Origin of the sequence: Variovorax paradoxus, from assembly GCF_030815855.1 — a bacterium.
Lineage (GTDB): Bacteria > Pseudomonadota > Gammaproteobacteria > Burkholderiales > Burkholderiaceae_C > Variovorax > Variovorax paradoxus_M.
Genome location: NZ_JAUSXG010000001.1, coordinates 4596961 through 4712303, shown reverse-complemented (window position 1 = coordinate 4712303; position 115343 = coordinate 4596961). Strand labels below are relative to the sequence as shown.

At 61.7% G+C, this 115343-nt stretch carries 93 protein-coding genes, 1 tRNA gene and 7 pseudogenes (2 of these 101 only partly in view); 56 read left to right on the top strand and 45 right to left on the bottom strand.

Features of this window, described 5'->3' with window-relative positions; all coding sequences use genetic code 11:
• The 10 genes and pseudogenes from rpoB to QFZ42_RS22450 form a co-directional block, all read left to right on the top strand.
• Positions 1-848: the 3' end of a DNA-directed RNA polymerase subunit beta gene (rpoB, locus tag QFZ42_RS22495; RefSeq protein WP_307703092.1), read on the top strand. The gene continues 3277 nt to the left of window position 1, outside the view; only the last 848 of its 4125 coding nucleotides appear in the window; its start codon lies beyond the left edge, outside the window; it ends in the stop codon at positions 846-848.
• Between the two features lie 21 nt (positions 849-869).
• Positions 870-5099: a DNA-directed RNA polymerase subunit beta' gene (gene rpoC, locus QFZ42_RS22490; protein WP_307703091.1), complete on the top strand. Its 4230-nt coding sequence runs from the start codon at positions 870-872 to the stop codon at positions 5097-5099.
• Positions 5100-5198: 99 nt separating this feature from the next.
• Positions 5199-5822 (top strand): lema family protein, encoded by a 624-nt coding sequence (locus QFZ42_RS22485; RefSeq protein ID WP_307703090.1) that lies wholly within the window; start codon positions 5199-5201, stop codon positions 5820-5822.
• Between the two features lie 127 nt (positions 5823-5949).
• Positions 5950-7278: a 16S rRNA (cytosine(967)-C(5))-methyltransferase RsmB gene (gene rsmB / locus QFZ42_RS22480; RefSeq protein WP_307704290.1), complete on the top strand. Its 1329-nt coding sequence runs from the start codon at positions 5950-5952 to the stop codon at positions 7276-7278.
• A gap of 121 nt (positions 7279-7399) precedes the next feature.
• Complete coding sequence (locus tag QFZ42_RS22475; protein ID WP_373423405.1) at positions 7400-7906, top strand: DUF4390 domain-containing protein; 507 nt, start codon at positions 7400-7402, stop codon at positions 7904-7906.
• A complete protein-coding gene (locus tag QFZ42_RS22470; protein ID WP_307703088.1) occupies positions 7903-10233 on the top strand; it encodes a sensor histidine kinase in 2331 nt (776 codons plus the stop codon). The genes QFZ42_RS22475 and QFZ42_RS22470 overlap by 4 nt, the downstream gene beginning before the upstream one ends.
• Positions 10234-10327: 94 nt before the next feature.
• Positions 10328-11029, top strand: a complete 702-nt coding sequence (locus QFZ42_RS22465; RefSeq protein ID WP_157611832.1) for a response regulator — start codon at positions 10328-10330, stop codon at positions 11027-11029.
• An 18-nt stretch (positions 11030-11047) separates the two neighbouring features.
• Positions 11048-11123: transfer RNA gene (locus tag QFZ42_RS22460), tRNA-Phe, on the top strand.
• A gap of 172 nt (positions 11124-11295) precedes the next feature.
• Complete coding sequence (locus tag QFZ42_RS22455; RefSeq protein WP_307703087.1) at positions 11296-12711, top strand: tyrosine-type recombinase/integrase; 1416 nt, start codon at positions 11296-11298, stop codon at positions 12709-12711.
• A pseudogene (locus QFZ42_RS22450) lies at positions 12666-12974 on the top strand (hypothetical protein); the annotation flags it as partial. The gene QFZ42_RS22455 and the pseudogene QFZ42_RS22450, both read left to right, overlap by 46 nt.
• Here the strand turns inward: QFZ42_RS22450 and tnpB are convergent.
• From tnpB to QFZ42_RS22415, 7 genes are all read right to left on the bottom strand, one after another.
• Complete coding sequence (gene tnpB / locus QFZ42_RS22445; RefSeq protein ID WP_444875729.1) at positions 12970-13485, bottom strand: IS66 family insertion sequence element accessory protein TnpB; 516 nt, start codon at positions 13483-13485, stop codon at positions 12970-12972. The pseudogene QFZ42_RS22450 and the gene tnpB overlap by 5 nt on opposite strands.
• Positions 13486-14033: 548 nt before the next feature.
• Entirely contained in the window at positions 14034-14780 is a 747-nt protein-coding gene (locus QFZ42_RS22440; RefSeq protein WP_307703086.1) for a hypothetical protein, read from the bottom strand.
• Between the two features lies 1 nt (position 14781).
• Positions 14782-15864 carry a hypothetical protein gene (locus tag QFZ42_RS22435; RefSeq protein ID WP_307703085.1) on the bottom strand — a complete coding sequence of 361 codons (1083 nt, stop codon included), beginning with the start codon at positions 15862-15864 and terminating at the stop codon, positions 14782-14784.
• A 20-nt stretch (positions 15865-15884) separates the two neighbouring features.
• Entirely contained in the window at positions 15885-18086 is a 2202-nt protein-coding gene (locus QFZ42_RS22430) for a sensor histidine kinase (RefSeq protein ID WP_307703084.1), read from the bottom strand.
• Positions 18087-18104: 18 nt separating this feature from the next.
• Positions 18105-18842 (bottom strand): hypothetical protein, encoded by a 738-nt coding sequence (locus QFZ42_RS22425; protein WP_307703083.1) that lies wholly within the window; start codon positions 18840-18842, stop codon positions 18105-18107.
• Positions 18842-20494, bottom strand: a complete 1653-nt coding sequence (locus QFZ42_RS22420; RefSeq protein WP_307703082.1) for an HsdM family class I SAM-dependent methyltransferase — start codon at positions 20492-20494, stop codon at positions 18842-18844. Before QFZ42_RS22420 ends, QFZ42_RS22425 begins: the two co-directional genes overlap by 1 nt.
• 28 nt (positions 20495-20522) lie before the next feature.
• The gene (locus QFZ42_RS22415) at positions 20523-21044 is read right to left on the bottom strand and encodes a hypothetical protein (RefSeq protein WP_307703081.1); all 522 of its coding nucleotides are present in this window, start codon (positions 21042-21044) and stop codon (positions 20523-20525) included.
• Positions 21045-21165: 121 nt separating this feature from the next.
• On the opposite strand from QFZ42_RS22415, the gene QFZ42_RS22410 reads away from it, so the two are divergent.
• Positions 21166-21435, top strand: a complete 270-nt coding sequence (locus QFZ42_RS22410) for a hypothetical protein (protein WP_307703080.1) — start codon at positions 21166-21168, stop codon at positions 21433-21435.
• A 446-nt stretch (positions 21436-21881) separates the two neighbouring features.
• Entirely contained in the window at positions 21882-22454 is a 573-nt protein-coding gene (locus QFZ42_RS22405; protein ID WP_307703079.1) for a helix-turn-helix domain-containing protein, read from the top strand.
• A 252-nt stretch (positions 22455-22706) separates the two neighbouring features.
• On the opposite strand, the gene QFZ42_RS22400 is transcribed toward QFZ42_RS22405, so the two are convergent.
• Positions 22707-22955, bottom strand: a complete 249-nt coding sequence (locus tag QFZ42_RS22400; protein ID WP_307703078.1) for a hypothetical protein — start codon at positions 22953-22955, stop codon at positions 22707-22709.
• A gap of 81 nt (positions 22956-23036) precedes the next feature.
• On the opposite strand from QFZ42_RS22400, the gene QFZ42_RS22395 reads away from it, so the two are divergent.
• The 6 genes from QFZ42_RS22395 (at position 23037) to QFZ42_RS22370 (ending at position 30410) form a co-directional block, all read left to right on the top strand.
• Positions 23037-24524, top strand: coding sequence for a hypothetical protein (locus QFZ42_RS22395; protein WP_307703077.1), 1488 nt, complete (start codon positions 23037-23039; stop codon positions 24522-24524).
• Positions 24525-24813: 289 nt separating this feature from the next.
• Complete coding sequence (locus QFZ42_RS22390; RefSeq protein WP_307703076.1) at positions 24814-26112, top strand: SAVED domain-containing protein; 1299 nt, start codon at positions 24814-24816, stop codon at positions 26110-26112.
• Positions 26105-27463, top strand: a complete 1359-nt coding sequence (locus QFZ42_RS22385; RefSeq protein WP_307703075.1) for a nucleotide-binding domain-containing protein — start codon at positions 26105-26107, stop codon at positions 27461-27463. The genes QFZ42_RS22390 and QFZ42_RS22385 overlap by 8 nt, the downstream gene beginning before the upstream one ends.
• Before the next feature lie 664 nt (positions 27464-28127).
• The gene (locus QFZ42_RS22380) at positions 28128-28709 is read left to right on the top strand and encodes a hypothetical protein (protein ID WP_307703074.1); all 582 of its coding nucleotides are present in this window, start codon (positions 28128-28130) and stop codon (positions 28707-28709) included.
• Positions 28702-29808, top strand: coding sequence for a relaxase/mobilization nuclease domain-containing protein (locus QFZ42_RS22375; RefSeq protein ID WP_307703073.1), 1107 nt, complete (start codon positions 28702-28704; stop codon positions 29806-29808). The genes QFZ42_RS22380 and QFZ42_RS22375 overlap by 8 nt, the downstream gene beginning before the upstream one ends.
• Positions 29809-30158: 350 nt before the next feature.
• Complete coding sequence (locus QFZ42_RS22370) at positions 30159-30410, top strand: helix-turn-helix transcriptional regulator (RefSeq protein ID WP_307703072.1); 252 nt, start codon at positions 30159-30161, stop codon at positions 30408-30410.
• Positions 30411-30815: 405 nt separating this feature from the next.
• Here the strand turns inward: QFZ42_RS22370 and QFZ42_RS22365 are convergent, their stop codons facing one another.
• A complete protein-coding gene (locus tag QFZ42_RS22365; protein ID WP_307703071.1) occupies positions 30816-30983 on the bottom strand; it encodes a hypothetical protein in 168 nt (55 codons plus the stop codon).
• 12 nt (positions 30984-30995) lie between these two features.
• Positions 30996-31931, bottom strand: a complete 936-nt coding sequence (locus QFZ42_RS22360; RefSeq protein ID WP_307703070.1) for an AraC family transcriptional regulator — start codon at positions 31929-31931, stop codon at positions 30996-30998.
• A 97-nt stretch (positions 31932-32028) separates the two neighbouring features.
• Here QFZ42_RS22360 and QFZ42_RS22355 point away from each other — a divergent pair, with 97 nt between their 5' ends.
• From QFZ42_RS22355 to metG, 3 genes are all read left to right on the top strand, one after another.
• Positions 32029-32778 (top strand): SDR family oxidoreductase, encoded by a 750-nt coding sequence (locus QFZ42_RS22355; RefSeq protein WP_307703069.1) that lies wholly within the window; start codon positions 32029-32031, stop codon positions 32776-32778.
• Positions 32779-33040: 262 nt separating this feature from the next.
• Positions 33041-33613 carry a cupin domain-containing protein gene (locus tag QFZ42_RS22350; protein WP_307703068.1) on the top strand — a complete coding sequence of 191 codons (573 nt, stop codon included), beginning with the start codon at positions 33041-33043 and terminating at the stop codon, positions 33611-33613.
• Between the two features lie 327 nt (positions 33614-33940).
• A complete protein-coding gene (gene metG, locus QFZ42_RS22345; protein ID WP_307703067.1) occupies positions 33941-35512 on the top strand; it encodes a methionine--tRNA ligase in 1572 nt (523 codons plus the stop codon).
• A gap of 811 nt (positions 35513-36323) precedes the next feature.
• On the opposite strand, the gene QFZ42_RS22340 is transcribed toward metG, so the two are convergent.
• The 4 genes from QFZ42_RS22340 to QFZ42_RS22325 all read right to left on the bottom strand — a co-directional run bounded on the left by QFZ42_RS22340 (position 36324) and on the right by QFZ42_RS22325 (position 42285).
• Positions 36324-36890, bottom strand: a complete 567-nt coding sequence (locus tag QFZ42_RS22340) for a nuclear transport factor 2 family protein (protein ID WP_307703066.1) — start codon at positions 36888-36890, stop codon at positions 36324-36326.
• Between the two features lie 184 nt (positions 36891-37074).
• On the bottom strand, positions 37075-37863 hold the full coding sequence (locus QFZ42_RS22335; RefSeq protein ID WP_307703065.1) for a response regulator transcription factor: 789 nt from the start codon (positions 37861-37863) through the stop codon (positions 37075-37077).
• A 411-nt stretch (positions 37864-38274) separates the two neighbouring features.
• Complete coding sequence (locus QFZ42_RS22330; protein ID WP_307703064.1) at positions 38275-39930, bottom strand: sigma-54-dependent Fis family transcriptional regulator; 1656 nt, start codon at positions 39928-39930, stop codon at positions 38275-38277.
• 1614 nt (positions 39931-41544) lie between these two features.
• Positions 41545-42285, bottom strand: a complete 741-nt coding sequence (locus tag QFZ42_RS22325) for an SDR family NAD(P)-dependent oxidoreductase (RefSeq protein WP_307703063.1) — start codon at positions 42283-42285, stop codon at positions 41545-41547.
• 608 nt (positions 42286-42893) lie between these two features.
• On the opposite strand from QFZ42_RS22325, the gene QFZ42_RS22320 reads away from it, so the two are divergent.
• Complete coding sequence (locus tag QFZ42_RS22320; protein ID WP_307703062.1) at positions 42894-43550, top strand: hydrolase; 657 nt, start codon at positions 42894-42896, stop codon at positions 43548-43550.
• A 499-nt stretch (positions 43551-44049) separates the two neighbouring features.
• On the opposite strand, the gene QFZ42_RS22315 is transcribed toward QFZ42_RS22320, so the two are convergent.
• Positions 44050-44988: an alpha/beta fold hydrolase gene (locus tag QFZ42_RS22315; protein ID WP_307703061.1), complete on the bottom strand. Its 939-nt coding sequence runs from the start codon at positions 44986-44988 to the stop codon at positions 44050-44052.
• A gap of 92 nt (positions 44989-45080) precedes the next feature.
• Between QFZ42_RS22315 and QFZ42_RS22310 the strand changes: the two genes are divergently transcribed.
• The 11 genes and pseudogenes from QFZ42_RS22310 to QFZ42_RS22260 all read left to right on the top strand — a co-directional run bounded on the left by QFZ42_RS22310 (position 45081) and on the right by QFZ42_RS22260 (position 55644).
• The gene (locus tag QFZ42_RS22310; RefSeq protein ID WP_307703060.1) at positions 45081-45665 is read left to right on the top strand and encodes a CGNR zinc finger domain-containing protein; all 585 of its coding nucleotides are present in this window, start codon (positions 45081-45083) and stop codon (positions 45663-45665) included.
• Between the two features lie 54 nt (positions 45666-45719).
• Positions 45720-46139 carry a RidA family protein gene (locus tag QFZ42_RS22305; protein WP_307703059.1) on the top strand — a complete coding sequence of 140 codons (420 nt, stop codon included), beginning with the start codon at positions 45720-45722 and terminating at the stop codon, positions 46137-46139.
• A gap of 185 nt (positions 46140-46324) precedes the next feature.
• On the top strand, positions 46325-47197 hold the full coding sequence (locus QFZ42_RS22300; protein WP_307703058.1) for a helix-turn-helix domain-containing protein: 873 nt from the start codon (positions 46325-46327) through the stop codon (positions 47195-47197).
• Between the two features lie 79 nt (positions 47198-47276).
• Positions 47277-48251: an IS5 family transposase gene (locus QFZ42_RS22295; protein ID WP_307703057.1), complete on the top strand. Its 975-nt coding sequence runs from the start codon at positions 47277-47279 to the stop codon at positions 48249-48251.
• An 829-nt stretch (positions 48252-49080) separates the two neighbouring features.
• A complete protein-coding gene (locus QFZ42_RS22290; RefSeq protein WP_307703056.1) occupies positions 49081-49296 on the top strand; it encodes a hypothetical protein in 216 nt (71 codons plus the stop codon).
• 586 nt (positions 49297-49882) lie between these two features.
• Positions 49883-50359 carry a (2Fe-2S)-binding protein gene (locus tag QFZ42_RS22285; protein ID WP_307703055.1) on the top strand — a complete coding sequence of 159 codons (477 nt, stop codon included), beginning with the start codon at positions 49883-49885 and terminating at the stop codon, positions 50357-50359.
• Positions 50356-52617, top strand: coding sequence for a xanthine dehydrogenase family protein molybdopterin-binding subunit (locus QFZ42_RS22280; RefSeq protein ID WP_307703054.1), 2262 nt, complete (start codon positions 50356-50358; stop codon positions 52615-52617). The genes QFZ42_RS22285 and QFZ42_RS22280 overlap by 4 nt, the downstream gene beginning before the upstream one ends.
• Before the next feature lie 2 nt (positions 52618-52619).
• Positions 52620-53285: an Isoquinoline 1-oxidoreductase subunit gene (locus QFZ42_RS22275; RefSeq protein ID WP_307703053.1), complete on the top strand. Its 666-nt coding sequence runs from the start codon at positions 52620-52622 to the stop codon at positions 53283-53285.
• Positions 53286-53950: 665 nt separating this feature from the next.
• Positions 53951-54132, top strand: a pseudogene (locus QFZ42_RS22270) (quinone oxidoreductase); the annotation flags it as partial.
• Between the two features lie 231 nt (positions 54133-54363).
• The gene (locus QFZ42_RS22265) at positions 54364-54780 is read left to right on the top strand and encodes a hypothetical protein (RefSeq protein ID WP_307703052.1); all 417 of its coding nucleotides are present in this window, start codon (positions 54364-54366) and stop codon (positions 54778-54780) included.
• 87 nt (positions 54781-54867) lie between these two features.
• Positions 54868-55644 (top strand): alpha/beta fold hydrolase, encoded by a 777-nt coding sequence (locus tag QFZ42_RS22260; protein WP_307703046.1) that lies wholly within the window; start codon positions 54868-54870, stop codon positions 55642-55644.
• Positions 55645-56215: 571 nt separating this feature from the next.
• Here QFZ42_RS22260 and QFZ42_RS22255 read toward each other — a convergent pair.
• Genes QFZ42_RS22255 through QFZ42_RS22245 form a run of 3 tightly spaced genes read right to left on the bottom strand, consistent with a single transcriptional unit; the run spans position 56216 to position 57750 of the window.
• Positions 56216-56644 (bottom strand): RidA family protein, encoded by a 429-nt coding sequence (locus QFZ42_RS22255; RefSeq protein ID WP_307703051.1) that lies wholly within the window; start codon positions 56642-56644, stop codon positions 56216-56218.
• The gene (locus QFZ42_RS22250; protein ID WP_307703050.1) at positions 56641-56952 is read right to left on the bottom strand and encodes a hypothetical protein; all 312 of its coding nucleotides are present in this window, start codon (positions 56950-56952) and stop codon (positions 56641-56643) included. Before QFZ42_RS22250 ends, QFZ42_RS22255 begins: the two co-directional genes overlap by 4 nt.
• A gap of 18 nt (positions 56953-56970) precedes the next feature.
• A complete protein-coding gene (locus QFZ42_RS22245; protein WP_307703049.1) occupies positions 56971-57750 on the bottom strand; it encodes an NAD(P)H-dependent oxidoreductase in 780 nt (259 codons plus the stop codon).
• 97 nt (positions 57751-57847) lie between these two features.
• Between QFZ42_RS22245 and QFZ42_RS22240 the strand changes: the two genes are divergently transcribed.
• The 5 genes and pseudogenes from QFZ42_RS22240 (at position 57848) to QFZ42_RS22220 (ending at position 62780) form a co-directional block, all read left to right on the top strand.
• The gene (locus QFZ42_RS22240; protein ID WP_307703048.1) at positions 57848-58786 is read left to right on the top strand and encodes a LysR family transcriptional regulator; all 939 of its coding nucleotides are present in this window, start codon (positions 57848-57850) and stop codon (positions 58784-58786) included.
• A gap of 240 nt (positions 58787-59026) precedes the next feature.
• Positions 59027-59182: pseudogene (locus tag QFZ42_RS22235) on the top strand (transposase); the annotation flags it as partial.
• Positions 59183-60078: 896 nt separating this feature from the next.
• Positions 60079-60231, top strand: a pseudogene (locus QFZ42_RS22230) (SDR family NAD(P)-dependent oxidoreductase); the annotation flags it as partial.
• A 371-nt stretch (positions 60232-60602) separates the two neighbouring features.
• Complete coding sequence (locus QFZ42_RS22225; RefSeq protein WP_307703047.1) at positions 60603-61961, top strand: phospholipase D-like domain-containing protein; 1359 nt, start codon at positions 60603-60605, stop codon at positions 61959-61961.
• A gap of 354 nt (positions 61962-62315) precedes the next feature.
• A complete protein-coding gene (locus QFZ42_RS22220) occupies positions 62316-62780 on the top strand; it encodes a nuclear transport factor 2 family protein (RefSeq protein ID WP_307704289.1) in 465 nt (154 codons plus the stop codon).
• A gap of 191 nt (positions 62781-62971) precedes the next feature.
• Here QFZ42_RS22220 and QFZ42_RS22215 read toward each other — a convergent pair whose 3' ends face one another.
• The 3 genes from QFZ42_RS22215 to QFZ42_RS22205 form a co-directional block, all read right to left on the bottom strand.
• Positions 62972-63748 carry an alpha/beta fold hydrolase gene (locus QFZ42_RS22215; protein WP_307703046.1) on the bottom strand — a complete coding sequence of 259 codons (777 nt, stop codon included), beginning with the start codon at positions 63746-63748 and terminating at the stop codon, positions 62972-62974.
• 102 nt (positions 63749-63850) lie between these two features.
• Positions 63851-64753, bottom strand: coding sequence for a pirin family protein (locus tag QFZ42_RS22210; protein WP_307703045.1), 903 nt, complete (start codon positions 64751-64753; stop codon positions 63851-63853).
• Between the two features lie 114 nt (positions 64754-64867).
• Positions 64868-65524, bottom strand: coding sequence for a hydrolase (locus QFZ42_RS22205; RefSeq protein ID WP_307703044.1), 657 nt, complete (start codon positions 65522-65524; stop codon positions 64868-64870).
• Positions 65525-65953: 429 nt separating this feature from the next.
• Here QFZ42_RS22205 and QFZ42_RS22200 point away from each other — a divergent pair, with 429 nt between their 5' ends.
• The 3 genes from QFZ42_RS22200 (at position 65954) to QFZ42_RS22190 (ending at position 69297) form a co-directional block, all read left to right on the top strand.
• On the top strand, positions 65954-67762 hold the full coding sequence (locus QFZ42_RS22200) for an amidohydrolase (RefSeq protein WP_307703043.1): 1809 nt from the start codon (positions 65954-65956) through the stop codon (positions 67760-67762).
• A 146-nt stretch (positions 67763-67908) separates the two neighbouring features.
• Positions 67909-68880, top strand: coding sequence for a zinc-dependent alcohol dehydrogenase family protein (locus QFZ42_RS22195; protein ID WP_307703042.1), 972 nt, complete (start codon positions 67909-67911; stop codon positions 68878-68880).
• Between the two features lie 63 nt (positions 68881-68943).
• Positions 68944-69297 carry a nuclear transport factor 2 family protein gene (locus QFZ42_RS22190; RefSeq protein WP_307703041.1) on the top strand — a complete coding sequence of 118 codons (354 nt, stop codon included), beginning with the start codon at positions 68944-68946 and terminating at the stop codon, positions 69295-69297.
• A gap of 207 nt (positions 69298-69504) precedes the next feature.
• On the opposite strand, the gene QFZ42_RS22185 is transcribed toward QFZ42_RS22190, so the two are convergent.
• Positions 69505-70404, bottom strand: coding sequence for a LysR family transcriptional regulator (locus QFZ42_RS22185; protein WP_307703040.1), 900 nt, complete (start codon positions 70402-70404; stop codon positions 69505-69507).
• 278 nt (positions 70405-70682) lie between these two features.
• Between QFZ42_RS22185 and QFZ42_RS22180 the strand changes: the two genes are divergently transcribed.
• Both QFZ42_RS22180 and QFZ42_RS22175 read left to right on the top strand, forming a co-directional pair.
• Entirely contained in the window at positions 70683-71558 is an 876-nt protein-coding gene (locus tag QFZ42_RS22180; RefSeq protein ID WP_307703039.1) for an AraC family transcriptional regulator, read from the top strand.
• A 303-nt stretch (positions 71559-71861) separates the two neighbouring features.
• Positions 71862-72716: a plasmid partitioning protein RepB C-terminal domain-containing protein gene (locus QFZ42_RS22175; protein WP_307703038.1), complete on the top strand. Its 855-nt coding sequence runs from the start codon at positions 71862-71864 to the stop codon at positions 72714-72716.
• Positions 72717-72909: 193 nt separating this feature from the next.
• Here the strand turns inward: QFZ42_RS22175 and QFZ42_RS22170 are convergent, their stop codons facing one another.
• Positions 72910-73557 carry a hypothetical protein gene (locus QFZ42_RS22170; RefSeq protein WP_307703037.1) on the bottom strand — a complete coding sequence of 216 codons (648 nt, stop codon included), beginning with the start codon at positions 73555-73557 and terminating at the stop codon, positions 72910-72912.
• A 127-nt stretch (positions 73558-73684) separates the two neighbouring features.
• Here QFZ42_RS22170 and QFZ42_RS22165 point away from each other — a divergent pair, with 127 nt between their 5' ends.
• On the top strand, positions 73685-74212 hold the full coding sequence (locus QFZ42_RS22165; protein WP_307703036.1) for a DUF4019 domain-containing protein: 528 nt from the start codon (positions 73685-73687) through the stop codon (positions 74210-74212).
• Between the two features lie 182 nt (positions 74213-74394).
• Here the strand turns inward: QFZ42_RS22165 and QFZ42_RS22160 are convergent, their stop codons facing one another.
• From QFZ42_RS22160 to QFZ42_RS22105, 12 genes and pseudogenes are all read right to left on the bottom strand, one after another.
• Positions 74395-74820, bottom strand: a complete 426-nt coding sequence (locus tag QFZ42_RS22160; protein ID WP_307703035.1) for an NIF family HAD-type phosphatase — start codon at positions 74818-74820, stop codon at positions 74395-74397.
• 88 nt (positions 74821-74908) lie between these two features.
• A pseudogene (locus QFZ42_RS22155) lies at positions 74909-75113 on the bottom strand (integrase); the annotation flags it as partial.
• Positions 75114-75155: 42 nt separating this feature from the next.
• Positions 75156-76277, bottom strand: a complete 1122-nt coding sequence (locus QFZ42_RS22150) for an MFS transporter (protein ID WP_307703034.1) — start codon at positions 76275-76277, stop codon at positions 75156-75158.
• A gap of 14 nt (positions 76278-76291) precedes the next feature.
• Positions 76292-78232, bottom strand: a complete 1941-nt coding sequence (locus tag QFZ42_RS22145; RefSeq protein ID WP_307703033.1) for a T6SS effector BTH_I2691 family protein — start codon at positions 78230-78232, stop codon at positions 76292-76294.
• Between the two features lie 175 nt (positions 78233-78407).
• Positions 78408-79175: pseudogene (locus tag QFZ42_RS22140) on the bottom strand (T6SS effector BTH_I2691 family protein); the annotation flags it as partial.
• Between the two features lie 4 nt (positions 79176-79179).
• Positions 79180-80346 carry a DUF4123 domain-containing protein gene (locus QFZ42_RS22135; RefSeq protein ID WP_307703032.1) on the bottom strand — a complete coding sequence of 389 codons (1167 nt, stop codon included), beginning with the start codon at positions 80344-80346 and terminating at the stop codon, positions 79180-79182.
• Positions 80346-82718 carry a type VI secretion system Vgr family protein gene (locus tag QFZ42_RS22130; protein WP_307703031.1) on the bottom strand — a complete coding sequence of 791 codons (2373 nt, stop codon included), beginning with the start codon at positions 82716-82718 and terminating at the stop codon, positions 80346-80348. Before QFZ42_RS22130 ends, QFZ42_RS22135 begins: the two co-directional genes overlap by 1 nt.
• A 263-nt stretch (positions 82719-82981) precedes the next feature.
• The gene (locus QFZ42_RS22125; protein WP_307703030.1) at positions 82982-83332 is read right to left on the bottom strand and encodes a KTSC domain-containing protein; all 351 of its coding nucleotides are present in this window, start codon (positions 83330-83332) and stop codon (positions 82982-82984) included.
• A 44-nt stretch (positions 83333-83376) separates the two neighbouring features.
• The gene (locus QFZ42_RS22120; RefSeq protein ID WP_307703029.1) at positions 83377-83763 is read right to left on the bottom strand and encodes a hypothetical protein; all 387 of its coding nucleotides are present in this window, start codon (positions 83761-83763) and stop codon (positions 83377-83379) included.
• Between the two features lie 233 nt (positions 83764-83996).
• The gene (locus QFZ42_RS22115; RefSeq protein ID WP_307703028.1) at positions 83997-84293 is read right to left on the bottom strand and encodes a hypothetical protein; all 297 of its coding nucleotides are present in this window, start codon (positions 84291-84293) and stop codon (positions 83997-83999) included.
• Positions 84294-84387: 94 nt separating this feature from the next.
• On the bottom strand, positions 84388-85857 hold the full coding sequence (locus tag QFZ42_RS22110) for a lactonase family protein (RefSeq protein ID WP_307703027.1): 1470 nt from the start codon (positions 85855-85857) through the stop codon (positions 84388-84390).
• Positions 85858-86179: 322 nt separating this feature from the next.
• Positions 86180-86572, bottom strand: coding sequence for a hypothetical protein (locus QFZ42_RS22105; RefSeq protein ID WP_307703026.1), 393 nt, complete (start codon positions 86570-86572; stop codon positions 86180-86182).
• A gap of 266 nt (positions 86573-86838) precedes the next feature.
• On the opposite strand from QFZ42_RS22105, the gene QFZ42_RS22100 reads away from it, so the two are divergent.
• From QFZ42_RS22100 to QFZ42_RS22055, 10 genes are all read left to right on the top strand, one after another.
• A complete protein-coding gene (locus tag QFZ42_RS22100) occupies positions 86839-87966 on the top strand; it encodes a VWA domain-containing protein (RefSeq protein ID WP_307703025.1) in 1128 nt (375 codons plus the stop codon).
• Positions 87966-90035: an SWIM zinc finger family protein gene (locus tag QFZ42_RS22095; RefSeq protein WP_307703024.1), complete on the top strand. Its 2070-nt coding sequence runs from the start codon at positions 87966-87968 to the stop codon at positions 90033-90035. Before QFZ42_RS22100 ends, QFZ42_RS22095 begins: the two co-directional genes overlap by 1 nt.
• A 93-nt stretch (positions 90036-90128) precedes the next feature.
• Positions 90129-93956 (top strand): DUF4132 domain-containing protein, encoded by a 3828-nt coding sequence (locus QFZ42_RS22090; protein ID WP_307703023.1) that lies wholly within the window; start codon positions 90129-90131, stop codon positions 93954-93956.
• Between the two features lie 43 nt (positions 93957-93999).
• Positions 94000-95121, top strand: coding sequence for an ATP-binding protein (locus tag QFZ42_RS22085; protein WP_307703022.1), 1122 nt, complete (start codon positions 94000-94002; stop codon positions 95119-95121).
• Complete coding sequence (locus tag QFZ42_RS22080; protein ID WP_307703021.1) at positions 95112-97697, top strand: DUF5682 family protein; 2586 nt, start codon at positions 95112-95114, stop codon at positions 97695-97697. The genes QFZ42_RS22085 and QFZ42_RS22080 overlap by 10 nt, the downstream gene beginning before the upstream one ends.
• 366 nt (positions 97698-98063) lie before the next feature.
• Entirely contained in the window at positions 98064-98528 is a 465-nt protein-coding gene (locus QFZ42_RS22075; protein ID WP_307703020.1) for a helix-turn-helix domain-containing protein, read from the top strand.
• A gap of 27 nt (positions 98529-98555) precedes the next feature.
• Positions 98556-98720 carry a hypothetical protein gene (locus QFZ42_RS22070; protein WP_307703019.1) on the top strand — a complete coding sequence of 55 codons (165 nt, stop codon included), beginning with the start codon at positions 98556-98558 and terminating at the stop codon, positions 98718-98720.
• 69 nt (positions 98721-98789) lie between these two features.
• Positions 98790-100283: a Fic family protein gene (locus QFZ42_RS22065; protein WP_307703018.1), complete on the top strand. Its 1494-nt coding sequence runs from the start codon at positions 98790-98792 to the stop codon at positions 100281-100283.
• Positions 100284-100780: 497 nt separating this feature from the next.
• Positions 100781-101689 (top strand): LysR family transcriptional regulator, encoded by a 909-nt coding sequence (locus tag QFZ42_RS22060; RefSeq protein WP_307703017.1) that lies wholly within the window; start codon positions 100781-100783, stop codon positions 101687-101689.
• A gap of 125 nt (positions 101690-101814) precedes the next feature.
• On the top strand, positions 101815-102678 hold the full coding sequence (locus QFZ42_RS22055; protein WP_307703016.1) for an NmrA family NAD(P)-binding protein: 864 nt from the start codon (positions 101815-101817) through the stop codon (positions 102676-102678).
• Positions 102679-103520: 842 nt separating this feature from the next.
• Here QFZ42_RS22055 and QFZ42_RS22050 read toward each other — a convergent pair.
• The 4 genes from QFZ42_RS22050 to QFZ42_RS22035 form a co-directional block, all read right to left on the bottom strand.
• The gene (locus QFZ42_RS22050) at positions 103521-103856 is read right to left on the bottom strand and encodes a hypothetical protein (protein ID WP_307703015.1); all 336 of its coding nucleotides are present in this window, start codon (positions 103854-103856) and stop codon (positions 103521-103523) included.
• 120 nt (positions 103857-103976) lie between these two features.
• Entirely contained in the window at positions 103977-104579 is a 603-nt protein-coding gene (locus QFZ42_RS22045; protein ID WP_307703014.1) for a hypothetical protein, read from the bottom strand.
• A gap of 50 nt (positions 104580-104629) precedes the next feature.
• Positions 104630-104938, bottom strand: a complete 309-nt coding sequence (locus tag QFZ42_RS22040; protein WP_307703013.1) for a hypothetical protein — start codon at positions 104936-104938, stop codon at positions 104630-104632.
• Between the two features lie 86 nt (positions 104939-105024).
• Complete coding sequence (locus QFZ42_RS22035; protein WP_307703012.1) at positions 105025-105456, bottom strand: hypothetical protein; 432 nt, start codon at positions 105454-105456, stop codon at positions 105025-105027.
• 357 nt (positions 105457-105813) lie between these two features.
• On the opposite strand from QFZ42_RS22035, the gene QFZ42_RS22030 reads away from it, so the two are divergent.
• Both QFZ42_RS22030 and QFZ42_RS22025 read left to right on the top strand, forming a co-directional pair.
• Positions 105814-110130, top strand: coding sequence for an RHS repeat-associated core domain-containing protein (locus QFZ42_RS22030; RefSeq protein WP_307703011.1), 4317 nt, complete (start codon positions 105814-105816; stop codon positions 110128-110130).
• The gene (locus tag QFZ42_RS22025; RefSeq protein ID WP_307703010.1) at positions 110127-110705 is read left to right on the top strand and encodes a hypothetical protein; all 579 of its coding nucleotides are present in this window, start codon (positions 110127-110129) and stop codon (positions 110703-110705) included. The genes QFZ42_RS22030 and QFZ42_RS22025 overlap by 4 nt, the downstream gene beginning before the upstream one ends.
• Before the next feature lie 330 nt (positions 110706-111035).
• On the opposite strand, the gene QFZ42_RS22020 is transcribed toward QFZ42_RS22025, so the two are convergent.
• The 6 genes and pseudogenes from QFZ42_RS22020 to QFZ42_RS21995 form a co-directional block, all read right to left on the bottom strand.
• Positions 111036-111338, bottom strand: a complete 303-nt coding sequence (locus QFZ42_RS22020) for a hypothetical protein (protein ID WP_307703009.1) — start codon at positions 111336-111338, stop codon at positions 111036-111038.
• 169 nt (positions 111339-111507) lie between these two features.
• Positions 111508-111774: a helix-turn-helix transcriptional regulator gene (locus QFZ42_RS22015; RefSeq protein WP_307703008.1), complete on the bottom strand. Its 267-nt coding sequence runs from the start codon at positions 111772-111774 to the stop codon at positions 111508-111510.
• A 71-nt stretch (positions 111775-111845) separates the two neighbouring features.
• Positions 111846-112817: a hypothetical protein gene (locus QFZ42_RS22010; RefSeq protein ID WP_307703007.1), complete on the bottom strand. Its 972-nt coding sequence runs from the start codon at positions 112815-112817 to the stop codon at positions 111846-111848.
• Between the two features lie 5 nt (positions 112818-112822).
• Positions 112823-113212, bottom strand: coding sequence for a hypothetical protein (locus QFZ42_RS22005; RefSeq protein WP_307703006.1), 390 nt, complete (start codon positions 113210-113212; stop codon positions 112823-112825).
• A 270-nt stretch (positions 113213-113482) separates the two neighbouring features.
• Positions 113483-114768: pseudogene (locus QFZ42_RS22000) on the bottom strand (tyrosine-type recombinase/integrase).
• Between the two features lie 266 nt (positions 114769-115034).
• A protein-coding gene (locus QFZ42_RS21995; protein WP_373423361.1) for an NAD(P)-dependent oxidoreductase crosses the window boundary here: on the bottom strand, positions 115035-115343 show its final stretch. The gene runs 633 nt beyond the window's last position; the window shows 309 of its 942 coding nt (coding positions 634-942); the start codon falls outside the window, past its right edge; it ends in the stop codon at positions 115035-115037.

Genomic DNA, 115343 nt, shown 5'->3' with positions numbered 1-115343 from the left:
GCCGCCACGGCAACAAGGGTGTGGTGTCGAAGATCGTTCCGGTCGAAGACATGCCCCACATGGCTGACGGCACGCCGTGCGACATCTGCCTGAACCCGCTGGGCGTGCCTTCGCGGATGAACGTGGGCCAGGTGCTCGAAGTGCACCTGGGCTGGGCCGGCAAGGGCATCGGCCAGCGCATCGGCGACCTGCTGCAGCAAGAGGCCAAGGTGGCCGAGCTGCGCAAGTTCATGGAGCAGCTGTACAACGGCTCGGGCCGCAAGGAAGACCTCAGCAAGCTGAGCGACACCGACGTGCTCGAGATGGCCGCCAACCTGCAGACCGGCGCAACCTTTGCGACCCCGGTGTTCGACGGCGCCTCGGAAGAAGAAATCCGCGGCATGCTGAAGCTCGCCTATCCGGACGACATCGCCAAGCTCAAGGGCCTGACCGATACGCGCACGCAGGCGTACCTGTACGACGGCCGCACCGGCGACCAGTTCGAGCGTCCGGTCACCGTGGGCTACATGCACTTCTTGAAGCTGCACCACTTGGTGGACGACAAGATGCATGCCCGTTCGACCGGCCCGTACTCGCTCGTCACGCAGCAACCGCTGGGCGGCAAGGCGCAATTCGGCGGCCAGCGTTTCGGTGAAATGGAAGTGTGGGCGCTGGAAGCTTATGGCGCCGCCTACGTCCTGCAGGAAATGCTGACCGTGAAGTCCGACGACGTGCAAGGCCGTACCAAGGTGTACGAAAGCATCGTCAAGGGCGAGCACACGATCGAAGCCGGCATGCCGGAATCGTTCAACGTGCTGGTCAAGGAAATTCGTTCGCTGGGGCTCGACATCGAGCTCGAGCGTTCTTAATTTGAAAAGGGAAAGAGTCTTATGAAATCGCTACTCGACCTGTTCAAGCAATTCACGCCCGATGAGCATTTCGATGCCATCAAGATCGGCATGGCTTCGCCCGAGAAGATCCGTTCGTGGTCTTTCGGCGAGGTGAAGAAGCCAGAGACGATCAACTACCGCACGTTCAAGCCCGAGCGCGACGGTCTCTTCTGCGCCAAGATCTTCGGCCCCATCAAGGACTACGAGTGCCTGTGCGGCAAGTACAAGCGCCTGAAGCACCGCGGCGTGATCTGCGAGAAGTGCGGCGTTGAAGTCACGCAGACCAAGGTGCGCCGCGAGCGCATGGGCCACATCGACCTGGCCGCGCCCTGCGCGCACATCTGGTTCCTGAAGTCGCTGCCGTCGCGCCTGGGCCTCGTGCTCGACATGACGCTGCGCGACATCGAACGCGTGCTGTACTTCGAAGCCTACGTGATCACCGATCCCGGCATGACCCCGCTGAAGAAGTTCGGCATCATGTCCGAGGACGACTATGACGCGAAGCGCAAGGAATTCGGCGACGAGTTCGTCGCCAAGATGGGCGCCGAAGGCATCAAGGACCTGCTCGAAGGCATCGAACTCGACAGCGAGATCGAACGCCTGCGCGGCGACCTGACCGGCTCCGAAGTCAAGGTCAAGAAGAACTCCAAGCGCCTCAAGGTGCTGGAAGCCTTCCGCAAGTCGGGCATCAAGCCCCAGTGGATGGTGCTCGAAGTGCTGCCCGTGCTGCCGCCGGACCTGCGTCCGCTGGTGCCGCTGGACGGCGGCCGCTTTGCGACCTCCGACCTGAACGACCTGTACCGCCGCGTCATCAACCGCAACTCGCGCCTGCGCCGCCTGCTGGAGCTGAAGGCTCCGGAAATCATCGCGCGCAACGAGAAGCGGATGCTGCAGGAAGCTGTCGACTCGCTGCTGGACAACGGCCGCCGCGGCAAGGCCATGACGGGCGCCAACAAGCGCGCGCTCAAGTCGCTGGCCGACATGATCAAGGGCAAGAGCGGCCGCTTCCGCCAGAATCTGCTGGGCAAGCGCGTCGACTACTCGGGCCGTTCGGTCATCGTGGTGGGCCCGACGCTCAAGCTGCACCAGTGCGGTCTGCCGAAGCTGATGGCGCTCGAGCTGTTCAAGCCCTTTATCTTCTCGCGCCTCGAAGCCATGGGCATCGCGACCACGATCAAGGCTGCCAAGAAGGAAGTCGAATCCGGCACGCCGGTGGTCTGGGACATCCTGGAAGAAGTGATCAAGGAACACCCGGTCATGCTGAACCGTGCGCCTACGCTGCACCGTTTGGGCATCCAGGCGTTCGAGCCGATCCTGATCGAAGGCAAGGCGATCCAGCTGCACCCGCTGGTTTGCGCGGCCTTCAACGCCGACTTCGACGGCGACCAGATGGCCGTTCACGTGCCGCTGTCGGTGGAAGCGCAGATGGAAGCCCGCACGCTGATGCTGGCCTCCAACAACGTGCTGTTCCCGGCGTCGGGCGAACCGTCGATCGTTCCTTCACAGGACGTGGTGCTGGGTCTGTACTACACGACCCGCGACCGCATCAACGGCAAGGGCGAGGGCCTGATCTTCTCCGACATCGGTGAAGTGCAGCGCGCGCTCGACGCCAACGAAGTCGAGCTGACCGCCAAGGTCGCCGTGCGCATCACGGAGTACACCAAGGACAAGGAAACGGGTGAGTTCACGCCGTCCACGTCGCTGGTGGACACCACCGTGGGCCGTGCACTGCTGTCCGAGATCCTGCCGAAGGGCCTGCCGTTCTCGAACATCAACAAGGCGCTGAAGAAGAAGGAAATTTCCAAGCTCATCAACGTCTCGTTCCGCAAGTGCGGCCTGAAAGAGACCGTCGTGTTCGCCGACAAGCTGCTGCAAAACGGCTTCCGCCTGGCGACCAAGGCCGGTATCTCGATCGCGATCGACGACATGCTGGTGCCCGCCGAGAAGCACGGCATCATCGAGCGTTCGGCCAAGGAAGTGAAGGAGATCGAACAGCAGTACGTCTCCGGTCTCGTGACCTCCGGTGAGCGCTACAACAAGGTGGTGGACATCTGGGGCAAGGCCGGCGACGAAGTGTCGAAGGTCATGATGGCCAAGCTGTCCAAGCAGAAGGTCATCGACCGCCACGGCAAGGAAGTCGAGCAGGAGTCGTTCAACTCCATCTACATGATGGCCGACTCCGGCGCCCGCGGTTCCGCAGCGCAGATTCGCCAGGTGGCCGGTATGCGGGGCCTGATGGCCAAGCCGGACGGCTCGATCATCGAGACGCCCATCACCGCGAACTTCCGCGAAGGCCTGAACGTGCTGGAGTACTTCATCTCCACCCACGGCGCCCGTAAGGGTCTGGCCGACACGGCGCTGAAGACCGCGAACTCGGGTTACCTGACCCGTCGTCTGGTCGACGTGACGCAAGACCTGGTCGTGACCGAGCAGGACTGCGGTACGCACGGCGGCTACCTGATGCGCGCCATCGTCGAAGGCGGTGAAGTGATCGAATCGCTGCGCGACCGTATCCTCGGCCGCTCGGCTGCGGACGACGTGCTGCACCCCGAGAACCGTTCGGTGCTGCTCAAGGCCGGCGAGATGTTCGACGAAGACAACATCGAACAGCTCGAAGCCGAGGGCGTCGACGAAGTCAAGGTCCGCACCGCGCTGACCTGCGAAACCCGCTTCGGCATCTGCGCCACCTGCTACGGCCGCGACCTGGGCCGTGGCGGCCTGATCAACATCGGCGAAGCGGTCGGCGTGATCGCAGCGCAGTCGATCGGCGAACCGGGCACGCAGCTCACGATGCGTACGTTCCACATCGGTGGCGCGGCATCGCGTGCGGCAGTGGCCTCGAGCGTCGAAGCCAAGTCCAACGGAACGATCGGCTTCAACGCCACGATGCGCTACGTGACCAACAGCAAGAACGAACTGGTGGTGATTGCACGTTCGGGCGAGATCGTCATTCATGACGAACACGGCCGCGAGCGCGAGCGCCACAAGGTGCCGTACGGTGCGATCCTGGCGGTCAAGGCCGACCAGCAGATCAAGGCCGGCCACGTGCTTGCCAACTGGGATCCGCTGACGCGCCCCATCATCACCGAGTTCGCCGGCAAGACGCAGTTCGAAAACGTCGAGGAAGGCCTCACGGTTGCGAAGCAGGTGGACGAAGTGACCGGTCTGTCGACCCTGGTCGTGATCGACCCGAAGCGCCGCGGCGCCGCCAAGGTCGTGCGTCCGCAGGTGAAGCTCATCGACGCCTCCGGCGCCGAAGTGAAGATCCCGGGCACCGACCACTCGGTGACGATCGGTTTCCCGATCGGCTCGCTGGTGCAGATCCGCGACGGCCAGGACGTGGGCCCCGGCGAAGTGCTGGCGCGTATTCCGGTCGAAGGCCAGAAGACCCGCGACATCACCGGCGGTCTGCCGCGCGTGGCCGAGCTGTTCGAAGCCCGTTCGCCGAAGGACAAGGGCATGCTGGCCGAAATGACCGGTACCGTGTCGTTCGGTAAAGAGACGAAGGGCAAGATTCGCCTGCAGATCACCGATCCGGAAGGCGGCGTCTACGAAGACCTCGTGCCGAAGGAAAAGAACATCCTGGTGCACGAAGGCCAGGTGGTGAACAAGGGCGAAAGCGTGGTCGACGGTCCGGCGGACCCGCAGGACATCCTGCGCCTGCTCGGTTCGGAAGAACTCGCGCGCTACATCGTGGACGAAGTGCAGGACGTGTACCGCTTGCAAGGTGTGAAGATCAACGACAAGCACATCGAGGTGATCGTTCGCCAGATGCTGCGCCGCGTCGTGGTCGACAACATCGGCGAGACGAACTACATCTCCGGTGAACAGGTCGAACGCAGCGAAATGCTCAACACCAACGACGCCCTGCGCGCCGAAGGCAAGATCCCCGCGACGTTCACCAACCTGCTGCTGGGTATCACGAAGGCATCGCTCTCGACCGACTCGTTCATCTCGGCGGCTTCGTTCCAGGAAACGACGCGCGTGCTGACCGAAGCCGCGATCATGGGCAAGCGCGACGAGCTGCGCGGCCTGAAGGAAAACGTCATCGTCGGCCGCCTGATTCCCGCGGGCACCGGCATGGCGTACCACCAGGCGCGCAAGGTCAAGGACCAGATGGACGAGGCCGAGCGCCGCGCCATCGCCGAATCGGAAGCTGCAGAGCTGGCCGGTTCGACCAGCGATGTCGACAGCACGGCCGACGCCAGCGAAGGCGCCGCGTCCGAATAACTGGTTAGCATCACCGGTCATGACCGGTATCCAGACGCCCCCCGACCGCCCCCGGTTGGGGGGCGTTTTTCTTTGTGTTTTTACGAGGCCTTTTCGTCGATGAGCGTATTGCCCGATTCGCTGGCCGGCTGGATCGTCGTCGCGGTGCTGTTGTTCTGGTTCGTGGGGGCCTACAACAGGCTCGTGCGCTCGCGCGCGGCCGTGCTCCAGGCTTACGCCACGCTCGATGCGGCGCTGCGCAAGCAACTCGACTTCGTTCAGGCCAGCATCACCGCCGCGCCGCCGCAGAAGGATGCACCGTCACCCAGCCTGTCTTCGTCCGTGGCGCCGCTGCAGGCTGCCACCACCCAGCTCGCCACCGTGCTCGGCGCGACGCGGCTGCATCCGCTCGATCCGGGCGCCATGGCGGCGCTGGCCACCGCGCTGCAGGTGCTGGTCAACGCGTGGCAGCGGCAGCATCCGGATGCGGTCACGGTCTTCGATGCGGACGGTACGCTCTCGCGGCCCGTGCCGCTTCAGTCGACCGGGTCCGGCTCCGGTGCCGATGCGGCATTGCCCGGCGCGTTCGAACCCATGGCGTGGCCCGAACCTTCGGCCTCGGCGGAAATTGCGCGCAGCCAGTTCAATGCGGCGGTAGGGCAGTACAACGCCGCGATCGTCCAGTTCCCGGCGCTGCTGGTGGCATGGTTGGTGCGTTTGCGTCCCGCCGCGCCCCTGCTCTGAGTGCTTGGCGTCCAAAGTCGCATCTTTTTCTTCATCTTGTGCGGCGCTGCGCGTCATGCCGGCCCATTACCATCGTCTCAACTTGCCAGAACTAACTTCCGATCCCGCAGGCGGCACCGCTCCGCATCTGCAACCCCCTCTGTGGCGCCAACTGCAACTGACTGCGGCGGCGCTCGCGTCCATTCGCGCCGGCAGCTCGGGCACCGTCGCGTTCGAATCCGTGGAGCCCGCCATGCGCCCCGGCGTGCAGGCGCTCGGCTTTCAGGTGCTGCGCTGGCTCGGCCGGGCAGAGGCGCTGCGCCGCCACCTGGCCAAGCGCACGCCGCCGCCGCTGCCCGATGCCTTGCTGTGCACCGCGCTCGCGCTGGCCTGGGATGCGGAGCACGCGCCCTACGAGCCCTTCACGCTGGTCGACCAGACCGTCGAGGCTGCGAAGCGCAATCCGGCCACGCGCGCGCAGGCCAGCTTCATCAACGCCTGCCTGCGGCGATTTCTGCGCGAGCGCGACGAGCTCGTGGCCGCGACCGACCATGAGCCGGTGGCGCAGTGGAATCATCCGCGGTGGTGGATCGAGCGTCTCAAGCGCGATCATCCACGCGATTGGCAGCGCGTGCTCGCCGCGGACAACGCACAGCCGCCGATGACGCTGCGCGTCAATCTTCAAAAGACCACCGTGCCTTCTTACCAGCTGGCGCTCGAGGCCGCAGGCCTGGAGGCGGTTCGCGTGGGGGCTTCCGGGTTGCAGCTGACGCGCGCGCGTCCGGTGCAGCAGCTGCCCGGCTTTGCCGACGGCGAGTGCTCGGTGCAGGATGCCGCCGCGCAGCTGGCGGCGCCGCTGCTGCTCGACGGCCTGCTCCCCACGGACGGCGCCGCGCCGCTGCGCGTGCTCGATGCCTGCGCAGCCCCCGGCGGCAAGACCGCCCACCTGTTGGAAATGGCCAAGCCCGGAGCCATCGATGTGACGGCCCTGGAAGTCGACGCCGTTCGCAGCCGCCGCATCGATGAGACCCTGGCCCGGCTCGGGCTGACCGCTAAAGTAGTAGTGGCCGATGCCGCGCGCCCCTCCGCGTGGTGGGACGGCACGCCCTTCGATGCCATCCTGCTCGATGCGCCCTGCACGGCCTCGGGCATTGTCCGGCGCCACCCCGACGTACGCTGGCTGCGGCGCGAGAGCGACACGGCCCAGCTCGCAGTGCAACAGGCGGCGCTGCTGGCGGCGCTCTGGCCGCTGGTCCGGCCCGGTGGCCGCATGCTCTATTGCACCTGTTCGGTGTTCCGCGAAGAGGGCGCGCAACAAATCGATGCGTTTCTTGCGCACAACACCAACGCCCGATTGAAGGCGTCGCCAGGCCATTTGCTTCCCCAAAGCGGGGCGAATGCCCGCGCCGTCCCGGACAATCCCTCAGGTGATCACGACGGCTTCTTCTACGCGCTGCTTGAAAAACGTCCCCGCTAGATCTTCGGGATGGCGCGGCTTGGCGCCCTTGGCCGCACTGCTGCTCGCCTGCGTGCTGTTGCTGAGCTGGCTGCCCCTCGGCGCGGCAGCGCAAGGGCGTACCGGCCCCTCGGTCACCCAGATGCGCCTGGAGCAGGGCGACGACGGCGTCTATCTCACTGCGGCCGTGCAGTTCGAACTGCCGTCGCTGGTCGAGGAGGTGCTCGACAAGGGCATTGCCATCTACTTCGTGGCCGAGGCCGAGGTGTTTCAGGAGCGCTGGTACTGGACCGATCGCAAGGTGGCGCAGGTCACGCGCCACATGCGGCTTGCCTACCAGCCCCTGACGCGGCGGTGGCGGCTCAACGTTTCCCCCGTGCCGATCACCGGCGCCGCCGGCTTTGGCGTTTCGCTGAATCAGAACTTCGACAGCCTGTCTGACGCGATGGAGGCCGTCAAGCGCATCGGCCGGCTGCGGCTGGGCGACGCGGCCGACATCGGCGACGAGTCGCAGCACCAAGTCATCTTCCGCTTCCGGCTCGACACCTCGCAACTGCCGCGCCCGTTCCAGATCGGCGTGGTCGGGCAGGCCGACTGGAACATCGTCGCCGAGCGCAGCGCCAAGCTGCCGCTGGAGAAACAGCGGTGAGCAACAAACCGCGCAGCGGCGCAGCGGCCACACCCGCCGCTCGCCGCTCGCGCGCGGTCCGCTGGGCCGTGAGCGTCGGCGCCGCGCTGGTCACCGCCATCGGCCTGGTGCTGATGTTCCTGCTGGCCCAAGCCACCAACAACCGCGCGCTGTACGAACGCTACTACGTGCGGCTTTTCGGCATCAACGTGGTCGTGGCGGTGCTGCTGGTGCTGGTCATCGGCTGGGTCGCCTTCCGCCTGCTGCGGCGGCTGCGCCAGGGCAAGTTCGGCAGCCGCCTGCTCATCAAGCTGGCCGCCATCTTCGCGCTCGTGGGCGTGGTGCCGGGCGCGCTCGTCTACGTGGTGTCCTACCAGTTCGTCGCGCGTTCGATCGAGAGCTGGTTCGACGTCAAGGTCGAGGGCGCGCTCGATGCCGGCCTGAACCTGGGCCGCGCCACGCTCGACTCGCTGTCGGACGACCTCGCCGCCAAGACGCGCGCGGCCAGCGCCCAGCTGGCCCAGGTGCCCGATGCGAGCGCGGGCCTTGCCCTCGAGCGCATTCGCGAGCAGCTCCAGGCCAGCGACGTGGTGCTTTGGACCGGTACCGGCCAGCTCATCGCAGGCGCGGGCGCCTCGCGCTTTCAGCTCAACCCCGAGCGGCCGACGATCCAGCAGCTGCGGCAGGTGCGCGCCGACCGCGCCATCGCCCACATCGAAGGCCTCGACGAAACAGCGGCGCCGGGTGCCAGCCTGCCGCCCGCCACGGTGCGCGCCATCGCCATGGTGCAGCGCCCGGGCTTCGACTTCGACACCGCGCCGCGGTTTCTCCAGGTCACGCAGCCGCTGCCGCCCGCCGTGGTTGCCAATGCGCTCGCCGTGCAAGAAGCCAACCGCGAGTACCAGGAGCGCGCCTTGGCCCGCGAGGGCTTGCGGCGGATGTACATCGGCACCCTGACGCTGAGCCTCTTCCTTGCCGTGTTCGGCGCCGTGCTGCTGGCGGTGCTGTTCGGCAACCAGCTGGCGCGGCCGCTGCTCGTGCTGGCGGAGGGCGTGCGCCAGGTGGCCGCAGGCGACCTGCGGCCGACTGCCGTGCTGCAAGGCAAGGACGAGCTCGGCGGCCTGACCCGCTCCTTTGCCGTCATGACCCAGCAGTTGGCAGATGCCCGCGGCGCGGTCGAAAAAACCATGGGCCAGCTCGATGCCGCCCGTGCCAATCTGCAGACCATTCTGGACAACCTGACCTCGGGCGTGATCGTGCTCGACGCCAAGGGCACCATTCTTTCCACCAACCCCGGCGCCACGCGTGTGCTGCGTGCGCCCCTGGCCGCCTACGAGGGGCAGCCGCTCGCACTGGTGCCCGGCCTGGCCGACTTCGGCAATAACGTGCAGCAGCAGTTCGACGAGTTCCAGGTCGAGCGCGTGCAGCATGGCCTCGACCACTGGCAGCATGCCTTCGAACTGCACGCCACCGGCAACGACCTGCCGCACCAGGGCAGTGCCATCAACATCGTCGCGCGCGGCGCGGAGCTGCCGGGCGCCGCGCGGCTGCTGGTGTTCGACGACATCTCCGAAATCGTGTCGGCCCAGCGAGCACAGGCCTGGGGCGAGGTCGCGCGCCGCCTGGCCCACGAAATCAAGAATCCGCTGACCCCGATCCAGCTCTCGGCCGAGCGGCTCGAGATGAAACTCTCCGGCAAGGTCGCGCCGCCAGAGCAGGCCGTGCTCGTCAAGTCGGTCAAGACCATCGTCGACCAGGTCGATGCGATGAAGCGGCTGGTCAATGAATTCCGCGACTACGCCCGCCTGCCCGCGGCCGACCTCAAGCCCGTCGACCTCAATGCGCTGCTGACCGACGTGCTCCAGCTCTACAGCGCCGAGAGCGCGCCCATCGCGCTGCGCTCGGAACTGGACGAGCGCTGCCCGCCGATTCGCGGCGATGCGCAGCAGATCCGGCAGGTCATCCACAACCTGCTGCAGAACGCCCAGGATGCCGCCGAGGCCGCCGCCACCAGCACCGGCCGCGCCGGCGAGGTGGTCATCCGCACCCGCCTCGGCGATTCGGGCCAGCGCGTGCGCCTGACCGTGCAGGACAGTGGCCCGGGCTTTGCCGAGAACATCCTCAAGCGAGCCTTCGAGCCCTACGTCACCACGAAAACAAAAGGTACCGGTTTGGGGCTCGCCGTCGTCAAGAAGATCGCCGACGAACACGGCGCGCGCATCGAGCTTTCCAACCGCGTTGTCGATGGGGCTGTAGCCGGCGCGCAAGTCTCGCTATCATTCGCGCTGGCAGGCGAATCGCAAACAGCGGTCGCTCACACCGAAGATCCGAAGTCTTCCGCCGCCTGAGCGCGAAAGAAACCCATCGCGTGCAGACGATGGGGCGGCTGGCGGACCCCCTACACACCATTGCAGATACCGGCGCATACAACAAGCAGCACTCATGGCAAACATTCTCGTGGTCGATGACGAGCTGGGCATTAGGGACCTGCTCTTCGAAATTCTCAATGACGAAGGCCACAACGTGGAGCTCGCGGAAAACGCCGCCGAAGCACGCGCAGCCCGGCAACGCGCACGTCCCGACCTCGTGCTGCTCGACATCTGGATGCCCGACACCGATGGCGTCACGCTGCTCAAGGAATGGTCCACCGCCGGCCTGCTCAGCATGCCCGTCATCATGATGAGCGGCCACGCCACCATCGACACCGCCGTCGACGCCACCCGCATCGGCGCCTTTGCGTTCCTCGAAAAGCCCATCACGCTGCAGAAGCTGCTCAAGGCCGTGGAGCAGGGCCTCGCCCGCGAAAGCGCCAGGCGGGCGGCCGCGGGCGTCGTGCCTCCGGCCACGGGCGTCAACCCGGCGGCCGCCATCACCACCACCGGCGACAGCCTGCTGCTGGCCTCGCTGGCTTCCGTGCCGGTGCCCGATGCCGGCCCGCAATCGACCCAGAGCTTCGACCTGGACCGCCCACTGCGCGACGCGCGCGACGGCTTCGAGAAGGCCTACTTCGAGTTCCATCTCGCCATGGAAAACGGTTCGATGACCCGTGTGGCCGAGAAAACCGGGCTGGAGCGGACCCATCTTTATCGCAAGCTCAAACAACTTGGCGTCGACCTTTCGAGAGGCCGCAGAAGCGCTGTATAATTTGAGGCTGCACACCAAGGCCCGGTAGCTCAGTTGGTAGAGCAGCGGATTGAAAATCCGCGTGTCGGTGGTTCGATTCCGCCCCAGGCCACCATTTTTCTTTCTCGGTAGATCCCAAGACAGCTCAAAAGCCCTTGTACATCAAGGACTTAGCCTCAAAAAGGCGGCTCAGGCGGCATCACCGAATCCCACAAAGTCCCGTTCTTGCGCGTACCCCACGGTGTACCCCAGACTGCTTTTCAATCGCAGTCGATTTTGGGTACACCATGGGGCAACTCAACGAGCTTCAGATCAAGGCGGCAGTGCCGCGGGACAAGGAATATTTGCTGGCGGACGGTGACGGTCTGTACCTTCGCGTGCGCCCGACCGGCAAGGCGTGGGTTTATCGCTACAAGCGGCATGGCAAGGAGGCCAAGCTCAGCATCGGGCACTACCCGGTCGTGACGCTTGCCGCCGCGCGCAGGAAGGCGCGCGCCGAAGCCGAGAAGCGCGCCGAGGGCGTCGATCCACGGGAGGCGCGGCGGGTGGAGGAAGAACGCGATCGCGTTGCGCGCCTCAATACCTTTGAACGGACCGCCCGCGCATGGCATGCGCAGGCGCGGAAGGATCGCGAATGGTCCGCCGGCTATGCCGAGAAGGTGATGCGTCACCTGGAGCTGCACATCTTCCCGTGGATCGGTGCGCTGGCCATGGAGGCCATCTTGCCGACCGAGGTGGTCCGATGCCTTCACCGCATCAAGGAGCGCGGCAACCTGGAGACGGCGCAGCGCGTGCGTGAGGCGGTGCAGCACGTGTTCCAGTACGCCGTCGATGTGGGCGCGCTGGAGCCGGCCAGGAACTTCGTGAACAGCCGCACGGCCGGTCTGCCGCCACCTCGCACGCGCCACTATGCAGCCATCACGGACCCGCAGAAGCTCGGCCAGTTGCTTCGAGACATGCGTGCCTACAACGGCAACGTGATCACACGGGCGGCCTTGCAGCTCTCGCCCTTGCTGTTCCAGCGGCCAGGTCAGTTGCGGTTGGCGCACTGGGAAGATGTGGATCTCGATCAGGCGCTGTGGCGTTGCCCACCCGAGAAGATGAAGCTGCGGGAGTGGAAGAAGCGCGACGTACGCACGCCGGCTCACCTCGTGCCGCTGCCGAAGCAGGCGGTTGAGATCCTGCGTGACATCCTTCCGTTGACCGGTCCCAGTGGGCCGATCTTCCGCAGCATGTCGAAGCGTTCCGAGAAGACGCGCTACATGAGCGACAACACCATCAACAGTGCGTTGCGCACGCTGGGCTATGACACGAAGGAACAGATCACAGGCCACGGGTTCCGCGCCACCGCCCGGACCCTGATTCGCGAGCTGCTGGGGGCGGATCGTGAGGTGATCGAGCGGCATCTGGCACATGGCTCCGATGAGGAACTGGGTAGCGCCTATGACCGCGCCACTTTCCTACATCAGCGGCGCAAGATGATCCAGTTGTGGGCGGATCTGCTGGATGACCTGGCCGCGAACAAGGCGTTGGCGATGCCTTCTTGCACGGGGTTCGCGACAGCAACGAGGAGCGGGATGAGCGTGGAGGCTGGCCCTCTTGCCGGCGCGTTGCCCATCTTGATGTCCGATTCTGAGAGCAGTGTTGACGCCTTGCAATGGCACAACCTCGCCGAATCTCGATCGGAGGGCATCAAGTCATGAGGGGAGCGGCTCCTTCTTCCAAGGCAAGCGCTGCGACCTTGCCGAGCGGGTATGCCGATGTCCATGGGGCATCGTCGAGTTGCTCGATGCTGCAAGGCACGCAGCTGCTCGGAGCGTCAATTCTTTGTGGCGGCAAGCTACAGGGAGGTCGGTCGTCGCATCGTCGAGTCCGAGTAGAAAGGCAGGCGGCGAGGGGCTATGGCGAGCAACTCATCGTTCGGCTTTCATTGGACCTGACGGGACAATTTGGTCGAGGGTTCAGCCGTCAGAACTTGCAGCAGATGCGCTCGTTCTTCCTTGCTTGGCCGATTCGCCAGACAGCGTCTGGCGAATCGAAGTTTCGTGCCCGAGCGGGATCGAACCCACACCGGCATACGCCAGTCGATGCCTTCCAACAGCAATCGAGAGTTGGGCCCGCGTGAGCGAGACGCTGCCGGACCTGGCCTGCGGCCAGACGAAGCGGCTGTGCTCGAGGCGCTTGGCCAGCGGCATCAGTCGCTGGCCGTCGAACCACAGCACCCTTAGGATGTCGCCGCGCTTGCCGCGGAAGACATGGCCGCAGAACGGATTGGCCGCGAGCGTCGTCTGGGCCATGGCAGCCAAACCGCCGAAGCCCTTCCTCATGTCGGTGTGGCCGGCCACGATCCACACACGCGCGTTCGACAGGAATCGCGGGCATGTCAAAAATCCGCATGGATATTGGATTCTTTGGGCTGGAAGAAAAAAGATACCGCCATAAGTACCGATAAATTTCAATGCACGGCTTGGATCCATCGTGCCCCAGCCGCGATCCCTCCGCATAGAGCGGCCATAGCAAAGAGTTCTGCGACGAACTCCGCCCGAGCCTGCTCCGACTGCTCCAGTTGTTTTGGGTTTTCTTAAGCCCATGTGCTGTAGCTGGCGCTGGATGCGGCGGAGTCGCTCCTTCGCTGACAAACACGGCGCCTTTGACGCCCTTCCTCAGAGGGTCCAAGTAGGACTCGACACCTTCAAAGAGTTTTCGTGTTGCGGCTGAAGTGCGGGTCAGATAGTCAATACCGGAGTTCATGACGGGCGTTCGCCGAAAATAGCTAAATCAATACTGAGCGAAGGCGGGCGCTATCTCATGAGTCATCCCGGCGATTCAATGCCGTCGAGACGCGGGCGTTAGCCCATAGAACCTTACGGACCGCCGTGGTTACGGATTGCCAGTCGATGTACAGGCCTGTCTGATCAGATAGCGCCGATGCGCCCATCGAGTAACGCCCGTCACCGCTAGGGGCGCTTCTGATACGCGAGAGCATCAAAATTTTTTTCAATACCGATCCCTTGGTAGAAAAAGCTCAGACTCCGTCTAAGAGCATCTCACCTAACCAGCGCTTGCGATTTGCTTGTTGAGCAAGCCCATTGAAAAAAGGAAGCCATAGCCGGGTCTGAGCCATATGAATGATTTGTTGATACTCAGGTTCGCTACGAAGCTTGTTCAAAAGCAAACCATCGTGTTGCCCGATCGTGAAGTCTAGCGCTAATATTGGACAGAACGGAGGAAAAGGAACTCGAGGCCCGGGTGATTGAAATAAAGATGCCCAAATTCCGTCTTTGAGCGCCGGCAAGTTGATACCGGGCAAAAAGTTAGGTCCGCTTGCAAATGAGTCCTGCGCATGACCACCTCTTTGAAAATGAACAAGTGCATGAGGTTCGTTGGGAGGCGGACCGCCCGTATGGATATGCGTGTCTACCCGCCAATGATCTTCGAGTTCAACGAGGGCGGCATCATACTCTGCGTGGCCAATTACTTTAACCTGAAAATCGGATTGCTCTGGGATGAGCACATTCTCAATGTTATTTCCTAGCACAAAGATAAATTTCAGTTCTGCATCCGTAACCGTGCAGCCATGTGGATGCAGTGCCTTGTTTCTCGGCGGCGGTATTGGGAAGGAAATGTTACTTGTGAGCAGTCGCTGATTCATCCAATCAAAAGAGAAGGCCTGCTCCATCCCGAGCAAAGCAATACCAGTCCGCTCTGTTTCTGCATGCCGGAGAAGCACTCGAGCAAGGTCACAGAGCTCCTTCGGAAATGCGTCCCACATTTTATTTATGCTTGCGTGACAGCCGGGTCAAGTCGGTCTGGTTCAGACGAAAATCCTTCCCTTGCTGCAATGCAGGACCTAACGCAGCATAGAGTGGATCCACCCACGGAGGGAGGTCCGTCCGCGGCATCAAGCGTACGCTCTCCAAAGGATCGATCGCCATCGTTTCTTTTGGCTCCCGCTCGCCCATCAACGAGCAAAGCCGCCATGGCCGAGATCCGGCGCTGCCGATTGGCATTTGTAACGGGACGAGGCCCTTCACGGCACATATTTGATTTAAGCGCTCCACTCTTTCGGGTGGAGTGAGGTTGCTCAGCGGCCTTGATTCACGAGTTGCCTCGAGCCACCACGCTTCTAGGCCTCGGGCCCACCATCTAACAAACCTCTTTCCGCCAATGCCTGAGTAAAAAAACGGGAGCTTTGCTTTGACCTCATCCCAAGACGTCCCCGAGGCCGAAACATCCACACCAAGGCGGACAGCGAGAAGATCTTCAGTGATCAAAAGCCCAGCTGGCAGCAGGAAGTCGCGCATTAATGTGCCAGCGGCCACGTGAGGAGCGGACTGAATAGCCGATAGGAGTCTTGATTCAAAACCGAGATGACCAAGTAGCTCCCAGTCTTCAAGACTCAGCCCGACGAGCATCGGAAGTGTTTGAACATCTTCCGTTTTTGCTTCTTTTAGTCCACGGTAAATTTCGAGAAGTCCGTGTAGCTGGGCCACGACTTCTTCTGTATCTTTTAGTAGTGATTCTTTTTGGATTTTTAAATCAAAAAGATCATCGCTTGCCGGATCACCTTTGATATTTCTTTCCACCGGCCCGATCGCTGCAAAGCGAATAACTGGGAACTCTTGAATATCTCTGGATTTTTGCTTAATTCGAATATCTTGAGCAATCCCAGGACCGGTCCCTGTTTCCCCGACAGCTGCAGAGAGGTCTACGTCCATTAGGACACCATCCGGTGCATCTTGTCCTGTTAGTATTTTCGCCTTGGCTTCTGCGGGGGCGAAAACAACAACATCTAATCCGGTTTCATTCGACAATCTACTTGCAAAGGCGTTTGCGGCATCGGCTTGATCGTCCACGAAGATCCAGCGGGGTATAGTCATAAATCCGGTTCAGAGGGAAATCTCAGATCGAAACAGGTGGAAAAATTATCTGCTGGGCTTGATGCAAAAATCCGACCCGAGGAGTTTTCGACAATTTGATGAACAATCCACAGGCCTAGCCCAGTGCCCTTTGCGTGCTCGACGTCTGAGCTACCCGCCGGTGCTGATGTTCGAGTGGTGAAAAATGCATCAAAGACACGGTCCAAATTCGAGTCCAGGATCCCATCGCCGGAATCAAAAAACTGGATTCGGACTGCTGTCTCGTCGGAAATTCGGTCTGCTTTAACTAGAATTTTTCTCTCACCGTTTGCGCGTTTTATCGCCTTAACCGCGTTGGTGTATAAATTTAGAAGGATCGAAGCTATTTCCGCCTCGTGCATAGGAGTCGTGAACAAGGGATCGTAGGGCGGTATTTCAACAATCAGCTCGACTCCCTGGGCGCGTGCTTGCGATACCACGCCAAGATGAAACTCATGTAATGCTCGAGCCAGACTAATCGGACGCATGCCGCGCGCCGTTCGAGCTGCGGCAAGCGTATTCAGATAAGACGTCAGCGTATCTAGCCTTGCAAGCATGCTACTTGCTCGCTCCGACTGCGCCAGCAATTGAGCGTCACCATGGGACGCTAGCTTGGCCATCTCGAAGACGGCCTGAAAATCCAGACGAAAGGCGTCAAACGTCATCCCGGTTTCATGACTGAACTCCGCGGTGGTCATGCCAAGGGTCGCCAAGAATCGCAACATGGCTGCCTCGTCAGCGAGCCGAGCCTCTGCTGTAGCGATTTCTTCCTTTTTTTCCTCGAGAATCCGGGTGGCTTCGCGGACTTGAGCGACTACGGCCTCAGCTGCGTCATGGCCGGCCCCATTTGCGGCGGCTTTGATCGCCGCGTCTTGTGTCGCTTTTAAGGCGGCATCGAGATCGTGAAGAGCGTCGGCACTGGGCGCTCGTTCGAGGCGTGGTCGACTGGCGCCAGCACGAGTTTTACGACCTCGATCCTCAGCAATCCTGGTAGCTGCTGAGACCAAGACGGCCGATGCAAGGCTTCGAAGCTCGATGAACGCGGGCGTCTCGATGAGTCCTTCGCGCGAGGTGTGTTCTTCAAACAGCCTACCCTCGACATCAGTCACCTCTATTACGCCGAAAAAGTTACGATTCGCGATTGGCGCCAATATCGCACGCTTTGAATAGATCTCATCAAGCCGCAACCAATCATTGCCAGCATCACCGTACGGCACTACTCTAAATCCATTTCGATAGAGACGAACGCCGCCTTGATCTGCTAGAACATCTCTCACCCTCGCATAGACAAGACTGGGTAACAGATCCGGCGACAAGATCACATAATGTGTCTTCATCGCCGCGCTTTTTAGATGCTTATACGGAGGCGGGGTAGAAGAGTCCAAGTGATCGTGATGCACTTTCATCCACGGCCGCGACTCCCCAAATCTGTTTGCCGAAATTCTCCATTTAGCAAAGCCGTCGTCGGAAACGCTTAGCTCGATGACCGCGTGCAGGTGGTCTAGAATCTCTGTTTTAAAGTCGGCGACTGTGTTTTCATCACCGAAGAATTCATCTGCCCGTCTAAATTCGACAGAAAATCCGGGGTCAACCGCCGGGTTGGATTCTATTTTTGCAACGGGGAATGGTTGTTGGAGCGCCAACACGCCTCGCCAGCATCGACGTATCTGTGCATCTGTCCATTCGTCGCTCAGTTCTTCGATGCGTAACGTGGTTCCTTGAGTCTCGCTATCAATGGGTGACAGCGTAACATCGACGCTGCCTAGGTCTCGACCTGAAGTAAACTTTGTCCAGTCAACGGTGAGCATCAGTCCAGCCGAACTGCCCTCTGGCGTCGTACGCAGCACGAGCACATCGCCGAGGCGTTGAGTGGCAAACCGTCCAATGCCCTTTCGTCCGGCTCTGCGGCGTTTGAAGTGTGGAGAGAAAGGCGATTGAACTTTAAAATCGCTTGCAAGCCTCAAGAAACTGTCGATCAAAACTGCGCGCGACATTCCAACGCCGTTGTCTTCAATTTCCAGAGCTCCATCCTCCGTAAATCGAACAGTCACATGAGTTGCGTCTGCATCGAATGAGTTTTTGACCAACTCTATCAAGGCTGTCTCCTGCCTTGCTACCAGCTCTCGCCCGAGCCTGCTGATTATTGCGGCATCTGTGGCGAAATAAAGAGTCTCATTCATGAAGGAAAAATAAAGCTGCTATGAAGCTTTTGTTAGCGAGCCACCGGGCCTGAGTTCATAGAAGTCGGGGTTTCTTTGAGCAACTAGTGCGAGCAAGTCGTTCAGAATATCGTCCAGCGCAACGATCACATCTGGTTTGCCGACCGCGTATGCGGTAATCGACACCTCGGACGGATCAGCTCCGAGTAACAACAAATAAAACCGTTCAAATTGCTCCTCTCGCCCGGCCGGGTCATTTCGACCTGTGAATAATTGGAGCCGCGAATGGGCATTCTCAAGCGTCGAACGTCGACGGTCCGTTCCGTCTTCAGCGGCACCTTTGTCCAGAAAAAACAGTCCGGCCAAGACGGAGTAAGGAAATCTCCGGTGCAAGGTCACGGCTTCCATTAACATGTCGCCGCGACGATTGATCAGGTTCTTCTGATAATTTCCTGTTCTGGTATCTTTGAAGTTTATTGTTTTTACCGAAATCGCGAGAAGAAGGCCAGACTCCTCAGTGGCCCAAGTGACATCAACTTTTTTCGCTCCAAGGCCGCCTGCCATCCGTCGTTCGGCACCCGAATCACCTAGCTCGCCCATGCCTGCAGGACGTGCCTCCCGAAGTCCTCGAAGCCTCAGTTCTTCAGCTAGTGACAGCGCGATGCACTGAGAGATCTGTTCGCTGTAGCGTTTCTTTTCAGCTTGACTGGCGGTTGGTAACGGTTTAACTGGAAGCAATCGAAGTGCTTCTCTGAGAAGATCGTCAATTCTCGCCACTATGCTTTTCGCCTCGTCATTCTTCTATCTAAAAGGACTTGTCTCGCTTTCCGCAACGATTTAATCTTCTGGTCGCTGAATTTCAGATGATCTTTCAAGATCACACGGTCCACGATCTCTACTGCTGGTGTGATGTCATTGGATCTAAGAAGGGCAGAAATTTGCGGCGAAAGCAACTTGAGCCGAGCGGAGACGCTGCTGAGCACTTCGAACGATGGAATTGGCAAGGCACCTACCTCCGTGGGCTCGTGCTTTAGCATGCCGCCACCGTAGGCACGTCCAACAACTTCTGCGCCAAGGAGCGTCATGCTATTGAGCGAGGCGACAGCGAGTGTTTCATTTCCGACGTCTCGTCGTTTAGCATGCAATCTAATGCCATATAGACTATTGAGCAGCTGAACTCCTGCGCCGTTGCGAACCAGCCGGGGCCGGTCGTGGCTCATATAAGCAAACAGGAAGTCCGGACGCGGCGTCACAGGAACCCGCCACCATGGCTCTCGGACTTTGCACTTGTACGCATCCTGCACTCCTAGGCGCTGTCCATGCGCTATGTATTTTCGAGCTTCCTCCGAAGGCTCGGCTTCCGGTGCAAATAGATAGCAACGTCCACCTTCGTCTGCCAATTTTGTCCAAGCGTGTTCGGAGAAGGTGAGTCCTCGAAGATGTCTAGATCCGGGAGGCGATATGCGCATGAGTTCTGGCGCGCGAAGCTTTCGCTCGGCCACATCAGCCTTCGTCAGCGTGAAGAACTCATTATTCCCCGTCACGGCGCCAAGGTAAGTCTCGCCCCAGTCTGCCATCACTTCGTAGCCGTGGCTCTCAAACACCTCATCGTAGAGCGAAACAGCCTCAGCAGGGAGTAGTGCGTTGGTCCACTTCTCCGAGCCCTTAGGGGTGAACCCCACCCAATTTGCCGGAGCAAGTGACTTTAGGTCCTTTGCGTCTTTCGCTTGGTAGACCTCAAAATGTGAAGCTGAGCCTTGTCCCTCCGCAAGCAAGAGGATCACGTCTTCTTGCACGCCAGGAAAAACAAGATGATCGAAGAGCACCAAACGGACCTTGGCAAACCTGCGCAGCAGAAACTCTCTGATCTGAGCCGCGTACTTTACTGATAGCAACTCCGCAGGAAGCACAAGTCCCAGCCGGCCTCCTGGCTTCAAGAAGGCAGTTGCGTGCACCGTGAAAGCAGCCCAAGAGCTTGCGAGTTGGGTTAAGCGAACGCCCTGTCGCAGAGCCGCCTCGAGAGCTGCTGTCCTGGATGCACCTGCGAAGTTTTGGTATCGCACGTACGGAGGGTTGCCAATCACCACATCAAACAATGAATCTTGCTTGGGTAGTGTTTCGAAAAAGTCACCCACGCCAATCGTTGCGCCTATGCCGTTTTCGGCCAGAATCGCTTTTGCCGTGGTCGCCGATGCAGCATGAATTTCGTATCCATGTAGCTGTCTCGCCAAATCGTCGGTTTGTCCTGCGCGGAGTAGGGTGGACCCCGCCGCGCTGAGAAACGCCGCTTCTCCACACGAAGGCTCCAGCACGCGGTCGCCAACCCCTCGGATACCCCATTCGGCGATGAACTCGGTTATCTCGGAGGGAGTGAAGAAGGCGCCGCGAGCCTTTCGGAGTAATGCGGTGTCTTGAAGAACTACTTGCACTAGGGGGTCTCGGGGGAGATTTTGAAGCCTAGAACTGTACACCCGCACAGTAGTTCTGCGGCAGCGAACTTTTGCATATTCCGGTGCGCCAAAGCGCCGACGCCCAGCATCGCGTTGATGAAACCGCTGACGATCGATCCTCGCCGAGCCGTGGTAACGCCCGAAGCAGGGCTCCCCTCAGCCGTAGTAGTCCGCTCGAGGCCGTTGTTGACGGCTGGACCGTCTCGGGCGTGAGGTCTGTGACGTGTTGAAGCAGAGCGAACGCCACGCGCCATGCGCGGCCGTCGCAGTGGACGGTGGCCGTGCGCTGGTTGATCCGAACGATTTCTCCGACGTGACGCTTGAGGCTTTGGTCGGAGAAGCTCACTCGTTGGCCGACGCGGAAGTCCTGCCGGCGATGGATCTCCGGCGGCGGCTTCAGCGGCGCTGCGGGCGCCGGTGACGATGACGTGGCTGCATGCTGCTCATCGGCAGGCACAACGGCCGCATACAGCACGCTGAAGCGCTGTTTGCTTTGCTCATCGAGCAGCGTGACCTGTCGGTCTTTCATCGCCGCTTTGCGAGCCTCGCGCAGCTTGCCGGTCCCCCAGTCCCAGTACTTTCACCGTTGGCCCATGTGCAGCTCCGAGCGCGCCTGCACGATGCGCCTGGGGGCGGCCATGTGTTGCTCGATGACCCAGCTGATGCCCGGCGTCAACTACTTTGAGCGACTCAAGATAATTGTCGTCCGCCAAGCTGAACTGGTACAGCTCAGCGCTTGTGGCCATGCGGAGATCTTCGATCTGTTTGACGCGCATGCCCAAATTTCTTATTTGGTGCTGCGAGTCTTGCCTCTTGGCAGTGAGTTCGGCGAGAACGCCGTCAACCCAAGGCTCGCGATTTCTCCTGCCACCAGTTCTTGGAGTTTGCCGATTTCTTCGGGCGAAGGCGAACTTGCGTAGGCGAGCGTGAGCACAGTCAACGGGTGCAGGCCCAGAACCCGAACCAGAGCATCGATCTTCGTGAGCGTAGGGACGTTCACGCCTCTTTCGAGAATGCTGACATAAGTCCGAGATGAGACTGTGTCGAAGGCCTCCTGCGGGATGCCTACCGCCACCCGCACAGTCCGAAAGGCACGCGGAAAGTTGGGTAGCGGAATAGGAGGAGCACGGCGGCTTGGCACCGCTCAATTGCCCCATATAGAATGGCATAGAGCTACAAAGTATATGACGAGTTATTGTGCGTCGCACTCGTTCTCGGATGCTTTGCACAAGGTGCTAACTGACCATTCTCATGTGCGAGATTCAAGATGGCCGATAGAGAGCTTGCTTCGCCTCTGCCAACGGCTCGCCCGTTGCGCCTGCCAGCGTCGGTGACGCGTGTCCGGCCGCGGCAGCCGGCACCTGTCGTGCGCAGTTTGTCCGCGGCTCGCATTGGTGCGCAGGTGAGGGCGCTGCGCATGGCGGCCGAGGTGTCTGGCGGCGAACTGGCCAAGACCTCGGGGATTTCTGCCTCGATGCTTTCTCGCATCGAGCACGGTCTGGTGTCGCCATCGGTCGAGACCTTGGAGCGCCTCGCGCAGGGCCTGCATGTGCCGACCTCGCGCTTCTTCAGTGATCAGGCGCGGCGCACTGACTTTTGCCATGTGCGTGCAGGACATGGTGTCTTGGTCGATCGGATCGGCGCGGTGGCGGACTACCGCTACGAGCTGCTGGGCCACCTGCTGTCGGGCAACCTGTTCGTCGAGCCCTATCTGGTCACGCTGCTGCCCGGTGCAGATCCCTACGTGACCTTCCAGCACCCGGGCCTCAAGTTCCTGTACTTCCTGTCCGGGGCGGTCAGCTACCGTTATGGCGGCAGGACTGCGGAGGTGAGGGCAGGGGACTCGCTGCTGTTCGATGCGACCGCACTCCATGGGATCGAGGCCATTCAGACCCAGCCGGTCTCTTACCTGTCAGTGGTGTTCACGCTGCGAGAGTAGGCTGTTCTTGGCGGCACTGCCGCGCGGCGGGGCGACGCGGATGCCTATTCGATGGTTCCCCTGCGAGTTCGCTAGCCGATTCCACTCCCATCCGAACACCGCTGCCGTTTGCTTGGCAAGACGCGCCGACCTCGGCCGTGTAGCACCCTTCTGAGAGGAGTCACTACCGCGGCCTCTTGTCCGGCGCCTTCCTCCTGGCTGCCTTGCTGCTGCAGCGGCTCAGCGAAGCCTTGAGCATCTCGGTCAGCTCGATCACCTCCCCGCCGGTCGGTCCCGTGGGTGATCGACAGCCACAATCTCACGGCTTTCAATCTTGGCGTCGATGGCGGCGAGGATTCGCTGCTTCGCCTCGTCCTCGAACAGATCAGGCTGGTAGTGGTCCTCGGAGATCTGCTCGATCAGCTGCAGCGCCAACTTGAGCTCCGCGGCGCTGGTTGTCGTGTGCTCGATGTCCAATTCGGCCATCGAGCGAACCTCATCGGCATAGAGCAGCTGCTGCAACACCAGGCCTTCATCGCGAGCGCGTAGACTGCTGCGTTCAGCAAAATGTGGCTGCTGCCACACCAGGATGAAGTTTCCGCCATGAGCGAACGCATCGAGAAAAGTCCGCACGAGTTTTGGAAGAGGACGTGCGGCATCAATACCTATGCACACGGCAAAGAGCTAGCGCGCAAATACACGCCTTGGAACGGCTTCACCGCAGACGATACGACGCTGGTGAGCACGCTGTGGGAGGACCAGATTGTGAGCGTGTTCGACCCTGTAGCGGGGAAGGAAAGAAGGTTCATCCGCCTGGGTGGCACGCGGACCTCTTGGAAGAGTCTGGGGAAGTACCACGGTAAGGAGGCCCAGGCGAACTACGCCAGGGCCTTCGAACTCAAGCGTTCATATCTGGGGTACGAGGCGGAAGTCGATGAAGCAAGCTTTGCCAAGGGCCAGCGTGCGGTGAAGCACTTCTATCTCGATAGGGCTTGGAAGCTCGAGCGTCATGGTGGAGGAAGAGACCTCGACCTGATACAGCGACTGAACCTCGACGCGGAGTTCAGGAAGACTCCAAAAGGTGATGTCAACGACTATCAGCAGCCCTATATGTTGTTTGAGCTGTTGGAACGAGTTGAGAAAGCCCCGTACGACGATTTAGGCGAGGGCACTCTTGAGGCTGAAGGAGAAGTTCCAAGCATCACCGAGCAGCACGCGGGCTTGGCACTGCCCGTCCTCGTCGAGCATGTGCTGAAGCAACGAGACGGTGTCATGAACAGGCTCACGTATGAGGAAGTGGCCGCGAGGATTGGACGGCTCAACAAGCATGGCAAGCCGGCGGCTTTGGGAATGGGGGGCGTACTCGGGAAAGTGACGGAGCGTCTTGACCGACTTAAAAATCCTTGGCCTGAGGCTATTCCCTATCTCACCACTGTCGTGGTTGACGGCACCGGACCAAACAAGGGTTTGCCAGGTGTTGGAATAGCCGGAAAGTGGAAAGGCTACGACTCGCTCACGAGAAGCGAGAAGGAGTCCATGGTCATGGGTGAGTACGACCGAATTTTGGATTTCGGCAGTCGGTGGCTCGACGTTCTTGCGCTGCTGGGCGTAGAAGACCCAGTGGGCCCTGAGCTTCCGCCGGTGGGCGGCAGGGGTGGTCGATATGGAGGTGGCGAGTCTCCGCAGCACAAGGCCTTGAAGCTCTATGTTCTGGCGAATCCCCACCTCGTGGGCGCCAGCGCAGACTCGGTTGGTCAGGACGAGGCGGATTTGCTCTCTGGTGACGTCATCGATGTCCTCTTCAAGTCTGAGACCCAATGGGTGGGCGTCGAAGTGAAGTCCCGCATCTCAGACAAGAACGAATTGGACTACCGCCGCGGCATCTTCCAGGTCGTCAAGTACCAGGCTGTCCTGGAAGCTCAGGCGAAGTATGAGCGGCCGAATGATGACGTCGACGTAAAGGTCTACCTCGTACTAGAGACTGACATGCCAAGGGTATTCTTGGAACTGGTCGCAGAGCACGGGGTGAACTTGAAGTCTCGAGTTGTGCCTCCAGAAGTCACCATCGGTGCTGTGGTGGTCACCGCTTAGCCCGCGCGGCGCTCCTGGTATCGGCGCAGTTCGCCGAAGGTCGTCGACCGACCTCCGGCGAACTGCCTTATCCGTAGAAGCTCCGCCCCCAATCCCTGGGGTCTGCCGAACTGAGTGCGCTATTCCCCTTGCCTTCCTAAAGGCATCCAAGCCTCTGGTGGCTTCCAGTACAACTTGGAAAGTTTGTGCCCGCAACTCTACCTATAGTGGTTGCGCTAGCTATAGTGCGGCATCGATGGCGCTGGCCGCACATCAAATCCATCTTGAGCGCCGTAAGGAATAGCCGCACGTGTCCCTCTCTGCGTACCATCTCCCTGCGCCGGCCGATTGGCAGGCTTTTGAGCGGTTTACTCGAGACCTGTTCAGCGCGGTCTGGGACGACTCCCGTGCGCAGATGAATGGGCGCACAGGCCAGGCCCAAGCCGGGGTAGATGTATTCGGCACGAATGCACGTACAGGGTTGCTGGAGGGCGTGCAATGCAAAGGGAAAGACGCCCGCTACGGCCACAGCGTGACAGTAGATGAACTGCAAGACGAGGTGAAGAAGGCCCTCACGTTCACCCCCTCGCTGTCACACTACTACCTGGTCACGAGCGGCGTCGCCGACGTGAAGGTCCAGGAAGAGGCACGACGCATAAGCGAGTCGAACAAGAATTCTGGGCTTTTCGGCGTCGACGTCTACAGCTGGGACCAGCTGTTAGCGCTTCTGCAGGAGCACCGGAAGGTGGCGCGCAAGCACTTCAGGGCGCTGCAAGTCGCATTGACCGAGATTGACGCGCCAGCGGAGCTGATTGCCATCTGCCATCAGTCCTTTCAGAACGCAAACGCACAATTTCATACGGTGGACGCGGTAGCCGCGGCCGAAGGCTTCTATCCGGTGCAGATGGACGCTTCGATGCACTACGACGCGGGCGTGCTGGACGCCCGGGCGGCCCTTGCTGGCCAGCGCAACCTGTTTCGCGACATCTCCGGTCAGCTGAGGGCGCACCAGAATGCAATCGTCGCTTACTTTGGCATTGCGCACATCCCTCTGGTCATGCACGCAGGCACTGCGGCTTCGACCAAGCAAGCTATTCAGCTCTACGAGCTCGACGCCGCTTCGGGGGAGTGGGAGCCGCTCCAAGACGGCCTCGGGCCGGACTTGGGGGTCGAACTCGTGGACATGGGTGGCCCCGTCGGTGGCGGCGATGCGGTCATCCAGGTAGAAGTCAGCGCACGGGTCGCAAAGGCCGACATTGACCAAACCATCACGCAGCCTTATCGGCACTTCGTCGTGCGAGTTGCGGAGCCCAAGCGCGGCGTCATAACCCATCATGAGCAGGCACGAGCTATAGCCAACGCGTTCCGCGAGGCGCTTGACCGCGTCCACAACGAGAACCCGGCGACTACGCAGCACGTATTCGCAGCGTCGCCGGTCTCGGTCTCGTTCCGCCTGGGACAAATGGTCAGCCAAACCATACACCGCTCGGTGCTGGCCTATAACTATTCACAACGGAGCAATCCACCCTACCACTGGGCGGTAGATTTGCTTGCTGCTGACGGTGCTCCCAGTCAGCTTTGGATTTCGGAGGGAAAGCCTCGTGTTTGACGCATCGAAAGAATTGAACGCCTTCTACGAGGGCCATGTCCGCCTCGGTACGACGTTGCGAAACGACCTCGCTGGCTACCGTGACCTGAATCTGGGACGCATCACCGACGGGCTGAAGCTTCTCGGGGAAAAGCACAACACGACCTACCGGACATGGGTCGATTACAAGAACCAAGGCAGCTATGCGATGCACACACTGAATCAGTGTGAGCATATCGACTACGACATCGACGTAGCGGTCATCTTCGAGAAGGACGACTTGCCGGCAAATGCGGCTAGCGCTCGCATGCATATCCGCGATGCCCTTCAGGAGAAGATGAACGGCACGAACTTCAGCAAGGACCCCGACGCTCGAAAGAACGCTGTCACCGTCTGGTACTCGGACGGATACCACATTGACTTCGCGGTCTACCGGCGTCGCACAAATTTTTCGGGCAATACGGTCATCGAACACGCTGGCGGAGATGAATGGACGGAGCGTGACCCGATGGCTTACACCAACTGGTTCACGGGCCAGGTCGACTCAAAGAGCCCGCCCACCGCACTGCAGTCAGCGCTCGGATTGAAGGTCTCGGTACCGAAGGGGCAGTTGCGACGCGTCGTGCGCTTCGTGAAAGCCTTCGCCCGTTCTCGTTCTGCTTGGGCGCTTCCGGGCGGCATCATCATCACCAGCCTGATTTGCGAGGTGTACAAGCCGAACACGGACAGAGATGACATTGCTCTGGCAGACACCCTCAAGGCCCTACTGGTTCGATTGAAAGGGTCGGTGCACGTCGAGAACCCTGTACAGCCCGGCCTCTACTTCACTTCTTCGGACCGTCGGCGCCGCGAGGTAGAGCGCCTTCGTGACGAACTGGATGCGAAGCTGCCGAGCTTGGACGTTCTGTATCGAGCGGATTGCACCTTCAAGCAGGCCATGGGAGCCTGGGACGCAATCTTCTGGCATAACTTCTGGTCTGATGCAAAGAAGGATACGACCCGGTCCGCAGTGGTCACGTCTGGGCTCGCCATTGAATGCTGGCTTGCGAAGAAGAAAGAGGGCCCTGTGTACAAGCAGCACAAGAGCGACTCGGCCGCGCTTCCAAAAGGAGTCCACCTGCGCTTCAAGGCGGTGCCTCAGAACGTCATGCCGCCCTATAGCGTACGTTGGGCGGTCCGCAATGAAGGGCACGAAGCAAAAGAAGATGGGTCGCTCGAACATGACACCATCAAGGATGCCGACCAGCCCTACTGGACATCTACCGCCTACAAAGGTCGGCACACGATGATTTGCGAAATCATCAAGAACGGCACGACCGTCCAGCGTGGTGAGCACTTGGTGCGAATCGGCCCAGGTCGCCGACTTTTTTGATGCCCGATAGTTCGCCGCCAGCTGTGGCGCCCGTCCGGCTGGACGATGTAGCAGCGCTACCCGCGGCTATCGCCTTTCGCTTGAAGGCGGTCGACTCCGCATTCCTGGAGCACGATTTCATCGAGTTGGTGGCAGACGACCCAAGGGTTCGACCCCTGGCAGATGAGCTTGAAGTACACCTGCGCCAGTCACCGGTGCTGGGCTTGCTTCGCGAGCGGAATGAAGATTCGGTTTCGGCAGCCTGGACCCAGCGGTCGCAGGACGACGTCGAAACTTCGGGGGCAAAGTCTTTGTGCGGCTACGAGGGCGGAAACGTTCCGTCCCCCTCCGCAATGTTCGGCATGCCGAACACGATCGTGGTCTTCGAACGGTTGATCCACGGCAACGCTCCGGAGCCGCGAAACTGCGAGGTGAGCTCGACACTGGAATTCCGAGGACCACAGTCCTTGTGCGGCTACGAGCGTGGGATCGTCCCGTCCACCTCCGCAATGTTCGGCATGCCGAACATCGATGGAGGGCTCCGAACTGCCGATCGACCGCAACGCTCCGGAGCCGCGAAACGGCGAGGGGAGCTCTACGCTGGAATTCCGAGGGCGAAGTCCTTGTGCGGCCATGAGGGCAGGATAGACTGACGTCAGACATTGTTTGCTGCAACGGCGTTGCAATGACCAAGACCTTTCGATCGAGCCGCGTGATAGCTACTCGGGTGCCGTCCGATACGAAGGCGCACTTCGCCGCGCTGGCGGCGCGGCATCATCTCAATGCGTCGACTCTGCTTGCGAAGATGGTCGACGAGGTCCTCAGGACCAACGGTGAGATCTCGCTGGGCTCGGATGGACGGCGCTCCCTGCGCGAAACGGAAAGCGGCATTCGCGAGGCGGATCGGATCACGCTGCGGCTTCGCAAGGGCGATCGAGCGCTGGCGACCGGACGAGCCCGTGCCCGTGGAATGAAGACAGGCAGCTACCTGGCCCTGCTGATCCACAACCATGTGCGTGAAGAGGCCGTGCTGCCGCCGAACGAACTGGACCAGATCAAAGCGACCGGAGCTCGATTGGCCGCGCTGGGACGGCAGCTTCGAATGTTCGGCATGCCGAACACTCTGCCGGAGCCGGTGGCACCGGACCTCGGCGAAGCGATCGCGCTGGTCCGGCGTGAAGTCGAGGAGGCACGCGAAGTCACGGCCGCCATCGTGCGCCGCAACCTCATCAGTTGGGAGACCGGCGAAGGGAGCCGCCATGCCTGAACAGACGGTGCGCTTGGGCCGAAGCCGCCGCGGCTTTACCGATGCGCCGCGCGACGTCACGCTGGACATCGTGAGCTACGGTCGGCGAGGGCCAGGTGGCACGCTGCGCTTCGGCGCCGACCAGATCGCGCAAATCCAGCGCACGGTGGGCCGCACGCCCGAGGTGATGGTGAAGGTCTCCGGCGGCGGACGGGACATCGGTGGCGTCGAAGCCCATCTGCGCTACATCGGCCGGCATGGCAAGCTGGAGTTGGAAACCGACGAGGGGCTGGCGCAGCAGGGCCGGGGTGCAGCCAAGGAGATCACGGCCGACTGGCAGCTTGAGCTTTGTAGAAGCCAGTACAAGCCGAGACCCGCTCAGGGGCAGAAAGACATGCGTGCGAAGTTGGTCCACAACATCGTCTTGTCCATGCCCGCAGGCACGCCGCCGGAAAAGGTACTGGCGGCCGCCCGCGTCTTCGCACGCGAGAACTTCGCGCTGCAATATCGCTACGCCATGGTGCTGCACACAGACCAGCCGCACCCGCATGTGCACCTGGTGGTCAAGTGCGAACACGAGTTCGAACCGGGCAAGCGCCTCTACATCCGCAAGGAAACACTGCGCCAATGGCGCGAGCAGTTTGCCGCGCTGATGCGTGAGCAGGGCGTGGCGGCCAATGCCACACCGCGCCAAGTGCGAGGGCAGATGCGCAAGCCCTACAGGGATGCGATCCATCATCGGCTGCGCGCGCTTCGGGCATTCGACCAGCTGCCCCTGAGCGACCGGACCGGGCATCGGCCGCCGAAGACCTCGACCTTCATGCGCGCCAAGCTGGAGAGCGTGCTCCAGGCCTTACAGACAAAGCGAGGCACCCTGGATGCCGGCAAAGAGACCATGCAGCGCACGCGGCAGGAGGTGGTAGCGGGCTGGCACGCAATTGCGGATGCGCTTCGAAGTCAGGGCCAGGCCGAGTTGGCCGACCGGGTGGAGCGCTTCGTCGCGCGCATGCCGGCTGTGCAGACAGATGCGCAGCGAATGGCGGATCGGTGGAAGGACACAGAGAGAAGTCGGGCGCCGGAGCGCGCCCATGCCAACTCGTCTGGGCCACGTGTCCGATGATGGTGGAATCGTCCTCGTTTCAGTGACCTTCTGCAGGGTTGCCCGCATTGATACCGTGATGGTGTGGTCGTCTGAGCCTGGTAGTGAATGTGCCCGGGCCAGGGCGTTGCCTCCTGTCAAAACTGCCAGTTGTCAGAAGCTGTGAGTCGTCGCACGCTCGGCGCAGGTCCATGCGGAAGACGAGTCTATGGGGCGCTGGGCTAGGCTGCAATTACCGGGGCGATTCCGGATGGCAACGCTGCTCTGGTTCCGGTGCCGGTTCTGCTTTTGCCGGGGGTCTTCAAGTTAGAAATTCACCGTCGGTACGCAAGCCGCTACTTGAAGGCTCGACCCAACTTCAAGGAGTTGTCATGCAATTCGAACCCCATTTCAATCACCGCCATGTTGATCTGTTGACCGCGACAGGCCCCGCGTTTTTTCGCATGGCCGACGTGATACGCATCACCGCACTGAGCCGCGCCACCTTGTATCGCAGGATTGCTGGAGGCAAGTTTCCTCCTCCTGTGCATTTGGGCGGACGCGCCTGTGGATGGCCGCGTGGGGCTCTTCAGCGCTGGATCGATGATCCGGAGGGGTACTCGGACGATTCCCGAATCAGCTGATTTCAATATTGGAACCTGGCCGCGTCTTGGCTGGTTGACTTTTACCGGGCGATCGGAGATCCAGTGGCTACGACCGGACTAGACTGTTTGTAGTCAGTCGGCGCCGCCCGCTGAATGACTGCAGTGCGCCGCGATCGAGCCATCAGGCAGTGGATCGATCCGCCTCACTGCCGTAGCAAGGCGGACGGATCCGCGCCGCTCAATCCAGCAGTTCTTGCGCCGACGGCGGCGTCATCGCGGGCCGATCCGACCCGAGACCCGACGGCGCGAAGAGTACGGCGTTCGGCATGTGTGGGCTTCCTGCGATCTCGTGGCGTGTGCGCGCAAGCCATCGCAAGTTCAACCCCGATCGAAGATCTCGCGGCCGCTTTCGCCCGTCACTTGCGCGAGCAGCAAGGCCTGGCATCACCGACGATCGAGCGCTACACGATCGTGGCGCGGCAGTTCCTTGAGAACCACTTCAGCGCGGGCGAGATCGACATGCGTGCTGTCGTCGCCATCGACAGTCGGCAAAAAGCGGAAGTTCAGAAGGGCATTAGAAAGGGCCAGAGCGATGGTGAGCAGCAGGTCCATCTTTTGGTTTTCTCAGCTCGACAGGTGATCGGCGGTTAGAGCGTCTTTCTCGATAGCCTGCTCACGTGCATATTGCGTCGGCGTGCGGCCAACATGCCGCGCGAACGCCACGCTGAACGTGCTCGCTGAGCTGTAGCCAACACGCTCGGCGACGTGGGCGATGCCCATGTCGCCGCTACGCAGCAGGTCTTTGGCCAATGCCATGCGCCAGGCGAGCAGGTATTCCATCGGCGGTACGCCCACAGTACGGCCAAAACGCTCGAAGAACGCCGAGCGCGACAGCGCGGCCTGCTTCGCCAATGCCAGGACCGTCCACGGGCGCGCGGGGTACTCGTGCATGGCACGGATGGCGGCTGAGATGCGCGCGTCGGCCAACCCGCGCGCAAGGCCCGGCGACGCTGTCGTGCTGGCTGTGGCCCGCAGCGCTTCGATCAGCAGCACCTCCAACAGTCGCGCGAGCACGACCTCACGCGCCGGCCGTTTTTCGCGCGACTCTTCGCTCACCAGCGCCACGAGCGTCGCGAGCCGTTGCTCGCCGCGCACGTGAACGTACTGCGGCAGCAGCGAGACCAGCAGCGTCTTGTCCGGTGAGCCGAAACTGCAATGCCCGGCCTGAATACGCAGGTCAATCGGGCCCTCTGCGGTGCCGATCCTGAACAGCCCCGGGCCCAGCGAGGCCGGCACGGTGTCGGCCGCCTCGTTCAGCGGCTCGAGGCTGGACATGGCGACGCCGAAGGCCGCAGGCACAAGGATGAAATCGCCCGCCTGCAGCACGATCGGCTCGCACCCGTCGAGCGCCAGACGGCAGCTGCCCTCAAGAACAGCGCAATAGAAGGGTTGCCCGGCGTCCGAGCGCCGGATGCGCCACCGACCTGCACCGACGACCTGCTTGGAGAACCGCGCGGCCGGCTGCAGCAGCATGACCACCTCCGCCAAGGGATCCACCATGACTGGACTCTCTCCAATGAACAAAGGACTCCGAATGGTAGCGAGTACGGCTGCGGCCATCTATCGTCCAGCATCCTTCACTTTCGAAAGAGCCTCCTTGAAAACCATCATGATCACCGGTTGCTCCTCCGGCTTCGGCCTGGAAACCGCACGCTACTTTCTCGAACGCGACTGGCGGGTGCTTGCCACGATGCGCATGCCGCGCGAGGACTTGTTCCCGCGTTCCGAGCGTCTGCGCGTGCTGCAGCTGGACGTCACGGACGCGCAGAGCATCCGTAACGCCATCGAAGCGGCAGGCCCGATCGATGTCCTCGTCAACAACGCCGGCTTCGGGGCGCCGGCGCCATTCGAGCTGATGGACATGGAGACCGTGCGCGCGCTGTTCGACACGAATACCTTCGGGACGATGGCGCTCACACAGGCGGTCTTGCCGCAGATGCGTGCACGCCGGTCCGGCGTCGTGGTGAACATCACGTCCAGCGTCACGTACAAGCCACTGCCACTGGTTGGCGTCTACCGTGCGGCCAAGGCCGCCGTCAACGCCTTCAGCGAGTCACTCGCAAGCGAGGTCCAGCAGTTCGGCGTTCGTATTCATGTCGTGCTGCCCGGATCATCTGGTGAAACACGCTTTCGGGACACTGCTCGTGCCCACCTTCGCGGGATGGAAGACGAGGTGTACGCAGACTTCATGCGGAAGACCATTGCTCGCATGAGCGAGTCCACCGGTGCGGGGACTCGAATGCAGGATGTGGCCGAAGCGGTGTGGCGAGTTGCTGCGGACGCGTCATCGCCGCTGCACATCCCTGCCGGCGCGGATGCTGTGCAATGGGCGGCGCAAGCGGGTTGAAGCGGCGTGCGGACGCTGTGGCTCGTCAAGCGCAGCGAAACTCCGGGAAACCGGTGGCAGCGAAGTCCGTCTTCGACTTAGCAAAAAGGTGACCGCCTTGCAGACGTCCAGCGACGTTTGCCAGCACCTTACCAGCCGACCACACCGAGGTAGGTGAGGTTTTCGGACGGTCTGCAGCATGTTCAGTCAGTGCATCCCTAGGGCCGTCGGAGGAAAATTTTGCCGTTGAAGATTACATCGCAGACATACGTCTAGCCGGACAATGGGAACTTTCATACACGACCCTGGCGATAGACAGCCCCCTCTTGCTTCCCTCGATGGCAAGTCGAAGACTTCGCGTGTACAGCAACTTGTTTCAATCCTTGGTTTACAACCCCATCCGGAAGGTGGCTGGTACCGTGAAGTCTTTCGCTCTCCCGCGACCGTGTCACCTCGCGACGGCCGAACCTCTAGGTCCGCACTGACGAGCATCTATTTCTTGCTTGACGCCGGTTCTAGGTCGCGGTGGCATAAGGTGAGCTCCGACGAGGTATGGGTACACCTGGAGGGAGCGCCGCTTCTGCTCTGGACGTCATCCATGACGCTGCGCGAAGCCCCCGCGTGCACGCGACTTGGACCGGTCGATTCTGAAGAGACGCGGCCGCAGCACACCGTACCTGGCGGGACGTGGCAGGCTGCACAGCCAATGGTTGTGCATGCCGGTCCCGAGCACGTGCTGACGGCATGCATGGTTGGGCCGGGATTTGATTTCTCAGACTTTTGTCTCATGACGGAGGATGGCAACGAAGCAGGCCTAGTGCGGCAACACTGGCCCGACCTCAGCCGCTTTATCTGAGCGGAACAGCAAATGCTGGGCCGACACACAAGTCTGCGACTGGGTAGTCGGCCTTGCTCGCAGAAGCTTTTGCCCGCCAGCTCGTCCCTCCCCAAGAGGATCCACGCTCACTTTTCCATCTACATTGCGATCAATCAACGCATCGGCTAGCATCTCATCATGGTCAACAAAGCGTCAGCAACCTCTGTGTCGATGAAGATGTCGCGCTCCCCACCGGAAGCGGACATTTGCAGCGCGTGACCTGATCACTACCAACGCCAAAGCCGCTTCCACCTGGGGCGGCTTTTCTCATTGGGAAACCGCCTCACCACCTTTGAGGAGTTTCGCATGCCCACTGAGAGTGTTGCCCCCGGCGCGGGCGCCTGCCGCTACATCACCACCGCGATTCCATATGTCAACGGTGCCCCACACATCGGGTTCGCGCTCGAAGCTGTGCAGGCAGACGCGCTTGCACGCCTGTATCGTCAGCAAGGATTTCAGGTCCGACTTCAAGCCGGCACCGATGAAAATAGCATCAAGAATGTTCGTGCGGCGGATGCCGCCGGCATCCACGTCACGGAGCTGGTGGCTCAGAACGCAGGCCGTTTTGCAGAGCTTGGAACGACGCTCAATCTAACCTACGACGATTTCATCCGCACCAGCGCCGACCCGCGGCATCGGCCGGCCGTGGAAGCCTTGTGGAAGAAATGCTGTGACAGAGGTGATATTTACAAGCGGGTGTACGCAGGGCTCTACTGCAGCGGTTGCGAACAGTTCTACAAGGATGCTGATCTTGTGGGCGGCCTTTGTCCCGAGCACGGCACGCGACCGGATTGGATCGAAGAGGAAAACTGGTTCTTCAGGCTTTCGCGTTATGAAAGCCAACTGCGCAAGGCCTACGCACACGGCGAGATCGACATTGTCCCCGCGTCCCGCCTCAATGAAGTGCTTTCGTGGCTTGACGAAGGCCTTGAGGATTTCAGCATATCGCGTAGTGCCGCCCGCGCCCGCGGCTGGGGCATCCCGGTACCAGGAGACCCTAGCCAAGTGATCTACGTGTGGTTCGATGCCCTTGTGAACTACATTTCTGCCCTTGGCTTTGGAGCTGGAGGAGACACATCTTCTCAGTGGTGGGATCTCGCCATTTCACGCGAGCACGTTGTCGGCAAGGGCATCACTCGCTTTCACGCTATCTACTGGCCGGCGATGTTGCTGTCTGCGAGGTTGCCCTTGCCCACAAGGATCCTTGTCCATGGCTACGTCACCGCGGAAGGACGCAAGATAGGCAAATCGACGGGCAATGCGGTTGATCCAACGCCATTGGCAAAAGCGCTTGGATCGGATGCCCTGCGCTACTTTCTCCTGCGCCATATTCGATCGACAAGTGACGGTGACTTCTCGCATACAAGATTCCAGCAAGCCTACGAGTCCGAACTGGCAGGCCAACTGGGCAACCTAGTACACCGGGTTTTGAGCATGGTCGCTCAGTATCTCGCGGGCATTGGGCCGTGGCCTTCGGTCGCCCACAGTAAGAGCGACTGGTTGCTCCAGAATGCCAAGCGGCTGCCGCCATCTGTACAGGCCCATTCAGAGGCCTTTGCCTTCGATCGCGCGCTCGATCAGGTCTGGGGCTTCGTGGCGGACTGCAACCGCTACGTTGCCGAGCGCGCGCCATGGGTCTTGGCCAAAGGCTCTCGATCGGCCGACCCCGCAGCCGCCACCAAGGACACAGCGGAACTTGCCGAAGTTCTCTCCTGCCTGATGTTCGCGTTGTGGACGATCGCGAGGTGCCTCGTGCCCTTGCTGCCGGATACGAGTTCGAAGATCTTCAAAAAGCTTGGAATCTCTGACACGGACAGCGTCGACAGTCCGAGGCACCTTCGCGTCGAGGTCGGTTTGCCGATCTTCCCGAGAAGGTAGCTCGATACCCGGAAAGGCGCAGACTGGCGCTTGTGGACTCTGTGGAACCTCCCGTCCGCGCCACGGGTTCTCAACTTTGCTGCGATCACGCAAACGGCAATGATATAGGCGATAGGATGCCGGTACACCTTTAGGTTATTTAGGTACCAGATCAATTCGCCTGGTTTGATCGACGCTTTAGCCCTCCGCTGGCATCTCACTCGCTGTCGGACAAAACTGTGATCGTCCGTGGCATGCACTTCGCTGTGTTTAAGGCGGTCGTGTCATCAATCGGCCGCCGCCTCGTTTCAGCTGAAGCAGGCGCATTCAACCCTGCATAACTTCAAAGGAGTCGACATGAAGCGCACACACATTTTTTCGCCGTGAACCTGTGGCGCGTTCGCTCAACCGCAGCGCTCGAGACCCGTGGTGTCGACATCGGCGCCGTGACTAGGGCGACGCGGCCGATGCCATTGAGACGCGACCAACGAAGACGCTTCGGGAAGCTCGCACGTTCGAAGACCCGGTCGAGTTTGCCGCGCCGGAGGAGCGCGATGGCGTCGTGGTCGACTACGCGACCGTGGGCCTGAGCCTTGCCGCCATCCAGTGGCCCTGGTTCGCCCTCAGCTCGCGAAGTGGCGCATCAGGACCGCAGAGCAACTGCGGCGCTCGGCCAAGGGCCGCCAGGTGGTGCGCGCGAGCGGGATCGTCACTCACCGGCAGCGGCCGAGCACCGCGAACAGCGGGGTGTTCGCGACGCTCGAGGACGAGACCGGTATCCACGCCCGCAAGTTCGCCGAACTAAGTAAGTTGCTCAACAAGCACCAGACACTCAGATTTCGGTCTCTGACCCGTCCGGGTTGGCCTTGATGTGGTATTGCCCGCTTTCACGGAAGCTGCGGACCGTGGCGAAGGTGTCTTCCATGAATTGAACGTAAGAAAGCTTGCCGCCACTTCCCCGCGCCAAAACCGCAAACGGCGAGGTAACGGTCTTGCCCAGGGTGGTTGACGTATAGGTGAAGGTACCGAAGATCGCGGCGCCGTCCTCATTCTCAAAGCTGTCCTGGATCTGGAAGTTGTCGACCTTCCAATAGCGATGCACATCGATAAACGTCTGAACCAGACCTTTGACGCCTTTGGTCGTCCCAGCCCAAGGCAGAGCCTGCTTGACTTCCGGTTTCCCATAATTCAGCGAGACATAGATGAAGTCATCGGTGGTGTACTGTTTGACGAAGTCCAGATTGGTCGGGCTAGACAAGATCGTCTGCAGTACGGCCAATGGCGAAACGTTCGAAACTGGCTTGGTTGTGGAAAAGACCTGCGCATCGGCAGTGCCGACAGTTGAGGTCTCCGCCGCCGCTGCGGCGGGATTGCGATGCGTGTGTGCGATGCTGGACATGAAGTGGTGCTTTCCTAGTTTTCAAGAAGGGTTGACCCCCGCAACTTCGAATTTGATCGACTTCATTGTCATGAAGCGCCAACCAATTTCCGACGACCAGGGCTACGAAGGAGCAGTTTTTTGGCGGCAGAGAGGTACTACATAGGCAACTTCCTTCCTTCCAAGCGCGGCCCTGCGAGTGAGATTACTGATACGCCGTTCCCCAGACCGGCTTTGAGCGTAGAGGCGCTTGCTCCGAGCCAACTCCGTTCGCCACGGAAGGAGCTGCCACGCGAAAGCTGGCCGACGAAGCTGAACATGACTTGACGCTCGGGCACGCGAGGAATGGCACTGGCGCTAGTGCCAGCAAGCCCCGCTCGTGCGCTATCACCACAGCTTCTGTGCGATTACTTGCGCCTAGCTTTTCCAAGATCCCGCGCATGTGGCATTTGATGGTCCCGAGTTCGACCTGCAGCCGCGCAGCGATCACCTTATTGGCAAGGCCTTGTGCAGCGAGGCGCAAGACGTCAGTTTCGCGCGGGGTGAGTTGTTCATTGAGAACATTGTCCAAGAGGCTTAGGGCCAGTGATCCACTGACATGACGGATGCCCATCTGCACGTTCAACACTGCATCCATGACCTCGTTAGCCGCACTAGTGCTGGTCAGATAACCAGCAACGCCCTGCTTTAGCGCAGTACGGATCTCGGACTGGGTCGCGCGGCTTGTGACCACCATCACGTTCGGCCCTAGCGCGCCAGAGGGCACCTTTGTTCGTTGCAGCGCAGCGGCCAGTGACAACCCACGGTCGTAATCGGCAATTACAACGTCTACTCGCTGCGCATACAGCCAATGCAAGAGCGTCTCAAGTCCTTCTGCGGTGCAGGCTTCGAGAAGTTCGATGTAGCTATGGCGCGATAGTGTGACTGTAAGCCCGGCATTGACCAGGTGCTCGCCGTGCATCACGACGATGCGAGTTCTAGTAAGAGTTGTCATAGTGAATCTCAGGAGCGAAGTTCCAATGGAAATGCTTGTAGTGCTGCTTCGCGATAGGCAGGGGCGCCTATGCCGATAGCGCATGCCGTTGCTCTTCATTGAGGATGTTGAACCGGTCGTGCACATGTGGTCGAGGTCATCTGCTTGCTCTCCATTTCGTGATCTCGGAGGGAGTTGCTATGTCTGTTGCATGCGCCGTGCCAGATAAGTGCGGTCTCGATCGCACAAGGGTAATTCCCCAGCAAACACCGCCTCCGGGGTGTTGGACGACCGCTTGGAGCTGGCTCAGAGCGTTTTTGGAGGGCTGAAATTCGACCGCACTTCGACGCAGCGTTATCAAAGCGTCAAGTAGCCTGCATTGGCTTCATCATTTGATGAAGGCTGTCTGCTGGCGCCAACGGCCACTTGCGATTAGGGTTGAGGCACGTCGCCGCTGCGGAGGCGCTGCACGCGATAGCTCAGTTGCGGCCGGGTTAGGCCCAGCGCGCGTGCTGCCGCCGCGAGGTTGCCGCCGGAGCGAGCGACAGCTTCCTTAATCAGCAGCTGCTCCATCGCGTCGAGCGTCAGGCCTCGCCGTGATACTTCATCAAAGAGAGAATCGGACGCGGCCACGGACGGCGGCTCCAGTGTGCCCACTGCCGTTACTGTCAGGGCCCCGGTGTCCGGCAACCCCGGGAAAAGCGCGTCCACATCGATTGGCTCGCCGTCACTGACAAGAATTACGCCGCGTTCGATAAGGTTCTCAAGTTCGCGCACGTTGCCGGGCCAAGCGTGGCGGCGCATCGCGTCGAGCGCGCGGTCGGAGAAGCCGGCCACTTGCTTGCTATGGAGCGCCGCAAAGCGCTGCAGCAAGTGCATCGCGAGCGGCTCGATGTCGTCGCTGCGCTCGCGCAGCGGCGGAACGCGAATCGGGTAAACGTTCAGACGGTACAGAAGGTCGCGCCGGAAGCGACCCGAAGCGACTGCGACCTCAAGGTCGACATTGGTCGCAGCGACCACTCTCACGTTGATCTTGCGCGACTGGGTGCCGCCTAAGCGATCGAGCTCGCCAAGCTGCAGCACGCGCAACAGCTTGGCCTGCGCGGATAGTGGTAGTTCACCTAGCTCGTCGAGCATTAATGTGCCGCCATCAGCCCGCTCGAAGCGACCAACGCGTGGGGCGCTTGCACCTGTGTAGGCGCCTTTTTCGGCGCCGAATAGCTCGCTCTCGATCAGCTCAGCCGGTAAGGCAGCGCAGTTGATCGCCACGAATGGCTTGTCCTTACGGGGGCTCATCGCGTGCAACGCGCGGGCGAAGCGCTCTTTGCCGACGCCTGTCTCGCCTGTCAGTAGAACCGTTACCTGCGTGGCTGCTGCCTTGCGCAGCAGCGCGAGTGCCGAGTCAAAGGCGTTGGACTTGCCGACCAGCGGACCCAAGTCATCCGAGGCCTCCAGAGTGGAGCGCAGGCTCTCTATTTGAGACTGCAAATCTTCCAGCCGGATCAACATCGAATCGGGCTCATAGTCGCCCGCCATTGCTTCGGCTTCCGGCCAAGCGGCCGCCGCTTTGCCGACGATGCGACACGACGGAGCACCGCAGGCGCTGCACTCCGTTTCCTTGAAGAGGATTGGACGGCCGAAGAATTCGCTCGTGTAGCCCGAAGCATAGCCAAGCAGCATCCAGCACACAGGCTCAGTCTGCGGGCCGAAATCACGGATGTGGGTTTCCACCTCCCATGAATGGTCCCAGCGGAAGACACCGTCGAAGTGACCGCGTTCAATATCGACATCGAAGCGCTCGGGGGTGACCTGCACGGCGCCCTGCAGCATGTGCAGTTGTGGACCCACCAAGAACATCTCAAGCAGTGCTGCCTCACCGCGCACCTGACGAGCTAGCACTGCATCGCGCCGGCCGGACGCATGGCCAGCACGCATGAGAACACGGCGAGACTGCTCTCGGCCAAAGCTCAGAAGCAGTTCCCGGCGAAGCGAGCCTAGTGCCGACAGATGCAGCAAGACCATGCGCCGACCGCCCATCCAGATGCGGCCATCCGCCGCTGAGAACTGTATGAGCTGGCGCAGGTCCATGTCGTTCGGTAGAGATGGCATGTCAATCCTGCGACTGCGATGGTTGTCCAAGTACGGAGGCTTGTAGGCGCTCCCTCGACTAGGCCCAAGGTATGAGCGACCGCCGAGCGTCAAAGACCGGTCGTTGTCGGGGGCGGGAGCGAAGGATGGCATCCATTGCGAAGCGATCTCTCGGTGCGGCAGCGCGAAGGGTCGTCGGAGGTCGAAACAAATTTCCGTTCATAGTCTCGGGGCGTGGCGCCGATTGGCACGGCTCCCGGGTTCTAGAAGTCTTTGATGTCTCTTCGTCGCTATGGTGAACCCAAGGGACGCCGAGTGCTGCCTCCTAGGACAGCCATAAGTTTCAGCAAAGAACATACATATGCTTTTCCGGTTTCGACGGCTGTCGTAGTGCCGAAGCCAGTGGAGCTGGCCCGGTATTGCCTCTACCTTTGCGGCAGATCCTCCTGGTCTAAATTACCCGGCAGTTTCGGAGAAAGCGTGGGAGAACGCTGCGGCGAGAATCATCTGCCATTCGGTCTTGAGCCAGCATGGGGTCAGTATGCCCGCAGAGGTGGATGCAAGCACTGTTTAAGATTGCGGCAAACAGACTAAAAACGCCCACTGAACGCTGGCCCGAAGTCGTTCAGAAGCCGACCGGCTTGAGCGGAACCGAGCACGACTTTCACCTCGGTGCCGCTCATGCCCGCAGGAGCGATGCATCAAGCGCGTCAGGCGCATCAAGTGACGGCGCCGACGAACGAACAAGTCTTGCGCATCTTGCGCTTCAACTACATCAGTTCTGGAGCCCAGACTCTCTTCGGCGCTGACGAAGTCCGCGGCCTCTTGCGTCAACACTCGGCGTTCCATGTCGAGACCGCCGCTCCTATCCCAGATGCATGAGAGAGCGTTGTGGCTTGTCAGTCTGACTTAGTGTGCGCTTGCAGCATTGACACCTCCCGGGCAAACGTTGACCATCTCAGCCATTTGATCCGGCCGCACTTGGCAATATCCGCCCATCCTGATGAATAGGTTCTGGCCCATGCATTTCGTCGACGAACTGCAGGCTGGGCGTGTCCGCCTTGTCTACGGCCATGCACAGGCTTTCGCGGATTCTCCTGCTAGGGCATCGGGCGACCTGCAGACGGCCCGCTTGCCTAGCGGTGCTCGTAGAGGCTGGCGAACAGCTTGAGCGCGCCCTCGGCAAGGGTGCTGCTGATGTGGTTGGCCCACAGCTCGTGGAACTTGCGCCGTGGTCATCGCAGATCAGCGTACCTTGCCAGCCGCCGCTGCCGTTTCTTCGGCAACGCCAAGGAAGCGCCGTCCGTTGTGCCCGGCGCGGCTCACCGCGAAGTCGCTCTGGCGCCTCCGGAGTCTGATTCTCTCCACCGGACTTGGCTGGCGCTTCAGCCGCTCGAGCACCGCCATTTCGTGCGCCATCTTCCCATGTGAACTCCAGTGAGTCGTTTGAATGCGATCCCAGTGCCGCAAGACGCCGCCTGGATCAGTCCACGCTGTGCAAAAACGACACAACTGAGAAGGGTAAATCTCGCGTGCTTTGCTGCTTTGCTGCTTTGCTGCTTGGATGTCGGATACCCCTTTGAAGGAGTATCTGAGAACGCGTTCTTTGATTCTTTAGGCGAGAGCGCCGGCGTCAGCGAGCAGGGTCGCGCCGGTGATCAAGCTTGCGGCAGAGCTTGCAAGGAAGACCACAGCGTTAGCGACCTCTTTGGGCTCGCCAAAGCGTCCAAGTGCGGTCAGTGCCTTTTGGAAGTCAGCCGCCGGGCCGTTTGCGGGGTTCGAATCGGTATCAGTCGAGCCTGGGTGCACGCAGTTTACGGTGATTCCCTTTGGGCCCAGCTCACGTGACAGTCCCCGTGTAAACGACACGAGTGCTGACTTCGTCATCGCGTATGCCGTAACACCAGGGAAAGGCACACGCTCCGCCAACCCGGAGCCAATCGAAACAATGCGCCCCCCTTCCTTAAGGTACGGAATGACAGCTTTTGAAAATAAAACGGGCGCCCGCACGTTGGTATCCATGAGTACTTGATACTCCTTCAACTCCAGATCGGCAATCATGCCGCTGTGGCCGATCGCGGCGCTGTTGACGAGAATGTCAATGCCGCCGAGCGATGCTCCCGCCTCTTTTACTGCGCGCACGATTGCTTCCGGATCAGTACTGTCGGCCCGGATAGCGAAAGCACGGCGACCCAGGCTCTCGATTTGCTTAACGACAGATAGAGCTTTCTCTGGGGCATTGCGATACGTGAAGGCAACGTCAGCGCCATTTTCGGCTAACGTTGTGGCGATGGCTGCACCAATGCCTCGCGATCCGCCAGTAACCAGCGCCAGTTTCCCGTTTAAATCAATCATAGAAGTTCCTTGGTTTGCGAATTTATGGCACTGCGTTGGACGGCCAGCGGCGCCCGCATCGAATCGCCGAAACACATGTTCGTAGCCCTGCGCAGCGTTATTCTTAGTTGCTCAAAGTGGACACCGATTTCGTCGAAGACTCCTTCGACAATTTGCTCTAGAGCGAGCGGATTGGTGTTTAACTGTTGGTGAGGACGAAATTTCCATCCATGTCTCTGAGGATGGTGATGATTAAGTGCTCTCAACTTAATGTTCCAGACTCGTGTTGGATGGGGCATTACCGATGACGGGTGCCTGATGTGCAGAGTCCTTCGAATCGGCCGCCGCAGTATCTAACGAGACCTCGTGGAAAGCACTGTTCAATATTGCTTCAATCCGGCGAAAGTTGACCGTTAGGTTGCGTCTCAGGACGTCGCTCTGTCTTTAGGACTAGTCCGGGCAAGCATTTTTAGATAGTGCATGGCACTGGAATGGTTGGCACTATCGGGATCGGGCGCCGGCGGCTGCGATGCTTGCCGGACGGAATGCAGACTCGGCTTACTAATGAGCTAAGTTTGCGCCAGCTGCCCTAATCCATTGCATCGCGCACGCCTGACCAGGAGTTTCGAATGATTAAAGCCGGCCTTCCCGCACTTCTCCGTCCCGAAGACAGCATAGTTGTTCTTATTGATCATCAGCCTTTCCAATTCACAAATCTTCACAGTCATGACCCAACGATGATTGCGAATAATGTGATTGCTTTGGCCAAAGGTGCCAAGGCATTCAATGTCCCAACGATTCTTACAACCGTGCTTGAGGAGCGAGGGGGTTACCTCTTGAAGGGCTTGCAAGATGTTTTTCCGGAACAGAAGCCAATAAATCGGACATTTATCAACACTTGGGAGGACCCCGCCGTCACAGACATCGTAAAAAAGTCTGGTCGTAAACAGCTCGTCCTAGCGGCGCTTTGGAGCGAAGTGTGCCTTGCTATGCCGGCAATTCAAGCCGTTGGTGAGGGATATGACGTGTTCGTCGTCACAGATGCATCTGGGGGCGTATCCGCTGAAGCACATGACATGGCTGTGCGACGACTAGTGCAAACTGGCGTGGTTCCCATAACATGGCTAGCCGTGCTTGCTGAGTGGCAGCGTGACTGGGCACGAGAGGAAACGGCCAAGGGGCTGTCTCAAGTGTTGCTGGAGCATGGCGGCGGCAGTGGCATCGCGTTGGCCTGGGAGATTCAGCTCCTAGCCTCGGCGGGGCAGACGGCTTCGAAGGGCGTTTGACCTAACCCTCTGTGCAATATCGCCCTCCAATTAATCGCTGTTGTTCCGGTAACAAAGGCTGTGTACGTGTAGGCAGTTGAAGCTGTTTGAAAGTGCCTCTTCAACGTCCTCGTCCACGCCTGAGTGAGCCGACGGGTGCGCAGTTTAGATTGGTTGGCACCTATAGCCCGACCAATGTCCGAATGCTGCGCCACCTTCAGTTATGCCCGCGCGACATGCAACAACACCTGCGCTGCGCGGGCGAGTCAGCATTCTCTAAATGTGCTGGATCCTCCCTGCTGAAGCTTGCACTTGCGGGCAGCTGGAACCTCCGGTGAGCACGCTTTGCTGCGGAGCCAAGGTCAACGCTTGATCGGGCTCCCTCATGACCGTGATCGGGCGCGCCGCGTCAAGCCGCAGCGCGCTTTTTGATAAGGCCTGCAAGTTTGCGAAATGCGTTGCACCCGAAGTGTACTTGGCGCTTTTCGAGCGTTGGGTCGGCATACCCGCCCGAGTTTCATCACTTTACGTGCGCGTCGAGAAACGCCCGGATAACCGCTCCAATCTCGGCGCCATGGGTCTCAAGTGCCAAGTGTCCAGTGTCGTAAAACCGGATGTCAGCTCCAGGGATGTCGCGCTTCCATGCAGCGGCACCCGCTGGGAGGAAGAAGGGGTCGTTCTTCCCCCAAACAGCCAACAGCGGTGGCTGATGCTCGCGGAAGTAGGCTTGGAACTCAGGATACTTCGCGACGTTGGTCCTGTAGTCGAGCAGCAGATCTAACTGCACGTCCGCGTTACCGGCACGCGACACCAGATAGCTTTCGAGGGCGATGGCATCGGGCGGCACGAGGCTCGGATCAGGCACACCTTCCAGGTACTGCCACTTGATCGAAGACGGCGTTGGGAATTCGTGCAAGGATTCGCGGTTTTCCCGCGTAGGTTCCTTCCAGTACTTCTGAATCGGAGCCCAGCCATTACCAAGCCCTTCCGCATAAGCATTGCCGTTCTGAGAAATGATCGCTGTAATACGTGACGGGTGGGCTACAGCGAGCCTCCATCCGACCGGGGCGCCGTAGTCAAACACTTGCATGGCATAGCGATCAAGCTTCAGTTGCTCGGTGAATTGATTAATGGTTTTTGCGAGCTGGTCAAAGGTATATGAGTACGAGCCACGGGCAGGTGCCTCTGTGAACCCGAAGCCGGGAAGGTCAGGGGCGATCACGTGATACTTGTCTGCAAGTAGCGGAATCAGCCCGCGGTACATGAACGATGAGGCTGCGTAGCCGTGCAGAAGAAGGATCTTTGGCGAGCTCGGGTCCCCTGCCTCTCGGTAGAACACCCTCACGTCACCCACTTCTTCGAAGCGGTGGCGGACTTGGAGATCGCGAGCATTGACAGTACCGGATGAGACAGCAGCAGCTAGCTCCCCAGTTGTCACCACGGAAGAGTCGGAGGACATGAGTAGTACCTTGTAACCTAGATAATTAATTTCAAAGGTTACACTGGGAGTCGTAACTTGTCAATGGCGTGTTTAGAGGTTACATTCCATCAATGCACAGTACTTTGCAGTCGGACGAACCCCCGCTTATCGGCGATCACCTTGCACTTAACTTCCTCAACACCCGCTATGGGACGGGCTCAGCGAAACGTGAATGCTTTGTGGACGATGCGAGTGTAGTGCGATGGCTGAAGCAGGTTGGCGAGCTTCCAAATGACTTCGGCGAAGTGCCACCTGGGTTACTGAGTCTTACGCTGGTCCTCCGCGAAAGCGCGAGAGCGCTAGTTTCTGCGGCGAAGGCCAGGGAATACGGCGACACGCGAGTTGTGAACCATGTGCTCGAGAGGGGGAGTGGTTTGCACGAACTGGCATGGAACAGCAAAAGGGAGACTTTTGAGGTGCTGTCAAAACGTCGAGACAACGGGGCTGCCGGTCTGCTGTACCCGATCGCACAGGCCATAGTCGACCTACTTGTTAGTTCTTCTTTAGACCGAGTAAAGCAGTGCCAGGCTCCTGACTGCACGCTCATCTTTCATGACCAAACAAAGTCGCACCGCCGTCGTTGGTGCAGCATGGCCCTCTGCGGAAATCGGATGAAGGTTGCAGCCTTCCGTGAAAGGAAGAAATTGGGAGAGTAGAACGCCCACGATTCGCTTTGAGAAGCTTGACCGAATAAACATTGAATTTGGAACATGAACATGAACATGAACATGAGCAAGCCTGAGTTTTTTGTCGCGCCCGGCGCTGGTGAATTTTTCCGTACGGAGCTCCACTTTTCTAGCGCGGTCAAGATCGACAATCGAGTTGAGACGTCCGGGCAAGGTGGCTGGAATGACTCACTCCAAATTCCGGAACAGATCGAGGATGAAATTGCTGCAGCGTTCCGGAATGTTGAGCTCGTGCTACGAACGGCAGGTGCAACTTGGTCGCACGTCGTCCACGTGAACACGTATCACGTCGGCGGTTTTCCACCGATCGTGAACGAAACGATAGTGAAGCTATACCGGCAGTACATGCCGAACCATGCACCGATATGGACCCAAGTGGGCGTCGCTGCACTTGGGCTTCCGACGATGCGCTTCGAAATTCGCGTCACTGCAATAGTTCATTGATCTATTCCGAGGGTGTCTGCGCGATGTCCATGGCCGAGGAGCGTTGCGGTGGCTATAAGCAGGCGTACCGTCTAGCTTAGAGAAACTTTGAACGCATCGTCGACTTCATCTAATCTTATAGAGGAATATGGCGCTGCTCCCTTTGCTGGGGAGTGGACGCTATATCCAAGAATGAGCATTCAGCAATGCAAACCTCTGTCGACTTGCCGGAGAACGTGCTCAACCTAAATAGCTCGACACGCGTATGGTCGGGCGTGACGGTCATCCACGCACAGTTTACCTGTGCTGGTCGGGTAATGTATGAAGTTCCATTCGAGGACGAATCCCGTATTGGGTTAATACTAGAAGAGGTCGGAGCATATCGATCAGAACCACGATTGAATCGAGATATCCCATGTCGCGTTCACTACAAGCCGCGGCAGGTGAATTTTGTCCCAGCAGGAATGACAATCTGGGGATATAGCGGCGACATTCGGTACGCACGAGACGTTAGGATGTGCTTCAATTCCGCAACGCTACGTGAAGCATGCCACCTGGAGAAAGTGCGAAATACTGGAGACGTTCCTCTTTTGCGGTTCTCTGATGACCATATTGCTACGATGATGAAGCTACTCGCGGACGTCGTTGACGATCCGGATCCTTCCGTTCAGTTGTACGGCGACGCACTCATAGCAGCATTGGCAATTCGGATGTTCGGGCGAGCAGATCTCGAGACAAAGCGAACACCGAGACTGTCACCAATGCAGCTCAGGAACGCAGTGAGTTTTCTTGAGGCTAATCTGCCGCTTCGCGTTGACCTGAACACGCTAGCATCGCTTGCGGGACTTTCGCCCTCTTACTACAACCGCGCATTCAAGGCAGCAACTGGTTTAGCGCCCTACCAATGGCAGTTGCAAGCGCGAATCGAGCGAGCGCAAGCGCTCCTGCTATCAGCCAACATATCCCTCGATGATGTAGCGGAAGCAACCGGTTTCGCAGACGCCGTGCACTTCGGGCGCACCTTCAGAAAGCTTACAGGGGCAACCCCATCTGCATGGCGTAAGGCCCGCGTTTCATAAAGACCCTGCTTTAGGGAAGGTCTGAACAAGTCCACCGATCATCCCCTGAGACGTTGATTCGTTCAAAGGAACAGCAGTGATGAGCCAGATCAGCTTCTCGGACGCGGAGTACGCGGGCAAGCGCAAGAAGACGCGGCGCGAGGTCTTCCTCGAAGAGATGGAGCAGGTGGTGCCCTGGAAGGCGCTGCTGAAGGTCATCGAGCCGCACTACCCAGTGGCCGGCCGAGGCCGCAGGCCGTACCCGCTGGAGGCGATGCTGCGCGTGCACCTGATGCAGAACTGGTTTGCGCTGTCCGACCCGGCGATGGAAGAAGCGCTGTATGAGATTGCCTCGCTTCGCAACTTCGCCGGATTGACTCTGGGCGAGCCGATCCCCGACGAGACGACGATCCTGAACTTCCGCCACATGCTCGAGGAGTCGGACTTGGCCGAGGACATCTTCAAGCAGGTCAATGCGCACTTGTCGCGCAAGGGGCTGCTGCTCAAGCGAGGCAGCATCGTCGACGCGACGATCATCGCGGCACCCAGTTCCACGAAGAACACCGAGGGCGAGCGCGACCCGGAGATGCACCAGACCAAGAAGGGCAACCAGTGGCACTTCGGCATGAAGGCGCACATCGGCGTGGACGCCGACAGCGGCCTGGTCCACTCGGTGGCGACCACATCGGCCAATGAAGCAGATGTCGAACAGGTTGCCGATCTCCTTCACGGCAAGGAAGAACAGGTCTGGGCCGACTCCGGCTACCGGGGCGCGCAAACGCGTGTGCAGCGCGACAACTTGCAGTGGCACATCGCTGCCCGGCCGAGCGACATCGCCAAGTTGCCCGAGGGGCGTGCGAAGGCGCGATTGCAGAAGCACGAGCATCGCAAGGCCAGCGTGCGCGCGAAGGTGGAGCACCCGTTTCGCGTGATCAAGCGCCAGTTCGGCTTGATGAAGGTGCGTTTTCGTGGCCTGCAAAAGAACACCGCGCATCTGTTGACCCTGTTCGCGCTGTCCAACCTGTGGATGGCGCGACGACAACTCATGGGAGCAGTCCGTCCGAAGGTGGCCTGAGGGCCGCAAACACGGCCGAGACCTCACGCTGACGCGCCTTCGATCATGGATCCGGTGAACGATCTCAAATCGAACGACCTCAGACGGCTGCCGTTTCTGCGTTGTTCAGACCTTCCTTAGGAACCACCTTGCCTGTTTCCTAAGCGAATCAAGAGAAACGCGAAGGCCTCCCGATTGGCGCAGCAGCAAACGCGAGACTTAGCAACTAAGGCACTAGACCCAAGTGGCCAAGCCTCCACCACTCGCACGGCCACAAGGTAAGTGACTTACCTTGCTGTCGTGAGGCGCGATTAGTGCACATAGCTCAATGTTTTAAGTTTTTAAGCCATGCGGCGCAGTTTCTCAGTCTTCGCGGGGGCCGTCGACAGGGCTGCGTCCGCGCACCTTGAGGCCACCGTTCGGCTGGGACCATGGGCGAGGAGTGCGTCAGGTTGCCGCAGTCGCCCGCTGTGTGGTGGCGCCAGGGTCGCCGAAACGCCGAAATGAAATTCCGCAGCCAGGCCGTACGGCTCCACGTGATGCAGAGCACATTGCAACTGGATTTACCGGTTAGCGCTCCGACGACGTCGGTGGGCCTAGCCTGCAACACGTTGTCGGCGACCGCGGGAGCCTTGCAAGCCGCCGCTGTTCCGAGACCGTTCAGCAGCCCCATGCTATAGGCGCTTCTGCAGGGTCACTGCCGCGAGCCGCGAGCCGCGAGACGAACCGCCGGGCGCTGCCCACAGCGCGCAGAGTGCAGAAACCATGAACAGCGCCGCTCATTGACCGGCGGGGCATCGTCCGGAGAACGATCCTGAGGCTGGAGTGGCGCTCCCAGTTGCTCATACCGATGTTCCAGTTTGCCCCGGCCGGCCTCGTCGTACGGCCGAGCGTGGCTAGCGTGCTCGCGCATCTGTCGGACGTGTTCGACGACTGGGAGCTGGCGTTCTGGTTTGCTCAACCGAATGACTGGCTCCAAGGTGCCTTGCCGTTCGACATCGTTGGCCGGGACGGTGGTGCCGTCTACGAAGCGGCCTTGGCGGACCGCTTCGTCGCAGCCGGGTGACGGCTCCGGCGCCAGGCAGGAATCCTCGATCCGAACCAACGGCGAATCTTCGGTCATTAAGCTCGGGCGCCATCGAGGTGTGCAGACCCAGGGGACGGCTTCCCGGAACGTGACTGCATCGATCAGCAGCGTTCTAGCTGCCCTCATTGCCGCCACGCTGTGCTTAGACCGCCAGCTGTTCCTGGCCCGACACCCTCAACGCCGCCGTTGTCCAGACCGGCAATCGGTGTACGGACATGGCCTGCGTCGGCTTGGTGTACGGCTCGGGCTGGCGTGGCATACGTCGCGACCTCTAGGGCGAGCTGATCGCGTCGACGCCGCTTGCTGTCGGGCGCCGATGCCCTTGATCTTGAAGGGGCCTCGCCCGCTCACCCTACGCCGAGCACCACAGCTAGCACGAGTTCGGAGCCTAGCGGTGGCGCCCGCCAAAGGAAGTTGGTGAGAACAGGCGTGGTCTAGACCCGAAGACCAGCAACGAGGTCGTCCCAAGGGGTGATGCGTCACACGGCCGTGCGATGGACATTTGTCATCACATGCCCCTGCCTCAATCCGGGGCTGCGCATCCAATGATTACGAGGAGAGTGACTTGCCTTACACCTTGCGCGTTAACGGAAACGTCCACCAATTCGATATCGACGCCGACACGCCGCTTTTGTGGGTCTTGCGCGATCAACTTCGGTTGACCGGGACGAAGTACGGGTGCGGGGTGGCGCAATGCGGCGCTTGCACCGTGCTCGTTGGCGACAGGGCAGTGCGCTCATGCACCGTGCAAGTTTCCAATGTCGGCGACAAGGCCGTGACGACGATCGAGCAGCTCGAAGGACCCGAAGCGGCCGCGGTGCGGCGGGCGTGGATCAACCACAACGTGCCGCAGTGCGGCTATTGCCAGAGCGGGCAGGTTGTAAGCGCCGTGACTCTACTCAAGGAGAACAGGCGGCCGACCGACCGAGACATCGACCTGGCGATGGCCGGCAACATCTGCCGCTGCGCGACCTACACCCGCATCCGCGCCGCGATGCATGACGCCGCGCGGACACTGCAAAGCAAGAGGAGAAGTGCATGATGCTCGATGACACGGATGTCCTCCGCAACAATGATGCGCGGCGCATCGGTAAGCTTTCGCGTCGCGACATGTTGGCCCTTATGGGCCTGTTCGTCGGGGCCTTCGCGCTCGCCGCGCCTCGCCGCGCCTGGGCCGCAGCGGCGGCCACCGCCCGTACGGGTTCTACCGGCATCGCGCCGACAGCGCTCACTGCAAAGGGGTTTACGCCCAATGCGTTCGTAAGCATCGGCCGAGACGGCCTGGTGCACGTGGTATGCAAACACCTCGAGATGGGGCAAGGAGTGGCCACCGGCCTGGCAACCCTGGTCGCCGAAGAGCTCGACGCCGATTGGCAGCAGGTCAGAGTCTGGCTCGCGCCGGCTGACATCGAGCATTTCAGCAATCCGATGTTGTCTTCACCGGAATCGCCGCTGCAGGCCACCGGCGGCTCAAGCTCGATCGCCAATAGCTTCGTGCTGATGCGCGAAGCCGGGGCCAAGGCCCGCGCAGTTTTGCTACAAGCGGCTGCGACGGCGTGGGCGGTGCCAGCCCAAGCGTTGCGCACCGAGCGTGGCCAAATAGTGCACGCGGCCAGCGGCAGGCGCAGCGGGTTCGGCGAGTTCGTCGATGCCGCTGCCAAGCTTGCTCCGCCATCCACCGTGATGCTGAAGTCTCCATCGCAGTTTCGGCTGATCGGTGTCGAAGGCGCTACGCCTCGTCTGGATATCGACGACAAGACCAGCGGCCGCGCCATATTCAGCCTAGACATCGACGAAGGCGAGCCGCTGGTCGCTGTGCTCCTGCGCTCGCCGCGCTTCGGCGGCAAGCTGAAATCCTTCGACGCCGCAAAGGCCAGGGAGGTACGCGACGTCGTCGAGGTGAAGGAAGTGCCCGGCGGCGTTGTGGTCTACGCCAAGAGCACCTATCCCGCAATCAAGGCACGCCGGCTGGTGCAAGCCACGTGGGACGACAGCGAGGCGGAGTCGCGGGGCAACGAAGAGCTCTACGCGGAATTCGTCGGGGCGCTGGACGATGTAGGCTTGGATGTAGGCAGACGCGGTGACCCGTCACGGGTTGCCGGCCCGGGCCAACGCGTGCAAGCGCAAGTCCTATTTCCGTACTTGGCGCATGCGCCTATGGAGCCGCTCAACGGCTGGATGCTATGGGACGGCCATTCGGTGCGCTGCCGCTTCGCCGCTCAGCAACCGACAACGGATCTGATCGAGATCGGCAAGGTCTTCGGCGTTCCGCCATCGGCCGTCAGTCAAACGGTGGTGATGGCCGGCGGCAGCTTCGGCCGCCGTATCGACACCGGGGGCGACATGGTGGGCGAGCTGGCGCAGGTATGCAAGGCGATGGGCCCGGGTAGGCCTATCAAGCTGGTGTGGACGCGCGAAGACGACATCCAGGGTGGCTTCTACCGCCCGATGGTCGCGCACCGTTGGCAAGCCGTGATCGAGAACCGCAAGATCGTGGCGCTCGAAGCGCATGTGTCGACGCAGATGCCGCTGCCGTTGCCGATCACCGATCCTGGCGGCAAGGTGACTCCCGTGGCAGTGGAGTTGATGGCCGCAGGAATGGAGGATCTGCCCTACGACGTGCCCAACGTGCGCTGCGTGCTGCATCCGATCACAAATAGGATTCCGGTCGCCACGCTTCGATCGGTGGCGAACATGCACACGGGCTACGTGACAGAGACGTTCTTCGACCACTGCTTCGAGCTGATCGGCGATGACCCCGTTGCCGCGCGGCTGAAGCTGTTCGCCGGCAAAGACGCACCGCGTCTGCGCCAGGTGACGCAATTGGTCGCGGAGATGGCCGACTGGCGTGGCGGCCAGCCCCGGCAAGGCCGCGCGATGGGTGTGGCCGTGGTCAAGAGTTTCGGCACCTACGTCGCGCAGATCGCCGAGGTTTCTCTGGGCAAGGGAGGCGAGCCGGTCGTGCACCGGGTCTGGTGCACGGTGGACTGCGGCCAGGTCGTCAATCCGGACATCGTCCGTCAGCAGATGGAAGGCAGCATCGGCTTCGGGCTGGGCGTGGCGATGTACGGCGAGATCAAATTCAACAAGGGTGTCCGCATCTCGCGCAACTTCTTCGACTACCGGTCCCTGCGCATTCACGAAATGCCCGCAGTGAGCGTGCGCCTAGTCAGGTCTGACGCACCGCCCAGCGGAGTAGGTGAGCCTGGCGTGCCGCCGATCGCCCCCGCGGTGGCCAATGCGCTGGCACGGCTGGGGAAGCCGCGCCCGTTACGACTGCCTTTCGTACAAGGAGTGTGACCATGGCTGTGTGTCGTTTGTTGACGGCTGGCCGCGCTGCCTGCACAGTGGCCACATTGTCCGGATTGCTGCTGGCCCAGGCCGCCTCGGGACCGCCGCAGTCGAGCAAGGCGGCCGAATCGCCATCGGGGGTACCTTTGAAGGCAGTTTCGGAATTCGATGCCATTCAAGATCCCCGAGCGCGCTCGGCGGCCCTCTTCATTGAGGCCGGCAAGGTGCTTCAGCACCCGAGATGCTTGAACTGCCATCCCAATGGCGACTCCCCGACGCAGCGGGATGAGATGACGTTGCATCGTCCGCTGGTAGTACGCGGCGCGCGTGGCTGGGGTGCCGGCAACGCGATGACTTGCGTCGCTTGCCACTCGTCGGTAAGTGGACCTACGGGTGGCAGTTTCGACGACATTCGCTGGCGTGTGGCTCCGGCCAAAATGGCGTGGCAAGGGCTGACCCTGCCGCAGATATGCGCGCAGCTCAAGGATAGACGCGGCAAGTCCGATACGGACAAGATGCTTAAGCATAGCGTCGAAGACAAAGTGATCGGCATGGGCTGGAACTTTGGGCCTGCATCACCGCCGGGCACGCAGAAGGAGTTCGGTGAACTGATGAAGGCCTGGGTTGCAACTGGTGGGCACTGCCCGAACACAGGCGAGGCACGCGGTAAGCATTGAGCGGAGACTCGTGCGGCGACGGAAAGCGAATCTTCGAAGCTCCTAAAGGCTCTCGTCGCGACGGAGCGCTACGTCCGTGTACGGCAGAAGGGTGAACCGCAGGACTTGCCGGGCGGCGATCTCCTTGCGCACGTCTTTCGTAGACCGTGATCGTGAGCGTCTGGAGCGTCGGAGCAGCATCCGCAATTCGGGCGCAACTGGTCTGGCTTCGCTGGCGGGCGCGGAGTCACGGGCGTGCGAAGGCCACTACGCGGTTGTAGGAGCCCTGGTAGCCGAGCGCGACCAGATCGGCTTGCATCTGCACAGCAGCTCGTCTTGGTCCATGTTGTGACCGTATGCGGCGGTGCGCAATGCTCGCCCACACCTGCTCCTCCGACCACCGTGCACCGCGCGCCAGTGATCGGTGTGCCGCGCGCTCTTACCTTGGCGACTGTCGGCGCGATGCCGCTCGAATTCCGCGTAGAGCGCGCGAGGTTGACTCTTCGGCGCGCTCACCCGTCACTACGAGAGTGCGCTGGTTGCGGAACTTCGGGTCGTCGCGGAGGTACGAAACGCCCACTTCGACCTTGTTCGAACTTGAGCACCATGGTAAGCGCGGCCTCAAGGCCCTCTTGACGCCGACCGGGTGAGGAGGCCGACGATGCTCAGACGTCAAGCACATGGCGGACGAGGGGTTCGACGTCGTGTATGAGACCGTGGGCGGTGCCACGCTCGATATGTCGTTTCTGGCCTGCGTCGGTATACAGGCCATGTCGTGAGCGCGCTGGGTTGGGGCACCCACGCATTGGCACCGCTGTCTTTTCGCGGCGCCACTTATTCCGGTGTCTTTACGATGATGCCGATGATGTGAAAAGTGCGGCGCAACGGCCTGGTTCGACCAAGCGCAAATTGATGCCGTGCCCCCTCGCGTGAGCTATCGCTTCGTGAATCGGTAGCGTCTCTCTTAAGGAGGATAAGGCATCTGCTTTCAGAACGTTGCCGGCAAAGCGCTGCTGACCAATGATTGGAAGCCTCTCAGACCTGGTCTTCACAGGTCATGGGGGCATCCTCCTTCTTCCACCCCCAGTTAGTACCAATCATGAAATCAATCGCCAATGTGTCGGTCATCGGAGTTGCGTTCCTAGGATTCTCTTTGAGCTGTTTGGCTGAGATCAAGCCTCAAGCGGCGCAGGTTCACGAGCAGCGAAAAGTCGAGGCGGCGGAGGCTGCTCGTGAGTTCAAACCTGGTGAAGGTGATCCAGTTCCTGAAAGTCGCCCCAAGGTGCCGCGCTCAGACCGGGTAAAAGCGCGTGAAGTCCGCAAGACCGCGGGAGGCGAAGCGGCACGCGCCTTCGCGCCGGGGGAAGGTAATCCCAAACCAAGTAGTGCGGTCTCGCGACCCCCAAAGGCCGAACGGAGGGCCGAGCGCACCGCCAAACGAGCGGAACTGAAGGCAGAAAACAAGGCGGGTGCTCTTCCGAACTATGGCGACTCCTACGGCAACAGGCAGCGCTAGAGCCGTCCGCCGTTTGGAATTGTCGGTTAGCCCTGCCGGACGCTATCCGATCAAGCTGACAACTCAACGTACGTTCCGAAGCTAACCATGTTCAAGTTCATCTCGCGCATTCTTGCAGTCAATATCCTCGCATCCGTTGCCTTCGAGGGCGGCGCTACCGAAGCCAAGCCGACGATCGTCTTGGTTCACGGTGCGTTCGCTGACTCGTCCAGCTGGAACGGAGTGGTCTCGCTACTGACCGGCAGCGGATTCACGGTAGTCGCCGCCGCCAACCCGTTGCGAGGGGTCGCCAGCGATGCGGAATACTTGGCGTCGCTCGCACGATCGATTGCCGGACCGGTCGTCCTTGTCGGTCACTCATACGGTGGCGCGGTCATTTCGGCCGCAGCCAACGGCCTAGGTAACGTGAAGGCGCTCGTATTCGTCGCAGCCTTTGCTCCGGACCAGGGCGAGTCCGCGCTGGCCCTGGCAGGAAAGTTTCCTGGATCGACGCTGGGAGCGGCTTTGGCTGCGCCTGTGGAGCTGCCTGACGGTGGCAAAGACCTGTACGTCCAGCAGGCCAAGTTCCCGCAACAGTTCGCTGCGGACGTTCCGCTCCCACAAGCGAAGGCCATGGCGGCCACTCAACGGCCGATCAGAGCAGCCGCCTTGGAGGAAGCATTGCATGCCCCTGCTTGGAAGGCCATTCCCAACTGGGCCATCTACGGAACGGCAGACCTGAATATCCCGCCTCAGGCAATGAGTTTTATGGCGGAGCGTGCGAAGGCAAGAAAGATCATTGTGATCAAGGGTGGCTCACACGCATTAATGGTGTCCCATCCGGCGAATGTGGCAGCGCTCATCCGGGAGGCTGCAGGCAACTGACAGCCTGGCCGTAATGAAGCTTCGTCCGAGCAGTGCGGGCGTCGCGTGTGTGATGTCGAAGTTCAAGATCGGTCGTGATCTCGCGCGTTTGGGCGCACGTCAAAGAGGCCGTATAAGTTGGCGCACTCCATCGCAGAAGCGTTTGAGCACGTCACTTTGTCCCAAACCACGTTTGCGGCGCGATGGCACAGGCAACTGCCTTTTCGACCTCAAGCTGGTCGAAGCTATTGGAGTTCAAAGCAGGCAAGTCGAGTTCAAAAATCTGCCTGCTACTCTACCGTGCATGAAGAAATAGAGTTCGAAAACATCCGACAGCCTCGATGGTGCGGCCACGCCAATGCCCTGCTCGCGATCGGCCGAAAAGGCGCACAGCGCAGCGCTGCGCCCCATCGCACGACCTGGCCCCGGTACGTCAGAATCCGGCCCAGAAGCGGACCTTCGTCGCTCCTGATAACGAAGGGGATGCGCTAGCTGTGTGCACAGCGAGCATGTGATGGTGGATCGCGACCCCCTGCTCCGGCTATCCAACTGCGGCAGCCCCGGCGCCGAATAATCGGCGAAGCACGCTTCATTAAAGGACAGCGAGGGCCTGGATCTCAACGAGCAGTTCGGGCAATCCGAGCCTTGAGACCTGGACCAGCGTCTCTGCCGGCCGAACTCCGGCGAACTCCTCGGCCAGCACGTGCAGGTAGTTGCGATGATGAGCGATGTCCCTCAGATACACCGTCAAGCTGGCAACGTTCTTCAGCGTGCCGCCCGCCGCCTCAACCGCTACCCGAAGGTTGGCGAAGACTTGCTTGAGTTGGGCATCAATGTCGCCCACACCGATCAGCGTGCCGTCGGCAGCTAGCGCGACCTGGCCAGCGATGAAGACCAACCCTCGGGGGGAATCTGCTCGGACGACTTGGCTAAACAGGTATGGCGACGAGTCCCACAAGTTCGCAGGCTGGATGGATTGCAACGGCATTTCGAGGTTCTCTTCCAGGGTCGGTTCAGTCATGTTCGCGATGGGATGCAGCGGCCCTGTGCGAGCGCAGCGAACTGAGGGAACGGCTTCAACGGCACCATCTGCACGTGCAACACGTTCTCAGCCTCAAGCGGCAAAGCGTCGACATAGTCACGGGCTTGTTCCGCGGAACTGGTTTCCAGCTCCAGCGCAGCTCCGGGACCGTCGGCCAGCCCGTGCACAGCGCGCACGATCCCAGCAGCCATGCCCCGCCACACAGCCCGGGTTTCCAGTTCGCCCAGTCGCTCGGAATCGTCGGTGCCAGCGTCCTGGCGACGGGTCAGGATGGCCAGCGTTTTCACGTGGTAGTCCCCACCATGTCATCGTTCGTTCTCGATGTGTGCCATGAGGCCGGTTTGACCTGGCGCGATCTCCGGCTTGAGTTCGTTGTGGTTGGTGTAATCGCCACTGTTCTGGGCCCGGAACGAAATAGGCGCATCAGTGAACAGGCCATCCAGGCGCAGCCGCCATACGGCCTCGGCGCGGGCTACGTGGTCGGCGTCCATCCGGCCGGCGCCGTAGACGGTAAAGGTGGGCAGCACGTCAAAGCCCGGAAAGTGCAGCGAGCCGTGGGTGACCGGGAACAGCAGTTGCTCGATCGGCCCATTGATTCCGCGCTGCCCGTAGTCGGTCTCGGGGCCACCTGTGGACACCGCGAGCAGGGCGCGCTTGCCCTGGAAAGCGCCCGCGCCGTACCGGTATGCGTTACCCGCGTTCTTATACTGGTGGGCGAGGCCAGCGGCCCACACGCGGTCGATCCAGCCCTTCATGATTGCCGGCATGCCGAACCACCAGAGCGGGAACTGAAAAATCACGGCGTCAGCCCTCAGAACCTTCCTCTGCTCGGCCGCCACGTCGGCCGTCTGCTGACCCGTGGCATAGGCGTGGCCCGATTCGGCGCCGAAAGATAGGCGCTCGGGATCGGACCGCTGCGGGAAGTCATCGGCGTCGAACACCGCCTTCCAGCGCATCGCATACAGGTCGGACTCCAGCACCGTGTGACCTTGGGCTTGAAGGCTTTGACGCGATACGCCCACCAGGTGCCGGGTGAGCGAGGTCGGCTCGGGCTGGGCATGGATGATCAGAACAGTCTTGGACATGAGAGATGGTGCTCAGGGGGTTGGACCGCCCCCAGAGATGGAGAGGCAGCGCTGCAGTTTGGCCAACTTGGTCTTATTAGTGAAATCGAGAAACGAGATGGCTATCATCCAAGCCATGGATGGCAGAAAACGCCTGGATCTGAACCTGCTAGTCACTCTGGAGGCGCTGCTGGCCGAGCAGAACGTCACCCGCGCAGCGTCCCGCCTGCACTTGAGCCAGCCTGCCGTCAGCGCACAGCTGGCGCGGTTGCGTCAGATGTTCGACGACCCCCTGCTGATACCGGTTCAGCGTGGCATGACGCCGACCGCCAAGGCGCTGGATCTACTTGCGCCTTTGCGCCAAGCACTGGATCAGGTGCGAGCCACCGTTGCCACGCACCAGCATTTCGACCCGGCCAGGGCAGAGCTGGTCGTGCATATTGCATGTACCGACTACCTCCAGGCGGCGGCCGTGCAGCCACTAGCGCTTCGGCTGCGCCGCGATGCGCCTGGCGTGCGCTTGGGTGTACGCAACCTCGACGTGCCGCAGTTGGAGAATCAAATGATGCGGGGGGAGGTCGATCTGGCACTGATGACTGCCCACACCGCGCCACCCGGCTTGCGAACCCGCCCTTTGTTTCGCGAACGGTACCTGCTGGCCGGCCGCCAGGGACACCCAGTGCTGCGGGAAGGACTGAGCGTCGAGGAGTTCGCGTTGCTTGAGCACGTGGTGGTGTCACTGCGCGGAGGCAACTTTGTCACGGCGGTTGACCATGCCTTGGAAGCGATGGGGTCCGGCCGGAGGGTGGTGCTGTCGGCAGCATCTTTCCTTACAGTGCCGGACATCTTGAAGGAGTCTGACTTTGTCGCCCTGGTGCCTTCGCGGCTGCTGAAAGGCCGCCGCAGTGCAGGACTGGTTTGCATCTCGCCGCCGTTCCCGGTAGAAGGCTTCGACGTGAATATGGTCTGGCATGAGCGCAGCCACGGCCACGCTGCTCAGCGCTGGGTCCGCGACGCAGTGGTGCAGCTACTAGCGGAAGAGCTGCTGGCGCAATGACCAGATCGCTTTTGTTACTGGCCAGCCTCGCACTTTGTGCGCAGCTCTCGACAAACGACAGCCCGCCATGGAGAGCATGCGCGCCTGCTGAAGACCTTGAAGAGCGCCTGATCGCGGGGCCGTTGTGCCGGTCTTGGTCACGGCAAAAAGCGATCAATGGCCGAAACCGCCGCCGAGTGTGTTGAAAAACTCGCCCGAATCGCAGTAGCTGGCTCGCCGTTTGCATGCCCGCGAGACGGGGCAAAGACACCGGAGTACAGCCAGTCGCGCAGGGATCGCAAGAAGGTGGAGATGCTGTTCGCTCGCCTCAAGCGCATCATGAAACTGGATTGGCTCCGGCTTCGCGGACTCAGTGGTGCGCACGACGACTTCCTGCTGACGGCATCAGTTCGATAGTGGCGCACTGCAGCCGAGAGCTTGCGCCGGTTCCGCGCGGCGAGAAGCCAATGATGTCGACCTCGTCCAGAAGTCAAAGCTGGAGTTTGCCCTGGACGTTGTTGGGATTGCTTCCCCCAAAGGCATCGACAAGCACAAATGTCAGGCTTAGCCCGTCCATTCCCGGGCCACCCGGGTTGAAGAAAATTGCACCGCGCCGCTGGGACGGCTTGGCAGCGTCACACGCAGCATGGCCACTGAGGCATCGCCTCGCGCAGTGTTCTCGTAGTCCAGCGGGACACGCACATTCGTACAGCGAACTCGGTCGCCTAGCGCCATCTGGCGCGGGTGACCTCATCGTCGATTCCGGGGATGCTGATGTCACAAGCCTCCCATTTCATAGTCTGTTCTCGATAGGTCGCGAGCGAGTCCGGCGGTGCTGGAGCTGGCTGAGTGTCGCCATCGCCACCCCCACCACAGGCGGAAAGCAAGACCGCGAAGACACCGGGCATCACATCCGCGAAATAGCTCGAATCCGACGAAAGGCGCGAGAGCCAGAGCATGCCACGGCGCCGACCAGCAGATCGGGGACCACGACGAAGCGGGGAGCGAGTTTCGCCACGAGCTTGGAGCTGAGGCCAGCCCCGAAAACGATGCCCACGGCGAAGGGAAGAGCGGCGACACCTGCTCGTGCCGGACCGAGTCAAGATAACGCTCGTCTGTTGTCCCTCAGACGAATGATGATTTCAAACTGGCCACAGCAAAATCTGACAGTGACGGGCAACGTTGGCCTCGGCAACATCTCTGGGTGTGCTGACGATGGCGTGCGTCACGGTTAAAAGCGTCCGGCGGGACGGCGTAATGTGCATGTCTCTTCGTGGGAACACGCAGAACCACACCAGAGCGGGAAGGACGCAATGATTGATCTGACGGGGAAACGGGCTTTGGTCACTGGAGAATCGCGAGGTATCGGCGCTGCAATCGCACTGGCGCTGGCAGATAACGGCGCCGACGTCGCTATCACCTACCGGCAATCGATTGTGAAGGCTGAATCAGCTGCAAGAGCGATCGCCGGCGCCATGTTGGCTGCGGATGAAGGATCAATCGCCTGAGAGACCTTGGTATGCGCCACTCACATGGCTTCCGCTTTAGCGCGCTCATCTCACCAGTTCGGTGCGATGTCTTTGCTACCTGTTTGGCCATCCTTGGACATGGTCGAACAGCACGCCTTGCTGGCGTCGCCGTACTAGCGCTTGGACTCGTTGCTTGCGCTACTCTTCCCGAAGAGGATCCTCGCCTTTCGACCACTGCAATTGCAGTTCAGGAGCCTCTCACCCGCCTGGACAGCATTGCACGGTCCTCGATCAGTGAAGCGCCGCCCGAGGCAAGCGGCTTTCGAATGATGCTTGGCCCAGGCGGCCTCGACGCAAGGCTGGAGCTCATGCGTGGCGCACAGCGTTCGCTTGACCTCCAGTACTACCACCTACACGACGACGCAACCGGGCGCTTGGTGCTACGTGAACTGCGCAACGCCGCACTGCGTGGTGTTCGCGTGAGGCTGTTGCTGGACGACCTGTACACCGAGGATCTGGAAACGTTGCTCAACGGTCTTGGCGCATTTCCAAACGTTGAAGTTCGCCTCTTCAATCCTTTCCCGACGCGCGGCGCCATCGCAAGCCGTTTTGCGGCTGCACTGCTGGACTTCGCGCGACTCAACCGACGAATGCACAACAAAATGTTCGTCGCTGACGGCGTCCTGGCTATTACGGGAGGGCGAAATCTTGGAGACCAGTACTTCATGCGAAGCACTCAATCCAACTTCTTCGATTTTGACGTACTCGTTGCGGGCCCGGTGGTTCCACAGATGTCCAGCCTTTTTGACGAGTACTGGAACTCGACTCAGGTGAGGACGGCACCATCAGTGTTGAAGCCAGTTGCACCAGTTGAGACTTTGCGGCGTGCCTTCGACCAGCGCGTGAACGGAATAGACACACCTAATCCGTCGCCGTATCGCGGCCTGGACCGAATGGGTCGCTTGCCAGTAGTGGACGAAATCAATGCCGGGTCGGTACGGATGGTATATGGCGCTGCCCAAGCTTTTGCCGACTCGCCTGCAAAGGCCCGGGGCGAGCAGCAAAGCTATCGTTTGCCAAGCGGAGCACTGTTGGACAACAGTCATCAATTGCTGGCGACTGAGTTTCGTGGCGCACAAAGTGAGATCTGGCTCTCCTCCCCTTATCTAGTTCCCGGAACAGAGGCTCTGGAGCACGCGCGCGTTAGTCGCAGAGACGGTGTCCGGATTAGCCTGCTGACCAACTCATTGGCGGCCACTGACGAGCCCGTGGTGCACACCGGCTACCGTCGTTACCGGGACAATATGCTTCGTGCTGGGATAGAAATATACGAGTTGCATCCACAACTTGGCCAGCGATTGCTGCTTCCCGGTGAGATTGCCAACGCACCCTTGCGTCTGCATTCCAAAGCTGCGGTCATCGATCGCAAGCAGATGTTCATCGGATCTGTAAATTTCGATCCTCGCTCACAAGGGCTAAACACCGAATTCGGACTTCTCATACGCAGCCCTAGTCTGGCTGCGGAGGCGCTTAGCCTAATGGATCTGCTTAAGAAAAATGCCTCCTACCAAGTTCGGTTGAAGCAAGGATCTGAGCGCGATTTGGAGTGGTTGTTTGTCGACAGTAACAGTCAAAAGACGACGATTGATTCCGAGCCCGGCTCGGATGTCTGGACCCGTCTAAAACTTTACATGCAATCGTTGCTGATTCCAGAGTCGTTCCTTTAGAGCGCGTTAACGTTGTTGCCGCAGACTGTTGATTGCCACCGAAAATTGACCCGGCTGATGAGCAACCGCTGCGCCTTTGCCGATGTCCTGATTGAGCTTCCTTCGGGTTGGGTTAACGTCGGCGACGACCTGCCCGAAGGCACCCCGCCCACGCTCGCACGAATGGATGGTGCAGAGGCACTGCAGTTCTCCGTCGCTCGGTTTCAATCCGGGCCCAACCCGGACATCCATGCGGATGACCTCGACGTGCTGCTAAACGAGTTCGCCAGGACTACAACGAGGTCAGGCCGCACAGCAGTTGCCACCGAATGCCTCCGTCGAAGTTCGCCGAGCTGCATCGCCAGCGCGCTGGCGATGCAGCTCGATCCACTTCAACAACCACCGAGATCAATTAATCTTGCAACCCCGGACTTCCTCGTTATGAATGGCACGGCAGGAGGGGGCAGGTCAATGGATGGAGACGCTGAAATGCCCGAAGATCACAAGACAATCCTCGCGACCGCCAACGCCGCCATCATGGACGGCGACTTCGAAGGGTTCTTGAAGTTCTGCACTGAAGACACCGTCTGGAACTTCGTGGGTGACACGATCCTGCGAGGCAAGCAGTCCGTTCGAGAGTGGATGGCCGTCGCGTATAAAGAGCCGCCCCGTTTCCGGGTTCACCACATGATCGGCGATGGCGACTTCGTTGCCGCAATCGGTGAGATCACGTCAACGGACGAGGATGGGAACACACGGCCTTATGCGTACTGCGACGTCTGGCGATTCCGTGATGGCAAGATGGCCGAACTGCAGGCTTTCGTCGTCCTTGCATCGTAAAGACGGCGCGCCCAAATCGATACGCTCGATGTTCCTTTTTTAAAGCCGTGGTCAGACGCGACAGAGCGCAGCCACTCAGACGGTTCGGTTGACGTGCGCCCAAACGCGCGAGATCACGACCGATCTTGAACTTCGACATCACACACGCGACGCCCGCACTGCTCGGACGAAGCTTCATTACGGCCAGGCTGTCAGTTGCCTGCAGCCTCCCGGATGAGCGCTGCCACATTCGCCGGATGGGACACCATTAATGCGTGTGAGCCACCCTTGATCACAATGATCTTTCTTGCCTTCGCACGCTCCGCCATAAAACTCATTGCCTGAGGCGGGATATTCAGGTCTGCCGTTCCGTAGATGGCCCAGTTGGGAATGGCCTTCCAAGCAGGGGCATGCAATGCTTCCTCCAAGGCGGCTGCTCTGATCGGCCGTTGAGTGGCCGCCATGGCCTTCGCTTGTGGGAGCGGAACGTCCGCAGCGAACTGTTGCGGGAACTTGGCCTGCTGGACGTACAGGTCTTTGCCACCGTCAGGCAGCTCCACAGGCGCAGCCAAAGCCGCTCCCAGCGTCGATCCAGGAAACTTTCCTGCCAGGGCCAGCGCGGACTCGCCCTGGTCCGGAGCAAAGGCTGCGACGAATACGAGCGCCTTCACGTTACCTAGGCCGTTGGCTGCGGCCGAAATGACCGCGCCACCGTATGAGTGACCGACAAGGACGACCGGTCCGGCAATCGATCGTGCGAGCGACGCCAAGTATTCCGCATCGCTGGCGACCCCTCGCAACGGGTTGGCGGCGGCGACTACCGTGAATCCGCTGCCGGTCAGTAGCGAGACCACTCCGTTCCAGCTGGACGAGTCAGCGAACGCACCGTGAACCAAGACGATCGTCGGCTTGGCTTCGGTAGCGCCGCCCTCGAAGGCAACGGATGCGAGGATATTGACTGCAAGAATGCGCGAGATGAACTTGAACATGGTTAGCTTCGGAACGTACGTTGAGTTGTCAGCTTGATTGGATAGGACAGGACGTTCGCGCGGGCTGAGCGCCGTGCGTCGGGCTGGGCCACAGACTGATGCTCAGTCCTTGAAGACCGGGACCGTGCCGCTGGCGTTTCGTCGATCGCCCGCGGCGATCAGGCGCCGCCGCAGGCGTTCGATGTTGGCCTCACCCTTCGCCAGTGAGTCTGCGGAGGTGTGGACGGAATAGCTCCCGAGATGCAAATCATGGCGATGCGGTGTTGCGGAGCCGATCACGAAGATTGCATCGCCACTTAAGCTGGCCTTCAGCTCGATGCGCTGGTGTGCCTGCTCAAAAATGACCATCTCGCCGGCATCGGCTGGCGTGTCCCCGATCAAATGACCGCTTGAGACCGCCAGCCAGGCGAGCGGCTCTGTCGGAGGTGGCATGAACGTCCATTCGGTGCCAGCGGCCAGCCTCACCAGGAGGTAAGTCACGCCCTCAGGTGCGCGAGCTGGGCTGTGGACGCCTTCATAGCTGCCGAGAATCACATGCGCGGGTCCGACAGTCGGCACGTGCTCGGCTTCAACATACTGGCTGTCTACGGCCGCGTGCTCAAGGTCGGGACGCAACGCAATCCAGAGCTGAAATCCCTTTGCTTTCGGAGTCGTCCCGCCGGACAGCTCTTTCCCGTGCCACACGCCGTTGCCCGCGCGCATCCACTCGAAGCCGCCGAAACCGATGTGACCTGTTCCGTCTGCCGGGTCGTCGAATCGCAGGTCGCCGTCGGTGATGACGGTGATCGTTGCAAGTCCCGAGTGCGGATGAATGGAGAAGCCTGCTCGCGGGTCGTGAAGGTCGACGTCAAACAGGTCGAGAAAGACATAAGGCTTGAGGACGTGACCAAGGTCCGAGGGGCTCATCAATCGGGTGACCGGACCGTGCGTATGGCCCCGCGTCCTGAAGGTGACGCGGCGGAAGTTGGCGTTGACAGAAATCGGCAGGTCGTTGGGTGAGTTCATGGCTTTCTCCATTCAGGCTGTCGCTGCCGTTTCGGCGCAAGGCAAAGCCCGAGACTCCCGGGATTTGTAGACATGCGTGGGCGGACTCAGTCGCAGGCAAGCTCGCATTGCTCTTCACATGCCCAGCGTGGCCGCCTTTCCCGCAGACGCGAGGAGCTGCACTTCCCACGCATATGCGATGCCACTGGCGCCGCCGTGCTCGGCCATCACGCCTGCCAACTCGACCGCGGTTTGTTCTCGGGCCCAATCGCGCTGCCACTCGCTGACGACGGCCATCCAGGTGATGGGGACCGCACCGGCCTGGACGAGTCGGCGGACGGCCATATCGTGCGATTCGGCCGAGACTCCACCCGATGCGTCGGTCACGACAAAGACTTCATAACCTTCGCCTAGCGCCTGAATCGCCGGCTGCGCCAGGCAGACCTCCGTCCACAGCGCCGCCAAGACGAGCTGCTTCCGGCCGCTCTTCTTCACGATGTCCGTGACATGCGGATCCTGCCAGGTGTTGATCCATGTGCGGTTGATCGGCTTCTGGTCGGGGTATACATCCTGCAGCTGCTTGATGATGTAGCCACCGCGCTCTTCAATCACAGTCGTGAGAATGGTCGGCACATTGAAGACCTTTGCTCCCTTGGCCAGCCCGACGACGTTGTTGACGATCGTTGTTGTGTCGTGGCTGTTCAAGTTGGTGAATTGATACGGCTGATGGTCGATGAGAACGACGATGCTGTCTTCAGGGCGAAGCAATGCGTTGAGACCTGTTTTGGACATGGGGAAACTCCTTGAAGTACTTGACGCCTTCGCATCGTTGAGGAATTGAAGGGCTCGGAGAGAGGATGCTGCCAAGGCCGACGTGGGCCGTCACTGTCGGAACATGCGGCCGACAGTTCGAAATCGCTCATTTGGCGGCCGGCCGGCCGAGTCCGGCCCGAGCACAGGCAGCAGTGCCCCGGGATCGAAGGGGTGCGTCAGCCAGACCCGTTTGCCGCTGCGGCGACCTAACGTCTGACGAGGGCCGCAGCGGAGATCGAAGCGCTGTCCATGAGCGAATCGTGCTACCGCCGTCAAGAACGATCAGTGACTGTGCGGAAGCAAGACGGCAGCATCCTCCTCCTCGACGCACACCGCGGCGAAGTTCAACCCGTTGATCGACATTGGCGCGTCGCGGTGTTCTTTCAAATTCATCGATGAGGAATGGCAGTGAAGTTGATACTCGTGATCGGATTAATAGTGGCGAATGGCTTGACCAACGCCCATGCACAAGCCAGACAGGATGCCCCCGGCGCGGACTTGATCGTGCATAACGCTAAGATCTTCACCGGCAATCCAGCACAACCCGCGGCGTCCGCCGTGGCCGTAAAAAGCGGCCGCATCTACTCGGTCGGCACGGACGCCGAGGTGCTGGCTTTGAAGAACTCAAACACCCGGCTCATTGATTCCGGCGGCCGTCGGCTCATCCCAGGCATCATCGATGCCCACACCCATGTGCTCAACGAGGGCGGCTACAACTACACCCTGCGATGGGAAGGCGTTCCAACGCTGCGCCGGGCCCTGTCGATGCTCAGTGAGCAAGCCAGACGAACGCCGGAAGGCCACTGGGTCAAGGTGATTGGCGGCTGGTCTCCCTACCAGTTCGAAGAGAAACGCTTTCCCACCATGGACGAACTCCGCAAGGCCGTCCCCAATCGCCCGTTGATCGTGCAGTACGCCTACAACCGTGCCTTCATGAACCAGCAGGCAATGGATGCCCTCGGCGCGGGCACCGAGAAGTTCCCCCGGCTGCCAGGCACCGAGCTGGAAAAGGACGCGCAGGGCAGGTACACCGGCGTAGTCCATGGCTACACGTTCACGTTCATCGCCATGGAGACGATGGTCCCCCAGCTCTCCTTCGATGAGGAGGTGAGTTCCCTGGTGCAGACGATTCATAGTCTCAACCGCGTCGGCGTCACGTCCATCGTCGATGCGGGTACGGGATTCCGCGGCTACCCCAAGGCCGCGCCCACCGTGGATGCTCTTGCCCGCGACAATCGCCTCAACATCCGCATGCCCTTCGTGGACATCCAATTTGGAGAAGGCGCCAACTTCAACGTGGTGGACGCGCAGATCACGGCAATTACGAAGACGGCGCCGATCAGTCCCGGGCACAACCTGCACCCGCACCTCGCCCATGGCCACGCCTACCAGGGCGCTGGCGAGTTGCTTTCGGTGGAGGTGCACGACCACGAGAACTTTGACCGTCCGGCGGTCATCATCGAGCCGCACAAGATGCGAGAACTGGTGGAGCGGGACATTTCCAAGCTGGTCCAACGGCGCATTCCTTTCCGCGAGCACATCACCTATGACGAGAACATCACGCCTTTCCTCGATGCGCTCGAGAAGCTCAACGAGAAGATGCCGCTCGATGGTCTGCGGTGGAGCATCGAACACGCCGAGACCATCAGTCCCACGAATATCGCCAGGGTCAAGGCGCTGGGCGGCGGCATCGCTCTGGACACCAAGATGGCGCTGCACGGCGACGCCTTCATCAAGACCCACGGCCGTGACAAGGCATTGCTGACCCCGCGCCTGCGCCAGCTCGTCGACAGCGGCATCCCCGTGGCAATGACCACGGACGCCTTCCGCGCGGCCTCGTTCAATCCCTGGGTCGGCATCAGCTGGATGGTGACGGGGAAGTCGGTCTCCGGGGCCGAAGTGCTGGCCAAGGACAACCGTCTGTCGCGCGCCGAAGCGCTGAGGCTGTTCACGCGCAATGCGGCGTGGTTCCTGAACGCCGAATCTGAGATGGGCATGATCGCCCCCGGCCACCTCGCCGACTTCGCGCTGCTGGACAGGGACTACTTTGCGATTGCGGAATCCCAGATCAAATCCATTTCCTCGGTCTTGACGGTCATGGATGGCCGGGTGGTCTACGGCGCTCAGGGCTACCAGTCGCTTTCCCCGGCATTGCCCGAGATCCTGCCCGCTTGGTCACCAATCAAACACTTTGGCGGCTATCACCAAGCTCAGTGAGGTCACCAGACCAGGCAAGCCCGGACCGCTGAGTCGCTTGCCGTGCCGATGTGCCACATCGTATGAAGCACATCGCGGCACGTCGTGAGCGCTCTTCGCGGGCCGCATGTTCCTGTTCCTTACCGAGACACTGAAAGGATACTGATATGAAAGCGATCGTTCTGAAGAAGTTTGGCGGGCCTGACAGCTTCGAGCTGCAGGAGGTGGCAGTTCCTGAAGTCGGGGCAGGCGAATTGTTGGTGCGTGTGCTCGCCACAGCCATCAACCCGCTCGACTACCAAATCCGCCGGGGCGACTATCCGGCATATGTCCCCCTTCCCGCCGTCATCGGCCACGACGTCTCCGGCGTCGTGGAAAAGGTGGGACCTGGCGCCGCCGACTTCGCCGTGGGGGACGAGGTGTTCTACACGCCGCAGATCTTTGGTCCGAAAGGAGGCTCCTACGCTCAGTACAACGTCGTGGCTGAGGCGCTGGTGACCCGAAAGCCTGCCAACTTGACGCACGAAGAAGCGGCCTCCACAACCCTCGTCGGAGGGACGGCCTGGGAGGCCCTTGTCACGCGAGCCAGATTGCAGCCGGCCGAATCTGTGTTGATCCATGGCGGAGCCGGCGGTGTTGGCTCCATCGCGATTCAACTCGCCAAGGCGATGGGCGCAACTGTGTTCACGACTTGCAAGACCGGAGATCTGGCGTTCGTTCGCGAGCTGGGTGCAGACCACGCCATCGACTTCACCAGCCAGGACTACGTCCAGGAGATCGCCAACCTGACGGGGAAGAAGGGCGTGAACGTGGTGTTCGACACGATCGGCGGGACGACTTTGAGCCAGTCGCCTCATGTGCTCAGCGATGCGGGCCGTGTCGTGTCGATCGTCGACCTGGCCACACCCCAAAACCTTGTCGCGGCATGGGGCGTGAACGCCGAATACCACTTTGTTTTCACTCGCCAGAATCGGGGCAAACTGCTCGCGCTCAAGACGCTGCTGGAGAGCGGCCGCATCCGCCCGATCATCGGGGCGACCTTCTCGCTCGACCAGATTCCGCAGGCGCACACGGTCCTCGAGCGCCGTGAAGTCGACGGCAAGCCATTCCACGGAAAAGTGGTGATCTCCGTTGCTTGATCGGCGCACGCACCTGCGGGACGGGCACATTCGATCTGCCAGCCGCGGGCAAGGAGTCGCTTGGTGCTGACGACCGAAGAAGTTCTTGCGAGCCACGAGGCTGCGCTCCGTGAGCAGAACCCCGCTAAGATCTCGTCCCACTACGCGAAGGCCGCCGTGGCGATCATCAATGGCGCCACGTACCGTGGCCCAAAAGAGATCGCGCATTTCTATGCGACGTTGATCAATGATCTCCCCGACGCTATATGGAGGACCGATCTCGCCGTGATTCACCAAGACTTGGCGTATGTGGAATGGGCATGTGAATCTGCGGCTTCAAGCGTCGAATTCGGAACCGACACCTTCGTGGTGACGAACGGCTTTGTCACGCGACAGACGGCGAGATTCTCAATCATCTTGGACAGCAATAGAGCGTAAGCGTCCGGCGAACGCACCCTTGAAGCAGCGCGCGTTAGTTCGTTGACAGCGCCATGCTAGCCCGAGTGAAGAGATGCTCTCCTTCCTGCAGAGTGGGAGGTGGTCAGCGTACCTGGCTACCGTGGAGTCTTCCAGGGTGTCCACTTAATCGGACACCATCCCTGCTGCAACGACGGCCGCATCCATGAAGGGATAGCTATCCGCTGGCTAGGTAACGGGGGCTTTATGGTCGAAGTCTGGAAACAGCCTGAAGTAGTCCGTCAGCATCTCCGTCAGCACCCTGATCTTCCGCGCGGGATGCTGACCTGGCGGGCGCACGACGTAGGCGCCTGCTGGCCTGGTTGGATGTTTCGGCATGATCACCACCAGCGCGCCGGAGGCCAGATGGGGGCGTGTGAGTCCAAGAGGCAAGTAACCAATGCCTAATCCCGCCACGGCCGCGGCGACGAGAGCAATTCCGTTGTCAGCCTTGAAGCGGCCCTGCGGCCGAACGGATACGACCTCGTTTCCATCCATCAACTGCCAGGTTTCCGTGCCCTGCATCAGCGCTTCGTGGTCGAGGAGTTCGTCTAGCGTTTGAGGTGCGCCATGCGCGTTGATGTAGGCAGGGCTTGCGACCAGACTCCCGTTCACAGGTCCAACATAGCGAGCGACAAGGCTGGAATCCGGAAGATGGCCCACGCGAATGGCGCAGTCGTACCCTTCGGCCACCAGGTCGACGAACCGGTCGGTGTAGCAGGTCTGGATATGAAGCTGAGGATGACGATTGGCCATCTCGGCGAGTACTGGTGCGAAGTGGGTTGGACCGAAGGACAGCGGCGCCGCGATGCGTAGTCGTCCGCGAAGCTCCCCGGCGGGCAGCATCGTCTCTTGGGCAATATCTATCTCCGCACACACCCTGGCTGCATGGTCACGAAACGCCGCACCAGCCTCGGTGAGGGACGTGCCTCGCGTTGTACGAGCGAGCAACTGGACGCCCAGCTCCGCCTCAAGCCGAATAAGCCGTCGGCTGACGATGGACTTAGCGACGCCGAGCCGGGCGGCGGCCGCTGTGATGCCTCCCGCGTCGGCAACTTCTACAAAGGTTCTTAGTTCTTCGATATCCACCAGCGTTCCTGGTTCTGCGACATTGATGCGCAGATTATGGGTCTACCGAGCCACGCAATGGCATGCGAACATGGTCACCACAGGCTTCGGCGGTGTCGGATCTCAAGATACAAAAGATCAGGTCGTCACTAGGCCCAGACGATTTGCGCATCGCTGACGAAGTAGTTGCCACTCTTTCTGACGCAGTGAGTGGCTAGTTGAGCACTGTTCGGCGTTCTATCGGCCGAACCAGGTAAACAAGACGCGCCTCGGCGTATGTTGAAAGCAGTGTCATACGTATGTTGAACGAATTTGAACTTCCTGAGAACGTGGCCATGGTGAAGCTGTCCACTCGTTGCTGGAATGGCATGCATGTCAGTCTGACTGAATACAACTGCACGGGCAGCGTCTTGTTTCATCTCAAAAAAAATCAAGACTCCACCCGAATTGGCGCTGAACTCGAATACGTCGGGCGGCACCGCGCTGAGCTCAGGTCGGCACCCAACAAACCCAATCCAATTGCTTACAGGCCTCATCCCATCTATTTCGCGCCGGCGGAGATGGAACTGTGGGGGCATTCGGGAGATGCCTGCTATCTCAAGTGCGGCGGGATCACCTTCGACGTGGACGCGCTCCAGGAACGTCTGGGAATGCCTGACTCAACGGAATCGATCGATGCTCCTCGGCTCCGCTTCTCTGATGACCGGTTGTGGACGTTGATCAAGTTGCTTACAGAAGCGATTGATGACTCTGATCCCACCGCTCAGCTGTATGGCGACTCGCTAACTACAGCGATTGCAGCCAGGCTTTTTGAACATCCCAAAGAGGTCAAAGGAAGCGAGCGCGGGCTGTCAGCGATTCAGCTCAAAGATGCCATGAGCTACCTCGAGGCGAAGATGCCGGCGAGAGTGGACCTTGCAACACTTGCCAAACTGGCCGGTTTGTCACTGTCGCATTACAGCCGCGCCTTCAAGGCGTCGACTGGTTTGGCACCGTATCAATGGCAGCTGCGGGCTCGTGTAGAGCGAGCCCAGGAGCTGCTGGTGAACACCAATTGGTGCCTACAGGATATTGCTGACGCCACCGGCTTTGCGGACGCGGTTCACTTTGGTCGGACATTCCGAAAAATGACGGGCGCCACCCCGGCTGCATGGCGGATGGACCGGCTCGCTTAAGGAGACTGAAGGCACCCCTTGGCGCCCGACAGGGCTCAACGCCTACCCGCCTCACTGGACGATTGCTGTGACACGGATCTCAAGCGCGCACATAGGCAACAGCGCGCCATGTTGGCTTCGACCGGCTCACGACCTCGCGTAACGAGTGCCCGCTTTCGAGAATATCGGACGACGGCTCAGAGTCCGAGGACTAAACCGCTCGCGCGGTAGCCCGCCGCACAGTCTGTGATTTAACAAATATCGCGCCCCTGTCTATGTTGGGAACCGAGGCAATCGGCCTCGTTCTTCGACAGGAGCACGATCATGATCCCTTCCACACCGGCTGTTTCTGCGCTGCGCCAGCGCTTGCTCGACGACATGCGCATGCGCAAGCTCGGCCCCAAGACGCAATCGGCCTATGTCCGCGCCGTGCGCTACCTCGCGAGCTTCCTCCAACGCTCCCCCGACACAGCCACCGCGGAGGATTTGCGACGCTTCCAGCTGCACCTGGTCGACCGGGGCGTCTCGCCGATCACGCTCAACGCCACCATCACCGGCTTGAAGTTCTTCTTCGACGTCACACTCAATCGCGGCGAGCTGGTGGACAGGATGAGCTACGTACATGTGCCGCAGAAGTTGCCGGTGGTGCTGAGCCGCGAGGAGGCCGCGCGCCTGTCCAAGGCCCTGTGCGTGGACCTCACGCAGATCAACAGGAAGGTCACACTGCTGGATGGGATCTGTCCCGAGGCCGTCGAGCTGCTGAAAGATCGCCGATTTTCCCCGGACATCACGCTGTCGATTCGGAAAATGAAGCCGACGCGCCAGGTCGAGGCGGTCGAGTTGATGATCTCCGCGAACAGCATGACGGTCTCATACGCGCGAGCCTTGGTGATGGCGACGGCTGCAGAAATGTTGGTGAAGGGGAAGCGCCTGCGCAAAGGCAGAGGCGTCAGTCAGGAACAAGTCGACCGGATGGAGCGCGAGATGTCCGGCCTCCAAGACCAGTACAAGATGATCGAGCAGACCTTTGGCGAGGACATGCTCAACCTTGTGCTGGCCAGAGGCTATGTCTCCAAGCTGGTCGACAACAAATCGGTATTCCGGTACCTGGAGCGCAACCATGGGGCGGTGCTCGAGCAGTTGATGGGTTTGGTTCACGCAACCTCGGTAGATGTTTGAGACACCGTCTCTCGGTAGCTCTGCGTCCGCCTTTGCCAGAGGCAGAAGGACCGACCCGTCGAAATCCTGGTCGCCCCGTGTCGCATCGTCGCGTGACCGCCGCAGAACCTCGAACGCAGGCATTCCGCGGTGCGCATGTCCACCCGCCTGCGCTGTTGCCGAGGCCGTGCTGCTCGCACGGCGTATGCGACCATCAGTTCGCTGCTTTCCCGACCGGCTTCTCTTCACCGGCATCGATGGTCGGGTCTCCCGGTCCAAACGAAAGAGGATAGGTCTGCTGATTCAGACCGCGCAAGCCGAGCGTCATGCCGAACTTGGGATCCTTGCCTCGATGGCTGACTTGCGCCGTCACCCGGTCGATCACATAGAGATGACGCGGCAGCATGTTTGCCACTGAAACGGATCGGAGGTCACATCGTTGTTCGATGGATCCGCCCATCAGGCGATGTGTGCAATGGCGAACGCGGAAGACGTGATCACCGGGAAGCACACGCACCCAGACCGGGTAGCCGACCTCATGCGATGGAAGCTCTTTGCCATCCACATGAGTCAACTGCGCCAACGTATCGCCGCGCGCCTTGGACGACTCGATTGCCATCACGCTCGTGTCGCCCAAGGGATGAGCTTTGTTCTCGTACGCGATGTATGGCTGGCGATGAAAAGTGCAGCCAGCCAGGATCGAAACCACGAGGACCGAAAACAGCAGTCGACGGCACCTCGTCCAGTTGCAGCATTGTATAAAAGGGCCTTCAACCCTATTGAGCATCTTCATGCTCCCGCCCAGAGCGTTCAGCGGCACATCTTCGAAAGCCAAGGGCCCGCCCGATTTAGAGATTCTCATCTACTTGATCCTGTGAATGCGCGACTGTAGCCGCACGTCGGGGCGAAGTCCGATCAATTTAACGGTGATACAACAAGGGTGGGGCGTGAAGCTCAACTTCTGACGTTCCGCTGAGCTACAGTTCTCATTGCGCGGCCGATTGGTCGGCCGGGCGATTGCGTTGCCGCTGCGCAATCCATGCGGCGGCATCAACCAAACCATCGATCTCGGGAGTGAGAAAGTGACCTCGACAAAAAAGCTGCTGCTCGGCGCAGCGATCTTCGCGGGATGCATGGGGCTGGCATCGGCCCAGGACGCGGACCCGACGAACCTGGTCCGCGGCGGCCTGCAGGTGATCCAGATGGTGGACCAGGGCCAGGTCGGCGAGCTTTGGGATGGCGCCACACCCGCCGCCAAGAAGCGAGTGACCCGTTCCGATTTCATTCGGCAGGTGGGGCAATCGCGTTCGCCGCTCGGCGCCGCGCAGCAACGCACCTGGGTTGCGATCAGCAGGCAGACGGTGGCCAATGAAGATGCCGACTTGGCAGGGCAGTACGTCAACGTCGAATACGAAACTCGTTTCGCCAATGCAACCAACCGGGTCGTGCGCGAGATGACGAGCTTTCGTCAAGATCGCGACGGGAGTTGGCGTTTGAGCGGCTACGTGCTGCGCTGAACCGGTTCTTTCGCGCACCGGGCTTCGGAGCGCGTCGACACGCCTCTCGCACGGGCTGCGCTGCGTTCGGCAGTAGAGCGGCGACCACAGCACAACTGCCGGGGTGCATATGGCCGGCAGCACACCGCGTTTTCGTACAGCTTCGGCCGATTCTTGCCGCACCGGTGCACAACGATCATCGATCAAATACGCGCCGCCAGTGTGTTGAGCATCTTGGCGAGGCCGGTATCCGCTGAACTATAGGGATGATCGAAGTGTTCAATTTCCAGCCACTGTGCTTCCTGGCCCGGATGGACGTACTTCTCAAAATCGTCGACGAGCAACACTTGGTGTGGACGTACGCCGGGGACAAATTGAAGGTCTTTGGTCTTGCCGTGCCAAGCGATGTACTCCATCTCCGCAAACCAGGAAGGCGCAATTCTCTCCTCCACCAGTAGGCGCGCGATCTTCCTGAATCGTTCTTCCTTGACAGTGGTGAACATGACGATGCGGGGAAAGAGTTCAGCGCAACGATTCAGGAACTCAGCCAAGCCCGGCCGCGGTATCTGGCTCATCGCGTTTGAGATCAAGGTGCCTTCAAGATCGAGAGCAAGGACGTAGCTGTTCATGAATGGACGTTTGATTGGCCGCGAAGGTCCGGTCTTGGCCGCATTTTGCCCTCGACTGGCACCCATCAAGCAGGGCGCCAAGAACCCGTCAGGCTTCCGTCTGCTCAGCCATCTCCGATGCGTCCTCGACCTCGATTCCGAGGCAGCGAACTGTGCTCTCGAGCTTGGTGTGGCCGAACAGGGAGCTGCACCACGCGAAGGTTCTTCGTTCGGCGGTAGACCAAGGACGCCTTGGTCCAGCGCATTGAGGGGGTGCCGTACTCGGCCGAGTCCAGTCCGATCTCCTCCACCCAGCTCACCTTAAGCCCGACCATCCATCGATGTACTTCTGAGCGTCAAGGTTTGCTGGTCCATCGCAGAGGTTCTTCGGGGCCGATGCCGCTTTCTCTGCGGCGCTGCCCGCAGTCGCTGTTCCATTCTTCGGGAAACGTGGGCCAGTAGCACAGTCTCTCGGCCAGACTGTGTAGAGGCGCCCATAGAAAGTTCATCGCGTAGTTACTGTAGGTTGCACCCGAAGTTCCCTTGCCCACGATGTCGTCACGTATGTGCGAGCCATGCACGACGGTTTCTTCCAGGTGTTCGCCGGGGCCGCTGAAGCCCTTGCGCAGCCACTCGTGCCCGGAGGGTTTCGGCACAGCGTCCATTCCATCTTCCATGAAGGTCCGGATGTACTGCCATAACGATTCGCCGCTGCCGCTGGGCCCGACCCACAGCACATCTTCGCCCTTGCGTTCCGGGTCGTTGAGGTCCAGTGGGGGCCAGTACAGCAGCAAGTTGCTGTCCCGCCCCGCCGAGCGCAGACGCTCTTCACGCGCAGCTTCGCTCGCTACAAGTTGCTCGGCCGTCCAGGATTTTGGCGGCGCCCACCGGACGTGCGCCTGCGCGCGATCCCAGTCGAGCACCACATTGCCGCCGTACCTCTTTGGCCGTAGCGCGTAGACCTTACGGTTGGTTCTGTTGAAGCGGTAACGTGCGCGCAGGCTGGTGAAGAAAGCCGGGGCGAGCAGGTGAGGCCACACCAGGAAATAGATCAACGCAGAAGCGGCCAGCAGCATGGCTCCGCCAATAGCGAAGTTGATGACCCAGTTACGAGAGAAGATTGGGTCATCCGGGAGCGACAAGGTCAACCCAAATAGAGGTACGCAAAACATGAGACCAAAAAGCAGAAGCAGCATGAAATTAAGCGAACGCTTTTCCTCTTCTGCGTTGCTCAACTCAATGAAGTGCTCATTGAAGTCGAACAACGTGCGCATTCCATAGAGACCAGGCCGTGCAAGTTTCTGCTGCTCGATCTTTTCTTTTCTCGTAGGCTTTGGCTCACTCTCCCGGGGGGGCGCTATGCCTTCACGAACCCCGTACAGCCGCGTGTATTGATTGATGTCCGCAAAATACCTCAGCGCTTGAGCTGTACCTCCGCTGCGTTGCTCATGTCGATAGCCACTCTCTGAAAGAAACATGTGGTTGCCGTTCGTCAGTCCATATCTGCAATCGCATTGGCGAGCTGCTCGAGCATGAATTGCTCGCTGCTATGCGGAATTTTCTTGCTATCAGTTTTCCGAAAAGGTTCGGCCTTGAGCCAGTCAACCCACTCCTTTTCCTTCATCTTCTCGATGGCATAGCTGAGCGCCAAGGTAGCGGCTCCCGTCACGAGGTTGACGCGTGTGCACCAAAGAACGACTTTCGCATTCTTGAGGTTATAAGCGCCTAAAAGCGCCGAGCCGATTGTTGCAGTTCCAGCTCCTGCTCGACCCAAATAAGCCCACATGAGTAGGTTGTTTCTTTCCTTGTTCGCCGTGACACCATCAATCGCATCCCAGACCACCCCTACTACCGCAGCAGACGCCACCCAATGCGCCGCGCCGATCTTCAGCATGCGCAGTTCATTGTCCAATGCCGTCACCAGAGTTGCCCGCGCGGCCAGCGGTGCTTGGGCCTTTATCGCTTCGTAGACGTTCTTTTCGTAGTAGTCGGCGCGCCAGCTCTTCCAGGTTCCCATCGCGGCGGCGAGAGCCCCTGCGCTCTGGCTGCCCGCCCTCGGGTCATCGCCACGCTCGCTCGCGCGACCGAAGGTCGGGATCAGGCTCATGATCTCCAGGCCCCCCACCACTGACGGAATTCGCATGTTCTTCACTGCATTGTCCGCGCCAAGCGCCAACGCCCGATCCACCCGGGCCTGCATCTTCTCGCCCTTGTGGTCGTAGTGTCGTCGCCATGCGCGCCCGTCCGGTGCCGGATGGCGCTTGTTGCTGTAGTTCACCGACTGCCCGCTGGCGTGCAGTTCCTTGTCCAGCGCACGCTGTTCCTGGCGCACGAACTCAATGGCCTTGTCGCCCAGGCCGTGCGAGAGCAACACGATCTGCCCTTTGGCGAGGTTCAGCTCCATCGCCGAAGCACCCAACTTCTGGGCCGCCCGCACCACCGCAATACCCCACACCGAATGAACATTCTTCGCGGCCGTCTCGGCGATTTTCTGTAGCGACTGAACTCTCGCCAGCGTGCTCGATCCGCGGTCGCCAAGCTTCTTGGCCTCTTTGATCAGCGTCTGGCTGCCCTCGAGGGTCTTCGGGATCTTCTCCAGCGCCGCCGCCATCGCGGCCCATGCCCTTTGCTGGCGCGCGCTCTCTTCGGCCGTTTCCGGATCCGCCACCTCGGTGGCCGGCGGCAGCGTGTCCTTCAGGGTGTCCAGCACGCGCAGCAACTCCTGCGAGATCGCCTCGTTGTTCAGGGTCGCCATGCGCCACACGAGGTTCTTCGGGTCGTCCTTGAACAACTGGAGATCGGCATACCACTTGCGCCCGCGCGGGCTGCTGTCCATGGTTTCCAGAATGGCGCACAACTGGCCCGCGCAGCGGGCACCATCGCGGGTTTCGATGCCGCTGGGCTTGCGGTCGTATCGCCCGAGTGTCTTGACCAGGAACGCGTCGCACTGGAGCCAGGCGATCAGGTCCTCGCTGAGCTTGTCCAAGCACTTGTCGCGCTCCTTGATCTGCGCCATGTGATCGGCGTCGAACTTCGTGAGCCGGGCTTCATCGACATGCGCAAGCGTCGTCTTGAGGGCGGCTTCGGATTCCGCATCGCTGATGAGCCGCCGGTCCGATTCGCGCGCGGCAATCTCACCCTCCAGCGCCTCTCGGCGCTGCGCCCGCATCGCCTCGACGGACATCTCGGCATAGGTCCCATCCTTTTGCCGAACCATCGTCGTGCTCACGGGGTAGGCGCGCCGCTGGCCTAGCACGTCGTGCACGCTCTTCAGGCGGTCCGTTTCGGCGTCGTACATGCCCATGGCTTTCTTGTAGAGGGCTCCGCGCACCGTCTTGATGCTCTCGCTGGCGGCGTGCTTCCACGCGTTCGTCACGGTCGCATTGCCGGGATCCGACGAATCGACCTCCTTGAGCCATTGCACATACGGCATGGCCGCAGTGAGATGGTGGAGGCTGAGTTCCTGGGCAATGCCGATGGGGTCGTCGCATGCGCACGACGGCGCCCTTGTGCTGCGTCAGGAACTCGGCCATCTTTCGCAGTCGGGGACCATGCGCGTCCTTGTAGAGCGGTCCGGTGATGCGTGCGATGTAGGGCCCTACCGCCATGCCGGTCACGGGGCCCGTGTCGGTGACGGCCACGCTGCCGTCGGCGCGGCGCGTCTCGTTGCGGACCTTTTCGAAATGCCGGCCGGTGCGTGCCTCCTCGTAAGTGCCCCACTCGCGCTCAGCGCCGTGTACGCCCATGAGCCCGTAGTGCTGTTCGCTGCCCACAGTCTGTACGGCTGGATCCTTGAGTGCCGAGAACTCCATCACCTGGCTGTTGAGCTGGCCTGGTTGGCAGGTGTCCTTCTGGCTCATGTTGCCGCCCAGCCATCCTGCGACGTCGAATTTCTGCATGTAGATGTCGCGCTGGGGTTCGATGTGCTCGAACAGGTGCTTGGGCACGATCGGGTCCGGGTGGAACATGTAATGCAGTTCGGTGACGTTCTTGGCGTCCGCCACCCACACCATGGACGCATTGGCGCCGCGCACTTCCATTTCGCAGGCGGGGTTCGACTTGGTAGCCTCGGGAAACCCGACGTCGAACTGCGCCAGATAGCCGTGGGGATGCACGATGTAGCCGAGCCACTCGGGATGGGCCTTGCACATGTTCTGGATCCGCACGTAGAGGTAGCCTGGCCGCAGCATGCGCACGCCGTAGAGAGCCGTGCGCAAGGCCACGCCGCCGGGCTGGGCCTGGAAATTCCCCGTGGGCTGCAACTGCTTGAGCGCAGCGAGACCCTGCTCCTGCGCGCTGAAGGCGGCGGAATAGCGAGTGAACAGGATCGGGAGGCCCTTGCGATCGCAGTTTCGACAGGGTGTGGCGCAAGGCATGGCTTCAGCTTCTTCGCAGAAATTTCGGGTGGTGCGAGCTTGAGAGGGCTTGCTCGGCTTCATACAGCGCACTGGCAAAGCCAATTGAAGCAACACGGCTGTTGTCCGGCTGACTTGAGGCTGCGGGTGTCGGATGCATCAGGGAAAGCGCCTGCCGCAGCACGGCCGCATCCCGAGGCGCCGACCAATCACGAGGGATGAGCCGCTCATCGTAGTGATGTGCCTGCCATGAGGCGTCGACGAATTCCGATAGATCCGATTCCTGGATCAAACCCAGTTCTGCTCCCAGGCGAAGGAGTCGCGTCATCGTCTCTCCATCGGGCTGCCGTTGGATGGGGATTCGTCGCGAAGCCATGCTCAGCCACAGCCGCGTGCCCGTCGTTGCGCCATGTGTCGCGTGCCATTGATCCAAACGCAGAAGGTGGCGCATGGTTTCGCGCTGTGGTTCCCGAGCCGCAGCCCGGGACAACACTGGCCGGGTGGCAACGAACCACTCGGACGCATCTTCGCCACTGCTGGCAGGTATTTCTCCACCCGTAGCGAATGCTTCGGCGAAGGACCAAGGCCGCCAGGGTTGGCTCAACGCCCACCACTCTGTCACTGGTCCGAGCCACTGCACGCGCTGCTCCTCATCGAGCAACGGCCACGCGCGCTGCATGACGCGCGCATCCTGGTAGCGGAACAACTTGTCTTTCCCGTCAACTGGCGAGGTCTGAAAGCCCAGGCGGGTCCAGTGCATCGCGATGCTCGCGGGTGTAACGGGACTGAAGACGACGGCGCACAACATCTGATCCACCATGCGGCGCTCGCTCTGCAGCCGTGCCGCGGCAAGCGCGAGGGACACCGTGTGCAGGACGGCCTGGGTGCTGGCACCCGGCGCATCGACCGCCCAGTCTTCGGGCAGGGGCACGAGGGCGGGCGCGGCTTCGGGGCGTCCGCGGTAAATCTCGTCGGGCACGTCGACTCGCTCGTCGGCCAACAGCGGATGGTGCTCCTGCAGATGCTCGGCGAGCGGGTTGTCTCGCCAGCGATCTAGCACCAGGAAGGCCGACAGGGGACCGGCGACCGATGCCTGCGCAGGCAACGCCCGCGTGCGCGACCTGGCGAAGCCCTTTTGCAGACTGCGCAGCAGAAGCGAGGCATCCGGGGGAACGGGCAACAGGCTATCCATCAGCGCGAGGCCGACGCGCTACCCGCTGCGCCGCTGTCCTGCAGTTCGCACTTGGCCTCGTAGCCATTGGACGGTGGCAGGCTCTTCGGTCCGAGAAGGCTGTGCGAAGCGGCGTGCTCGCGCCAAAGGCCGTTGGTGCCGTGCTCGATGCCATCCGCATTCCACCGGGTGTAGCTGGAGCCGCCGTTGACCAGCACCTCTTCCTTGGCCGTGATCGTGATGCGGTTGGCTTCCAGCTTGATGTTGAGCTTGGCGAGAACGTCGATGCTGGCCTTCAATGCTCTGATGTCGACGTCATCCTTCGCGGCGGTCATGCGGATGCCGGCCTTGGAGGCAAACAGGCGTACGGCGTCCTTTGCAGACACGAGGAAACTCTTCCCAGCGCTCACGCTGGTGTGGCCGCCACTGGTGATGGCGGTGTGCTCGCCGCTCACGACATGGCTCGAACCCTGCGCCGTGCTTTGAATGCCAACCGGACTGGCCAGCGTGAGATGCGGATCCTGGAATTCCGGGAAGATTCCGTGCTCCCTGTTCCCGCCGTTGCCTTTGATCGCGTCGGTCTGTGCCTTCAGGGCTTTGGCCACCTCGTCCTGGTCGCCCGATTCGTGAGCCTCGGCTCGCTGGGCGGCATCGGACAGGCCCTCATGCAGGTTTCCTCCCTGCGCAAGGCGAGCGATGGTCTCGCCTATGTCGGTGGTGTGTGCCTGCGCGTTTAGGCGTGACTCGGACGTCACCAGCAATCCCTTGGCGGCGCGCACGGCACCGTGCCCATCCGTACGCAGCTCGAAGCCCTGGCCGCGCAGGTCCTTGCGACCGGCCGTGTCTTCGATGCGTGCGATATGACCCAGGCTCAGGCTGGAGCTCTGGTGATCGCTCTTGAGCTGCGCCTGGATCTTTCCCTCCGAGTCATCGAGCACCAGGTGGTTGCTGCGCCCGCCATCCAGCTCCCGGCTGCGAATCCCCGAGAGGTGCTTCTGGTCGGGCAGCTGCCACGCGGGCATCTGGTCGGCGTTGTGCACGCGACCGGTGACGATCGGGTGATCGGGGTCGCCGTTGAGGAAGTCGACGATGACCTCTTGGCCGATGCGGGGCAAGGCCGCGCCGCCGAACGTGGCGCCCGCCCATGCCGTGGACACGCGCACCCAGCAGCTGGAGTGCTCGTCGTGCTCACCCACACGGTCCCAGTGGAATTGCACCTTCACGCGGCCGTACTGATCGGTCCAGATCTCCTCGCCGGCCGGGCCAACCACGACCGCGGTCTGCGGACCATGCGTGCGCGGTTTCGGTGTGGCGCGGGCGGGGCGCCACGCAAGGCTGGTGGGCTGCACCTCGAAGGCGAAGTGCTGCACCGAGCCTTCGGTGCGCCCGACGCCCTCGCTGGCTTCGACGTTCTCCCGCAGGTGGTAGCTCACGCCGAGCAGCAGGTATTGCTGGTTCTGGTCGTGCCGCGGATGATGGGCCAGCCGCATCGTGTAGCCCGGCGCCAGCTCCCGCAGGTTGGAACGCCCTCTGGCGCGGCTGCGCTCGCTCAGCTGCTCTTCATTGCGGATGCGTGCGTAGACCTCGCCGTCCTCGTGCCGGGTGTAGTCGCCGGGCCACTCGTACTGCTCGTAGGCATCATGGTCATGGCCAGGTGGCATCTGCCGCAGGCTGGAGAGGTCGGCCCGCGGGTGCTCGAAGTCGAAATGGTCGCGGTAGTGATGGCCCGAACGGATCTCGTCGGCCTGCTCCCACTCGGTGATGCGCTCACTCGGGTCGAGGCCGCCGGTCATGCCGGCCTTCTCGTGCGGGTGGTAGCGCACGGTCTCGCCGCCGGGCAAGGGGCCATGCGAGCTTGCGACGTCGTCGGCAAAGACCAGCACGTGCTGCTCGGCCTCGTGCCGGAAGAAGAAATAGATGCCCTCGTGTTCGCACAGACGCGAGACAAACGCAAAGTCGTCTTCGCCGTACTGGACGCAGTAGTTCCAGGCCCGGTAGCCGCGGCTGAGCTTCAGCTCGAGCGGATGGCCGTAGCGGCCGAGGACCGCCTCCAGGATCTCGGGAACGGTCTGGTCCTGGAAGATGCGGAAGTCACTGCGCCGGGTGGCGAGCCACAGCCAGGGGCGCAGGCGCATCTTGTAGAAGGACTGGCGGGCATCTTCCTGCGCCAGACCGAATCGGGTGACCAGCCCGCAGAGGTGCCGGATGCCAGATTCGGTTTGCATCGTGACCGTGGCGGACTTGCCGAGCAGCACCTTTGGATCGAGAGAGTTACTGTTGCTCAGCAGGTCGATGTCGAACGCATAGGCTTGGCTGAGCGCTTCGCGCCCCATCAGGCGTTGGAACTTCAGCGCGTCGCCCAGCGGAGTCTGGATCGTGACGCGCCGCTTCATTGCAGCAATTGATGCGCGCGCGCAGGCGCGCGCATACCGGTAAGAATGGACATGAGGCTCCCTGAAGAGGCTGGCCGCTCGGATTGAGGGCAGGCTTTTGCGGGGATTATGTAAGCTCTTGTACCGCCACCGTAAGTACACGAAAGTTGCAGCGCCGGGAATTATTTCGCATTCACACTGGCGAAGAGGGCCGGAGCAGCAGAGAGTCCACGGAGCCTAGGTGGACGCGAATGACGGTTCTGCGGATTGCCGACGCAAAAAATTTACTGCCGATACTTCTTCGGGATAGGGCGTGTCCTGCAGTCAAACGGTCCGTCCCCGCCACTTCCGCGAATGCGGACTTCGAAGAACTGCCGCTTCGAACTGGCCCTTTGGAGGCCCTGCACAGTCGCGGCGTCGATTTCGCAGTAGTGATAGTAGGCCGTCTTGAGCCGAATTACCATGTACCGCTCTGCCTTGTCGTAGCAAATGCGCGAAACGTCACCGCTCTCTTTAACGTCCTCGCACGCGAAGGCGTCAAGTGAAACGATACCGTGATATTTGACTTGGACGGTTTCCGCCGTGGCGACCTGGCATATCAAGACCAGCGCCGAAAGGATGATGAATCTCAACATGACCTCCAATGGCAGTGACTCGGTCCGGACTGCTCCGAACGAGGCTAGGTAAGTGTCTCGTTGAATGGTTCAGCCGCGACTTGAAATTCGTCCTCGTAGACAACATAGCCAGGTCGGTCGCTACGCAGGATTTCAACCATCACATCGTGCGCTTCCAGCACCCTAACCAGACCACGCATCATGCCGATGTGCTGTGTTGCAGTGTCCTTGAACCAACTGAGCGCCACCTTCTTCGCGTGCGGTTTGGATGAGCGAGTGAAGCTCACGGGCTTGCGAAGATTTTTTCGGAACCAGTCACGAAGTTCGTAATAGCGCTCAACTTCGTGCTCCAGGAGCAATCCTTGTGTCTCGAGTTCTCCAAGGGCCTGAAACAACCCCTGCCTTCGTCCGGAGTCGATGTCGTTGCTGTGGATTACAAAGCGAATGAACATTTCGATGAAAGAGTGCCCGCGCCGAACGACCGGTCCTGGCCGATTGTGTTGAAAAACTCGAAGGTTGCTAGACAGTCTGAGACCATTGAAAAATCGACCTCACAGAACGGCCTAGGATCGACGATCTCACTCAAGGCAAGGGGTGAAGTACCCCGAAAACGTGCCCAAGACTTGCCCGACCGAGTTTTTCAACACAATCGGCCGTCAGGAGTCTCCGGCTATAGACGCGCGTATCAACCGTTGCAAGCCCAGCCGTTCAAAGCCGGCCGAGCGGGCGGCGTGAGTTGCCGCGTCGATGTCTTGGTCTTGCCTTTGATGCGCGTCGTTGAGATGTACTGACCGGTCAGGCGGTTGGTGCTGCAGCGCTCCTGTTCGCCCGTCTCGTAGTCCTCGGAGCGAGTGTCTTCGCCAGTGAGCTGAAGGTCGTGGATCTCCGCGGTGTAGCGGAAGCGCATGGTCGCGCTGCCCCATCGATGCGCATCCGCCGTCTCGACCATCTCAACAAGCAGAGATCCGCGCTGGACGACCATGCTGTAGAACTTGCTCGGATGCCCAAATAGCTAGTGCGGATTCAGCCGGCCGCGTCGCCCTTCCGAGCTTCGCCGCATTGAGCAACAGGGTTACCTACCTTGAGAGCACGAAGAGCGAGGCCCCGAAGGGCAGCGCAAACGGCGGGACAGCCATCGGGCTCAATGCGCCGGAATCGGCATCGATATTGAAGCCAAGGACGGTTGCGCCTGAGGCGTTCTGAACATAGGCGAATCGGCCAGATGGGTCCAGGGCGATGTATTGGGGGTTGATCCCCGCGGCTACGCTCGATACAGGGGCCGAACTGAGTGCTCCCGACGTGGCATCGATTGCATAGATCAACACCTGTCCGCCGACGTAATCCGCAGCATAGGCAAACCGTCCCGATGGAGCCACCGTGAGGAGGCCGACCGGATTCGGTGTGTTGATCCCTGGGATGGCCAGCGGGGTCAGCGCACCGCTCGTGGCATCGATGGAGAACATTGCGATGGTGCTGCTGGAAGGGTCTGGCACATAGGCAAATCTGCCGGTGGGATCCACGGCAATACCCAGCGCGCTGCTTGCTGCTGTGGCCGGCGTTCCGTTTGCAGTCAGATCGCCAGTAGTCTGATTGATGGCAAAGGACAATACCTCGTTGGTGCCGGCACTGATCGCGTACACAAAGCGCCCCGTCGGGTCAGCCGTCATCAGTTGTGGACCGAGCGGCGATGCCAGCGCTACAGGCGTTCCGGTGGCGCTCAAGGCACCTGTCGTTTGATCAATGGTATAGCTAGAGATGCCCGTTGTTGTGATCACATAGGCGAAGCGACCTGTTGGTTCCACCGCCATGGCGACTGGAAACGGGGGAGTTGAGGTCACAGGAACGGTCATCGGGCCGAGGGCGCCAGACGTGCCGTCGATCGTGAAGCTGGAGATGCTGTCGCCGCTCACGTTCAACACGTAGGCGAATCGACCCGAAGGGTGCAGAACCGTGAAGATTGGCGTGTTCCCTGTTGCCACAGGCGGCGCGGACATGGCACTCAATGCTCCCGAAGAGGGATCGATGATGTAACCAGTGAGCTCGTTGGTAGCGGTGGAAGCAACGTAGGCAAAGCGAGCAGGGGGAGAAGTGCACTTCACGGCCACGTTGGTGACAGCGGCATTCGCAATCGTCCCAGTGCCATCGGTTACGGTGCATACGCGCGTGAGGATCTTCGATTGGCTCTTCACCGTGACAGCGTAGTTCGCGCCCGTGGCGAGCTGTGTCGAAAAGATGAAGGTGCCGTCGGCTGCAACGGGCAAGTCATCGGTGCCATTGTTCTGAAGGACAAGTCCGCTTCCGATCAATCCGGTGACGGATCCCCCGACTGTGTAAGCTTGCGGCGGGGCCTCAGGCGGCGTTTCGGGCGGCGTTTCGGGCGGCGTGGCGGGCGGCGTCTCAGGCGGCGCGACGGGCGTCACGGGAATGATCGGCAAGAAGCCACCTCCACCACCACCGCCGCCGCCGCAGGCGGTGAGCACGGCGACCAGGCAAAGCAAGATGACGTGCTTTACTCGAGACGAACTACGGCGCTGAGTGTGGTTCATTGGAACTTTTGAACTAGAGGTTTGGCGGCGAATGAAAGCAGCGCCGTCGCCCTCAAACGCATCGCGCGTTTGAACGGGGCAGCGGAGGATACAAACGCATTGATGGAAATGCAACCGCGCGTTACCTGTGACGTAGTGGTTGCTGGAAGCAGGCTGCTGGCTCAGCGCAACGTCCAGAGAACGTACCGCGCGGAATGATCTCCGCGTTGCCCTTTTTGCTCACTCTCGCGGAGGACCGCCATCTCGCATTTCCACACCTGATAGAACCAGCGTTCTCCGATCTTCTCGGCACCCGCGAAGATCGACCCGGCGTATGTAGCGTTCACGAGTCCGTGTCCGGCCCCTGATGACCTGGCAGAGCCTGCGCCCCAAAAGGAGTTGGAGGCGTGACCCGCGCTGTGGATCGACGCCTGAGGGACATGCCCTTGCCCACCATGCACTTGTTGAACGCGTAACGAGCAGGCATCTCGCCTTGATAGCGCACGTTGTTTTGCACGCGGCCAGAAATGGGGTTGTTGTGGGCATCGAAGCCTTTGGTCATCGAGCCATCTGAATATTGTGGGGGTACGGCTCGGCCGACCTGCACACAAGCTTCAATGGCAGCTTTCAGGGTGGCGATTTCCTGGCCCGACGCTGTTGGTGACGGCGGCACGCTCGGCGCTTTTGTCGCTTGCGTTGCCTGCATTGTTTCAACGGCAGCAACGCGGTCGTACATGCCCGTTGCTGCCGTCGCTCCCGCAAATCGACGATCACTCTGTGTCGCCGCCGACTTCCGCGGCCTGATATCGGCCGTCGGGCGAGGTGAATGCGTAGCCCGCCACTTGCCCGGACAGATGTGCGATCAGTGCAACGGACGGGCGAGGCCTGGTCATGAAGAAGAGCCGAGGAAGGCGTGAGCATGACATGCGCTGCCGTCTGATAAGCTGCCGGCGCTCCTCCCCCCGACAGTTCCTTCCACCCGTCCTTGCGAACGCATTGCGCATGTCGTCCGAAGAAACCCTGCGCCGCTGGCGCCTGATCCTCGGCCGCTATGCGGCGCAACCCCTGTCGCAAACGCAGTTCTCGGCGGGCGACTGGAGGCTCGACCAGGCCCTCGAATATCTCTACGGCCGTGAATACGAAGGCCGCGGCCTGGCCAAGCCCAATGGCGGGCCGGGTTCGCTCGACCCGAGCCAGTTGCGCGCGGTCGACTGGCTCAACCGTTCGCGCAGTCTCTTTCCACAAGAGGTGTTCGAGCGCATGCAGACGCAGGCGATCGATCGCTACCAGCTGACCGACCTGCTCTCCGACCCGGCAGTGCTGCGCTCGCTCGACGCCACGCCAGGCCTCGCCAAGGCGCTGCTGGGCATGCGCGGGCGGCTGTCGGGCCAGATGCGCGACGCGGTGCGCGAGGTGATCCAGAAAACCGTCGACGAGATCACGCGCAAGCTCAAGAACGACTTTGTCAACGCGCTCGTCGGCCGGCGCAACCGCATGCGGCGCTCGCACATCAAGAGCGCGCAGAACTTCGATGCGCGCGCCACCATCGCGGCCAATCTGAAGCACTACGACGTGGAGCGCAAGCAACTCGTCATCGAGCATCCGCGCTTCAATGCGCGCGTGAAGCGCAACCTGCCCTGGGACGTGGTGCTTTGCGTCGACCAGAGCGGCTCGATGATGGATTCGGTGATCTACAGCGCCGTCATTGCCGGCATCATGAGCTCGCTGCCCGCAGTGCGCGTGAAGCTGGTGGTGTTCGACACCAGCGTGGTCGATCTCACGCACCTCGTGCACGATCCGGTCGAGGTGCTGCTCACGGTGCAGCTCGGCGGCGGCACAGATATCGGCCGCGCGGTGGCGTATTGCGAGTCGCTGGTGGGCAACCCGCAGCGCACCGTGTTCGCGCTCATCAGCGACTTCATGGAAGGCGCCGCGCCCGGGCCGCTCCTGGCTGCGGTGCAACGCATGGCACAGGCGCGCGTCAAGCTGCTCGGGCTGGCCGCGCTCGACGAATCGGCCAACCCCGTGTACGACCGGCAAATGGCGCAGCGCCTCGCAGACAAGGGCATGCATGTGGCCGCCCTCACGCCCACGCATTTCGCGCAGTGGCTCGCGGAAGTGATGAACTGATGGCCTGGTACGACGGCTACCGCGCCTACGACGACGACACCCTGGCCACGCTCGCCAACCCCGGCCTGCTTCGGCGCGCCGCAAAGGACGTGGAGGCGGGCAAGGTCGCATGGGCGGAGCAGGGCGCGGAGGGCGGCGTGGTGGCGGCCGATGGCCAGCGCGTGCAGCTCGATGCGCGCGGCCCGCAGCAGGCGCGCTGCGACTGCCCGGCGCCGGGCATCTGCAAGCACATACTCGGCGCGGCGCTGTGGCTGCGCGCGTTGGAGCCGGCCGTGTCGGCGAGTGCCGCCGGCGCATCTTCAGGCGAGCAGGAAGAAAGAAAGGCACCGCCCGCTGCCGACCCGCTCGCGGAAATCCTCGCGCTCGATGCCGCGGCGCTTTTCAAGGCCGCGGGCGTGGCTGCCGTGCGCCGCGCAGCGGCCGCCGCCAGCAGCGTCGTCGACTGGCGGGTGCAGGGCGGCGCGCTCGTCATGGACTTGCCCGAGCTCGGCGCCTCGTGCCGCTGGGTGGCGGGCGCGGGCTATGCGGGCATGGTGTCCGAGGTGCCTGCCGCTGAGCGCAAGGCAGTGCACCTGATCGCAATTGCCGCGCTGCGCACCGCGCACGCGCAGCCCTTCGCATGGCCCGAGAGCGCGCGGCCTGCGCCGGTCGAAGACACCGCGCGCCTCGGCGAACGAGAGCGCGCGTTCCTGCTGCAGGTGGAGTCGATGCTGGAAGAGCTGCTGACAGGCGGCCTCTCGCACGTGAGCGAGTTGACGTCGGCGCGCCTCCTGGCACTCAACATGTCCGCGCGCGGCGAGGGCTTGCCGCGCCTGGCCGCCTTGCTGCGCAACCTTGGCGGCACGGTCGACCTGCTGGTGCGGCGCGACCACCGCGCCGAGGAGCGCGACGCCTTTGCGCTCATGGCGCGCACCCATGCGCTGTGCGCTGCGCTCGCGCGGGCCGAGGGCGAACTCGCCGTGGCACTGCGCGGCCGGCTCAAGCGCGACTTCGACGAATCGGCTGCCCTCGACCTGCTGCCGCTCGGTGCGCACTGGTGGCAGACGCGCGGCGGCGCGCGCGGGCTCACCGTGGCGTTCTGGGACCTGGCGGGTGCGCGCGTGCTGCAGGCCTCGCTCGCACGGCCCGACGGAAGCGACACCGCCTTCACGCGCAGCGGCGCATGGTCCGCCAGCGCGCTGTGGTCCGGCACGGGCGCCGCGCAGAGCGTGTGCGAAGCCACCCTGCGCCTCGAACAACCCCGCCTTGCCGAAGACGGCCGGCTGGCGCTCGGCGGCGCCACCCGTGCCCAGCCCCTGCCTGCGTGGGCGGCCGACGACCCGCGCCTGAAGTCGATCGGCTGCGGCAACTGGTCCGAACTCGGCGAGCGCCTGCGCGGCGCCACCGGCCTTGTGGCCGAGCCTTTCGATGCGGTGCTGCTGCGGCCTTCGGACACGCGCCCGCCGGTGCTCGACGAAGCACAGCAGCGCCTCGACTGGCTGGTGCAGGACGACGCGGGCCAATGGCTGCGGCTTGGCATTCCCGTTGGCCCGGAGCACCGGCAGCGCGTCGGCAACCTCGACCGCCTTGCTGCGCGCCGCGCGCCGGTGCATGCAGTGCTGGTGCGCATCGAGCGCTCCGCCGCGAGCACCGAACTCATGCCCATCGCCGTGCTGAGCAGCAATGCGAAGAAGGCGCTGCAAGCGGTGTCGCTCGACTTTGCCGACGAGGCCACGCGCACCACGTCGCTCGCGAACCGCATCCTGCGCATGCTCGAGGCACGGCAGCAGCAGCGGCAGGCGGCGCCCGTGGGTGCGCCCACGCTGGCGGCGCGCCTGCTCGCGCCCGTGACCGAGGTGGCCGAGACGCAGGCCGCCACCGGGCGCATGGCACTGACCGCGGCGCAGCGGCAGCGCCTGCACGATGCACTCGACCGCGCAGGCTCTGTCGGCCTGGAGGTGCTGTCGAGTGCGCTGCGTGCGCACCTCGCTGCGCCGGCCGCGGTACCGTTGCTGAAGCTGGGCTTTCTGTGCCAGCTGCTTGGCGAGCTCGACGGCTTGCCGGAGCAAACGAAAGCGCAGTCGGCTTAGAACCTTTGGTTGCGGTTGTTCTGCAGGCCGCGAATTGGCCAAAGCGTAACGCCCACCTGCCAAAATGAGCGCGCAGGAGAACGAGGAGAACGCATGGGATTTCTGGACAAGATCTTGGGCGCCGTCACGGGCAGCGCCGGCACCGCAGCGGCCAACGGCTTGACGCGCGAGCAGGCGCAGTTGTTGAAGCAAGCCTTCGAGCCGCTCGAAAAAGCAGGCAAGGAGCTGCCCCAGAAGGGCGCCGCGTTCCTGGTCGACGGCACGCAGGAAACCGTGCTGCTCGACCTGCAGGCTGCCAGGTCCTTCGAGCCAGGGCAACTGCTCGGAGCCCCCGGCCGCCTGCGTTGGGGTTTCAGCAACCACCAGAACAAGGCGATGGAGAAGATCGGCAACCAGAGCCTCGAACAGCGCGGCCGCTTCTACGCCAGCGTGGATGCCAGTGCTCCTCCGCTCGACGTGCTGGTGCGACTGGGCAAGCTGCTTGCTGCAGCCGACGGCGGACAGTCGCTCGAGCATCCCGGCGCCCCCGTGCCCGACTGGCTCCAGTACCTCGTCAACGACGCGGTGTTCGCGAGCTTCAACAAGAGCAGCTCCAGCAACGCTGCCGAGCGCGATCTTGCCAAGCACCGGCCCGCGTGGAACGTTCATCTCATTGCAGCCTTGCTCGCGCACGAGGGGCTCGATCCGCACATCGCCCTGCAAGAGGTCTTCGAGCGCAAGGGCCTGGACAGCTGGTACCACGACCGGCTCGACGGCCTGGTCGATGCTCCTGCCGTGGCCGACTGCATGCGCAGCCAGCGCGATGCCGCCGAGGCGTTGCCCGCAAAGCTGTCGGCCGCGGGCCGCGTTCTGCTGGCCAGGCGCATCGGCAAGGACAAGGCGCTCTTGAACGACTTTGCGCCGCTGTTCCTGCGCCTGGCCATCGACGGCAGCAAGACGGTGCGCACCGAGGCGACGCCCCACCTCGAGGGCATTGCCGAGGCGCAGCGGCTCGAACTTCTGGGGCAGCTGCTGAAAGACGGCGACACCACCCAGCGCACGCAGGCCGCCGAACTGCTTGCGCGCCTGCCGGGCGACGCCGCGCGTGCGCTGCTCGGCGCAGCGGCCGGCACCGAGGCCAGCAAGGCCGTGCAGCAGGCCATCCGCTCGGCCCTGTCGCGGCTCGATGCCGCGGGCGACGCGGGCGAGCTCGAATTGCCCGAGCCGCCGGCCTGGCAGCCCTTCGAGGACATTCCGCTCGGCGAAGACGCGGTGCAACTGCTGATTGCCAACCGCATCGAGCTGCTCGAGAAGAACCGCATTGCGGCCGAGGCCGAGATCGAGGAGAACAAGGCCTCCAAGCAGACCTACAGGTACAAGTGGCGCCAGGACAACTACGCCGCCCACAAGAAGCTCACCGACGAGGACATGCGCGTGGCCGTGCGCGTGCTCAACGGGCAGGGCGGCAAGAACGACCGGAACCGCGTCAAGAACGGCCAGCTGCAACAAGTGGTGGGTTTCGGCAATCGCCTGCAGTCGATGCCCGGGTTCGGCATGCCGCACCTGATCCGCTGGCTGGCCGTGTCGCGCCACTGGACCAGCTTCTGGTTCGACGACGGCTTTCACAAGTGGCTCGGCCGCCAGCCCGTGGGATCGGTCGACCTGCGCGCGCTGGCCGAGTTGCTCAAGCGCTCCGGCATGCCGATCGACGATGTGGCGCACACCGCGCTCTACCAGTATTGGAACCGGGCCACAGCGGTCGAGGTGTTGCCGGCCGACCGCGTGTGGCCCTTCTTCGCGGAGCACCCCGAGTACATCGACGAAGGCCTGGGCCTCATTGCGCCGCCAAAGCGCGAAGGCCGCCAGACCCAGCTCGACCTGAACGCCACGCTGCGCACCCTGGCCGTCTTCCCGACCGTGCAGGCGCGCTGGCTGCCGCGCGTGATGGAGCTGGCGCTCGGCGAAGGCAAGACGCATCGCGCAGCCGCTCAGAAGGCGCTGTCGATGCTGCCCGACATCGGCCGGCGCGTGGTCGAGTCGCTCGGCTCCACCAAGAGCGAGGTGCGCATCGAGGCCGCCAACTGGCTGGCCGAGCTCAAGTACGCCGATGCCGTGCCCGCCATTACCAAGGCGCTCGAGAAGGAAACCCGCGAGACCGTGCGCGCGGCCTATCTCACCGCGCTCGAGGCGCTGGGCGACGACATTTCCGCGCGCCTTGCGCCGGCCATCCTTCTGGCAGAAGCAAAGAAGGGCCTGAAGGCCAGGCCCCCGGCGGGCCTTGCGTGGTTCTCTCTCGACGCGCTGCCCGCCTGCAAATGGCTGGACGGCAGCCCGGTAGAACCCGAGATCGTGCGCTGGTGGGTGGTGCTCGCCTGCAAGCTCAAGGAGCCGGGCGGCAACGCGCTGCTCACGCGCTACCTCGGCCTGCTCGACGCAGCCAGCCGCCAGGCCGTCGGCAGCCTGGTGCTGCGCCAGTTCATCGCGCAGGACACGCGCCACCCCACGCTCGACGAAGGCATTGCGCATGCCAACGCCCATGCACCGCAGCGCTACCAGGGCAACCAGCAGCGCTACCAGAACGCGAAGGCCGAGCACAAGCAGTACTACGAAGCCGACTTCCAGAAGACGCAGGAGCAGGTCTTCGAGGAGTGCAAGCGCGAGAAGATGAGCGAATACCTCGGCAGCGCGATCGGCGAAAAAGGCATTCTGGCCCTGACGGCCCACACGCCGGGGCACGAGGTCGTCACGCTGCTGCAGCAGTACATGCGCGACCATTACCAGCGCCGCTCGCAGATCGAAGCCATGCTCGAAGGTGTGGCACCGGGCAACGACCCGGTCGTGATCCAGCTGCTGCTGGGCATTTCGCGCCGCTACCGCACCGCCTCGGTCCAGGAGAAGGCGCGCGCCCTGGTGCAGCAGATTGCCGACCGCAACGGCTGGACGCAGGACCAGCTCGCCGACCGCACCATTCCCACCGCGGGCCTGGACGATACCGGCAAGCTCGAACTTGCCTATGGCGACCGCATCTTCACCGTGGTGCTCGACGCCGCGATGAAGCCCGAGCTGCGCAATCCCGAGGGCAAGATCGTCAAGACCCTGCCCGAGCCGCGCCAGAACGACGACCCGGCGCTCATCAAGGACGCGAAGGCCCAGTTCTCGACCAGCAAGAAAGAACTCAAACAGGTCATCGACCTGCAGACCGCGCGCCTGTTCGAAGCCATGTGCACCGGCCGTGTCTGGCCGCAGGCCGAGTGGCGCGAATACCTGCACCGGCACCCGATTGCCGGGCGGCTGATACAGCGGCTCGTGTGGCTCGAACTGGACGCGGAAGGCGCGGTGCGCGGCAGCTTCCGCCCCACCGAGGACGGCAGCCTGATCGACACGCAGGACGACGAGGTCGAGCTTGCGGCCGACAGCCAGCTGCGCCTGGGCCACGCCTCGCTGGTCGACGAAGGCACAGCCGCCGCGTGGAACGAGCACTTCAAAGACTACAAGGTGGCGCCCCTCTTCGCGCAGATGACGCGCAAGCCGCCCGCGGTTGCGTTTACCGACGACAAGGGCCAGCCGGTGAGCGAAATCAACGACCGGCTGGGCTGGGTCAGCGACACCTTCACGCTGCGCGGCAGCTTTGCCAAGCTCGGCTACCAGCGCGCGCAAGCCGAGGACGGCGGCTTCTTCTATCAGTACACCAAGGAGTTTTCGTCGGCCGGCGTGCGCGTGGCCATCGAGTTCTCGGGCAACACCTTGCCGGAAGAGAACGTGCCCGCGGCGCTCAAGACGCTGGGCTTCGAGGACATGAAGACCCGCGGCTACAGCGACCGGGCGCTGCCGCTGTCGAGCGTGCCGCCAGTGCTCCTGGCAGAGGCCTATGCCGACTACCTGGCCATTGCCCAGGCCTGCGCCGGGTTCGACGCGGGCTGGGAAAAGAAGATGCCGTGGTAAGCCCGCCGCGCCTACACACAGAAAAACCAGCAGCAACATCATCATGAGCACCGGCACATCACCGTCTTCTTCTCCCGCGACCCAGGCCGTGCGCCTTGCCCCCGAGGCGCGCTATGCGGACGAGCTCGCGCGGCTGCATGCGGCCGACACCGATGCGCGGCCCACCGGATGGAAGCTCTCGCCGCGCGCGGTGCGGCGCTTCATCCTCGGCGACGAGAAGCTGCAGGTGAGCCGCAAGTTCTACGGTGACGATCCGCTGGTCGACCGCGCCATCGTGACGCTCATGGGCCACCAGGGCCTGATGCTCGTGGGCGAGCCGGGCACTGCGAAGTCGCTGCTTTCGGAGCTGCTCGCGGCTGCCATCAGCGGTGATTCGGGGCTTACGGTGCAGGGCACGGCCGGCACCACCGAAGACCACATCAAGTACAGCTGGAACTACGCGCTGCTGCTGGCCGAAGGGCCGAGCCAGCGCGCGCTGGTGCCTTCTCCGCTCTACCAGGCCATGCGTGCGGGAAAGCTGGTGCGCTTCGAGGAAATCACGCGCTGCCCGCCCGAGATCCAGGACGTGCTGATTTCGCTCATGAGCGACAAGCAGCTCATGATTCCGGAGCTGGGCGACGATGCCCGGCTCTATGCACAGCGCGGCTTCAACATCATTGCCACGGCCAACCTGCGCGACCGCGGCGTGCACGAGATGTCGTCCGCGCTCAAGCGCCGCTTCAACTTCGAAACGGTCAAGCCTATCCGTGACCATTCGTTCGAGGTCGAACTGGTGATGGCGCAGCTGAAGCGCGAGCTCGACAGCGGCGGTGAATCGCCGGTCGATGTGCCGCGCGACGTGGTGGCGCTGCTGGTCACCACCTTCCAGGAGCTGCGCGCGGGCCAGACGCAGGACGGCACCGCCATCAAGGGCCTCGATGCCGTGATGTCCACCGCCGAGGCCGTGAACGTGGCTTATGCGGCGGCCCTGCAGGCGCGCCATTTCAACGGCGGCCAGCTCACCGTGCGCGAGATCGCGGGCCAGCTGCAAGGCGTGGTTCTGAAGGACAGCACCGACGATGTGAAGCGCGTGCGCCATTACTTCGACACGGTGGTGCGCGAACGCGGCAAGCGCGACGCGCAGTGGAAGACCTTTCACGACGCGGCGCGCGCGCTGTGGCAGTAGCTGCGGAAGCCGGCAGCGTTCTGCCTGCGGCGCTGGAGGCCGCGCGCGGCCGGCTGTTCGGCGAGGATGGCGAGGGCGTGTTCTTCGTGCCCGTGAGGCACCACAGCCCGGCCTGCGCATTCGCCTTGAGGGCGCTGCTGCGCGAGATCAAACCGGCGGCCGTGCTGGTCGAAGGACCGGACGACCTGAACGCGCTGCTGCCGCTGCTGCAGCATGCGCAAACCACCGCTCCCGTTGCATGGCTGTGCCAGAGCACCCGGCAGGTTCCGGTCGACGACCCCGACTCGGAGGAGAAGACGCGCACGGAATCGCGCACGTCGTTCTTTCCGTTCTGCGACTACAGCCCTGAGTGGATTGCGGTGCGCGAAGGCGCGGCGCTCGGCGCGCGCCTGGGGCTGATCGATCTTCCCTGGAGCGACAAGGCCTGGCATCGCGACGAAGGCGAGGAAGGCGACCAGGGTGAGGGCGACGAAGGCGATGCACGCGACGCAGCGCGCAGCCTGATGGAAGAGCGCCATTTCGCGCACAGCCGCTACCTGAACGCCATGGCCGCCCAGCTCGGCTGCGTCGATCACCAGGAGCTGTGGGACCGGCTGTTCGAACTGCGCACGTCGGCCGCTCTCGGCCACTGGCGCGCCTTCTTCTCGGACGTGTTCAGCTGGTGCGCGATGGCGCGGCTCGACTACGAGCCCGAGGTGCTCGAGGCCGAGCTGAGCCTGCCGCGGGAGCGCCACATGGCGGCACACATCCGGCGCTGGCGCAACGAGGTCGAGGGGCCGATCGTGGTCGTCACCGGCGGCTTCCACACGCTCGAACTGGTCAACCAGTGGCAGAAGGCCAAGCCCTCGAAGGCGCCCGCCGGCAAGGACGCTCCAGACAACGCATGGTTGATCCGCTACAGCTTCGAGCGGCTCGACGCGCTCAACGGCTATGCCTCGGGCATGCCATCCCCCGGCTACTACCAGCAGGTGTGGGAGCGCCTCGAGGCCGGCGATGCCGACCCCTTCACCGCAGTGGCGCTCGACAGCCTGACCCGCTTTGCGCGCCAGACCCGCGCGCAGGACCATGCCGATGCGGTGTCCACCGCGCTCGTGCAGGCCGCCGCCGCGCAGGCCATGCGGCTTGCGGCGCTGCGCGGCAATGCCGGTCCCGGCCGGCAGGACCTGCTCGATGCGATCCGCTCCTGCTTCATCAAGGGCGCCATCGACGAAGGCACGCGCGGCTTTACCGCCGACCTGCGCGCCTTTCTGAGCGGCACGCGCATCGGCGACGTGCCGCCTTCGGCAGGCTCGCCGCCGCTGATCGAGGACGCGCGCAGGCTCGCCCGCCTGGCCGGCGTGCGGCTGGACGACAGCACCGCGCGCATAGCGCGGCTGGATCTTTATCGCAAGCCTTCGCACCGCGAGCGCAGCCGCTTCTTCCATGCCATGGCGTACCTCGACACGGGGCTCGGCACCTGGCTCGCGGGCCCGGATTTTCTCGGCAACAGCCGTTTGCATTTGCTGTTCGAAGAATGGCGCGCCGCCTGGTCGCCGCTGGTGGAGGCGCGACTGATTGAACTGGCGGCCGATGGCGCAAGCGTGGAGGCCGTCTGCATGGCCAAGCTGCGGAAGGAAGAAGCCGCGCTGTCCGACCAGGGCCGGGGACGCAGCGCGAGCGCGGCCGTGGCGCTGTTGCTGCGCGCCTGCCTGGTCGGGCTGCAGTCGCGCCTTCCCCAGCTGCTCTCGATGCTGTCCACGCACCTCGACGAAGATGCCTCGCTCGGCTCGGTGGTCGAGTGCGGGCACCGGCTCGTCACGCTCTGGCGTGCGCGGGAGCCGCTGGGCGTGCAGCAGGATCCACAGCTGCGCAGCCTGCTGGAGCGGGTGTGGCCCGCGGCGCTGTTCCTGCTGCCCGATGTGGGCGGGTGCCCCGAAGAGGGCGAGGCAGGCGCGGTGAAGCAACTGCTTTCACTGCGCGAACTTGGGCGCCTGCTGGCCTCGCTGCAAGCCGAACTGGGGGAAGCCGGCGACGGCGCCATCGACCTCGATCTGCTGCGTGCGCAACTCGAACGATTCGCGACCGGTGCATCGGCCGCACCCGCCGTGGCGGGCGCCGCTTCGGCCCTGCTGTACCTTGACGGGCACTGGGACGAGAACGCGCTCGACACCGTGGTGCGCCAGCGCTTCGGCGCGGGCGCAGAGCCGCGCGAGGCGGTACGTTTTCTCAGCGGGGTGATGGCCGCGGCGCCTGAACTGCTGCTGCGCCTGCCCGCGCTGCTCGAAGGCCTCGACGGCCTGGTCCAGGGCTGGGACGCCGAGGCTTTCGTGGCGCATCTGCCCGATCTGCGGCAGGCCTTCACGCGCCTCAAGCCGCAAGAGACGTCCGACCTGGCCGGCCGTATTGCCGCGCTGCATGGCATGGGCGAAACAGAGGGCCAGGCGCTCTACCAGATGCACTACGAAACCACCGAACAAGACCTGCACGAAGGCGCGCAACTGCAGCTCGCGCTGGCCGAGTGCATGCGCCGCGACGGGCTTGCCGCGTGGCTGGCGGCCCCAGAGCACAAGAAGAACAACATCGAAAGCGCGCCATGACCATCGATCTCCAGACGCTCAAGTGCGGCGAATGCGGCAGCAGCGCGCTCAACGCACCGGCCTGAACCAGTACGCCTGCCAGCACTGAGGCTTGGTGACGCTGATGGAGGACAACGTTTCTGCCACCTGCCACAAATACGGCTGGAAGGTCGGCAGCGTTGTCCAGCGCTGGAAATCGCCTGCCTTAGTGCGCTCTCTCGGGGGCATGGCCACGAGGCCGGTGGCCGCAGGATCCGGCGGTTGATTGAGGGCACCAGCTGACAAGAGCGCCATCTTCCTTCCCACGCCTGTCAATTGCGAATATTGCGTTTAGTGCGTATATTTCGCTTGAGGCGTCGGCGTAACGCCAGCTATGAAAGGACCAGCATGAACCAGATACTCGACCCAGCCAGCGAAATGGAAGCGGAAATGGCCGGCGCGGCGACGGCGTGCCTGGTTGCGGCCCTGGATCACTCCAACGCAAAAGCCGTCAAGGTGACCATCGAAGTGGAGGGGGACAGCAGGGGTGAAGCCCCGGTGCTGCTCCTGCCTCCGCGTGCGTTGCACTTCTTTGCCGACGTGCTGCGCCAGATGGCCAAGCGCGAGCCGATGATGCTTGTCCCGCAGAAGCTGGAACTCACGACGCAGCAAGCTGCGGCGCTTCTGAATGTGTCGCGCCCCTTCGTGATCAAGGAGATCGAGGCTGGCCGGCTGAAGTGCCGGCTGATCAACCGGCACCGCCGCATCGAGTTCGAAGAACTCATGCGCTACAAGGACGAGCAGAAGCAGCGGTCGGCCGGCGCCCTCAAACAATTGAATGACCTCTCCCAGGAGATGGGCGAGGAGCTGTGAGTGGCGGGAAGCGCCCGGTACACAGCGGTGCTCGATGCCAACGTCCTGTATCCGGCGTTGCTGCGCGACGTGCTGCTCAGCTTGGCCGACGCGGACTTCTATAGCGCGAAGTGGTCCGTCCACATCCGTGATGAGTGGACGCGCCGCGCCAAGCGCCAGGGAAATGACAAAATTCTGGGATCCAAGTCCTAAAATGCACGAAATCTTGTAACACTTAGGAAAAGCATGGCCTACGTGGGGTACGAATACGTGCGGTCAAGCTTGGACCTGCCCATCTTCGAAGTGAGCCGACCCGCTCTGGTCAAACCGGTCACGCGCATCATGTCATCGGCGGAGGCACTTGGCGTGCCGGCCGCCATGGCGCCGGCCGACGGCGACCTGGTAGCGCACTTGCTTTTCGCCCTCAAGCACGAGGGAGTGAACCTGCAGGTGCTTGCAGGCGCATCCAAGCACCTCGCAGGCGCCGACCTTGCCGCGGCGCTTGCCGCGACTCCGAATGGACAATACGTGCGAATGCTCTGCAGCACGTGGGAACACTTCACTGGCAACCAAGTGGTGGCCCAGCCGGTCGTCACCGCGGGCTATGTTGACTTGTTCGACGAGGGTCGTTACTACACAGGCGGCACCGACCGCGACTCTCGATGGCGAGTCAACTTCAACGGCCTCGGAACCTGGGACTACTGCGTCACAGTGGAGCGCACGGCGGCGATAAAGGACGCGCTGGACTTTGATGTGCTGGGGGCCACTCGTGAATTCGTCACCTCGCTCAACCGCGAACTCCTTGATCGCACGTTGACCTGGGCTTATCTGCACGAGACCCAAGACAGCTACGCGATAGAGAAAGAGGCGCCGTCGGAAGACAAGGCGCGCACATTCATTCGCCTGCTGCGTCAGGCGCACGAGCCACGCTCCCTTGACGAGTCATATCTGGTGGAGTTGCAGGCCTCGATCGTCTCCAATCCTTACAACCAAGCGGTTCAATACCGGACAGAGCAAAACTGGCTGAGCGACGGCGGCCGCGGCGCGCTGGGCGTGACCTTCGTGCCTCCGCGGCCTGATGATCTGCCGGAGCTGATGGATGCGTGGTCACGTTTCGCTAACGACACCGCGAAGCTTCTGGATCCACTGATGGCCGCCAGCATTGCCTCGTTCGGTTTTGTTTACTTGCACCCGTTCATGGATGGCAACGGACGTCTTTCCCGCTTTCTCTTTCACAAGGTCCTATGCCAGTCCGGTCAATTGCCCGACGGCATGCTCCTCCCGGTTTCCATAGCCATGAAGCGCCACGAGGCACAGTATCTGAGCGTCCTACAGGACTTCTCCCGTCCGGCGCGCGCGTTGGTCAATGCCAGAGCGGCCGGCGAGGGCGACTTTGAATTCACCTTCAAGTGTGACGACACGATCTTTCGGTTCTGGGATGCCACGCGCTGTGTGGAATTCGGCTTGAGCATGGCGCGCGAAGCACTGGAGGTGGAGTTGCGCAACGAGACGAACTTCATCGTTCATTTCGACGCGGTGCGCAAACAGATTGACGACCAGTACGACCTGCGTGGTTCGACGCTGGCAACGCTGGTGTCGATTGCGCTGAACAACGACGGTACGATCTCCAATAAAAAGCGAAAGCGCTACGCCGATGAGGTCGCGCCTGAGATCTTCGATGCGATCGAGGACAAGGCCCGAGAAGTTCTCACTGATGCCCTTGACGAATCTGATGGCGCGGCAAACAACACCGACCGTGACAGCGTGCCCCGCTAAACGCTGACGCTGCCGGCGCTTCCAAAGGTCGCGGCGGTCGGCCTTTTCTCGGCCAAGAGCAAACATCGTGGGCCGCTCTAACGCATCCCTCGATTGAGGAAGTTCGACTGAGAAGGTGCGTGCACGCTAACCGCGCGTGTCAACAATTGGCCGAGGCTGTCTGAAAAGACGTTCGCGGCTGGTCGCCCCATCTTGACGACTTGGTGGCTCTGGAAGCCGCGGGCTAGACTTCAGCTGTCGGCCGCAACCGGGCCTTCCGGCGCCGCCGCCCTTGTGAATATCATCAGGCCATGGCGATATTCGCGATTGCAGTCAAAGTGCCCTCGGCCGAGTCGTTCGTTGGCGACCTTCGGCAGAGCTTCGACGCAATGACGAAGCTGGCGGTGCCAGCCGCACATCACTGTGCGTGATTCGCCGCTCGCGTGCATCTAGCGCCGGGTAGAAACAATGCGCGAGTCGCAGCGACTAGCGATTCTCATCAGTCACGCAAGGTGCTAATGGCAGGATTCGACGAAAGAATTGTTAACGGCACTAGCGTTCTCGCGGCGATCATCGACAGCGGTACGTTTGCGGCGGCGGCCGACATCCTGCAGATGTCGCAGTCGGGCGTCAGCCGTGCCATCGCACGTCTCGAAGGCCGGCTGGGCATTCGCCTGCTCGAACGCACGACGCGGTCGGTCGCCCTCACGGATGAAGGCCGACGCTTCTATGAGCAGGTGGCGCCGTTGCTGGCCGGGCTCGAGGAAGCAGCGACATCCGCAGCGCAAGGAACGACCACCATTCGCGGCGTTCTGCGGGTCAACATCGACCCGTACTTTTCTCGGTTGATCTTGGGGCCGCGCCTTGGCGCGTTTCTCGAGGCGTACCCGCAATTGAAGCTCGAACTGATCACCCGCGACGAGTTGGGTGACCTTGTTGCCGATGGTTTCGACTTGGCAGTGCGTTTCGGCCATCCGCGGCCGTCGACGCTGATCGGGCGCAAGTTGCTCGACACACGGATGCTGACAGTGGCCTCGCCTGACTACTTGAAGCGCTATGGACACCCTAAGGATCCACGCGAATTGACGCTGGGCGGTCATGTCTGCATCCTGTTCCGGGACTCTGCAACCGGCCGGCCATTTCCATGGGAATTTCACAAGCGTCGCAAGAAGCTGGTGTTCCACATGGACGGAGCGTTGACGGTCAACGATGCCGGTACGCTCTACAGCGTCTGTCTCGCCGGCCATGGCCTCGCCCAGGTGATGGATCTGGGCGCTGAGCCGATGCTGGCCGATGGGCGACTGGTCAATGTCTTCCCCGATTGGCCCGACGAGCGGTTTCCGCTGTACGCGTTTCACCCTTCGCGTCAGCATCTGCCAGCGAAGACGCGCGCCTTCCTGGACTTCATCGCCGGTCTTTTGCAGTAGCGCTTGCGCGCGGCATTAATGCTTAATAAGCATGAATGAAATGACATTCATGTCATTGAGAAATGGATGGTCGAAGCTCAAACTTCTTGCACCAAGGCAATTTCTGCTGAGAAAAAGGAGTTCGGATGTTTGCCATCACGGGAATCACAGGGCAGGTCGGCGGCGCCGTTGCGCGCGCGCTCATGGAAGCGGGCAAGGATATTCGCGCCGTCGTACGCGACGCCGGCAAGGGCGCCGCATGGAAGCAGCGCGGCTGCGAAGTTGCCATTGCCTCGCTGGACGATGCCGAAGCACTCAAGAAGGCTTTCGCCGGTGTTGAGGGCGTATTCTTCGTCTTGCCGCCGGTGTTCGACCCCTCACCCGACTTTGATGAGGCCCGCCGCGTCATCGCGGCGGTGCGAGAGGCGCTCGAGTACACGTTGCCCGGCAAGCTCGTCTCTCTGTCGACGATTGGTGCTCAGTCACCACGGCCCAACCTGTTGCAGCAGCACTCATTGCAGGAGACCAGCCTGGGCACACTGCCCTTGCCCGTGACTTTCCTGCGCGCCGCCTGGTTCATGGAAAACGCGGCCTGGGACGTGGAGCCTGCGCGCACGACGGGAGTCATTCCGAGCTTCCTATGTCCGCTCGACAAGCCGGTGCCCATGGTTGCCACCGCGGATGTCGGACACCTCGCCGCTGAGTTGCTTCAGGAAAGCTGGCAGGGCAAGCGCATTGTCGAACTTGAAGGCGAGCGCTTGACGCCCAACGAGCTTGCTCTGGGGTTTGCTCGCGTTCTGGGCCACGACGTACGCACGGAGGTGGTGCCGCGCGCCAATTGGGAGGCGCTTTTCAGAGCACAAGGCTTGCGCAACCCCTTTCCGCGCATTCAGATGCTGGACGGTTTCAACGAAGGGTGGATCGAGTTCGAGAACCCGGACAAGGTCCGCAAGGGAACGGTTCCTTTGGGCGATGTACTGCGGGAACTCGTCGCGCGTCCATTGAGTTGAGCTGCGTAGCCGGCTGCTGAACAGACCGCCCTGAGCATTCGCACACGTCGTCGTGGCCTATAGAGCCACAAAACTCGTTCCCAGCGAGAAGCCAAAGTAGGCGGTTGCCGGGCCGAGCCAGAGGCAATGGAAGTCTGCTTTGGAGCAAAGCGTACTGCCGGTATGGGCCCACTGCAGTCATACGCCGCGCTCCGAAGCGGTCACTCAGAGGTAGGTAGCTCACTCGTGCTGGATGGGAGCAGAGACTCGAGTTGTTTGATGGCGCGTGCGTGCCAAGCTTCAAGCGGTGCCCACCCAACCGGCGGCTTGCCCCACCAACTCATGAACCCAGATTTTCCAAAGCCGCCAACCTCTACTCCGTAGGAGGTTCCATCGATTCCGATAGTTGAAGCCAAAGCAAAAGGCGAGAGTTGCATTGTCCGAAGCTCGGATAACAGGCCGCTGAAGCTCTCTTCGACCACGGGTGATTCCGCACCGAAAGTGATTGGCTGAGAATCAACAGTCGGGACTTGGTCCCATACGACCCGACGGACGAAGAAGCTTTTACCGCTTTCGAGGATGGACCATGCGGCGCATGGCCTAAACGAGGGATACACCCAAACGCGCAGTAGCGCGATCCCCTTTCTCGGCGCTAGACCGGGGTATTTCTCGGGTGCTTCAAGCAGGGCCAATGCCCGCTCATATTGAATCGCGCTCATCTAAACCTTATTGACTGGGCTCTTCACTTGTTGGTGGTGATCGCGAGAGGCCGCTCCTGGCCGACTGTAGCCGGCCGCGCTGCCGCGGCGACGAACCCGTTCGCCGACCTGTGCCCAGCGCAAGAGCAACAGTCGTTCGGAACGTCAGCGTAGCCGTTCCGCATTACACCAGGCACAGAAACTTGCAGCCGGCGTGCGAAGCGGTTTACCGCATTCATGGCACGGTGGGCCGTAGAGACTCATCCGGTGATGGAGAAGAGCATTGGGATTCGTCTCCCTGAAACCGGTGATTCGCTCATACGCGGCCAACGACAGATAGCCAAGACCAGCTTTCTGCGCCTCCGCCAGTGTGCATCCCGTCTCTTCTCGATATCTCTTGACCTGCTCGATGTAGCTGATCGGGTTGACTGTTTGCCATTCTTCCTCGGTCAGCATGGGCATGTCAGCCTTGCAGCGCCAACAGTACATCGTGATCGCCATTGAATCGCTCCTTACTAACCGTTTCGAACGTCTGCTTATGAGCAATTGAGGCGCGTCAGCGACCGGTCGGTTCTGGCCGTGAGGCGGCGTCCTGGTGATTGTCGTCCTCATGCCGCGAGCTCAGCAGTGCTGAACGAATGTTGTGAAGGCGCCCTTCGCCGGGTCATGGAAGACATACACCGCCGCCTCGTCATGAAAGTAGCCGGCGACAGGAAACTGCCCCAGGAAGACCAAAGGGCCAGCATCTCCGATGGGCCACGCTGGAGACTGCAACCAGCGCGGGGGCTGCTTGGCGTACTTGAACAGTTCCAGGATTCTCTGACGCAGCCATGCCTTTCTCTGTTTGGGAGGTAGACACGGCGCGGCATCGAGCAACGAGGCAATGAACTTGACGTCCGCGTCGAGCCAGCGCGGCTGGGCATCGAGCAGCAGCGCATATTCCGCGGTTGCGGCCGCGGGAAGCGCCGCCTTCACTCCGTGCTTCTGAAGCAACGAGACCAACACGTCCTTTGCGCTGAGCACGTCGCCTGGGTCGCTGAGGTCGAGTCCAATCAGGTAGTGGAATAGCGTAATCCCCGTTTGGCAAAATCGAGGAGCGCTCTCCTCCGAGAGCAACGTTTCAATGTCCGGATCGTGGTAGAGCTGTTGCTCGAACTCAGGCACCGGGGTTTTGCCAGAGACGAAGTCGCTCAGCCGTTGCAGGGCTTCAGTTGATGGGGGCATTCTCGAAGGCTTCTAGGTTGGCATCCGCCGCGAACGACCGGTGCTGGCCGTCAGGTGCCAAAGTGGCTCTTTGCATAGGCCCAAGCCTGATCGCCTTGGATACGCGCTTGCGCATCGGTCAACTTGAACACGTATGGCTCAAACGTCGGCCCCGTGCGCCCGTCGAAATAATCGACAAGAAGTCCTGCGACCTGATGATTGGCCTCGTTGAGCTGCCGAACCCCTTCGACGTTTTTGTCATAGCAAAGCACTCGCTGTCCTATCGTCAGACCGTGCGCAAGCAGCGCCATGAATCGGATGCGATCGTTGCCTGAAAGGGCTGCAAGCCAAAGCGTTTCTGAGTTGTCTGCTGAGTTCATGTGATTAGACGCCTCAATGACCGCCTCTGGCCGATTCTGCCGCAGCCGCGAAGGACTGCGCCTGGCCGCGTTTTGCCGCTGGCGGTTTAGGCGCCCTCGACCAGATGTGCAACGCCATCGCTTGGGGAGAAGCCTCCCTCTGCAACGAGGCGCCCAAGGCAGAGAATTAGATGGTAGGAGATGTTGCTGTTCATCGTCTCCCCATCGAGAGGCAGGCGAAGCAGTCCCTCAAAGATGCTCGCGACCGGCAGGAGTGAGCCGATGGGGGCGAGGGAAAGGTAGTACGCGGCCTCCATGCGAGGGTCGTTCGAATAGTCGTCGAACGGCTCACAGACCTCGGCCAAGTCGCGAACAAATGCATGGTCCCCGAGCCGGCCGCTGATTCTTGACGCGGCGGTTTGGTCGGAATGCAGCGAAGCAATCAGGTCGTCACGGAGGCTGTTGAGGCTGTTGCTCATGGATTCGAGGATGAACTGGACGACGTTGCGGAATGTCTGGTCTTGGCCGATAGTACCCATTCGTACGTGCTCTGCAGATGTCGGCAATCGCTGCACAGCTGAGTCGAGATACCTGCCTCGGGTGATGCGCGCCGTTCAAAAGTCGTCCCCTGGCAACAGCGATCTCCGCGGATTGCGTACTTTTATTTTCATCCCGTCGAAGGTGTTCCCCACGCGCTCGATTTGTCGTTGTTCGTCTGTAGCCTTTCGGCTAGTCTGAAACAAGTTGTACAGAGCGCATTGAGGGTAGGTGCGCATGGCCCGGAGGAGCGGGCGGCTGTTCAAGAATGTGCAGGCCTTGGATCAAAACGGGATCAAGAGCCCTTACCTGACTTACACCAGAAAACGGGCGGGAGGAGTTTCGTGCCACAAATTGGATTGCTGAAGCTGAAGAGCTTCAAGGGGCTTGTGTTCGCTTGCGTGCTGCTGCTACTTGCAGGCGCGCTCAGCTCATCGTTCGCAGCCCACCCGGATGCCACTTGGAGCTACCCGACTCAGGCTGAGGCAGAGGCAGCTTGCTTTGGGACCGCAAATGCGCCGAATCAAAATTGGGATTCGGCGACTTGTACGCTCTCGTCGGGCTTCTATGTGGGCTACTACAACTGGTACACCCTCATCATCATCAGGAACGGAGCAGTTGCAATTGAACGCTGGGATCTATTCCCAGGCATTAACCCCAAACCCTGCTCGACTTGTGAACAGAGTGCGAAAACGGAAGCAGCGCTTGGGGCGTACCCGAAGTGCTCCAGAGAAGATGGTCTGACCACGTCCAATCCCATCGATCTGGTCACTGCGGAAAAGTATCGCAACGAGAACGACTGGACTGATTCCGGACCATCGCCGCTCAGCTTTTCGCGCATCTACCGCAGTAACTGGGGTTTCGACCCAAACCGCACCAATGCTGGCCTGGGTCAAAGCTGGACGCATAGTCACGCCTTTCGGTTGGTGGCGACCCCGAGTGAAAATCCAACCGACGTAGCTATCGTGTCGCCGGAGGGCCACGTTCAGCTGTTCAGCAAACCCACGGGCTCATCCAACTGGGCAGCGACCGGCAGCGCAGATGCCCTGGCGCAGATTGCCTCGGGCGCGTGGGTGTACCGCAGCGCGAATGACGATGTCACTTTGGGCTTCAGCGCAGAAGGCAAGCTCGTAGGCCATGTGGCCCGCAACGGTTGGATTACAGCCTATGCCTATGATGGCGCCGGTCGGCTTGCCACGGTCGCCAACAGCTTTGGTCGTAGCATCAGTCTCGCTTACAACTCGGCGGGTCAGCTGGCTTCAATCACGACTCCAAACGCTCGGGTCGTCAGCTATGCCTACGACGCGCTGGGCCGCCTGTCTTCTGTGGCGTATCCTGACAACACAGCGCGTACCTTCCTCTACGAGAACGCGGCGTTCCCGCAAGCGCTGACGGGCATCAACAGCGAAACCGGTGCTCGCTGGGGAACGTTCGCATACGATGCGAAAGGTCGCTCGGTAGGTAGCGAGCTGGCCGGTGGTGTCGAGCGCTATCAAGTCGCTTATCCGGCGAACGGCAACCCTGGTTCGACCGTAACGGATCCGCTTGGCACCGGCCGAACTTATTGGTACACCATCCGGGAACGCAACCCGGTCGTGAGCAATGGTTCATTGCCTTCGGCCACCGGCGCTGCTGATGCTCAAAGCCGGACGCAAGATGCCAACGGCCTCGTGACTTCACAGACCGACTTCAAAGGAGTGGTCACCACCACGACCTGGGACGTCACCCGGCGCCTGCCCACCTCCGTCACACGCGCCTCCGGCACCGCCGAAGCCCAGACCGTCACCACCCAGTGGCACCCGACCTTCTCGCTGCCTGCCCTCGTGACCGAGTCCGGCCGCACCACCGCGTACACCTACGACGCTCTCGGCAATGTCCTGACGAAGACCGTCACCGACACGGTGACCAACCAGGCCCAGCTCTGGCAATGGACCTACAACGCCCAGCAACTCGTGGCCATCGCCACCGAGCCCAACGGCGCCGCCACCAGCTATACCTACGACCCTCGCGGCAATGTTCTGACCTCGACCAACGCCCTGGGCCACGTCACCGGCTACACCTACGACAACGCCAACCGCGTCGTGAACGCGGCGGCCCCCAACGGCCTGGCCACTACCTACACCTACGATGCCCGCGACCGCCTGCTGACCCAGACCGTCGCCGGCCAGACCACCGCGTTGACCTACAAGCCCTACGGTACGGTCGAGACGGTGTCCCTGCCCACCGGCCTGGTCTTCACCTACAGCTACGACGCCGCCCACCGCCTCAGCGGCTGGAGCAACAACCGCGGCGATTCCGGTATCTACACCCTGGACGGCATGGGCAACCGCACCGCCGAGCAGATCAAGGACAGCGCCGGCAATGTCGCCTGGAGCGTGGTTCGCGCGATCAATAGCATCAACCGACTGTCGAGCAAGACCGAGGGCACGAACCAGACTGAATCTTTTGAGTACGACGGCAACGGTGATTTGAGTCGAGCAAAAAATGCGTTGAACCAATACACGCAGTACGGCTTAGACAGATTGCGTCGTCTGAAGGATCTCACCAATGCCGAAGGAAGGACCGCGTCCTTCAAGTACAACGCCCTCGATGCCGTCACCGAAGCCAAGGACTTCAAGGGCGTGGCCACCACCTACGCGCGCGACGCCCAAGGCAACCCGACGGCGGAGAGCAGCGCCGACACCGGCGGCGCCAGCACCCAGTACGACGCCCTGGGCCTGCCCAGCCAGATCACCGACGCCCTCGGCCAGGCCACCACCATCACCCGGGATGCCCTGGGCCGTCCCACCGGCCTGGTCTTCGCCGACGGCAAGACCACCACCCTGCGCTACGACCTGAGCGCGAACAGCAGGGGCTACCTCTCGGAGATCGTTGACCGCAGCGGCACCACCGAGTACACGCGAGACGGCTTAGGCCGCGTCACCCTGAAGAAGCAGACCCTCGCCAACGGCAGCGTGCAGCAGGTCAGCTACAGCTACAACGCGAACGGCACCTTGGCGAGCATCGGCTACCCCAACAATGGCGGCCTGCTCACGCACAGCTATGACGCCACCGGCCGCCTCACGGGCCTGAGCCTGAACGGCACCCCGCTGGTCACCGGCATCGCCTGGAACCCGCTCGGCCAGCCCACCGCCTGGACCTGGGCCTTCGCGAGCCCGAGCTTGGCCGCCAGCCGCAGCTACGACCCCGCCGGGCGGATGACCGCCACCGAGTTCAGCAGCTACGTCTACGACGCGGCCGGGCGTATCACCAGCCTGACGCAGAACCTCTACCGGCCCGCCGACACCGATCCCAGCCACAGCACCATCGGCGCGAGCGACATCACCTGGACCGTGGGCTACAACACCGTGGGCCGCATCACCGGCTTCAACGCCACCGGCAGCACCGCCGGCTTCGGCTACGACGCCAACGGCAACCGATCGAGCAGCACGCGGGTGCTCGGCACCCAGAGCACCAGCCGCACGTACGCCGTGGGCGCCACCAGCAACCAGCTCACCGGCTTCACCCAGAGCATCAACGGTGCCAGCAGCACCAGCGTCACCTACGGCTACAACGCCAACGGCGACCTCGTGAGCGATGGGCTTCGCAGCTACACCTACGACGCCGAGGGGCGCCTGGCGGCGGCCACCACCGGCGCCACCGACGTGAGCCCGACCACGCGCTACGCGCACAACGCGCTGGGTCAGCGCGTGTTCAAGACCGAGCCGCTGTACCCGCCCGGCCAGGGCGATGAGGCGGACCCGGGCTTCATGCAGAGCCTGATCGCGTTCTTCACGAAGCTGTGGAACCCGACAGCCAACCAGGCCGAGCAGCTGGGGTACGCCTATGTCTACGACGAGAACGGCAGCTTGATCTTCGAGGCTGGAAGCGGCGGGGCCAACAGTGCGGGCCAGGCCAGCTACATCTACCTGCCGACGGCCAACGGGCCGATGCCGATCGCGGCGGTGATCAATGGCGCGACCTATGCGGTGCACAGCGACCATCTGAACACGCCGCGCAAGCTCAGCAATGCGGACGGCCAACCCGCCTGGCAGTGGAGCTACAGCGCGTTCGGGGAGGACAAGCCGACCATTGCGAAGAACCGGTTCGCGAACCTGGACACCACACCCAACCCGGGCACCACCAGCATCTCCGAGGTGAAGTTCAACCTGAGGTATCCGGGGCAGTATGCGGATGAGGAGAGCGGGCTGTTCTACAACTACTTCAGGAGCTACGACGCGAGGACCGGGCGATATAGCCAGCCGGATCCGATCGGGCTCGAGGGTGGGTGGAACCGGTTCGGGTATGTTGGTGGAAATCCGCTGGGATACATCGATCCACTGGGTTTGCAGGCAGAGGAGTGGGGTCGCCCAAGCGGGCCATACTCGATTCCCAATCCGACTGGAGACGCGCAACGCGAACTGGCGCGTCGATTGACGCGTGGACTCAATCGATTCATAGACTGGTGTACAAGCAAGGTAGACGAAGAGGACAAGGCGGTGTGTGACAAGGAATACGAGAACGACCTCGATGACTGCCACGACAAATTCGCGTCAGGACTTCGTGGTTCAGGGTTTTCGTCGGCCTGGAACGCTTGTCTTCGGAATGCTGAGCGCAGGCGTGATGCATGCTACCGTGGTGAACCTGATCCCGGAGCGTTCAATGGAAATGGATGGCAAGGAGGAAAAAACCGATGACAGTCACGAAAGAATTGCGAGCCCAAATTCGAGCTCAACGTGAGCCGTTCACGGATGTGGATGGCAGGCTAGTGCCCGGCAGTATTCCCTTTTTGAGAGGGCTTATTGAGGCCGAAAAAGACCCGCTAGATCGCGATAGTTTGCTAGGGGAGCTTTCCGGTGAATATTTGCGAGCAGATTTGTACGACGAACATTTACTTGTTCAACGAGAGCGAGTGGCCAATCACCCAGAAGCTGCAGTTATGTGGCTCGGGTTGGCCCACTCGTTGGGCATGAAAAGAGATCGTGCCGATGAAGCGAAACAAGCGGTAGCCAAGGGCTTGGAAATCTCGCGTCACACCGGCACGTTAATTCGCTACTCGCTCACCTGCCAAGCAGCAGTTGCGCGTCAAACCAACGATCCTGCACTGTTTGAAAGTTCTCTTCGAGAGCTGATCGAGGATGCGGAAAACTGTCGAGAAGAAGATAGCGGCTTGGATGCCCACATATTGATCGACCTTCCGATCGGATTCTGCCCTCCCGACTTGGAAGCGAAGTATCGAAACCTTCTTGAGCAGGAAGATCGTAGTTCGTGACGCTGCGAGAACGAGATGAGGTCAACACGCCTTGATGGCTTGATTCTGTTGGTTTCCACCGATCTCTGACCCGAGTGCGTTAGCCGGTCAATTTTCGGTGGCAATCACGTCATTTAAGTACACACCCAGGCCAACCAAGCAATGATGCCCGCCATAAGTATCCAGTTTTCGTTCTAGCGGATTTGGTCTAGTTACCGTGCTATCGACCTTCACTTAACCCCCCTAGTGGCATCAGTGAACAGTCCGAGATCGCGGTTCGAATTACCCGTAACGACCACCTCTGCGGAAGGACCCGTGCCGTTGCGAGGCCACCGGCATTGAAGCCCGCCCTCACGCGCATACGGTCTCGCCAGCTTTCTCGGCGGCACGCCTGACCCGTGCGGTGAACGCGACGTAGTTCTCGCCTTGCCCCACCGAGAAGGCCGCTTCGTCCCATGCACTGAGGCCGAGGGCATGCGCCTTCGCGTCGATGCCGCTGCGTGTCTGATCCCACGCGGCGGCAGGCAGACCCGGGCTCTCGCCGATCTCCTCCGCCTCCCGCACCAGGCGCGTCACGATGTTGAGCAGGTATGCCATCCCCTTCGGTGGACTCGCCTTGGCGCACACCTCCGCAGCCTGTTCGAAGACCTCCACGTCGACACCCTTGTCGGTCCTCGGCCTTGCTCGCCGCCTCGAGCAGATAGGCCCAGATGGCGATCACCTCCGCCATGGACACGCCGGCCTTCTTGGCGATCAACCCGAGCTTCGGGTCGGTCACGGTTCCGTGATGCCATCTGAACCAATGCATATCCGCCATGACGCGTCAGACCTCCGATGCTCGCGTCTCGTGGAGCTTGGGGGACCGCACACTCGCGCCGTTCGCCGAGTCGACCTGCTCGACGATCCAGGCGTCGATGGACGACTTCAGCCACACGGTGCATCGCCGGCCCAAGGAGATGCTGCGCGGGAACGCGCCGGCGGACATGCGCGCATAGATCGCGCTCTTCTTCAGACACACGCGGCGCTCGACCTCCTGGATGCGGAGGAAGCGATCGCCTGGCGCTGCTTTGAGGACGGGTGGGGCTTCCATACGGACAGATTCGGAATTGAACATGGAGCGAGGATCGCGCGACAAAGCTGACATCCGTAAGGCACGCGATGTCACGTGGACACCATCTCCAGATCGGCCGCGCAACGGCCTTCAGGCCCTCTCGCTTCGCGTTCGACCGCATCCTTGACGCGCCGGAAATACGCCGGCCAGTGCTCGCGATCGGCGCCAAGGTCGAACTCCCGCCACCGCCCGAGGCCAAGCTCCTCGGCTTTCGCCTCGATGCTGGCCCGGCTTTGGTCCCAGGCGGCCTGCGGCATCCCCGGTCGCTCGCCGATGTCCACCGCCTCCCGCAACTGGCGCTCCACAATGCCAAGCAGGTATCCCATGCCCTTGGCGGGGTGCGCCCTGGTGCAAATCTCGGCGGCCTGCTCGAAGGTCTCCACGCCGATGCCTTTGTCGATCAGCGCGCGCAGCTTCGGATGCGACGGGCTCACATCGGTCACCCCCTTGGCCCTGATCGCCTTGCAGACGGTTCCCGCTTTCGTGGAAGTTTTCGATTGGTTGCCCCCCACTTCCCCCGCTTGCGGGGGGTAGGGGGGTGTTCTCTTATCTCTTCTCCTCTCCTCTCCTCTGGGCGTGACTTGGCGGGACGTGGCGTGACATGGCGTGACACTGATGGATTCGGTGTGACTTGGCGGGGCAGCCACCGTCACGCCTGCCGCTTCGCGTTCACGCTGGCGGCGTTTTCGTTCGGCGCCGGTGTCGTCATCGCGTTCGCGTTTGGGCTGCCGCTTTTCCCAAGCGGCAAGGCGCCCTGTGTCGCTGTCGATCAGGGCCCGGTCCCGCATGAGCCCGTGGATGCGCTGCGTGGTGCCTTCCTGCACCCCGAGGGCGAAGTCGAGGGCCTCGAAGTCAAGCGCCCCCGGATGACCACGATCCTCGCAAGCGCTGGCCGCCTCGAGCAGGCAGGCCCATACCGCGATGACCTCGGCCATCGAGCTGCCCGCCTTCTTGGCAATCAAGCCCAACTTCGGATCGGTCACCAGCCCGTGGTGCCATCGGAACCAATGCATATCGGCCATGGCGGTCAGGCTCCGTTTTCCTGAGGTCTCGGGCATTCAGGGCGGCGGACCCCGTCCAGCGCATCGCATTGGCGCTCGATCTGAGCGCTGAGCAGTCCCAGCGAAACAGTCATGAGCCGTTCCAGCGCACCGCGGTGGCAGGCGTTGAAGAAGGGTGCAGGGCTGGCGTCGGAACAGGCGGCTTCGCGTCGGTCTTCGTCCCAGGACAGCAGTTGGGCGAGCATGTGCGTGCCTTGCACCACGTCGCGCGCATCGTTGAGAAATTCGGCGAGCCGCTGCTGCGGAGGGCTCAGCCCTTCCCCTCGAACCCATTCGAAGGGCTTGAATTGAGCGGTGGGGCGATAGCTCGCGAACGAGCAGCCGGCATCGGCGCCAGCGTTAGAAGAATCGGCCATGGGCCTCCAAGGATTGCGGTTTGCTACAACCGCCGTCCTCTCTTCCAAAAGAGGGCGGCAGCTCGAACGGGTTGGAAGACCGGGCAATCCTTGCGGAAACCGGCAGGGCTCGCGCCCTCCCATTCGAGCCGCCAAAACTGGGACGCGAACGAAAAAGCCGCAGACCATGTGCGGTGACTGCGGCTTTCGTCGCAGGATTGCAGCGGGCTTCCAAACCCGACCTCGCTCCTCACGAGGCGAGAGAACTTTAAGCGCTCTCGGCCGTTCCCGTCAAGCTGCGCGCAGCGTCACCACGTCGGCGCCATGGCGCAATTCATCGAGGTAATCGGCCCACTTCTGCATCATCGAGAAACGTTCCACGCGAAACTCTGTGCGGTTGTAGGCGCGGCCGAGGCTGTCTTTCACAGCATGCGCGAGCTGCGCCTCGATCACCGATTCGTCGACGCCCAGGCGCTCCGCGAGGATGGTGCGTGCGGTCGCGCGGAACCCGTGGGCGGTCACTTCGTCTTTGCCGAATCCCATTGCGCGCAATGCGGCATTGATCGCCGCGTCGCTCATCGGGCGTTCGTGGCTGCGCTCGCCGGTGAACACGTAGGCGCTTCGGCCCGTGAGCGGGTGCAGGTCGCGCAAAGCCTCGACCGCTTGCTTCGCCAGTGGCACCAGGTGCGGTGCGCCATGCAGCTTGCCGACCTTCTTGCGCTTCATGCGCGCCGCGGGAACGGTCCACAGCGCAGCATCGAGGTCGATCTCTTCCCACTTCGCATGCCGCAGCTCGCCCGGACGCAGCAAGACCATGGGCGCCAGCTTCAGCGCGGTGCGCACGACATGCGTGCCCTTGTAGCCATCGCACGCGCGCAGCAGCTCGCCCAGGCGCTTGGGGTCGGTGATGGCCGGGAAGTGCTGCACGAGCGGTTTGCGCAAGGCATCCTTCAGGTCGCGGGCCGGATTGCTCGTCGCGCGGCCGGTGGCGACGGCGAAGCGGAAGACCTGGCCACAGTTCTCCAGCGCGCGGTGGGCGGTCTCGACCACGCCGCGAGACTCGATGCGGCGGATGACCGTCAGCAGCTCGGGCGGGTCGATCTGCGCGATGGGGCGCTTGCCGATGTAGGGGAACACGTCGTTCTCCAGCCGGCCGATGATCTTGACGCCGTAGCTCTCGGCCCAGTCAGCGCGGCGCACCTCGTACCACTCGCGGGCGACGTGCTCGAAGCTGTCGAGCACAGGCAGGCCGGCCTCGGCGCGCGCGGCCGCTTCACGGGCTTGGACATGCGCCGCGCGGACGGCCTTTCTGGCCTCGCTGGGATCGATGCCTTGGGCGACCTTCCGGCGCGCGTCCTCGGCGCGCTCGCGAGCAAGGGCGATGCCGATGGTGGGGTAGGTGCCGAGCGAGAGCGTTTTGCGCTTGCCGGCGATGCTGTAGTCGAAGCGCCATCGTGGGCGCCGCCGTTCACAAAGAGCAGGATGTAGAGGCCGTCGCCGTCGGAAATGCGCCTGCGCGGATCGCCGGGCTTGATGGATCGAAGGGCGGTGTCGGAACCGATTAGATTGCGTGGCATGATTGATTTTTGGGTGCAGTAACTGATGCAGGAACTCAAGTTCACACCCGGACAGAATTCTAGGACTGGCGCGCCTTCCAAGGCGTCTTGCGGTAGAGCCCCAGGCCACCAAATTTACTTTTGCGGTTCTCCGCTTAAGTCCAAAAGCCCTAAGTAAATCAACTGCTTAGGGCTTTTGTCATTGCACTTGCTTCCGCTGCCCGCCTGTTTGAACGCTCGCGCCGGATGATCGAATCCGTGCATCATCGTCCGCCGGCCGCCATGCCTCAGATCGTCGCCGTCCGGCGCGAGAGCACTTCCAGCAGGTTCCTTGCCGCAGCGACGCCCATGTTCACGTAAGCATCGCTGGTCACGCCGCCGATGTGCGGACTGAGCACGATGTTTTTCTCGCCCTGGAACGGATGGCCTGGCGTCATCGGCTCGACCGCGAAGCTGTCCAGTCCGGCCATGGCGACTTGGCCCGAACGCACCGCGGCCAGCAGCGCCGCTTCGTCGATCAGCCCGCCGCGCGCCGTGTTGATGACGATCACACCGCGCTTGCATTGCGCCAGGGTGCGGGCATTGAGCAGCCCGCG

Excerpts from the sequence above, each read along its gene's own strand:
- QFZ42_RS22075 (WP_307703020.1), top strand. The coding sequence starts at position 98,064 with ATGAACCAGATACTCGACCCAGCCAGCGAAATGGAAGCGGAAATGGCC.
- QFZ42_RS22410 (WP_307703080.1), top strand. The coding sequence starts at position 21,166 with ATGACCCAGCTGATGCCCGGCGTCAACTACTTTGAGCGACTCAAGATA.
- QFZ42_RS22300 (WP_307703058.1), top strand. The coding sequence starts at position 46,325 with ATGCAAACCTCTGTCGACTTGCCGGAGAACGTGCTCAACCTAAATAGC.
- QFZ42_RS22280 (WP_307703054.1), top strand. The coding sequence starts at position 50,356 with ATGATGCTCGATGACACGGATGTCCTCCGCAACAATGATGCGCGGCGC.
- QFZ42_RS22380 (WP_307703074.1), top strand. The coding sequence starts at position 28,128 with ATGACCAAGACCTTTCGATCGAGCCGCGTGATAGCTACTCGGGTGCCG.
- QFZ42_RS22210 (WP_307703045.1), bottom strand. The coding sequence starts at position 64,753 with ATGAACTCACCCAACGACCTGCCGATTTCTGTCAACGCCAACTTCCGC.
- QFZ42_RS22060 (WP_307703017.1), top strand. The coding sequence starts at position 100,781 with ATGGCAGGATTCGACGAAAGAATTGTTAACGGCACTAGCGTTCTCGCG.
- QFZ42_RS22465 (WP_157611832.1), top strand. The coding sequence starts at position 10,328 with ATGGCAAACATTCTCGTGGTCGATGACGAGCTGGGCATTAGGGACCTG.
- QFZ42_RS22245 (WP_307703049.1), bottom strand. The coding sequence starts at position 57,750 with ATGTCCAAGACTGTTCTGATCATCCATGCCCAGCCCGAGCCGACCTCG.
- QFZ42_RS22305 (WP_307703059.1), top strand. The coding sequence starts at position 45,720 with ATGAACATGAACATGAACATGAGCAAGCCTGAGTTTTTTGTCGCGCCC.
- QFZ42_RS22340 (WP_307703066.1), bottom strand. The coding sequence starts at position 36,890 with ATGTCCAGCATCGCACACACGCATCGCAATCCCGCCGCAGCGGCGGCG.
- rpoC (WP_307703091.1), top strand. The coding sequence starts at position 870 with ATGAAATCGCTACTCGACCTGTTCAAGCAATTCACGCCCGATGAGCAT.
- QFZ42_RS22005 (WP_307703006.1), bottom strand. The coding sequence starts at position 113,212 with ATGGCCGATTCTTCTAACGCTGGCGCCGATGCCGGCTGCTCGTTCGCG.
- QFZ42_RS22100 (WP_307703025.1), top strand. The coding sequence starts at position 86,839 with ATGTCGTCCGAAGAAACCCTGCGCCGCTGGCGCCTGATCCTCGGCCGC.
- QFZ42_RS22370 (WP_307703072.1), top strand. The coding sequence starts at position 30,159 with ATGCAATTCGAACCCCATTTCAATCACCGCCATGTTGATCTGTTGACC.
- QFZ42_RS22015 (WP_307703008.1), bottom strand. The coding sequence starts at position 111,774 with ATGGAAGCCCCACCCGTCCTCAAAGCAGCGCCAGGCGATCGCTTCCTC.
- QFZ42_RS22160 (WP_307703035.1), bottom strand. The coding sequence starts at position 74,820 with ATGAACAGCTACGTCCTTGCTCTCGATCTTGAAGGCACCTTGATCTCA.
- QFZ42_RS22195 (WP_307703042.1), top strand. The coding sequence starts at position 67,909 with ATGAAAGCGATCGTTCTGAAGAAGTTTGGCGGGCCTGACAGCTTCGAG.
- QFZ42_RS22455 (WP_307703087.1), top strand. The coding sequence starts at position 11,296 with ATGGGGCAACTCAACGAGCTTCAGATCAAGGCGGCAGTGCCGCGGGAC.
- QFZ42_RS22145 (WP_307703033.1), bottom strand. The coding sequence starts at position 78,232 with ATGCCGTATGTGCAATGGCTCAAGGAGGTCGATTCGTCGGATCCCGGC.
- tnpB (WP_444875729.1), bottom strand. The coding sequence starts at position 13,485 with ATGGATCCAAGCCGTGCATTGAAATTTATCGGTACTTATGGCGGTATC.
- QFZ42_RS22255 (WP_307703051.1), bottom strand. The coding sequence starts at position 56,644 with ATGACTGAACCGACCCTGGAAGAGAACCTCGAAATGCCGTTGCAATCC.
- QFZ42_RS22440 (WP_307703086.1), bottom strand. The coding sequence starts at position 14,780 with ATGTGGGACGCATTTCCGAAGGAGCTCTGTGACCTTGCTCGAGTGCTT.
- QFZ42_RS22115 (WP_307703028.1), bottom strand. The coding sequence starts at position 84,293 with ATGGTCGTCCAGCGCGGATCTCTGCTTGTTGAGATGGTCGAGACGGCG.
- QFZ42_RS22475 (WP_373423405.1), top strand. The coding sequence starts at position 7,400 with ATGCGCCTGGAGCAGGGCGACGACGGCGTCTATCTCACTGCGGCCGTG.
- QFZ42_RS22095 (WP_307703024.1), top strand. The coding sequence starts at position 87,966 with ATGGCCTGGTACGACGGCTACCGCGCCTACGACGACGACACCCTGGCC.
- QFZ42_RS22325 (WP_307703063.1), bottom strand. The coding sequence starts at position 42,285 with ATGATTGATTTAAACGGGAAACTGGCGCTGGTTACTGGCGGATCGCGA.
- QFZ42_RS22375 (WP_307703073.1), top strand. The coding sequence starts at position 28,702 with ATGCCTGAACAGACGGTGCGCTTGGGCCGAAGCCGCCGCGGCTTTACC.
- QFZ42_RS22335 (WP_307703065.1), bottom strand. The coding sequence starts at position 37,863 with ATGACAACTCTTACTAGAACTCGCATCGTCGTGATGCACGGCGAGCAC.
- QFZ42_RS22050 (WP_307703015.1), bottom strand. The coding sequence starts at position 103,856 with ATGGCGATCACGATGTACTGTTGGCGCTGCAAGGCTGACATGCCCATG.
- QFZ42_RS22240 (WP_307703048.1), top strand. The coding sequence starts at position 57,848 with ATGGCTATCATCCAAGCCATGGATGGCAGAAAACGCCTGGATCTGAAC.
- QFZ42_RS22055 (WP_307703016.1), top strand. The coding sequence starts at position 101,815 with ATGTTTGCCATCACGGGAATCACAGGGCAGGTCGGCGGCGCCGTTGCG.
- QFZ42_RS22120 (WP_307703029.1), bottom strand. The coding sequence starts at position 83,763 with ATGTTCATTCGCTTTGTAATCCACAGCAACGACATCGACTCCGGACGA.
- QFZ42_RS22330 (WP_307703064.1), bottom strand. The coding sequence starts at position 39,930 with ATGGACCTGCGCCAGCTCATACAGTTCTCAGCGGCGGATGGCCGCATC.
- QFZ42_RS22360 (WP_307703070.1), bottom strand. The coding sequence starts at position 31,931 with ATGGTGGATCCCTTGGCGGAGGTGGTCATGCTGCTGCAGCCGGCCGCG.
- QFZ42_RS22430 (WP_307703084.1), bottom strand. The coding sequence starts at position 18,086 with ATGAATGAGACTCTTTATTTCGCCACAGATGCCGCAATAATCAGCAGG.
- QFZ42_RS22310 (WP_307703060.1), top strand. The coding sequence starts at position 45,081 with ATGCACAGTACTTTGCAGTCGGACGAACCCCCGCTTATCGGCGATCAC.
- QFZ42_RS22010 (WP_307703007.1), bottom strand. The coding sequence starts at position 112,817 with ATGGCCGATATGCATTGGTTCCGATGGCACCACGGGCTGGTGACCGAT.
- QFZ42_RS22215 (WP_307703046.1), bottom strand. The coding sequence starts at position 63,748 with ATGTTCAAGTTCATCTCGCGCATTCTTGCAGTCAATATCCTCGCATCC.
- QFZ42_RS22090 (WP_307703023.1), top strand. The coding sequence starts at position 90,129 with ATGGGATTTCTGGACAAGATCTTGGGCGCCGTCACGGGCAGCGCCGGC.
- metG (WP_307703067.1), top strand. The coding sequence starts at position 33,941 with ATGCCCACTGAGAGTGTTGCCCCCGGCGCGGGCGCCTGCCGCTACATC.
- QFZ42_RS22275 (WP_307703053.1), top strand. The coding sequence starts at position 52,620 with ATGGCTGTGTGTCGTTTGTTGACGGCTGGCCGCGCTGCCTGCACAGTG.
- QFZ42_RS22025 (WP_307703010.1), top strand. The coding sequence starts at position 110,127 with ATGACAGTCACGAAAGAATTGCGAGCCCAAATTCGAGCTCAACGTGAG.
- QFZ42_RS22350 (WP_307703068.1), top strand. The coding sequence starts at position 33,041 with ATGGGAACTTTCATACACGACCCTGGCGATAGACAGCCCCCTCTTGCT.
- QFZ42_RS22485 (WP_307703090.1), top strand. The coding sequence starts at position 5,199 with ATGAGCGTATTGCCCGATTCGCTGGCCGGCTGGATCGTCGTCGCGGTG.
- QFZ42_RS22225 (WP_307703047.1), top strand. The coding sequence starts at position 60,603 with ATGCGTGGCGCACAGCGTTCGCTTGACCTCCAGTACTACCACCTACAC.
- QFZ42_RS22415 (WP_307703081.1), bottom strand. The coding sequence starts at position 21,044 with ATGAAAGACCGACAGGTCACGCTGCTCGATGAGCAAAGCAAACAGCGC.
- QFZ42_RS22170 (WP_307703037.1), bottom strand. The coding sequence starts at position 73,557 with ATGAGAATCTCTAAATCGGGCGGGCCCTTGGCTTTCGAAGATGTGCCG.
- QFZ42_RS22205 (WP_307703044.1), bottom strand. The coding sequence starts at position 65,524 with ATGTCCAAAACAGGTCTCAACGCATTGCTTCGCCCTGAAGACAGCATC.
- QFZ42_RS22105 (WP_307703026.1), bottom strand. The coding sequence starts at position 86,572 with ATGTACGACCGCGTTGCTGCCGTTGAAACAATGCAGGCAACGCAAGCG.
- QFZ42_RS22150 (WP_307703034.1), bottom strand. The coding sequence starts at position 76,277 with ATGTTTCTTTCAGAGAGTGGCTATCGACATGAGCAACGCAGCGGAGGT.
- QFZ42_RS22290 (WP_307703056.1), top strand. The coding sequence starts at position 49,081 with ATGTTCCAGTTTGCCCCGGCCGGCCTCGTCGTACGGCCGAGCGTGGCT.
- QFZ42_RS22130 (WP_307703031.1), bottom strand. The coding sequence starts at position 82,718 with ATGAAGCGGCGCGTCACGATCCAGACTCCGCTGGGCGACGCGCTGAAG.
- QFZ42_RS22320 (WP_307703062.1), top strand. The coding sequence starts at position 42,894 with ATGATTAAAGCCGGCCTTCCCGCACTTCTCCGTCCCGAAGACAGCATA.
- QFZ42_RS22365 (WP_307703071.1), bottom strand. The coding sequence starts at position 30,983 with ATGGACCTGCTGCTCACCATCGCTCTGGCCCTTTCTAATGCCCTTCTG.
- QFZ42_RS22110 (WP_307703027.1), bottom strand. The coding sequence starts at position 85,857 with ATGAACCACACTCAGCGCCGTAGTTCGTCTCGAGTAAAGCACGTCATC.
- QFZ42_RS22295 (WP_307703057.1), top strand. The coding sequence starts at position 47,277 with ATGAGCCAGATCAGCTTCTCGGACGCGGAGTACGCGGGCAAGCGCAAG.
- QFZ42_RS22395 (WP_307703077.1), top strand. The coding sequence starts at position 23,037 with ATGAGCGAACGCATCGAGAAAAGTCCGCACGAGTTTTGGAAGAGGACG.
- QFZ42_RS22265 (WP_307703052.1), top strand. The coding sequence starts at position 54,364 with ATGAAATCAATCGCCAATGTGTCGGTCATCGGAGTTGCGTTCCTAGGA.
- QFZ42_RS22135 (WP_307703032.1), bottom strand. The coding sequence starts at position 80,346 with ATGGATAGCCTGTTGCCCGTTCCCCCGGATGCCTCGCTTCTGCTGCGC.
- QFZ42_RS22180 (WP_307703039.1), top strand. The coding sequence starts at position 70,683 with ATGTTGAACGAATTTGAACTTCCTGAGAACGTGGCCATGGTGAAGCTG.
- QFZ42_RS22045 (WP_307703014.1), bottom strand. The coding sequence starts at position 104,579 with ATGCCCCCATCAACTGAAGCCCTGCAACGGCTGAGCGACTTCGTCTCT.
- QFZ42_RS22260 (WP_307703046.1), top strand. The coding sequence starts at position 54,868 with ATGTTCAAGTTCATCTCGCGCATTCTTGCAGTCAATATCCTCGCATCC.
- QFZ42_RS22220 (WP_307704289.1), top strand. The coding sequence starts at position 62,316 with ATGCAGCTCGATCCACTTCAACAACCACCGAGATCAATTAATCTTGCA.
- QFZ42_RS22040 (WP_307703013.1), bottom strand. The coding sequence starts at position 104,938 with ATGAACTCAGCAGACAACTCAGAAACGCTTTGGCTTGCAGCCCTTTCA.
- QFZ42_RS22125 (WP_307703030.1), bottom strand. The coding sequence starts at position 83,332 with ATGTTGAGATTCATCATCCTTTCGGCGCTGGTCTTGATATGCCAGGTC.
- QFZ42_RS22085 (WP_307703022.1), top strand. The coding sequence starts at position 94,000 with ATGAGCACCGGCACATCACCGTCTTCTTCTCCCGCGACCCAGGCCGTG.
- QFZ42_RS22035 (WP_307703012.1), bottom strand. The coding sequence starts at position 105,456 with ATGGGTACTATCGGCCAAGACCAGACATTCCGCAACGTCGTCCAGTTC.
- QFZ42_RS22315 (WP_307703061.1), bottom strand. The coding sequence starts at position 44,988 with ATGTCCTCCGACTCTTCCGTGGTGACAACTGGGGAGCTAGCTGCTGCT.
- QFZ42_RS22175 (WP_307703038.1), top strand. The coding sequence starts at position 71,862 with ATGATCCCTTCCACACCGGCTGTTTCTGCGCTGCGCCAGCGCTTGCTC.